We start from the raw sequence: 115343 nt of genomic DNA on the forward strand, positions 1-115343 counted from the left end.
TTGAACCTTGAACCTTGAACCTTGAACCTTGAACCTTGAACCTTGAACCTTTTTAAAGTACCAAACTAACACCTAAGTTTGCAAAGTGCACTGGTGGTGCATATATTAAACTAAGTGATTGGGAGAATGCGCTTGGTTAAATACCTACTACTGTTGTTTGTTTTTTCTTATGTTTTTATAAACTCGGCTTTTGCTACTGTAAAAGTGGGCGTGACTCACTGGGTTGATTACACTAATCCGGATGAAACAGGCGTTTATATTGAATTATTAAAAGAAGTTTATGCGGATGAACAGCTCGAGTTTGATTTTAGTACTTACAAACGAATTACCAATTTATTTGAAAAAACAATATGATATTGTTGTTGGTGTTGCTAAAGAGGATATTCCTTTAGCTTATTATCCTAATTGGTATTTAGACTACGATTACCCAATTAATGCGTATTTTGTAGATTCTGCTCATAAGTTTAATAAACTGTCTGATTTAAACAACAAAGTATTAAGCTGGCTCGATGGCTACAATTTCGATAAGTTTATTGAATACCCACACGATTATTACCCGGCTTCTACTATTGAAAACGCAGTGGCACTGCTACTCAATAAACGCATAGATGCTTTCGTTGATTTTGACTACAACATTCCCAAAGAGTACAAATCAAAGCTTAATTATGTAGAGGTTGTGCCCGCAAGGCCTATTTATTTAGCCTTTTCGAATAATGAAAAAGGGAAAGCCTTGGCGCGAAGATTTGACCAAACAATGCCAAAATTAAAATCATCGGGAAGGTTGCAGGCATTATATAAATCAGATTATGAAAATACGCGTTTTGCAGAGTTTGACGCAAATAAAACAAAAATCGTATTAAGTAGTAACGATGAGTCTTTGATACGACTGAACTCAGTTACCGAAGAAAAATCACTCGACGCGCAGCTTTATAAGTTAATTTTGGCTAAAATGCGAGATTACAGAATTGAGTTTGTAAAAGCGCCAGATACCAATGCGGAGGTGCAATTTGGCATTAGTCATTGTTTTGCCAATAAAATTAACACGTCAGAACGAGCAAGCCGCTATTTAATATCAAAGCCGTTTTCTTTGTATCTCGCACCGCGACTTTATTCTCCAAATAGCTTGGCTCAATTTAAACATATAAAAAATTTAGACGAGTTGGTGTCACAAAGTGAATTAAGGTTGGGGTTATCAAAATTCAGAATATTCTCCGAAGACATTATGTCTCTACTTGAAGAGGTAGATAAAACTAAAATAAAACTAGCTCCCACTAATATATTCTCTAGATTACAACAATTAGCGAAGTTGCAAGAGTTTGATGCGTCTATTGAATACCCCAGCGATGTAGCCACGTATTGGCACGATATAACAGACGCTGATATTCACTCCTTTGATTTGAAATTAAAAACATCGTTTACTGTTGGGCATTTAATGTGTGAGCGCAGTGAAGAAAATATAAAATTTATGCAGGACTTTAATAATACACTCTCAAAATTAATTCAAAGCGATGAGTATAAAGCGCTTATCTACCACTTTGCGGCAGACTTACCTGCTGAACAGTTTAATAAAATTTATCAGCAAGCACTGTTAGATGAAGAGTGAGAACGCAAACACAACGTGGTTGTTTAACCGCTAGGGTAGGCATATTTATCATTGAAATAATAAGCCGATGATAAAAATAAAGCCGCCTTTGTAAGGTAAATTAGTATAACGCTGAATACTTGGCTCTGAAAATTCAAACAATGGCACTAACAAGTGCACCCGCGTCAGTAATACCGGCGTCTTTCATGGCTTGGCTAATCATTTGCACTAGCGCGACTACTTGAGATTGTGTTGATGAAACGATATTTGCCTGTGCTTCAATTTGTGCTTGTATGACCTCGTCTTCCGGATCGGATTGAGTTTTTAATTGAGAGAGTAGCTCTTTTTGTTGTTCAAGCTGCTGTTTAAGCTCTTTAAGTTGCTCTATCATTTTTGCGATATATTCAGGCATTTCTGAATTTGTTGCTTTTTCAGCGTTTTGCTCAGCCTCTTTTCCTGAGAGTTTATTGCGTTCTTTGTCTGATAATTGATAATCAATGTTGTCCTGATTTTTTGTTGTGTCTTTTGTTTGTTGTGCAATATTTGTTTTTTCGGCTGTAATTTTAACGTCAAAGGCTGAGTGTTTATTTAGCTGTATCACGGTTTATTATCCATAATGTTATTTGTTACTAATTTAACTATCGGCAGGAATGCTAAAGTACTAAAGCGATAAATACAAAAAAGCGTTGCCCTTGAGCAACGCTTTTATTTTATCTTGTTTAGCCTTTAGCCTTTAGCCTTTAGCCTTTAGCCTTTATTCAGCTGCTAAATAATCTAATACCACTTGGTGGTGATCTTTGGTTTTGAATTTATCAAACAAGTGTTTAATTTTACCGTCTTGGCCTACTAAGAAAGTGAGGCGGTGGATACCGTCGTACTCTTTGCCCATAAATTTTTTATAGCCCCACACCCCAAATGCCTCAGCAATGGCATGATCTTCATCTGAGAGTAGGTCAAAGTTAAGCTCTTTTTTTGTTTCAAAGTTTTTAAGACGCTTAATCGGATCTGGGCTTATGCCAACAACATGGGTGTTAAATTTAGCAAGCTCGGCTTGTTGGTCACGCAGGTTTTCGGCTTGTACTGTACAGCCAGGCGTTGACGCCTTAGGGTAAAAGTACACCAGTACTTGTTTTTCTTTTAATAACTCGCTGAGCACGACGGTTTCGTCATTTTGGTTTTGTAAGCTAAAAGCCGGTGCTGTGTCGCCACTTTGTAATGGGGTAATTTTGTTCATGCTAAACTCCTTAGCGAATACGTCGAAAGATGTAATCTACGTTTAAAACGTGCGAAAGGTTTTCAAAACTAATTTTAAATTGGTCAATATCAACGTCAACGGGAATATTAAATTCAAGTTCACAACGCATTTTTAGCTCAGTTTCTTCTTCGTAGGTGTCTGACTTTAATGAGCAAATATTAATATTATTATCTGCAAAAAAACGCGTTACTTTACTTAATGTGCCAGGGGTGTCTATGCCGGTATATTCTAAGGTATAGCCTGCACAAAACTCGCTTTGATTATGGCTTGAAGTACGCTTCATCATAGTGAGTAGTCCAAGCTCCATGCCTTTGGTCGGTAATGTATGCTCTATGCGGCTAATGGCTGACATATCACCGCTAAGTAGCATAATAAAGGTGAATTCGTTGCCTAAAATTGCAATACGGCTATCTATAATATTACAGTGGCAATCGCTTACGAGTTGCGTAAGTTCACTGACGATGCCCGATCTATCCTCGCCAATTGCGGTTAAAACAATTTGATGATTTGAAAATGCAGTCATGGGTTTTAAAGTACCTAAGTTACTTGGATGAAAACAACCGACTTGGCAACAAAAAAATAAACACGTAGCGTTGCACGGCGGCAAAGTTTAACACAAAACCCGCGTTAAACTATAGCAGCGGTTAATTTTAGGCGGTTAATAGTGCAGTGTTTCTTGTTTTTACAAGCTTGTGAAAGTACCATAGCAAAAATGTGTCTATTTGTAGCCTAGTCCGTTTGTTATCTCATAGGCTGAATGCAGTTAGGCAAGCAAATTATAAATGTAAAGTTAATATTGATTTTACACTGAACCAAATCGGCATTACCCACTCATATATTTGTTAAAACAATTAAGGGTATGCTAAGGAGAATTATCTGTGCAGTATTGGATCCCAAAAGCACTAGCAGTAAGTGTATTGGTAAGTTTGTCAGGGTGTAGTGTATTTACAAGTGATGCTCATAATGAGCGTAATTACCGCGCCCATGAGCCGGTTAAAGCGCCTGCATCGTTATCTCAACCCGCTCAAGATCCTGTTTATAAAATGGATGTGGGTCAATATGATAATAATCCGGAGGCAACAAACTATCGTCCGCCGGCGCAAGTTTTAACCATTGCTAAAGGCAGTTGGGTTGAGGAAGCAGATAAACAAGCGCGTATTTATTTTGATAAAAATGACGGCATTGAAGATTTAGATGTGTTTATTTGGGATTCGATTCAAGCGGTGCTTGCTGATAATAACATTAACGCAACACAGCAAGATAAAACGCAAGGAATACTCGTAACCGATTGGTACGCTATTGTAAAGCCTGAAGAAAGCTGGTTATGGGGCAATGATGAAAGCGTTGATTTAGAGCGTTTTAAATTTACCATTGAAGAAAAAGAACACCAACGCACAGCCTCGTTAACCGCTGAGCTTATTGATTTTAAAGGTGATAAGCCGCTAACTGATTTATTAAAACAACAGCTTGAAGTGCGTGCACTTAACCAAGTAGTGAGTGAGTTTGATTACCGCTACCGTCAGCTTGAAGTTGATATGCGTAAGCGCCAAGGGATCATCTCGTTAGAACTCGGGTTTGATAACAAAGGCAATGCCGCACTTGTTACTGAGCAAACGTATGACACCGTATTCGATCGCTTTTCTGGATTTTTAGAGCGTTTGTCGTTCACAATTGTTGAAGTAAACCAAGAGACAGGTTTAATTACAGCAGATTATGCGAAAGTAGAAAGCAGTGTGTGGGATTCAATTTGGGGCGATGAACCAACAGAGCTTCCAATTGATGAAGGTCAATACCAGATTTTGGTTAGCAAAACCAAACAAGGTGGCACCAGTCTAACGTGGATGGATGACAAAGGCGAAACGCTTGAACCAGGTACAATGAATGGGTTACAACAAGCATTAGAAGCGGCGCTAATTAAGCGCGGTATTAAAATTTAATAATTATAAATACTTCCCACAAAAAGAGCTGTTTGCTCTTTTTGTGGTTTTTACAGGTTGAAAATATGTCTCAGTTAGATTCATCACGCCCAGCACCAGTCCAAAAAAGTTATGATTTGAAAGTGTGGTTGGTTTTTTTAATTCCTTCATTAATCGGTGTGTTTTTGTTTATGACGCCAGTACCGTCTGGCGAAATAATGACGATTCCTATTGCGGTAATGGCAAAAGCAATTCAAGCTTTATTTAGTGAGATAGCGCTTGGGTTAATAGCGACAATTATTTGTATTACTGGTGTTATGTCGTTGATATTTAGTGTGTTTAAACCGAAAAGCTTAACCAAATTTCGCTTATTAAATCATTTGTTTAATGTGAGTTGGATTTGGTTAGTAACACGGTTATTTGGTATGGCGTTTGTGCTTTTAACTTATTTTCAAGTTGGGCCGCATGCTATTACCTCAGAAAATACCGGTTTATTAGTATTAAAAGATTTACTACCGGTGTTGTTTTCGGTGTTTATTTTAGCGGGCTTGTTACTGCCGTTATTACTTAATTTTGGTTTACTTGAGCTGGTGGGTACCTTACTTACTAAAGTAATGCGTCCATTGTTTGGCGTACCAGGGCGCAGTGCAGTTAACTGTGTTGCTTCGTGGTTAGGTGATGGCAGTGTCGGTATTTTGATGACTGCACGCCAGTATGAAGATAAATACTACACTCAACGTGAAGCTGCGATTATTGGTACCACTTTCTCTGCTGTATCAATTACCTTTTGTTTGGTTGTTATTGGCCAAGTAAAGCTTGAATATTTATTTGCACCTTTTTACCTAACCGTGTGTTTAGCGGGTGTAGTGGCTGCGATAATTGTTCCGCGTTTACCGCCACTGCGTTTTAAAAAGGACGTGCTTATTGATGGTGAAGAGCCCGATGGAAACGCTGAATTGGTTCCTGAAGGCAAAACATTATTTAAGCATTCACTTGATGTTGCATTAACTAAAGCAGAAAAAGCACCAGGCTTAAAAGGCACAATTGAAGAGGGCTTACACAACGCATTTGATATGGTGTTTGCAGTATTACCTGTGGTAATGGCTGTGGGTACATTTGCGTTAATTATTGCTGAGTACACGCCGATATTTCAATATTTAGGTATGCCGTTTATTCCATTTTTAGAATTACTACAAATACCTGAAGCTGAAATGGCGGCGCAAACGATTATGGTGGGATTTGCAGATATGTTTATTCCGTCTATTTTAGCCGCAGGCTCAATTGAAAGCGATGTAACACGTTTTATTATTGCGGCAATGAGTGTAACGCAACTTATTTATATGTCTGAAGTGGGCGCACTATTATTAGGTAGTAAAATACCGGTTAATATTTTTGAGTTATTTGTTATTTTTATTCTCAGAACTTTAGTAACCTTGCCAGTTATTGCCTTAATGGCACACTGGTTAGTTGGCTAGAACAATCATTTAAACGAAAAAAAGCCCTGATTATTCAGGGCTTTTTTGTTTCTTTGCTTTGCGCAGATGAGCTTGGTTCTGAAGGTTTAAACTCGCTTTTTGCACTTAAACGCAGCAGTACTAAATTGCCGATAACAATAGCCAGTACAATCACGATAACGAGTACGATTTGCCAAATTTGCATTGCGATGCTCTTATTTTTTATTAAGCGGTAATTATGACCACTTTAAATAAAAGCCGCAATCCTCTCTAGGACTGTAAATAAGCAATTAAAACCGTTGTGCCACCGATAACGTTAAAAAGTTAATGCCTGGGTTCGGCGATTTAAATCCGGCGTTTGAATAGTGAATAATTCGCAGCGCTACATTGGTTTCACCAAAATCCGCCACTAGACCTATTCTGTCTTCAAACTGGTAGTGAGTACTTAGGTTTTTATCGGCAAAATAGCGCTCATCAAGTAATGAAAAACCAATACCTGCCTCTACATAAAAGGGGGTGTTGTACACACTAAATGCTGGAAATTGCACTACCGGTGACACAGCTAAGACTACGTTGGATTGCGATTGTTGATCATGGCGGTATTGCCACACGTTAACGCTGGTTTCTAAATAAAAACGAGCATCGCCGACAAAGTTTTGCATTCCTTGAGGGTGATATTGATACGCAAGCTTTGCCCCTGTTACATTGCCTTCTCCTTTTAATAAATCGACGGCATAACCATGGTTAGAGGATGCATAAGCGGCTTTGGTAGCCAATATAAACAGGGTAAAAACAAGAACTAAAAGTCTGTTGTATGAGGTTTTCATAACGGCCAACTAGGGTTTAAGTCAAAATAGTAAAGGGATAATAAGGGCGGTGAATTGGTGTTTTCAATGAGGACAAAAAGCCGCTTGTATATGGCTTGTTAACTGATTTATTTAACCAATTGAATTTATTTAATTAATTCAATTGGTGCCAATTAGGCATTAATAAGTTGCTTATTTATGCCTTTTTTATTGCCTGTTATTTGCGTAAATTACGCTTAAATTAATTATTTAAACTATGCATTTTTTATGAAACTTATAAAGCTTTTAGTGGTTATTGCTGTTTTTTTCAGTAGCGCTTTGTATGCACAAACGCAGCCATCACCTAAGCAGTTATTGCAAACTGTAGCAGAATCATTATTTAACGATATTGGACAGGTAAATGCCAAAGGCGATGCCAGCAAAGAAGCCATGTCGTTAATTGTTCAGCAGCGTTTAATGCCACATATTGATGTTAAGTTTGTGTCGTTTAAATTATTAGGTAAGCATATTAAAGGTATTAACCGCGACCAAGGTGTTGCGTTTATTAATGCTGTAGAGCATTACTTAACAGGAACATATGCCGGTGCGCTTATGAAGTACACAGGGCAGGATGTAATATTTGAGCAAGACGCTGCTGCAAGCGACTCTAAATTTGCTACGGTTAAAACGCAAATTATTGAACCGAATAAGCCAACCATTGATTTGCACTTTAAATTGCGTTTAGGTAATAACAATCAGTGGAAGGTATACGATATTGTTGCAGAGGGAATTTCGTTACTCAGTGCTAAGCAAAAAGAGATCATTCAACGTATTTCTGATGTGGGATTAGATCAAGTCACAGCAGAACTTCAGCAAAGCTAGTACTTTTGCAATTAACAGCTCCAACCTTAAAAGCAGCTAATGGCAGATGTCGTTAGCTGCTTTTGTATTTTGGCCTATATTGCATGAGTTTACGCTAGCTTGGCTACCTAGCTGTGGTAGAATATTGGCTTCTTTGATTAAGCGTGGTGTCAGCTAAATACTGTTATAACTGACTACTCACCCGAGCTACACTGGAGTTGTGTTGTTTTAATGGAAAATGTACTAATTTGGCCAAAGGAATACCCGTTACTGGTCAAAGGGCTGGTTGAACAAAACGGTGCCTTCATTTTAGATGCTTTAGAAGCTTGGCCCGCCTGTCGCTCTACTGAAGAAGATAATGGTGTATGCACCACTGTTTTACCCCCAATTTATTATTTAACCTGGTTAACCCCCTTAGAGCCATTTGAAGAGTGTTATTTTCAGCATATTTCTGAATATGATGAAAACGCACAAGAGTATATTGCTGCACTGAAAGAGCATTATTTTGCCAATGATTACAGCATAGAAAATATTGTGCTAATGCTGTGTCAGCGACTTGAAAAGTATGCAAGTGTGTCGGCGCAAAATAACATTGAAACACCACTTTCTTTAATTAGCTTATTTTTTAGTAAACGCTTTTTTACCCTGATAGAGCATGCACTAGAGCAAGGTGCAAAGCTCTCAGCTGCAGATACCTTAGCTATTTGGAAAGAGGTCGATTTTAGAGAGCGTTTAAGTGCGCATATTCCCCAGTCGATTGCTGATATTGACCACTTAGCAGAGGTGACCAGCGAAAAAGTGGCTGCTGGCAAAGATTACTTTACTTTATTAACTCAGGTGTCTCCTGATGTTGACTCTATTGTGTTGTTAGAAAATGCCTTACTTGCGCATTTAAACAAGAAAAAAGCTAAGCAAACCATGGCAATGCGCTTTATTGAGCAAGGCGCCACGGGCACCTTAACCGATACAGATGATAAAACAGCATTTATGTGGGCGGCAGAAAAAGGCTACGTAAATGTAGTAGAAACACTCCTGCAGTACCAAGATAAAAAAGCGGTAGACGGCCAAGGTAATACAGCGCTGCATTACGCGGTGATAAGTAAAAACGAATCGTTAATGATTTTACTGCTCAAAGCAGGATATGACTTTAGAGCGCGAAATAACGAGGGGTTAAGTTGTTACCGATTAGCGGTTAGTATAAAAGCCAGCAACTTAGTTAAGTGCCTTGAGCGTGACTTTGGTATTAAAGAGTTATCGCCAGAGGGGCAGCTAGAGCGAATTAAAAAGGTGCATGTGCTACATGCGGTTGTGGCTTTATTATTACCGCTACAGTTATTCTTCTTTTTTGATGAAAACATCACTATAAAAAGTGAGCTTACTCTTTTTATGACTATGACGGCGGTGGTGTGTTTTTTCTTTGCAACGAATTTAAAGCGTTGCTCATTGTATCCGCATGTAAAACACCCATGGGGATTGTTTTTAATACGAATGATGTCGGTTTTTAGTCTTGTTGCACAACTAGGTTTAGCCTGTATTGTGGGGCTGGCAGCTTTAAGCGAGTTAGTTTAAAAGTTAATGTTTTGCTACAAAAAAACGCGCTAATTAGCGCGTTTTTGCATTGTTGAGTATTTATTACGGATTGTTTTTATCGTGCTCGTGTGCGGCTTTTTCTTCAGCGAGCTCATCTTTAAGCTTGCGAATTTTAAGCCCAAGTTCTTGCCCTCTATGGCGCGCATAATAAGTACAGCCAATAAACATAGATGAGGCAAATAATAACTCAAGCAATACCCATTTAAGCTCATCTTGTGCGACCCACAGCAATGTAAAGCCATGAATAAAGTAAAACATAACAATAAAATTAGCCCACGCATAGGTGTAGGTTTTATCTTGTAATATGCCTTTTAATGGCAGTAATAGTGGCAATACATACACTAAGAAAAGAAAGGTGTTACTGTGGCCGTCTCTAGGGGCTAATACAAACATCCATAACGGCATTAAAATAAGCAGACCAATATAACCAAATAAGGCTAGGCGCTGAAATTTAATGGTAATCGGTTTTTTAGCAGGCTCGTTTGCTTGAATCATTTAAGTTTACTCGCAACTTGAGTCAGGCGTTTTCCTACGCTTTGACATATTTTAATTTCATCCTTACTCAGGGTTGAGCTGTTATTGCTACCTGCAACATGAGAGGCGCCATAAGGTGTTCCTCCTGTTTCGGTACCGAGCAACTCAGGTACATCGTAGGGTACGCCCATCAACATCATCCCATGGTGTAACAAAGGCAATGACAAATTGAGTAGGGTTGCTTCATTGCCACCATGCATACTGCTTGATGATGAAAACACACAGGCAGGTTTATCGATAAGTTGGCCTTTGAGCCAAAGATCGCTGGTGGTTTCCCAAAACGTTTTTGCTTGTGAGGCCATCATGCCAAAGCGGGTCGGCGTACCAAATGCAAGCCCGTCGCATGCAACTAAATCATCTTTACTGATCACAATGTCATGCGGGTTTTTGGCCACAAAAGTACGCAGTAATGCGGTTGCGCCTTGTTGCTCTATTGACTCTGCAATCTCATGCGCCATAGCCTCTACTGAGCCATGGCTTGAGTGATACAGCACCACGATGGTTGTGCTCATTATAGAACGCTTAATACGTTTTCAGGCGGGCGACCTAGGGCGGCTTTATTGTTATTTACTACAATAGGACGCTCAATTAGTTTTGGGTGATTGACCATGGCATCAATAAGCACTGACTCGCTGTTTTCATCTTTTAAATTAAGTGCTTTGTACTGCTCTTCTTTGATGCGCATCAAATCACGTGCCGAATTAAACCCAAGTTGAGAAACTAAGGTACTAATTTGCTCATGAGAAAGGGGTGTTTTTAAGTATTCAACAACACTCGGTTCAATGTTTTTACTTTGTAATAGGTTAAGGGTTTCGCGTGATTTTGAACAACGCGGATTATGATAAATAGTAACTGACATAAAAATACATCCAAAGTATAAATTGTGGCTATTTTAGGTGAACTCACTAAAGACTTAAAGCCTCGCAAGCTCTTTTTGCAATAACCGATACTGTGTGAGTAACGCTTTTAAGCGCTGTTGCTTAACATTTTCACTTGGCTCTACAAAATTAAGCGCTTTTTGTATTTCATCGGCCGCTTTTAAATACGCACCATACTGAGATAATACATCGGCATTGGCTTCATGGTAGGCCGCCAATTTTTCTTGTTTTTTGTAGGCGTCAGTTAAAAGCTGTTTGCCTAAACTGTGATCGGGTTTTTCCAGTAAAAACGACTTTAATATATTTTCAGCTAACTCATATTGCTCAGCCTCTAGTGCCGCGTTGGCGTAATTTAAGGTGATCACTTGGTTATTTGGCCGATAATTATTTAGCTCGCTTAAGTAACTAACAGCCTCTGCGGCTTTTTTTTGTGCAATGAGTAAATCTGTTTTGGTATCAATATAAAATAAGTTTTTAGGATCGTCTGCTAGTAACTTATCAAGTATAGGCTGTGCTTCATCCGTCTTTTTTTGATCAAGCAAACTAATAGCTAAGCCGTACTGTAATGCTACGTTGTTATAGGTGTTTTCGCGCATTAACTTTCTAAATAAGGCTTCTGCGTTTTCGGGTTTGTTATCGTAACGCGCCAGGACTCGGCTTTTTGCTAAGTCAAAATCAAGGCTCGAGCTTACCTGGCGTTTAGGGTATTGCTCGGCGCGAAGGCGAACATCTGACACACGACTTTCAGGAAGAGGGTGAGTGAGTAAAAACGCCGGTGGTTTATATTTATAACGAATTTGTGCGGCAAGTTTAGTTAAAAATTCACTTGATGCTCTGGCATCAAACCCTGCGTTGTTAAGGGTTTGCATGCCCATTCTGTCTGCTTCTTGTTCGGCAGAACGGCTATGTGTCAGCTGACTGAAAGCTGATTGTGTTTGGCTGGCTGAAATTATAGCCATACCGGCATCAGGGGCTACAACCGCCGCTAAAATACCAGCAATCATGCCGGCAATGGTAAGCCCGCTATTATCTTGTTGCTGCTGAATGCGCCTTGCTAAGTGGCGCTGGGTGACGTGTGCAATTTCATGGCCAAGAACCGATGCAAATTGACTCTCGTTATCGGCTTGGGCTATTAATCCGGTGTGTACACCAACATGGCCGCCATAAAATGCAAACGCATTGATTTCGGGATTATTTAACCAAAAGAATGAAAACCCAAAACGCACATCATTGGCGTTAGCAACTAACTTTCTACCTAAGGTTGTTAGGTATTCATCAAGCACCGGATCGTTAATCAAAGGCGATGAGCCTCTGATCTGCATCATCATCACTTCACCAATCGCTTTTTCTTTTTCAATTGGCAATGCTTGTAAGGCTGAAGTGCCTAAGTCAGGCAGTTGAAGATTGGTTTGTGCCTTTAACGGCTCACTTATCAGTAGGCTAAACGTAAGCGCTGCACTGCATAAAGTGATAAAGGCTGATTTTAGCTGCATTATATTCCTTGTTTATTTTTTATCAGGGGCACTAGCACTTGAAGGATCATCTGTGTATAAACGGCTGTCCTTTTCACATAGTTGATAAAACGCCTTTATTGTGACCCCATCAACCTTAACAATGTTCAATTGAGTTTGTAAAAAAGCAATAATTTTATGAACCACTTTGTGAGAATGTAATATAAGCGCTTTATCTGCCTCATCGCCTTGGTCTAAGTAAAAGCCAATGAATTTATGTAACTGATTAATGCGAATAACGGTTTTCATCGTCAATGGATCCCATAACCTAAACTCCATTGATTCATCATGTCGTGCGTACCTATCGATGGCGGTATCATTAGAAAAAGGGAAGGCTTGTAATTCAAAACCACGCTCGGTAAACACTTGATGCAGTGAAATTCGTGGTTTGTTATTGCTTTCTTTTTCATAAAGTTCGTTGGGGTCTATTCCCAGCGCTTCTAAATTCCAATTGCGTTTGTCGATAATACGCTTAATGGCATTATCAAATCCGTGATCTAAAATACTTTCACATTCACTCACCGATGAAGCCACTAAATGATAAAAATGCGGCAGCTCCCCCCAATTAATTTGCTTTTTAAACCAATTAATTTCTTTGAGAGTTGGATTGCTAGGCAATTGCGCTTTATTATGCGAATTAGGCATTAACGTATCCTGATAGCTAACGATGTTATAAGGATAAACCATTGCAGAGGTTGTTTTAAGAAAAAGTTAAATTTAACTGCGGTTAATCTCAATTGGCCCTGTTATAGGACTTATTATTAATGTGAATAGGTAGCGAAACGAGTATGCTAGAGCTAAATTTACGCACTTATAAATGCCCACAGCAATTTATTCAGTTTAAATTAGGGCTGCGTGATGCAATATCGTTAAAACAAGCAATTACCTTTAATATCTCACAAGAACAAAACACTGATGATATTGAACGATATTTGCAAAAAAAAGCGTATTATTACAAGTTAAATAAACAACAGGGGTTGTTATTAGTGGAGCCGTTACGTGTTTGAATATGTAAAAGCATGGTATGAAAAAAAGTTTTCTGATCCTGATTCAGTCACTTTACTTTTTTTATTGTTGGCACTGGTTGCCATGTTGTATTTTTTTGGCCCATTAATTGTGCCTGTGTTAGTGGCACTGATCATAGCTTATTTATTAGATTGGCCTGTGGTTCACTTAGAACGGTTTGGCCTTAAGCGTTTTACTGCCACCAGCATAGTAATGCTTATATTTATTGGCATTATGCTCACTTTAATATTGGTTATAGGCCCTGTGCTTTGGCAGCAAAGCAGTAACTTAGTCCAAGAAACACCGCATATGGTTGAACAAGGTAAATCGTTTTTACTCGATCTGCCTGATAAATACCCCAGCCTTATTAGCGCAGAGCAAGTGCAGTCGATTGTAGTAACCGTTGAAACCAAAGTACTCGACTTTGGCCAAGTGGTATTGTCTGCGTCGCTTAATTCATTAAAAGACGCTGTAGCATGGTTAATTTACCTAATTTTGGTACCGCTACTGGTGTTTTTTATGCTCAAAGATAAAGTAGAGCTCAGTGCCAGCATTGCTAAAATGATCCCACGCCAACGCCGCTTAATTTTACAAGTGTGGCATGAAATGAATCAGCAAATAATGAATTATATTCGTGGCAAAGTATTTGAAATTTTAATTGTTGGTTCTGTGTCGTTTATTGCTTTTACCATACTGGACTTACGGTACGCCGCGCTTTTAGGCGTTCTCGTAGGCTTTTCGGTGCTTATTCCATTTGTGGGCGCAGCGTTAGTAACTATACCAGTGGCCGCAGTAGCGCTGTTTCAGTTTGGTTTAGAAACTCAATTTTGGACCGTTTTAATTATATACGGCATTATTCAAGCGCTCGATGGCAACGTATTGGTGCCTTTATTGTTCTCTGAAGCGGTTGATTTAAATCCGGTATTTATTATTGTTGCGGTGCTATTTTTTGGTGGGCTATGGGGTTTTTGGGGAGTGTTTTTTGCCATTCCATTAGCATCATTAGTCAAAGCACTTATTAATGCCTGGTCATCCAAACACGAAGAACTCGCGCAAGAGCTCGGTAACTAAAAGGTATAGTAAACGCACTTTAATTACGAAAGATTATTATTCATTCCTGTCAAAACTATGTACTATTGGGAATAAGATATATTTTTTAGTAATAAGGTGCGTTTTTAATGTCAGAGTTTTTATTGCCAGATGAACCAAAAGCTCAAGTTTATCTCGATGCAAATGCGACCACACCTGTATTGCCATGTATTGCAGAGGTGGTGTGCCATGCTATGCAAATTTGTTTTGGTAATCCCTCAAGTCCTCATATAACCGGCATTCAAGCCAAGCACTTATTAGAACAAACTAGGCAAAAAGCCCGTACCGTCATTGGCGCGCAGCAAGGTGATATTTTATTCACCTCCGGTGCCACTGAGGGGATTCAAACCGCCATCGTATCGACGCTCATTAATGCAAAACACCATACAAAGCCAAACCCCGTTTTATTGTATGGGGCAACCGAACATAAAGCGGTGCCTAATACGCTAAAGCATTGGAATACAGTGCTTGAGATTAACGCTGACATTATTGCTATTCCGGTTAATCGTGATGGTATTTTAGATTTAGACTTTATTGCTCAGCATATTGATAACGCTTTGATGATTTGCACGATGGCCGTTAATAATGAAACCGGTGTTTACCAAGATCTAAGCGCCATAGAAAAGGTGATTCGTAGTCGTAATAGCCAAGTCACTTGGATGGTTGATTGTGTACAAGCGCTTGGCAAACAACAGCTCAACCTAAGTGAAACAACGATTGATTATGCGCCTTTTTCAGGGCATAAACTTTATGCACCTAAAGGCATAGGTTTATTGTATATTCGTCAAGGCAGCCCATACACGCCCTTTATAGCCGGTGGCGGCCAAGAAAGTGGCATGCGCTCTGGTACAGAAAACCTGCCTGGTATAGCTGGGCTCAATAAGCTGTTTAGTTTGCTGCTAGATAAACAAGACGAGACTTTTAAATCAATAGATGTACTTAACTTGTATCGGGATAAACTGCATAGCGCCTTAGTTGATACTTTTGGAAGTATTACCTTTAATCATGACTTTGCCTGCTCTGTGCCCACAACGCTTAATTTTGCGGTTAACGATTTAACTAGTAAAGAAGTTATTGATTTGTTTGACGCTGCAGGTATTAGGGTCAGCGGTGGCTCTGCATGCAGCACGGGAGCTACGCAGAGCTTTGTGCTTGATGCGATGGGAGCCTCACAGTGGCAAAGTGAAAACGCTATTCGTTTGTCATTTGGCCCTGCTGCTACGATGGCGCAAATAGATGATGCATGTGAACAAATTAGAGCGCTTAAAACGGTATTACAAGCTAACTGTTTAGTGATTTCTGATAGCAGTTTTCCTTTGCAAGAAGTATGTGCTTTAGGGCTTACCCAATTTAGACACCAAGGTGCATGTAGTTGGTTGTATGTAACAGATGATCAACATGCATTTATTATCGATCCGATTATTGAACTGATCCCTCGCTTTGAAAAAATAGTAACTACGCAAAATTTAACTATTACCGCTATTTTAAATACGCATGAGCATCAAGAACGTCACTGCGCACTTGATTTAATGCGCAGCGCACTTAAAGAATACTTAGTCGCTGGAGAGGTTGATAAATTAGGCTGGCCAACTAATAGCGACAAATTGCAATTAACCACTCACGTACTCGAAAAGCTAGCCACACCCGGGCATAGCCAAGATAGCGTGAGTTATTTATTAAAAGCGAATAATGGAGATGTTCAGTACTGTTTTTGTGGTGATTTAATTTTACCGGCAGGGCTTGGAAATACCGCGCTTGATGGCGGGGATGCAATGCAAATGGCACATTCCTTGACGATGTTAGTAGCAGAGCTTAATCCGCAAAGCGTGGTGTGTTCAGGGCATGATTACCAACAGTGCTTTGCAATGAACTGGGCTGTTCAACAGCAGCAAACGCCATTGTTACAAAAGCTAATTAAAGGTGATATTGATGACGCTGAATTTGCCGCACAAAAACAGCAAGCAGATTTACAACAACACACACAAGCCAACACGCTCTGTGGTTATGTTAATGCTAAGCCTGCTGTAGAAACTTCGCAATTAAGTTTTAACCAAGCAAAAGAAATACTGGTAGAGGGCAATGCGTATTTAATTGATACCCGAGAACCTTATGAACACGGCGCTAATAATTTAAGCGCATTGCTAAACGTACCCATAGCTAAAACCTTAAATATTCCTTTAAGTCGAATGGCTCATGCACTTACGCAAGGCCAATTGGACAAAAACAACCAGTATATTTTAGTGTGTCGCAGTGGTAACCGTTCAAAAATTGCGGCAGCAAATTTGACTGAGCTTGGTTATAGCAGTGTTTATAACTTATCGGGTGGTTTAGCGTTAACCGGTTAATTGTTTATTTAGAGGAAAGGCCGACATTTGTCGGCCTTTTTTTTGCTCGCTTTAATTTGGAACAGTTAGAAATTAATAAAATCTTCATTAAAGAGAAGGGCTGATCAGTTGTTAAATTCAATTTTTAATTTTATGATACCGGTGTCAAAAGCAAAAAATTGCGCTATTATCTGCATCAAAGCTTATAAAAATAACGCAAATTAAACTTTTTAAGCTATAATATTGGGCTTTGCTTTTTACAAAATTCGGTTATTTTGCGTCGTAAAAAATTAAATAAAGCGCTTTAAATCAATAGATTAATAAATTAGGGGATGTTTACATGGCGAGCCGTTCTGAGTTAGTAAGTTGGCAAGCACTAGAAAATAGTGCACAAAAGATGGCACAAACACATCTGAAAACTTTATTTGCACAAGACGATTCTCGTTTTTCTCAATTTTCTACTCACATTCCTGGTGTATTGTTTGATTATTCAAAACAACGTATTGATGAGAAAGTTTTCGCTCAATTAATCTCATTAGCTAAAGAGTGTGATATTGAAGCGTGGCGTGAAAAAATGTTTGCCGGTGAGAAAATAAATATCACCGAAGACCGTGCCGTATTGCATACCGCACTTAGAAATCGCGCCCATACACCGCTTATTGTTGACGGTGAAAATATTACTGAGGCGGTCGATAGCGAACTTGCTAAAATTAAAACCTTTGTTGAAAAAGTACGCAGCGGGCAGTGGTTAGGTTACACCGGTAAAGCGGTGAAAGATGTAGTGAGTATTGGAGTAGGGGGGTCAAACCTAGGCCCTCAAACGGCAACTGAAGCACTTAAAGCAGTGGTTGATAAACCGTTAAACGTTCATTATGTTTCTAATGCTGATGGCGTACAAATTGCGTCAGTATTGAATAAAGTTGACCCTGAAACAACGTTATTTGTTATTTCGTCAAAAACCTTTACTACCTCAGAAACCATGACCAACTCAAAAACAGCGGTTGATTGGTTTTTAAATAGCGCCAAAGATAAAAGCGCCATAGCAAAGCATTTTGTGGCAGTAAGCACCAATTTAGAAAAAACCGCGGCATTTGGTATTAGTGACGAAAACGTATTTACCATGTGGGATTGGGTTGGCGGTCGTTTTTCACTTTGGAGTGCGATTGGTTTACCTATTGCACTTTATGCCGGCTTTGAAGCATTTGAAGCTATTTTAGAAGGGGCGTTTGAAGTTGACGAGCACTTTAAGTCGGCGCCGCTTGAGCAGAATATTCCTTTAATTATGGCGCTGTTGAGTGTATGGAATACCAGCTTTTTAGGATTTGATTCGCAAGCTATTTTACCTTACGACCAAGCATTACATATGTTGCCTGCGTATTTACAACAGGGTGAAATGGAAAGTAACGGTAAGCACGTCACTTTTGATGGGCAAACCGTACCTTACACTACCGTGCCTATTATTTGGGGCATGACGGGAATAAATGGCCAGCATGCGTTTTATCAATGTTTGCACCAAGGCAATGTAATTGTCCCTGCGGACTTTATTGGCTCTGTAAAACCACAGGTTAACGTTGATAAGCATCACAATATTTTATTATCGAACTTTTTTGCACAAACCGAAGCATTAATGAACGGGGTAGATGCGCAGCAGATAACCGCTGATTTAGCAGCCAAAGGCAAAACGCCTGCGCAAATTGAAATGCTACTAAAGCATAAAATTCATCACGGAAACCGCCCAACAACGTCTATATTATTAGACACGGTTGATGCAAAAGCGGTGGGTCGTTTAATTGCACTGTATGAACATAAGATTTTTTGCCACGGTATTATTTTACAAATATGTTCGTTTGATCAGTGGGGCGTTGAGCTTGGTAAGGGTTTAGCCTCTAAAATTGAAGCTGAATTAACCGACGATAACGTGGTTAATGAGCACGACAGCTCAACACAGGGCTTAATGGCGTACTACAAACAACACCGTACGCAGTAACACATTCACTTATTACACAATAAGTAACCAAATACCTTTGAACGGGTAGCGCTGGAGTCCTAGGGCCTGTATTTTTGTGAGAGGAATTACAGTGTCCCTAGACCCATTTTTTATGGCGCATATAACGAATAACATTAGTAGGCTTTGTGCTAAGGCCTGCATATCCAGATAATAAACCGCTATAACTGATTACCAATACGGTAGTGGCAGGTAGCATAAACGTAGAGAGTAACTATGCTTAATCCTTTTGATATTATAATTTTTGGGGGCGGTGGTGATCTTGCGTTACGCAAATTACTTCCTGCAATGTATCGAGCATATCAAGAAGGTAACTTACCGCAAGGCTCACGTATTTTGCCTACCGTGCGCGAACAAAGTAAATGTGATGAATACATTGATACCGCACACAAAGCATTACAAGAATTTTTAAGCGAAGGCGAGTATAACGCTAAGGATTGGAAATCGTTCTCAGCGTTTTTAGTGCCTGTAGTGAGTAATGTTACCGAAGCGGATGATAACTGGGATGTACTGAAAAAGATTCTTGATGAAGACGACAGCGATAAATCTCGTGTGTTTTACTTATCTCTTCCGCCAGCTGTGTATGGTACTTGTTGTGAAATTCTATCTACTAAAAAATTAATAACAGCCAATTCACGTGTTGTTGTAGAAAAACCAATTGGCTATTGTGGCGAGTCTGCAGAAGTTATTAATGCGAAAATTGCACAGTACTTCGACGAAGATCAAATCTTCCGTATTGACCACTACCTAGGTAAAGAAACCGTTCAAAACTTAATGGCATTGCGTTTTTCAAATTCATTATTTGAAAACATGTGGGATGCTAAATCGATTGATAACATCCAAATTAGCTTATCAGAAACGGTAGGGCTTGAGAGCCGCGCTGGTTTTTATGATAAAGCCGGTGCCTTGCGTGACATGGTGCAAAACCACTTGTTACAGCTACTTTGCTTAGTCGCAATGGAGTCACCGCATAAACTTAAAGCCAATAGTATTCGCAATGAAAAGTTAAAAGTATTAGAAGCATTACGCCCATTAGAGGGCAGCGATGTTGATGACAATATTATTCGTGGGCAATACGTACCGGGTGATTTAAACGGTAAAATAGTCCCAGGTTACCTAGAAGAGCTAAACGAAGGGGCAAGTAAAACTGAAACCTTCGTGGCTATTCGTGCGCACATTGATAATTGGCGTTGGGCGGGTGTGCCTTTTTACCTGCGTACCGGTAAACGTATGGCAAAGCGCTGCGCTGAAATTGTGGTTGAATATAAAAAAGTATCTCATAACGTGTATGAGGACAGCGTAGGTAATATCGAGCCAAACCGTTTGGTGATCCGTTTACAACCACAAGAAAGCATTCAATTAACGCTGATGTCGAAGCGTTTAGATAATTTAGACATGCAACTTGAACCTGTAACGATGAACATTGAGCTGTCGCAAGCATATAGTAATGGCTTTCACTCAGATGCTTACAAACGTTTAATGCTTGATGCTGCAGCGAATAATCCATCATTATTTATTCATCGTGATGAAGTACGCCAAGCATGGAAGTGGATTGATCCAATAATTGAACGTTGGCAAGAAAAAGGTAAACCAGCACTGTATAGAGCCGGTAGTTGGGGCCCTGAAGATGCAGATGAATTATTAGCAGAGAATAATCATGTTTGGTTTAATACTGGCGATAAGGCATAAGTGATGGCAACAATAGTAGAAAAGTTTTTTGACGATAAAGCTGCGCTGACTGATGAATTATCTCAGTCGTTAGAGCATGCTTTACGTGATGGTATTGAACGTGATGGCCGTGCAGTATTAATGGTTTCAGGCGGTTCATCGCCAGAACCGGCTTATAAACATTTATCGACCCTTGATTTAAATTGGGCAAACATTGATGTTGCTATGGTTGATGAGCGCTGGGTTGAGGCAAGTCATGAAAAGAGTAATGAAGCATTCATCAAGCGTACTTTGTTACAAAACCATGGTGCAGCGGCTAATTTTATTAGCATGAAAAATACAGCAGCCACTGCAGAGCAAGGGGTAGATGCCTGTGAAGCGCAGTTTCAAGCATTAAAACGTCCTTTTGATGTGACTATTTTAGGCATGGGCCCAGATGGCCACACCGCGTCATTATTCCCACATGCACAAGGCCTGAAAAACGGCTTAGATTCAAGCCAACTTGTGTGCGCTATCAACGCGATACAAAGTGACGTAACAGGCAGTATTACTGAGCGCATGAGCTTAACGTTAAATGCGATTGCACAATCTAAAGTGGTTAAATTGCTAATTAGTGGCGATGAAAAGTTGGCTGTTTATAAACAAGCTTTAGCGGGGGGCGATGTGAATGACATGCCGTTACGTGCGGTATTAAATCACCCTGAGATCAACATTGAAGTGTATTGGGCGCCCTAATTTTAATATAAATTAGATGTGCGCTAAACCTCTTTGTATTGATGGTTTAATGAAAGGTCAGTCGCTTTTGCTACTGACCTTTTTATTGCTGATCTGTTTTACTCTTTGCTGAATTATAAAAAGCAGCGCAGAGATAAAGATGAAATGCTGAGTATTGCCTCCACAATTAGCAGTATAAAATAGGCTTTTATACCGATTGTAAATACTGAATAAATTTTACTTATAGCCAAAAAATCAAATGGTTATATTTTATTAAACACTAACTCACAAGCATGTTTTACGGTTTGAAAATTCCTACTCACCACGTTGTTTTAAACAAAATCAATTTAAAAATGCTTCAAGTACATGCTGGAAATGTGAACGAATTAAACAAATTTAATTCGGCTTTTTCATGCAATAATTAATTTCTTTAAAATCAGTGTTTTAATGTTTAATTAGCTATTTTTCATACAAAAAGAGCGGAAAAATGTAGCAAAATTGTAATTTTGCATGTATGGTTTGTTACTACTATGACAGCGCTGTCATGGCGGTAGGCAAAATGATAAACAAAAACCAACAAAATGATTCAAGGGGAATCCTGTGTTAGCTAAAAATTTTAAAAAAAGCTTATTAGCAGTAAATATCGGCTTAGTAATGGGAGCCGGGTTCACTGGTGCTGCATTCGCAGCCGATGAAACTAAAGTTCAAGAAGATGTTGAAGTAATCCAAGTTACGGGTATTCGCGCTTCAAATAAAGAAAACTTAAACGGCAAGCGTTTTTCAAATGCCGTTGTTGATGTTGTAACAGCTGAAGACGTTGGTAAGTTTCCTGATGGCGATGTAGGTGAATCTCTTGGTCGTATTTCTGGTGTCAGTGTATCTCGTCAATTTGGACAGGGTCAGCAAGTATCTATCCGTGGTGCATCAGCTCAATTAACACGCACATTACTTGACGGTCATACTGTTGCCTCAACTAGCTGGTTCGATCAACAAGCGGTCGATCGTAGCTTTAATTATTCATTACTACCTTCTGAATTAGTAGGTGGCCTAGAAGTTTATAAATCATCTCAAGCTAACCTAGTTGAAGGTGGTATCGGCGGTACTGTAATTGTTAAAACCCGTAAACCGCTAGATTTAGATGCAAACACTGTATTTGCCAGTGTTAAAGCTGATTACGGTACAGTATCTGAAGAGACAGATCCTGAGCTTTCTGGCTTGTACAGCTGGAAAAATGATGGTGAAACATTTGGTATCTTAGCTGCGGGTTCATTATCAGAAGTAGATTATCAACGTAACGGTATTGAATCGTCAGGTGGGTGGAGTGGCGGTATGGCACCCACAACCTTCCAGCAAGCTCGTGAGCGTACTGCGTACAATGTAGCTATGCAATATCAGCCATCAGATTCGCTAGTTTTAGGTCTAACTTATACAAGTTTAGAGCTAGATGCTAACAATGCTAACTCGCAAATCATTATATTCCCAGGTGATGGTTCATGTGAACAAACGAACGCCTCAGGTAACTGTGTTTCGCGTAATATCGACGGCAATGGCACGGCTTTTTTCCAAACATGGGCGCGTAAAGCAAGCATGAAGTCTGATACTGTTGACTTAGATTGGAAATATGACTCAGAGTTATTCACCTTTAAAGGTCGTGTAGGTAAAACAAGCGCGGACAGTGATGTAACAACGGCAAACTATGGTATGTTTGCAAATAACAATAGCGACTTAAATGGGTCTATTGATATGACTGGCGACGTGACTAGATTTAATTTAGCTAACCAATCATACGATGCTAGCATTTTACCTGATACCATCAGCCCACAAACTTGGGCGCCTGAATATAACCCTGATTCAGATGAAGAAAGTTACTTAAATTTAGACTTTGAAATTCCTGTTGAACTTGGTGTTATTACCGCAATTAAAACGGGCTTAAGATATGCCGATCACAAAGTTGTACAAGATGGTAATGCAGCTAATGTGAATGCCGATTTAGTACCTGTACGTAATGCTAATGAATACTACCCAGGTACTGTGACTGCGGGTGGTGGTTTTGTAATACCTGAACCTGATATGGATCTAATGATTGCTGATTCATTAGCAATGACAGAAGGTTATACAGCACGTCCACAAGCATACGGCACCATAGAAGAAGAAAATTTTGCTTTATATGCGATGGCTGATTTTGACACCGGTGGTATTCGCGGTAATTTAGGTGTTCGTTACATATCAACTGATATTTCGTCAGATTACTATGATTTAAGTGATGAAGGTGTTTACGACTCGACGTTATCTACAGACAAAGCCGATTACAGTGAGTTCTTACCAAGCTTAAACGTGGTTATGGACTTAGCTGACGACTTAATCTTACGTACCTCAGCAGCACAAGTTATCTCTCGCCCTAATTACGCAGATTTATTTGCAACGCGTAATCTAGCGGGTTATACAGATAACCGTCCTTTAAATGAAGTGTTAAATACGGGTAATGTAGGTTTAAGTCCATTTAAAGCGTTCCAAGCAGACATTGGTGTTGAATGGTATTTTGATGACGATGCTATGTTAAGCGTCACATACTTCACTAAAGAAGTAAGCTCATTTATTTCTACCCAACAACAAACCAATCAACAAATTGGTATCGACATCCCCGTTTATACGACTAACCCAGATGCCGGCGAGCCACCGTGTGGTGCTCAGCAATATGACTGTTGGACAGTAAGCTCATCGACAAATGGTACGGGTGGTTCAATTGAAGGTATTGAGTTCCAAATTCAAGATTCATTCGATAACGGCTTTGGTTATTCATTTAACTACACCTATTCAGATGCGCAAGCACCAGCAGAAAACTACCCAGACCGTGTTGGGGTATTCTCTGATTCATCGAAAAACAGCTATAACGTAGTTGGTTTTTATGAAAATGATGATTTTTCTGCTCGTTTAGCATATAACTGGCGTTCAGAGTTTATTATTCGTGAAGCACCAGGTTGGTACGGTAACCGCGAGCATCAAGACTACGGACAGCTAGATTTCAGTGCAACATACTCTGTAACTGATTACTTAGATGTTACTTTCGAAGGTATTAACCTAACAGAGGAAGACAGCGTTCAGCTGGGTAACAATGATGCATCTACCTCATTACCAAACCCTGATTTACTGAATGACTTCCCAGTGTGGAGTTTTGAAGGTGAAGCACGTTACAAACTTGGTGTAACAATGCGTTTTTAATACGCTAAATGAGTAAAAATAACCTAGGCCCAGCATTGCTGGGCTTTTTTACGAGGTTAAACTTTATTGGTGATTTATGGATATAAAAAAAGTTGCAATTGTAGGTGGTGGAACAGCAGGGTGGTTAGCTGCAAACCACATTGGCAAAGAGATGCTCAATCGTAAAGGTATATCTGTTACTTTAATAGAGTCCCCAGATATACCGCCAATTGGTGTTGGTGAAGGCACAGTCCCCGATATTAGGAATACCCTAAAAAGCTTTGGTATTCGTGAAGATGAATTTATTAGGCAATGTGATGCAACGTTCAAGCAGTCTATAAAGTTTATTAACTGGATGGATAAGAAAAAACATGGCGAAGGCAACTTTTTTCATCATTTATTTGATGTGCCAAGCCCTTATGATGCCAAGCATTTAACTTCTTATTGGTTAAATAACAAAGAGGAAAGTCAAAGTTATGCGCAGGGCTTATCTTCTCAGTATGTTATTTGTGAGGCAGGCTTAGCACCTAAAAATATCACTAATGCTCAATATGAAGGGGAGTTGGCTTACGCGTATCATTTTAATGCAGGCAAGTTTGCGCAACTACTTGCTTGTAATGCAAAAGAAAAATTTTCTGTAGAGCATATACACACCCATGTTACACAGGTAAAGCTTGGCGATGACGGCGCTATTGCTGCACTTATTACAGATAACAATGAAGAGCTTGAGTTTGACTTTTATATTGACTGCTCAGGCTTTGAATCTTTACTTATGAGTAAAGCGTTAAAGATTCCTTTTGTTGATGTATCTGAGAGTTTATTAATTAACAGCGCATTAGTGGTGCAAGTACCAACCAAAGCCGATGATGCTATTCCTCCTTACACACTTGCCACCGCTCATCAAGCTGGCTGGATTTGGGATATAGCGCTCACCAATAGGCGTGGAGTCGGTTTTGTTTATTCAGATAACCATATGACGGATGAACAGGCACATGAAAAACTTGACCGTTATTTAGGTGATAGTAAGCAAGATCTTACCTACAGAAAAATACCAATGCGGGTCGGTTACCGGAAAAAGTTTTGGCATAAAAATTGTATTGCCCTTGGCTTAGCGCAAGGCTTTTTAGAACCATTAGAGGCAACGTCAATATTATTAACTGACTTTTCAGCTAAATTTTTAACGTTGCGCTTCCCATCATCAACAACGCAGCTAGAGCAATTAGAAGAGCGTTTTAATCATGCTATGGGGTATGCATGGGAGCGGGTGATTGATTTTATTAAACTTCACTACTGTATATCAGACCGCACTGATTCAGCTTTTTGGATAGCAAATAAAAACCAAGACACTATTTCCACGTCATTAAAAGAAAAACTTAATTTGTGGAAAGAGTTTACCCCAGTCAGAGATGATTTTTTTAGTCAGTTTGAAGTGTTTTATCTAGAGAACTTCTTATTTGTACTTTATGGAATGAATTACAATACTAAGGCGTCTAACAGCCCCGATAAAGAACAGGCACACTGTTTAGCGCGTTTAAATCAAAGAGCTGAGATTGATCACTATTTAATAAATAAGCTTCCTGATCACAGAGCGCTTTTAAATAAAATTAAACAGTATGGGCTTCAGTCAATCTAACCCTTATCTTACACTTGCAAAAGAGGCTATCGACAGACGGCCTTTTTTAGCATCGGCTAAGCAGCTTTGCTCAGAGTAAATATTTGCACTGTGTAATAAGTTACCTTGGTAAATAACAAGGCGATTAAATTTAGCATCTATTTTAAACACTTGCTCAAATAAGCTAGTGGTACCGGCTAAATAGCCTTGATGTTCATCAGGGTTATTTTTAACATCGTTAACTATATCTGCCAATAGTGGTTTGTGTTGCTCTTTAAATTCAATAATGTTTTGCGGTATGTATTTATAAATACTGGTGCCACCGAGTTCCTCACCAGATAAATAATGCACAAACGCATAGTCTCTTTCATCACATGAATCGATATGGGGCACTTTTTGATCGACAATTAAATTAGCCGGTTTACATGAAACTAATGAAAGCAAACTTTTATGAAGAATAGACTCGTGGTAGTTTTTGTTTTCTATTTTAGGCAGTATTTCATTTTGAAAAAATGCGTGCAACAACCTCAAGTACGGTTGTGGCATATTATCGCGGATCCCCGGATAAAAGGAATTATCTGAGAACATAGGATTAAAGTAAGCTATGTTATGGGCAAAATTCATTACACTGCTTGTATCTAAAAGAAAATCATCAACAACGTAAGCGTATACCTGTGTGCCAGGGATCATCAACTTTTCAATTTTTAACTGTGGATTTATGGTTAAATTTTTCATTTTTAAGGTCTAATTTTTGATGAGAATATTTAAGTGTAAACATCTTACCTCGCTGTAAAATTAATATATCACCTCTGACAACGCTGTCAAAGCTATCAGCGAGTGTATTTAATGGCTAATAGACCAGTGAACGTTGGCAAAAGTAACGTTTTTTATATATTTGTCTAAATAATCAACGATAATTTTTTGTTAATTAATATCCTACAAACTGCCACAAAATTTTCACTTCCTTTTTGTTGCCAAAACCTTTAGCCTTAGGGCACTAACAGTAAAAAATTAAATTTATAAAATAACGGAGCAGTAACATGGCGGAGCAACAAGTACAGCCTTTACACAACGAAAAACATGCCAACACTAAAATTAAAAATGGCATCAATATCGAATTTATGAAAACTCAACACTTAGTGCCAGTTGTAGCACACGAGTTTGCGCGTATCGCCAATGAGTTTCCAATGTCTTTTGTTAAAAATAACGAAACAGGTACTTTTCAAGCGGTTGCTATGTTTGGCCTAGAGCCAGGTGAAAACTTATTTGTTGATGGCGACAAATGGACAGCTGCGTTTGCACCTATGGCAACAACGCGTTACCCATTAGGTTTAGTAAAGCACCCTGAGCAAGATCAATTTGGTATTGTAATTGACGAAGCGAGCTCATTAGTTGGTGAAGAAGAGGGTAATGCATTATTCGAAAACGGTGAAGAAACTGATTACCTTAAGCGTCGTAAAGAAGCGTTAGTATCGTTCATCGAGTTTTCACAAGTCACTGATGCGTTCACTAAATTCCTTGCTGATAAAGAATTACTAGTAGCACAAACGCTAACGGTTGATATTAAAGGCGAGAAAAAAGACATCAACGGTATTTACCTTATCGATGAGAAAAAACTAAATGAGCTAAGCGATGCAGACTTTCTAGAGCTTCGTAAACGCGGTTATTTAGCACCTATCTATTCTTTCTTAACGTCTACTCACCAAGTAGCACGTTTAGCACGTTTAAAAGCGCAACAAGCGTAATTTTTAAACAGAATTTAAAAAGCGCCTCAGGGCGCTTTTTTTATGCCATTAAACTCAGTTCACTTGAAAAACCCCACGTAACCATTCACATTAGTTTTAATCTTAACTAACGAAAGAACGCACAATGAAAAAATCACTATTACTAGGACTGCTTTGCGGTAGTTTAATGAGTGTGAGCTCATCTGCATTGAGTGCGAGCACGCCGTTTGCCATTGCGATTCATGGCGGGGCAGGCACAATCGAAAAAAGTAAATTTACACCTGCTCAAGAGCAAGCTTACCGCGATAAATTAGCTCAAGCTGTTGAGACTGGGTATAAGGTACTTGAACAAGGCGGAGAAAGCCTTGATGCAGTCACCGCAGCCATTGAAGTGTTAGAGCAATCGCCTTATTTTAACGCCGGACGCGGCGCGGTATACACCTATGATGGTAGCCATGAGTTAGATGCTTCTATTATGGATGGTCGTAACCGCCGAGCTGGAGCAGTTTCGGGCATTAAGCACATAGAAAGTCCAATTAAACTTGCCCGTTTAGTGATGGAAAAATCAGTGCATGTGATGTTAAGTGGCCAAGGTGCAGAAGAGTTTGCTAAAGAGCAAGGCGTTAGCTTAGTAGAGAATAATATATTTGATACAAAGCATCGCTATGAAGCTTTATTAAAAGCAAAGGAAAAACTAGAGGCGAGCAAAAGCACCAATAAAGATTATCAAGCAGCGCACAAGGCGTTACCCGCTAATTATAAAATGGGGACTGTGGGTGCGGTGGCACTGGATAAACAAGGTAATTTAGCCGCGGGTACGTCAACTGGCGGAATGACCGCAAAACGTTTTGGCCGTATTGGTGATGCACCAGTTATTGGCGCGGGTACCTTTGCAGAAAACGCCTCGTGTGCAGTATCGGCAACCGGCCATGGCGAATATTTTATTCGTTATAATGTGGCAAGCGATATTTGCGCACGAGTAAAATATCAAGGTAAAACCATTGCCCAAGCCGGGGATGAAGTAATAAATGGGGTGCTTAAACCGATTGGCGGCACAGGCGGTGTTATTATTGTTGATACAAAAGGCAATATTAGCCTGCCGTTTAACACCACAGGCATGTACCGTGCGAGTAAATCGAATACGCAAGCGACTTATGTAGGTATTTTTAGCAACGAATGAGCGTTTTTCTTTAGTGGCTGGAGGTTTATATAATAATCCGCTGATTGTTATGTCCTTTACAGGATTAACCCCAGCCATTTAATTTGCTACAATCGGGGCTCTTTGACTAATTTTTATAAGGTATGCAGGTGGTAAACCTAGGTCAGTTGTTTGGCGAGCTAAAAACGTGCTTAAAAAAAGATCAATTCAGTTTTAAAAAGCGCCTTCATGGCGTAAAAAAAATTACCGACGAGGCAAAACTTACCAGTGCGCTTGAAAAAATTACGGCTGATATCAGTCGCAGTCAATCGCTTCGCGAGCAGCGTTTAGCTGGGCTACCTAACGTTACTTATCCTGAGCAATTACCGGTCAGTCAAAAAAAAGACACCATTAAAGAGGCCATTGCTAATAATCAAGTGGTGATTATTGCTGGTGAAACCGGCTCAGGTAAAACCACACAAATTCCTAAAATGTGTTTAGAGTTAGGCCGTGGGGTTGATGGGTATATCGGCCATACTCAACCTAGACGTTTAGCTGCACGTAGCGTTGCCAATCGTATAGCAGAAGAAATGCAATGCGAGCTTGGTCAGCAAGTGGGTTTTAAAATTCGCTTTAGCGATCAGGTTTCTAATAACAGTTATATAAAATTGATGACCGACGGTATTTTATTAGCTGAAATACAACAAGACCGTTTTTTGAATCAATACGACACCATTATTATTGATGAGGCGCATGAGCGCAGTTTAAACATTGATTTTATTTTAGGTTACCTTAAAAATTTACTTCCTAAACGTCCTGACTTAAAAGTTATTATTACCTCTGCGACCATTGATCCAGAACGTTTTTCTAAGCACTTTGATGATGCGCCAATTATTGAAGTATCAGGCCGGACATTCCCTGTGGATGTACGCTATAACCCCATCAGTGACATCCAAAAAGAAGACATGGAAGCCGAAGGCGACCAGTTACAGGGGATTTTTGATGCGGTCGATGAACTTTGCGCTGAAGGCCCCGGTGATATTCTGATCTTCTTAAACGGTGAGCGAGAAATACGCGATACCGCCGATGCGTTAAGTAAGCGCAATTTAAAACACACCGATATATTACCTTTGTATTCAAGGCTATCGAACGCTGAACAAAATCGTATTTTTGCGCCGCATTCGCGCCGCCACATTATTCTCTCAACCAACGTGGCTGAAACATCGCTAACGGTGCCAGGTATTCGTTATGTTATTGACCCGGGTACGGCGCGTATTAGTCGTTACAGTTACCGTACAAAGGTTCAACGTTTACCCATAGAGCCTATTTCGCAAGCTAGTGCTAATCAGCGAATGGGGCGTTGTGGACGTGTTGAAGCGGGTATTTGTATTCGCTTGTATTCAGAGGACGATTTTTTATCACGTCCTGAATTTACCGATCCTGAAATATTGCGTACTAACTTAGCGTCAGTTATTTTACAAATGCTGGCATTAGGGTTGGGTGATATGGCGCAATTTCCTTTTGTGCAAGCCCCAGATAGCCGCAACATTAACGATGGTTTAACACTGCTTGAAGAGTTAGAAGCGGTAAAAGAAGCTAAACGTCATCAAAAAACCAGTTTAACGCAATCTGGTCGAGAGCTGAGTCGTTTGCCAGTGGATCCGCGTTTAGCAAAAATGGTGCTGACTGCGCATAAGCTGGGTGCATTGCGTGAGGTGATTATTATTGTTGCTGCGCTCTCAATTCAAGACCCACGAGAACGACCACAAGAAAAACGCCAGGCAGCGAATGAAAAACACGGTCGCTTTGACGACCCAGACTCTGACTTTATCGCCTTTTTAAACTTGTGGAATTACCTCGAAGAGCAGCAAAGTGAGCTGACCAATAGCCAGTTTAGAAAGTTATGTCAAAAAGACTTTTTAGCGTATATGCGCATTCGTGAATGGCAAGACATCGTTTATCAAATCAGCACTGTGTGCAATGAAATGAAAATGAAAGCCACCACGAATGTTGCAGACAGCGAGCTTATTCACAAAGCACTGTTAAGTGGCATGCTCAGTCATATCGGTTTTAAAGACGAAAAGCAGCTGTATAAAGGCGCACGTAATAGCCAATTTCATATTTTTCCAGGATCAGGCTTGTTTAAAAAGAGCCCCAAGTGGATGATGTCGGCTGAATTGGTAGAAACCAGTAAACTCTATGCCCGTATTAATGCCAAAATAGATGTGAACTGGGTAGAACCGTTTGCTCAACATTTGGTAAAACGAAGCTATACAGAGCCACACTGGGAGAAAAAGCCCGGTGCAGTCATTGCCTTTGAGCAACAAACACTTTACGGCCTGCTTATCGTTAATAAACGCCGGTGTGTGTATAGCAAGATTGATCCTAAAGTAAGCCGCGAATTATTTATCCGCTCGGCGCTGGTTGAACAAGAGCTTGGATTAAATGAAGCATTTTTAGCGTATAACCGCGAATTAATTGAAGATATTCAAGTGCTCGAGAACAAGTCTCGTAGACGCGATATTTTAGTTGATGAGCAAACCTTGTTTGAGTTTTACGAGAAGAAAATACCCAGCGATATTAACAATCGTGCTGCGTTTATCAAATGGTATAAAACACAAAAACAACAAGACAAACACTACCTGCATATGACGCGCGAAGAGCTCATGCAACATGGCGCCAGCAGCATTACCGAATTTGACTACCCTGATACTTGGCAGCAAGATAATTTGATGCTGCCGCTTACCTATCACTTTGATCCAGGCCAAGCGGTTGATGGTGTTGCCGTACAAATACCCGTTGCACTGTTAAACCAAGTGCAAGAAAGTGGCTTTGATTGGCATATACCGGCATTTCGTCATGAGTTAATTTGTGGGTTAATTAAGTCATTACCTAAGTCATTGCGTCGTAACTTTGTTCCTGCGCCCAATTATGCCGATGCGGTGTTAGCGGCTATAGAGCCATTACAAGGCTCGTTAATCGACTCGCTAAGCAATCGATTACTGCGTATGACCGGCGTTCGTGTAGACCCTGAGGCGTGGGATTTAACTGCGCTTGCTCCGCATTTAAGGCTACAATTTGAAGTGCGCGATGAACACGACAAGCTACTGGCACGTGGACTCGATTTAGCTAAACTTAAAGCGCAGCTACAAGGCAAGGTCACCGACACCTTATCTAAAGTCGCCGACAAAGGCATAGAAAAAACCGATTTAACACAGTGGGATTTTGGAGAGTTACCAACATCCTATGTGAAAAAGCAAGGTCAGTACGAAATTAAAGCGTACCCTGCGCTGGTGGATAAAAAATCAACGGCGGCAGTGGAGTTATTCGATAACGAAATTAAAGCGCAATTAGCGCACCAGCAGGGGTTGCGTCGTTTAGTGTTATTAAACGTGCCATCACCCATTAAATACCTGCAGCAAAATTTACCAAACAAGGCTAAGCTAGGGTTGTACTTTAATCCTTTTGGTAAAATTGCCGATTTAATAGATGACTGCATTGCATCGGGTGTTGATAGCCTATTAGTTAAATATGGTGATATTCGTACAAGTGATGCATTTGAAGCGGTTAAAGAGCATATTCGCGGCGAATTAGGCGACACCGTAGTAGCAATTGCAACCCAAGTAGAGCAAGTACTGAGTATTGCTCATGCGCTGCATAAAAAAATGAAAGGGCGAGTAGATTTAACCATGATCACTGCCCATGGCGATATTAAATCTCAGTTAGAATCGCTTATTTTTAAAGGTTTTGTGAGCCAGCATGGGGCGGATAAGCTCGGCGATTTAATTCGTTACTTAAAAGCGATTCAAAAACGACTAGAAAAGCTACCCGTTGACCCAAATCGTGATAGATTATGTGTGCTAGAGCTTGAAAAAGTGGCGCAAGAATATAAAAAACTGACGAATAAAACCCCTAAAGGAATGCCATTGCCTGACGATGTTGAGGCTATTTTTTGGATGCAGCAAGAATTACGCGTATCCTTATTTGCGCAAACCTTAGGTACACCTTATCCAATTTCAGCGAAACGTGTGTTAAATGCGATAAAAGAAATTGAATAATCCCTTTATTCGCTATTAAGCTAGGGTCTGTTGACCTTTGTGGATTAAAATTTGTTCAAACTAAGGGCGGTTTAATCGCGGCGCGAGGTTTGTAACCTAGTGGGCTAAGTAAAAACCACACCACATAGGCTCTGCCTTGCCTAAATACCAAACAGGCTACTGCAAATTCAACCTTGTACGGTCAACAGACCCTAAGGGACTAACTTGAGAAGGAAATGACATTGCTATGTCCTCATTATTAAAACACCAAGCGCGACAATTGTTAGTGGTTGATGATGAGTATTTCAATTTTGAAATACTCAAAGCAGGGTTAGCATCAACATTTGATTTAAGCTATGCTGATTCTGGTAAAAGTTGTTTAGCATCTGCCATTGCTAACCCGCCTGATATTATTTTGCTTGATGTATGTATGCCGGGGCTTGATGGTTATGATACCTGTCGCATACTTAAACATACGCCAGAGACAAAACACATTCCGGTGGTGATGATATCAGGACTTGAGTCAGAGCTTGAGCAACAAGCAGGCTTTGACTCAGGGTGTGATGCTTACGTTGTAAAACCTTTTTCTATCGCCGTACTACGAGAAAAAATTAATAATATTGTGTAGAGGGAATTATGTTTACTGAAGATAAGCGAAACTACAGACGTATGCAGGTTAACACACCCGCTAAGTTAACCTCGATTGAGCCCGTCGCAGGACTAAGTTACACAGGCACCTGCCTTGACTTAAGTGCAACAGGGCTCTCCTTGCAGCTCGATGATTTATTAGAACTTAACTCAATTTTATCGGTTGATATTGCATCAACCCATCCAAGCATTGCACCGTTAAAAGCCACTGCAAAGGTTATACGTGCCAGCACAGAAGAGGATGGCACGATAACCGCGGGGCTAGAAATTATTGAGTTTAACTAAAATTAGTGTTTAGTAAACCTTACAAATAAGGCCTTTAAGATAAAAGCCTTCAGGGTAGCTGCCCGCAATAGGGTGGTCAGCTGCTTGATTTAAGCGCTCCATGATCAGCAAATCTTTACCTGCATCAAGTGCTGCATCTGCAACCACTTTTTGAAACAAATTTTGTTCCATTAAACCAGAGCATGAGAAAGTAAGCAGTGTGCCGCCTGGTTTTAATATTTGCATCGCAATCATATTAATATCTTTGTAACCCCGACATGCCCCAGTTAACTGCGCTTTATTATCAGCAAATTTAGGCGGATCCATCACAATCGTATCAAACATCACGCCGTCTTCACGGTATTGGCGCAATAACTTAAATACATCTTGTTTTACAAAGTCGACTTTATTTAAATCAAGGTTGTTATGTTCAACATTGCGCTTTGCTGTATCAAGAGCTGGTTGTGAAACATCGACATTGGTTACATGCTTACAGCCACCACGCAGGGCATAAAGAGAAAACGTTCCCGTATAACTAAAGCAATTTAATACGGTTTTATCTTTTGAAAAACGCTCCAGTGCAGCACGGCTATCACGTTGATCTAAATAAAAGCCGGTTTTATGGCCTTCAAGAATATCAACTTCAATTTTTAAACCATTTTCTTCAATGATAACTGGCGCTGTGGGTTCATTACCCCAAAGCACTCCTTTAATTGGCTCCAAGCCTTCTTTAGTGCGCACATCTACATCTGAGCGCTCATAAATATTTGAGCCTGGGAAAATAGCCATTAATGCGCCAACAATTTCACCTTTGTGGCGCTCAGCACCGGCACTGAGTAACTGACAAACCAAGGTGTTATCAAATTTATCTATGGTAACACCCGGTAAATAATCGGATTCAGCGGCGCAAAGCCTAAAACCGGTCAGTCCACCTTCTTCAATCGCATGGCTGCGAGCTTCTAAAGCACGACGTAGGCGACGCTCGAAAAAATGTTGATCTATGACTTCTTTTTCATCAAAGCTCCAAACACGCGCGCGAATTTGTGAATGCGGGCTGTAAGCCGCGGTGGCTAAAAACTTACCTTCACTGTCGTGTATGGTTACCGTGTCACCTAATCCAGGTTTACCTTTAATTTTTTTGATGGCTTTAGAAAATAACCAAGGGTGTTTTCTTTTTAATGATTTATCGCGACCAGCTTGCAGGTAAACGGCAGATGACATAGGGCTTCTCTGTAGTAATAAATAAGCGCTGTATTTTAGTCAAGCCACGCGCAACATACAATGAATGTTTTGCAAGGGCCTTATAAATCGCGTTAAAGTAGGGGATATTACCTCGTTTAAATAGATTTTTGGAAGCTCGGTGAACAATTTAGCCCTTAGCCCTTCATTAAAGCAACTTGATCAGCAATGCAGAGAATTTATAACAGCGCTTATCCATGCTGATGTAGCCCATGATATTACCCATATTGAACGGGTAGTACGTGTTGCAGTTAAATTATGCACTGCTGAAAAAGCCAATATGAATGTTGTTTTACCTGCTGCGTGGTTACATGATTGTGTGGCCGTAGCAAAAAACCATCCCGATAGGGCAAAAGCTTCAACGATGGCTGCCGATAAAGCGATTAGTTTTTTAGCGTCTATTGGCTATGATGAAGCGCTATTTGATGATATTCACCACGCCATAGCCGCGCATAGTTTTAGCGCCAATATTGCTATTAAAACCGTTGAAGCACAGATTGTACAAGATGCTGACAGAATGGATGCCTTAGGGGCTATTGGTGTTAGTCGTTGTATGAAAGTGGGGGGCTCAATAAGCCGACTTTTGTACAATCCTAATGATCCATTTTGTTTAGAGCGTGAGCCCGATGATAAACAATACACATTAGATCATTTTTTTATAAAGTTACTGCATATTGCAAAAAGTATGAATACACCTTCTGCTAAAGCCGAAGCACTTAGAAGAACAGATTACATGTATGACTTTTTAGAGCAGCTAAAATCTGAAATTGGAGGGTAAGACAGTGAGGCCAAAATTGAGCGGTATTGATCATTGTCATTTAAATGTTCAAAGCCTCACCCAAGCCGTTGATTGGTATGAAAAGGTGCTTGGTTTTACTGTAGTAGAGGAATTAGCATTTTGGAATGAAGAAGGCAAAGGCCCTTTAACGCTTGAAGATGAAAACGGATCGACACGTTTAGCTTTATTTGAGGCGCCAGGGCGAAGTAAAGGAATCGCTTTTGCTGCAACCGGTGAGCAATTTATAGCGTGGTTAGCACATTTTGAGCAGCTTGAAATTAAAACGATACTGGCTGATCATGGCGTGACTTTTTCTATGTATTTTAAAGATAACAGTGGCAATAGCCATGAGATCACTTCCCATCACTACCGCATTATAAAACAGCATTTTCCAGCTGTAGCGTTAGGCTCTCACAATGCCAAAAGGGGCTAGGTCCTGTTGAACTTTGTGCAGTAATATTTGTTCAAAAAAGAGACGATTTAATCGCGTTCTTGATGAGCCTTTTTTATCGCTAAAATAGCGTCTATTTTGCTAATAAAAAGATCAACCAGCTGAGGGTCAAAGTGTTTTCCTGCTTGTTGTTGCATATGCTCTAGTGTTTGCTCAATGCTCCAAGGCTCTTTATAAGGACGTTTTGATGTAAGTGCATCAAATACATCAGCAATCGCTACAATCCGCCCCTCAATAGAGATTTCCTCGCCTTTCAATCCATTAGGATAACCTGTGCCATCCCATTTTTCATGATGTTCGATAGCCAATACATGGGCAAGTTGCAGTAAGGGGGAAGGTGAGTTGGCCAATATTTTAGCCCCTATAGCGGCATGCTCTTTCATGTGTGCAAATTCGTCGGGGGTTAATTTGCCAGGTTTTAACAGTATCGAATCAGGAATACCTATTTTTCCGACATCGTGCATTGGCGCAGCTTGGCGTAATAATTCTGCGTGTTGTTCGTTCATTCCCAACGCTAAAGCAAGTACTTTGCTGTATTGGCTCATTCGTGCAATATGCTCACCCGTATCGGTATCTTTATACTCTGCCGCGCGACCCAATCGCTCAACTAAATCTACATGTGCTTGTTTTAGTTGCTCGGCTTGTACTAAAGAAAGATGAGTTTTTACCCTTGCCTTTACAATCGCAGGGCTAATAGGTTTGGTTATATAGTCAACCGCACCTAGCGAAAACCCTTCCGATTCATCTTGTTCTTGCGTGAGTGCGGTGACAAAAATGACCGGAATGTGTGCGGTTTTAGGATTAGCTTTTAAAATTTTGCACACTTCAAAGCCATTAATATCTGGCATCATTACATCAAGTAAAATGAGTTTTGGCGGATCGTTTTCTATTAATTGCAGTGCCACAGCCCCCGATTTAGCAAACGATAAACGGTAGTTACTCGCTAAGACCTCGCGCATTACTTTTAAATTTGCAGGTTCATCATCGACGATTAATATTCGCGCCTGACTTATCGATTGATCCATCGGTATCCTCAGAAGAGCTAGTTATTGAGTGTTGTTAATAATGCGTTGAGCTGTGTTTGTGCATTATCAAATTCAAAGTCATTAAACTGCTCATAAATATTCAAAATAGCAGCTTTGTGTTGTTCGGGTGTTATTCTTTCAATATAACTTAATAACGTATCATCCAACTCTGCTCGTTTAGCTTGGCTGAGTAAAAGCGTTAATTGGTGAATAAATTCAGCATCTGACACGGTTTCTTTTTGTAATTCATTCTCTTTAAAAGCAATGTGTAAGTGTGATAATTCATCTGCTAGCTGCTGCCACTCTTGCTGACATTTTAATATGCACTGAGTATAACTTGTTATATCACGTTGTTTTTCAGCTTGCGCAATTAAGTAAGATAAATTATTGAGCGCTAAATTACCGGCAAGACCTTTTAAATTATGCAAAATATGAGCATAATGCTTATCGTTTAGCTTAGTGGTCGCCAAAGTTAGCATACTATTTTGATGCTGAGCTAAAAAGAGTACAACCTCTTTGAGATGTTTCTCTTTGCTGCCCCACATTTTTTCGCCTTTATTAAAATCTATACGAAGTTTTGAATCTATTGGATCGTTAGTTACTAACTGGCTGATAGTAAGCCCAAGCACCCGTGCTATTTCTTGGTTGAGTTGGTTTATGTCAACGGGTTTCGTTGTAAAACCATTCATACCCGCTTGTTTGGCTGTTAGCTTATCTTGCTGTAGCACACTGGCCGTTAAGGCAATTATTGGCGTGTGCTTTAGTTGTTTTTGCTGCTCTAAAGAGCGAATTGATGCTGTGGCACTGATCCCATCACATTTAGGCATATGAATATCCATTAGGATAATATCAAAGCGATGCTGATTAAACATGTCAATGGCCTCAAAACCATTATTTGCTTTACTTACCTGATGGCCTGCTTGGGAAAGCATAATAGTGAGTAGTTCGATATTTTGTTCAATATCATCCACCACTAAGATTTTTAATGGGGGTAAGCTAAATGCGTTTTTACTAATGGCTTGCACCTGACTTTTTTCGCCTGGCTCAAGCCCAACAGTAAAGGAAAAACAGCTACCTTGACCAAGGGTACTTTGTGCATATATTTTGCCGCCCATTAATTCAACCAGCTGCTTACTAATTGTTGTGCCAAGCCCTGTGCCACCAAATCGGCGTGTTGTGGTGCCATCTGCTTGCTCAAAGGGTTTAAAAATAGCCTCAAGGCGACCTTTTTCGATACCTATACCACTATCTTGTACTTCAAATAAAATGGGTTGATTGGGTTTATGAGTAACCGAAACAGTAACATGGCCTTGCTCAGTAAACTTTATCGCATTGCCGATTAAATTGGTTAGCACTTGGCGTAAACGCGTATCATCACCAAAATAAAATGGATTTACATTGTCAGCTATTTTTAAAATGAGCTGTAAGTCTTTGCGTTTTGCATCAAGCCAAAATGTCGACACAATATTATCGAGCAATTCTTGCAAGTTAAAATGTACTTTTTGAATTTCGAGTTTACCTTTCTCTAGCTTTGCTGAATCAAGGATATCGTTGAGTAAATGCAATAAAGAACGCGCAGCGTTATTAACGGTAATAATTTGTTTTTGTTGTTCTTTATTAAGCGGACTATCCATTAAAATATCACTAAAGCCAATAATTGCATTCATGGGGGTACGTATCTCATGGCTCATATTTGCCATAAAAGACTGTTTAGCTTGCGCGGCTGCTTCAGCCTCGTATTTAGCTTGCTTTAAGCTTTGCTCATATTCATGGCGCTTGGTTATATCAACTAAAACGCCATCAACCCAGCGTGTATCATCTTTAGAGTTAGTGATAATACTTGCTTGATCAAGTACCCAAATAATATTGCCGTTGCGATGGCGAATGCGATACTCAATTGAGTATTGACTGGTCGATGCAACTGCTTGATCAATCGCTAAAGAAATAGCCGCTTCATCTTCTTTAACAATAAGCTCGGCAAAGGTAATACGCTGCTCAGTAAATTCTTCAGCGCGATAACCCGTTAGTTCATAGACGCTAGGGCTGATAAACAACATACTCCAGTGTTCATCTAACAAGCAGCGAAATACCACACCGGGCATATTGTTCATTAAGGTACGGTATTGTCGCTCTTTTTCAATTAAGCTTTGTTGTAACGCTCTTTGCTCAGTTAAATCGGTAATAAAGCCTACAAACAATGTTTCAGTTTGTAATTGCTTTACTTCACCAATCCCTAAGCGAATTGGAAATTGATGACCATTTTTATGTTTTGCCCACACATCGCGATTAACACCAATAACACGTTTTACCTCATGGTTTGTTGTATTTTTTAAAAAAGCATCGTGTTGATTAGCAATATCATCAGCCATTAATATTTTTACATTCTGGCCAATGACCTCATTATCTTGCCAGCCAAAAATTGTTTCTGCGGCTTTATTAAAGCTCAAAATAGTGCCTTTAATATTTATAGTAACGATGCCGTCAATGGCAGTTGATAAAATAGCATCAAGGCGAGACTCTTCAGCTGATTTTTTCCCCAACAGCATTCTGTATCGGATCATGCCATTGATGATCACAACCACCGCTGTTAATAAAAGCGTGGCGAACGACACACTAATAGCAATAAAGGTTAGATGTGATTGGTTTGTTTGCTCGTTAATTATCGGGCTTGTTGCAATAAATCGCGTAGCAGCCATGCCCATATAATGCATACCAGCCACGGCAAGGCCAAGAATAAGGGCGCAAATAATACGATTATGCACAGGCGTTAATTTTTTAAAGTGTGCTGGTAAATGAAAACGTGCATAGAGACTTATAAAAGACAGCAGCACTGCAACAACAATTGAAGCGCCAAACCATATTGGATCATAACGAAGTAAAGGACTTAATTGCATCGCGGCCATACCGCTGTAATGCATGGTGCCAACACCCGCGCCAAATAAAAGAGAGCTTAGAATTAAATTGATAATACGAGGGTGAGAGCTATATGTTTTCAAACAAGAAAAAGCAATGGTACATGCCAGTAAAGCCGGTATAAACGATACAAAAGTTAGTGTGGGGTCGTATTCAATTGTAGTGCACAAAGAAAATGCGAGCATAGCAATAAAGTGCATGCTCCAGACCCCTCCGGCAAGGACTAAGGCTGCGGTTATATTGGCTAACTTTCGATAAGATTTAAAATGTGTATTATTTGCTAAATCGATAACGTGCAAAGAAAAATAAGCTGCAAAAATTGCGGTGAGTATAGATAGTGTCACTAAACTTGGGTCGTATACACCATTAATAATTAGGCTTGGATCTGGTTCGTTTATAAAAAAATTAGCTAACATCAATCATTCACATAATAACTCTTAAATTCAGTCTAATATAAAATACAATAATAATCACAAGGTATTGAGTTATAAATTACAAAAGTAACGTAAGTGTTTTAAGCTCTAAATCATACTATTTATTGAGTAGCACTAAATGCATTGTTATTAAAATGGCATTTAGTGGGGATTATTTATAGATTAGCCGTTATGGTACAAGGTAAAATAAAACCCAGTGGTTAATTATAAATAGGCAGCATTCATTGTTGGATTACACTTTAAAGCGTAGTAAGCGAAGAAAAACAGTGGCTATCAAAGTCGCACAACGTGAGCTTACGGTATATGCGCCCCATTTTGTAACGAAAACACAAATTAATGAATGGCTGTTAAGTAAACAGGACTGGATTGATGCTCAGTTACATAAGCAACAAATTCAAGCCGATACACGACAGTTTCCACTCAAAACCCAGAGTATTAAATTATTTAATGAAGCTGTTAATGTGCAATTTGATAACGCAGTACGCACTCAATGGCAGCAGCACAATGAAAGCCAAACGCTGTTACTGAGTATTTCTTCACGTGTAAAGCATCAAACGCAAATGTATCAAAGTTTGCTAGAGCAGTTTTTGCATGAGAAATTAGAAAGTTATATTGAAATGCGAGTTAACGATTATTGTCAGCTGATGGGTGAAAAGCTACCGAGTAATATTCGTATTCAATTGTATAAACGTCGCTGGGGTAGTTGTAATCGCAGGCGTGAACTAACCTTCAACTTACACTTGGCAAGTGCACCGACATGGGTCATTGACTACGTGATTGTTCATGAATTAGCACATTTAAAATATTTAAATCACAGTGCTCAATTTTGGCAACGTGTGGGATTATTTTATTCAGATTATAAACAAGCAAGTAACTGGTTAAACAATCATGGTATGAGTTTACAGTGGGTATTTGAATAAAAAGAAATAAGGTAGAGAAGAGAAGTGGTGGAGGGAGCTGGATTCGAACCAGCGAAGGCTGAGCCGTCAGATTTACAGTCTGATCCCTTTGGCCGCTCGGGAACCCCTCCAATGCAACGCGGCAGATAATAGCAAACTTCTTATTTAAGTAAAGAAAAAAGCTAAAGAAAATTCAAATTTAGCCGATAAATACTTATTAATTAGTTAAATAGGCTAAAGTCTATGCAGATTGGTGATTTGTTAATCACGGAGAGCCAGTTAAAAACAAGGCTTAACGAAAGTGTGCACGAAAACCGCCGAGGCGAGTTTGCACTTTTATTAGCAATGCTCTCTCACGATGCACTCGATTTTAGTGAATTCCACCTACCCAAAAGTGACACTAAGCATTATCAAGCTAATGAAGATGCTCTGCGTAAACAATTTGGCGCAGGTCCAAAGCAGCCATTAGCGCCAGATACCTTTAATATGTTAATTGGTAAAAATAACACAGAGCTTTTAGCAAAAATGGGAAGCGCTGTAGGGATGAGTGATATAAAGTTAACTCAGTGCTTAAAGCCTGAGCCATTTAATATTCGTGATGATAAAAACCACATTCCTCTGACTGTCATTGATAACTGTGAATTAGCGGTACGTCGACGAATTCAAAATACCAACACCGAGTTATCAAACCCTCAAATGGATGCGGTGGCATTTTATGATGATTTACAAAATGAAGCTATCCACCAGCCATTACATTTGTTTAGTGCCTAATTATATGTGTTCAATTGCTGCTTTATACATGCCATTTGATTGTAATAAACTGTGTTTATAGTAGTAAGTAACTATTGGTTTTATAGGTGCTTTATTTTAATAACTGATTTAATATAAAAAAAGCATCCAAAATTTAAATGCAATTGCTATAATGGCGCAAATGGTATGACATTAAATGCCATTATCATTAAACCAAGGTAATTAGGAACGTAATGAAGAAAACATTCACGCTGAATCATGAGAAAATCAAATACCCTCGTATGGTTGATGCTGCAAAGCATGAAGTGAAAAAATATTTGAAAAGAGAACGTAATAAAACTTTACCTGTTGATGCCGACTACTGGGCATTTGATTGTAAGTTTGGTAACACGGCTGAAGAAGCCCAAGTGGTTCACGTTGCTGAAATTAACAATCACATCAGTGAAATTGAAAAGCAAGGTTTAACTTCTTTTTACTTAGAGATTTTAGCAAGACCTGCACAGCGTCAAGATTTCGATGAAGATGATGGCGAGTAAAACGCTAATTTGCGTTTAGTGTAGTTTTTGAAAATGGGCCTTGTGGCCCATTTTTTGTAGCTGAAGTTTATACACTATGACATTTTTTGTATTTTTTATTACTGCCACAAGGGCACGTATCATTACGTTTTACTTTAATATCGGCAACCGGTGTAATCTCACCATCAAGGTATCGCCATTGTCCATCTTCTTTAATAAACCTTGAATTTTCTGCCAACTCGCAATATAAATCTTGATAAAAGTAGTGAGCTTTAAATGTAACAAATCCTGTTTCATCATTATAACCAGAGTCTAATACGGCTAAGTTTATAAAACGGCAACTATTTGCAAAATCTTTAATTTCTGAAATTGAATTTTCAGCTTGTTTTTCTTTTGCATAACTTTCACGAACAAAAACCGCGTTTTTAACAGCATAAGCACTGTAGCGTGCACGCATAAGTTGCTCTGGTGTGTGTGGCTGTTTGGTTTTTAAATGAAAAGGCTCGCAGCAATCAGCATAAGGTTGCTGACTGCCACAAAAACATAATAGGGCGTTAGAAGTCATGATAAATGTACTGTGTATTAAAACGCTAGTTTATCAAGCTTATTGCGTAAGTGAAATCTCAGAATGAGCGCTTTTTTTGCTAAAGCAATACAACTTAGTGCGCGTATGGCTCAAGTTTAATGATAACTGCGACAGTTGTTGGTTATTTATTATGTCAGTCCAGGTGATCACCGCGGCAAAATTTCCATTGTGAAGTGCAGAACTTAAAACATACTCTAAATTAACTAAATGCTTTTGACGAATAACCAGTAATTTACTGGTATCAATTGAGCATGAATCAAGTAGCGCTTTGCTCGGTACGTTATCTGGTGCTATTAATAGTGTCCATGCATTTAGGCTGTTGTATTGGTGTAATACTTTTAATAACTCAAACGTTGCTGAAATTTCATCTTCAATTTGTACAACGTTAACACAATCTGATTGGTCATCTTGCTGGTAGCTTTTAACTGTTCTTACGGTAATTGGCTGTAACATAATCTTCTCACTCACTGGGTTTTTATACAGTACATTCATACAGTAGTTTATACAGTTGTTTGGTGCAAGTGTTTTTTGCTATTTTTTTGTACAGTTATTCATCTTAAAACGCGACAGTTACTATAAATATACAAATAATCTATATATAACAATGGTTTAATTTTTATTGAAAGTTAATGCCCACAGAATTAATTTTAAGGCTGGGAGCAAATAAATACAGATGAACAGGGGGTATACAGTAGTTTAAATTAATTAAGCGTGCTTGCTTTGGCTATAAACGCTTAATTAATTTACAGATGAAATGAGTTGCTGGGCAGTGAAATTATTTTTCGCTACTAGAGGGGATCAAATGTGAAAATTGTAACTGGTGAATTTGTTCATACAGGCTGGCTGCGTAGCATTGAGCATCTTTAAGTCGTTTGGTACTAATATGTTTTCGTATATCGCTCATTGCTTCTATGGCAGGTTCATAGCCTTGACTACCGGCTAAGCTAAGCCACGCAGCACCATGAAATACACTTTGCGGCACACCTTGTCCTTTTATAAAAAACAGCCCTAAATAAAACTGCGCGCGATAATTTCCTGCCATTGCTGCCAAACGCATCCATTTTGCGGCTAAGGCGCCTTGTTCATTTTTAAGGTAATAAAGGGCTTTATTTAATGTGTCTTGATCGGTGTTTTTAGAGCTCGCAGGGAGATTTGCATCGCTTGGTTGCGTTACAAAAGAAAGAATGTTGTCTAATTGTTGCTCTAAGTCTTGGCCACTTGGTGTCGTTTTGATCATGCTACTTCGTTTGTTATTTTAATCACTTAGCTAGTTTAGTATATAGCAAGGTAAAATGTCCTGTAAAAAGTTATTTTTATGCTAAAATCTCGCCACTTTTTACAACCACAAGTTTATTATGCTCGAAGCCTTATTCAAAATCCGTGCAAATGATTCTTCGGTTCGCCGTGAATGTATTGCCGGTATGACTACATTTATTACGATGGTTTATATCGTATTCGTTAACCCAGCTATGCTTGCTGAAGCGGGTATGGACCAAGGTGCTGCTTTTGTTGCCACCTGTATTGCTGCTGCAATAGGGTGTTTTATTATGGGTTTGTGGGCCAATTACCCACTGGCATTGGCACCGGGTATGGGATTAAATGCATTTTTTACCTATGGTGTTGTATTAGGTATGGGTTATAGCTGGCAAGCTGCGTTGGGTGCGGTATTTATGTCAGGGTGTATATTTTTAATTCTAAGCTTATTTAAGGTGCGAGAGTGGATTATTAATGCAATCCCTCTGGTGCTCAAGCAAGCAATAGCAACGGGTATTGGCGCATTTTTAGCTCTCATCGCACTTAAAAGTGCCGGTATTATTGTATCAAGTCCTGCAACACTGGTGCAGTTGGGTGATATTACCTCGCCTGGTCCTTTATTGGCTATTTTCAGCTTTTTTGTTATTGCTGCACTGCTTTATCGCGATTTTAAAAGTGGCGTACTGATTAGTATTTTACTAGTCACCGCGATTGCTGTGTCTATGGGGTTAGTGGAGTATCATGGTGTTATTGCAATGCCACCTTCTATCATGCCGACCTTTATGCAACTGGACTTTAGTGCCGCGTTTGAACTGTCGATGTTGAGTGTTATTTTTGCGTTTTTATTCGTTGATTTGTTTGATACCTCAGGCACGTTAGTTGCGGTAACTCAGAAGGCTGGTTTAGCAGATAAAAACGGTAATATGCCGCGTTTAGGTCGTGCATTAAGCGCCGACAGCACAGCAACCATTGCAGGTGCAATGCTCGGTACTTCAACAACCACGTCATACATTGAGTCTGTTGCAGGTGTATCTGTTGGTGGTCGAACTGGTTTGACCGCTGTGGTTGTGGGTTGCTGCTTTTTACTGATGATGTTTTTTGCGCCTTTAGCTCAAATGGTGCCTGCATACGCAACCGCGGGAGCTATTTTATATGTATCTGTATTGATGCTACAAAACTTAAAGTTTGTAAATTGGGACGACATGACTGATGCAATTCCGGTGAGTGTTGTATTATTAATGACACCGCTGACTTTCTCAATTGCACACGGTATTGCACTTGGTTTTATTTCTTATACGGCGGTAAAAGTGCTGTGTGGCAAAAAAGATCAGGTAAGCATTAGTGTTTGGATTTTAACTGCCTTGTTTATTGTTAAGTTCGCATTTTTATCTTAATGCAGGCAGCTTGTTAGAATATGTATATGTCCTAATATGTAAACACAAAGTGGGGCAAAATCCTATTCAAAAAAAAGCCCATGCAACTGCATGGGCTTTTTTATTTAGAAAGGAGTTACCATTTCTTTTTAGGTGCAAATAATACGTCTAAATCATCTTGCTCTTGTTCGTTCTTTTTCTTCAATGATGTAGCATTTGATGCCTTGAGTTCATTACTTATCGTTTCAAGGTAGCCTTCAACTTCAGCTCGTTTTGCCGTAATGTAATCGTCATTAAATGAAACACTGTTAAGTGTGGCAGCTGCTTTTTCAAAGTACTGCCTAGCAGAGCCTATCATTCCAGCTGTTTGCGCTGATAACCCTCGTTTTATTTGGCTTTCAATGTTGATTCTTAGTTGTAGCTTTTCAAGGCGTTTGTCTTCTGCAATAAATACCTGGCTGTCTACTTTGCCTTTATTATGCTCAGAACGAATAATAGTGCGTAACTTTTTAATGCCTTGTATCAGTGATATCAGTTGTTTGTCGTTGCCTGGTAATACAAAGCCATCTGAACCGTCTTGAATTGGGTTTTGTAGTCGCTCTTTTGCTTCTTTTAAGCGGTTTTTTAGTCCACTACCTCCGCTTGAAATAGACACCATTTGACTGAGCGCATCATGAATTCGTCGTTGTAATATTCGCTGAGTTGCCTCTGAGAGTGGAATGTTGGCGCTATTCATTAATGCTTCTTCGGTTTCTTCAATGATTGCTTTTTGTTTTGTTAACTCTTTGCGTCGTTCAGCTTCTTGTTTTTCTTTGTGTTGCTGAACAGCACTAACCCATAGTGCAATGACTATAAGTGCAACAATTAATACAATTATAATGGAAACTATCATGTTATAATTCTCAAATTCTTAACCTTATTATCTAATCTTACATTAAATATATAAAAGGTGGGAAACTTTGCTCAGATTAACTGAAAAAAGCGTCACCATAAAGCGTTTAAATCTTAATATGTTATGTTTCGATTGCTGATAATCATTGCTACCTCAAGTTTATTTATTGTGTTAACCTGAAATTTCAACAAATTAATTGTTATATTATGTAACATTAATCAGCCTTTTATATAGCTACCTATAGTTAGGGTGCGCTTTTATCTGTCAATGTGAATTATAACGAAACTACATAGCCATGAAATTACAACAACTTAGATATATCGTAGAAGTTCAAAATCATAAATTAAATGTTTCAGCTACGGCTGAGAGTTTATTTACCTCCCAGCCTGGTATTTCTAAGCAAGTACGTATGTTAGAAGATGAGCTCGGTGTACAAATTTTTGGCCGCAGTGGTAAGCATTTAACTCATGTTACAGGCGCTGGCGAGGAAATCATTAACATATCACGCGAAATACTCTCAAAAGTTGAGGGTATTAAAGCGGTTGCGAATGAACATACTTTACCGGATCAAGGCAAACTTAATATTGCTACCACGCATACACAAGCACGGTATGCGTTACCGAGTGTAATTAAAGGCTTTACTCAAAAATACCCTGCGGTATCACTGCATATGCATCAAGGTACACCACAGCAAATATCGGATGCAGCCGCTCGCGGTGATGCTGACTTTGCCATTGCCACAGAAGCGCTTCATTTATATTCAGATTTAGTAATGCTGCCTTGCTACCATTGGAATCGTAGTATTGTGGTTGCTAAAGATCATCCCCTTGCGAAAAAAGTGGACAATTTAACAGTGGCTGATATAGCCCAATACCCACTCATTACTTACGTATTTGGCTTTACAGGTCGTTCGGAGCTCGACAAAGCATTTAATGCTTACGGATTAGAGCCACATATTGTATTTACTGCCACCGATGCCGATGTCATTAAAACGTATGTGCGTTTAGGGCTAGGTGTGGGTGTGGTTGCATCTATGGCAATTGATCAGGTAAACGACAGCGACTTAGTGTGCATTGATGCTAGCCATTTATTTGAGGCGAGCACGACTAAAATTGGCTTTAGAAAGGGCAGTTTTTTACGCACCTACATGTATGACTTTATCGAACGTTTTGCACCGCATTTAACTAAAGAGCGAGTAGAGCGTGCGAGTTTACTGCGTAATCAAGAAGATGTTGATAAGTTATTTGCTGATATTGAATTGCCGGTTAAGTAACCGCCATAAACAGCAATGAAAAGCCGCTTAGTTTTGCAACTAAGCGGCTTTTTTTGTGCTATGTAATTAACCTGAACTGTGGATAATAAATCCATCTCAAGCAGCTATTTTCAGCGCTAACTGCGTTGAATTTACTTGCAATAGGCTAGCTATTGACGCGTAATTTCGCCTTGTTTTCACTAAAAATCTCTAGCTAGAGAAAATAAACATAAATATCATTTTGATCCTATATGTTAGTAAATCTCTTAACCAGAGTTCAGGTTAATTAGCACTCGATAATATTAACGGCCAGCCCACCGCGAGCGGTTTCTTTGTATTTTGTTTTCATATCGTTACCCGTATCGAGCATGGTTTTTATTACTTTATCCAGCGATACTTTTTGCTCACCACTACCGCGTATAGCAAGGCGCGACGCATTAATTGCTTTAATAGCGCCCATTGCATTACGTTCAATACAGGGGACTTGCACTAAGCCGCCAACAGGGTCACAGGTTAACCCTAAGTTATGTTCCATACCAATTTCAGCGGCATTTTCTACGTGTACAACGTTACCACCAACAATTTCAGTAAGTGCGCCTGCGGCCATTGAACAAGCAACACCGACTTCGCCTTGGCAACCCACTTCAGCACCAGAAATAGAGGCATTCTTTTTATATAAAATGCCTATTGCAGCGGCAGTTAATAAGTAGCGGGTAGCAATATCACGGTCTACTTCTTTAATAAAAGTATGATAATACATTAATACTGCAGGTAAAATTCCGGCTGCGCCATTTGTGGGGGCAGTTACTACACGTCCTCCGGCTGCATTTTCTTCGTTTACAGCTAATGCGAATAAATCAACCCAATCCATGGCGCGCAGCGGATCGTTACTGACTTCTACATTTAGCTTTAAATATAAGCTCGGCGCACGGCGTTTTACTTTTAATCCGCCAGGTAAAATACCTTCGGTGCGCATACCTCGCTCAATACAGGCTTTCATTACTTGCCAAATATTAAATAGCTCATCTTTAATGGCTTCTTCACTGCGTAACGTTTTTTCGTTTTTCATCATTAACGTTGATACGCTGTAACCCGACTCTTTACACATTTCGAGTAATTCTTTAGCCGAGCCAAACGGGAACGGGGCTGGGTTTTCTTCACGGATATCTAAAGCGGCTTGTTTTTCTTTTTCAAACTCTTCATCCGTAACAATAAATCCGCCACCAATAGAGTAGTAAACTTTGCTATATACTTTTTCGCCGTTGTTATAGGCAATAATTTCCATTGCGTTGGAATGTTTAGGGAGTGTCTTTCTGCGATGAAAAACAATCGCGCCCTGCTTAGGGAATTTAGCTTTGTGAGTTTGGTTTAGGTAAATAACCTGTTCTTTTTCAATTTTAGCGAGTATGTCATCCACTAAATCGGCATCAATGGTTTCAGGATCATACCCTGCTAAGCCAAGTATCACTGCTTTACCAGAGCCGTGGCCAACACCTGTTTGGCCAAGCGAGCCGTAAAGCTCTACTTTTACATCGGTCACATTTGCTAATAGTTGTTGTTCGTTTAGGTCATTAACAAATAAGCGTGATGCACGCATTGGGCCAACGGTATGTGACGATGAAGGGCCAATACCAATGCTAAACATATCAAATGCACTGATCATAATGTGTGTCTCTACTTAGTTTTCTCAGCATTAAGCTGTTCTTTGAACGGTCGACTATAATAACGTGGAAACGCAGGTGTGTAACCCTTATTAGTAAAGATTTAAACTGGTATGGCGAGTTGTTTTGTAAAGTTTTTAATAATGCTGGCTGTGGCTCCCCACAAAAGCCCATGTGGGGTGATAAAGCCATTTAAGGTAATGATTTTTCCACCTCGTTCAAATGGCAAAGGTTGCCAGTTAGCCGCGTTATTCAGCGCTTTTATAGAGAGTAAAAAGCTAGCTTGCACTTCGTTGTGGTCGTTTTCCCACACTGTTTCTTTTTTAATTAAGCCTACAAAGGGGCGTATAGTAAATCCGGTCAGGGTTGAATATTCAGGTAACTGACCTAACACATGGACATTTTGCGGGGCAATATTAAGCTCTTCATGTAATTCACGCAGTGCGGTGGTGCGTAGGTTAACATCATCAATTTCAAACTTGCCGCCCGGTAAACAAATCTCCCCAGGGTGGTGATGAAGGTAGGTTGGTCGCTTACACAATAAAATATGTGCTTCGTTATCTATATCAATCAATGGCAGCATTACTGCGCTTGCGCGCTTTTTTTTATTATCTTTGAGCTGATCCACGGCTAAACTGCGGTTTAATTGAAAACGAGCCGAAATGGTTTCACTATTCAAAGCGACCTTCATTTAATATAGGAAGTATTTTATTTACTTTATCGTAAGTTTCTTGATATTCCAATTCGACTTTTGAATCAGCAACAATACCACCCCCAGCCCAACAATATATTTGTTGTTGATGTGTGACTAAAGTTCGAATAGTAATACTGGTATCCATATTGCCGCAGCCACTAATGTAACCAATAGAGCCACAATAAATGCTACGTCTATGTGGTTCTAGTTCTTCTATTATTTCCATGGCACGGACTTTTGGTGCGCCTGTAATTGAACCACCGGGAAACGCAGCTTCCAGTTGATCAACCGCTGTTTTACCCTCATCAAGGGTTGAGGTGACCGTACTCACTAAATGGTGTACCGCCGGAAAACTTTCAATAGCAAATAATGAGGGCACAATAACCGAGCCCGGTTTAGCGACTTTTCCTAAATCATTTCGCAGCAGGTCCACTATCATGACATTTTCGGCGCGGTCTTTACTCGAATTTGCCAGCAAGGTCGCTTGTTTTGCATCCTCAAGGGCATCTGCTTTGCGAGGTAAAGTCCCTTTAATGGGTTTTGTTTCTACTTTATTGTCGTGTACTGCAATAAAACGCTCGGGTGAGATTGACAAAATAGCGCCCTGAGGATGATTAATAAAACTAGAAAAAGGCGCTTTATTAGCCTGAGTTAATTTAACATAGGCGCTCCAAGGCGAGCCTTGGTAATGTGCGCTAAAACGCTGCGCTAAGTTAATTTGATAGCAATCACCACTTTTTAGGTATTCTTCAATCGCGGCAAACTTTTCGCTATAGCTAGTCTGACTCATATTTGACTGCCACGGTGATGTAAGCGAAAAGCTTTCATGTTTAGGTGGTTGCGCTAAATATTGCTGATATAGCCAAAGGCGGTCTACATTGGGCTGCGAAACATAAAACCACGTGCGCAGTTGTTTATCGTAAATCAGTGCATCGAGGTAAAGTCCAACCGCCATTTGCGGTAAATTTATGTCGTGTAAAGCGCTGCTTGGTAGTTGCTCTATAGTACGGCCTAAGTCATAGCTAAAATAACCCAGCCAGCCACCATTAAAAGGTAAGTTGTTGGCAGCTTTAGTGCTGTCTAACTTTGCCAGTTCATTATTCATTATTTCAAAGCAGCTTTTTATGTTTGGCTGGTTATTAAAAACGCTTTGATTATTTTCGACTTCAAGGGTGCTCTGGGGGTCAATCGCAATAATGTCAAAACGACTGTTTATGTGATCACTATCACCCGAATCTAATAAAATGGCGTAAGGCAAATGAGCAAAATGCGAAAATACCTCAATACAATTTTGTGATATGGCTAATTCAACACAATTTTTTTTATTGTTTAGCATTTACTACCCCTATAAGAACTGGCTCCAAACGGGCTGGGAGGGTATCATAAGTCAAATTTATTTGGCAGCGTTTAGTGAGCGCTGTAGTTGAAAACAGTTCGAACCACCGTCACGGGTTTGATATCGCTTACGTGCTGCGTGAGTAACAACAACTTAAGGAACCACTATGAGTACAATTCGTCAGCAAGACTTTATTGATAGCATTGAAGATGCCTTGCAATACATCTCGTTTTACCATCCTCTTGATTTTGTTCAAGCACTAGAGAAAGCGTATAACAAAGAACAAAGTAAAGCCGCTAAAGATGCGATTGCGCAAATTTTAATTAACTCGCGTATGTCGGCAGAAGGTAAGCGCCCACTGTGTCAAGATACCGGGATCATCACTTGTTTCGTAAAAGTAGGGATGGATGTTAATTGGGATAAAACCGACTTAACAGTACAACAAATGGTTGATGAGGGAACGCGTCGTGCGTACTTAAATCCAGATAACCCTTTACGTGCATCGATTGTTGCAGATCCTGCGGGAACACGTAAAAACACTAAAGATAATACGCCATCAGTGGTTCACATTGACTTAGTTGCAGGCGATAAAGTCGAAGTGATGGTCGCTGCTAAGGGCGGCGGCTCAGAAAACAAAAGTAAAATGGTGATGTTAAACCCATCTGACGATGTGGCTGAGTGGGTAGAAAAAACGCTACCAACAATGGGGGCGGGTTGGTGCCCACCAGGCATGCTAGGCATAGGTATTGGTGGCACGGCAGAAAAAGCAGCGGTAATGGCCAAAGAGTCATTAATGGATCCGGTTGATATTCATGAACTAATTGAGCGCGGCGCAGAAACAACAGAAGAAAAGCTGCGTTTAGAAATCTTTGAACGTGCGAATAAATTAGGTATTGGTGCGCAAGGCCTTGGCGGTTTAACCACGGTTGTTGATATTAAAATTAAAACGGCGCCAACTCACGCGGCTTCAAAGCCAGTGGTTATGATCCCAAATTGTGCTGCTACGCGCCACGTTCACTTTACCCTTGATGGTTCAGGCCCTGCGGATTTAAAAGCACCTAAATTAGAAGATTGGCCAGAAGTGACTTTCGAAGTGGGTGAGGGCACACGCCGTGTTAATTTAGATACTCTTACTAAAGAAGACACTAAAGAATGGAAAATGGGTGAAACCGTTTTACTCTCAGGTACTATTTTAACGGGTCGAGATGCTGCTCATAAGCGTCTGCAAGATATGATCAACTCAGGGGAAGGTTTACCTGAAGGTGTTGATTTTGATAACAAGTTTATTTACTACGTTGGCCCTGTGGATGCAGTAGGCGATGAAGCAGTAGGCCCTGCGGGTCCTACAACGGCAACACGTATGGATAAATTTACCGATATGATGTTAGAAAAAACCGGCATCGTGGGTATGATTGGTAAAGCTGAACGAGGCCCTGCAACGGTTGAGTCTATTAAAAAGCACCAGTCAGTGTATTTGATGGCGGTAGGCGGTGCGGCTTACTTAGTATCTAAAGCTATTAAAAAAGCACGTGTTGTTGCCTTTGAAGATTTAGGTATGGAAGCTATCTACGAATTTGAAGTAGAAGATATGCCAGTAACAGTTGCCGTAGACAGTGAAGGAGCAAATGCTCACACCCAAGGCCCTGCTATTTGGAAAGCAAAAATTGAAGAGCTAGACAGCAAAATGAAGTAAATTTTTACTTAAAAAGCAATCATATAAGCGAGCACTGTGTGCTCGCTTTTTTATTTACTTTTACATTTGCAAAGACTTATACACCTCAGACCAGTTTATGCTGCGTAGGCAATTAGTGTATAAGCCACTGTATTTTAAGCTGTAGTATACTTTTTTAGAGTGTATGGTTAAGTTTACAAATAACTGTAAGGTGACGTTCACGTAAGCGTAAGCTTTAATTGCGATGGTGTTTTTAGCTTTTATACTTAATCAAATGGTTATTTTTGGAATTTTTATGCTTACTTTTAACGATAAGTCATTTTATTTTTCACTTTGACGCGCTTTATTTGGTTTATCTACTCATAGTGTGGCGAACCATTAACTGAAGTGATAAAGTCTCGACAATTTGTAGCGTGCTTGCCCAAAAGGGCCCATTATTTTCGGAGTATTTAAAGTGGTTGTATTTAATCAAGTTGAATTTGATAACCATGAACAAGTGGTTTTTTGTTCAGACAAAGCGTCTGGTTTGAAGGCCATTATTGCGGTACATAACACAAACTTAGGCCCTGCGGTAGGCGGTTGTAGAATGTGGGATTATGCTAACGATGAAGACGCAGTATATGATGTGCTGCGTTTATCAAAAGGGATGACCTATAAAAATGCCGTAGCACGCTTGCCATTTGGTGGTGGTAAATCGGTTATTATTGGTAATGCCAAAGAAATCAAATCAGAGCAGTTATTTCGCGCATTTGGTCGCCAGTTAGAGCGACTAAATGGTAGCTACTACTCAGCAGAAGATGTAAACATTACCTGTGATGATGTGGCGTTAATGAACAAAGAAACAAATTACGTGCTAGGCCTTGAAGGAAAAAGTGGTAACCCTTCGCCGTTTACAGCCTATGGTACGTTTTTAGGTATGAAAGCAGCGCTTAACCATCAACGCGGTATTCAAGACTTTTCTGGTATTAAAGTTGCGGTGCAAGGTTTAGGTGCAGTAGCTTATGGATTATGTAAACATTTGTCTGAAGCTGGTGCTGAGTTATTTGTTACCGATATTAATCAAGCTGCAGTAGATCGTGTAGCAAATGATTTTGGCGCAACCGCAGTTGGTATTGATGAAATATACGACCTAGATGTGGATGTTTATGCACCCTGTGCATTAGGTGCCACTATTAATGACACAACAATCCCACGCTTAAAAGCAACGATAGTAGCAGGCTGTGCAAACAATCAACTTGCTGAATCACGCCATGGTGAAATTTTACGTGAAAAAGGTATTTTATATGCGCCTGATTATGTAATAAATGCAGGTGGTATTATTAACGTTTATTACGAAACTGCACCAGAGGGTTACAGTAAAGAGGCTTCTAATAAACACGTAGAAAGAATTTACGATACACTTAGTGAAATTTTTACCCGTAGTGAAAAAGAGCAAAAATCAACGCATTTAATTGCCGATGAACTGGCACAAGAAATTATTGAAAACGGACTTTAAGTTTCCACTCGGTTTAAAATAGGAGCGAAATACGCTCCTTTTTTATACCTTATGTAAGACTTTGGTATAACTACACCCAAAGCGTCATTTTAGTTAATGCGAATATAGATAAAGCACGGTAAAATTTAGTTTTACACTTTATCTATATTTTATGTCCTCTACTGATTTTTCTATTACTCCTCTTGATTTTGAGCAATGGCCTCGAAAGCAACACTTTGAGTTATTTCAGCAGTTCACTCAGCCTTATTTTAATGTGTGCGTACAACTGAATGCGAAAAAGTTATATACCGCCTGTAAACAAGCTAATATTGCTTTTTTTCATGGTTATATTTATTGCTTATTAAAAGTCTGTCATCAGTATGAGCCGATGATGCTGCGCATTATTAACCAAAAACCTTGTTACTTAAGTGCTACGCGGGCAAGTGTAGTCGAGCTTGCCGATGATGAGTCGTTTCGCTTTAGTTATTTTAAATTACACGGGTCGTTAAATGAATTTGCCAGTGAGGCGAAAGCTATTAGCAATACCACAAAATTAAACCCACTGTTTTCTGATGCGTTTGCAGCAACTGAAGGGCAAGCAGATTTAATTCATGTTTCTGTATTACCTTGGTTAAACTTTAGCAGCTTTTCGCATGCATTTACCCACGGTCAAAGTAATGGTATTCCTAAATTTGTGTTTGGCCAATACAACACTGAGACAGGTAAAATGCCGCTTGCTATTGATGTTCATCATGCGTTGTTGGATGGGCTTCATGTCGCTAAATTTATAAAGCAATTGCAGTATACATTTGATAATTTATGTAATAATAATTAATGAAAAAGTTGTAAATTTTATGTTATTATTTGCCAGCAGTGCTTTTAACTTAAATTGTCACTCTAAACTTACCCAAATATAAAAATTAATAATTATAATTATAAAGGCAATATCTGATGAATCGCTTAGTGATTTTATGTATTTTGTTGGTGATTTTTTCTGTTGACGCACAACAGCAGACTCGTTTGCCATTACGTGATTATTTTTTTGAAACTTGGAATACACGTACGGGTCTTCCTCACAATAGCATTAATAGCCTTGCACAAACACAAGATGGGTATCTATGGGTGGGTACTTGGGAAGGACTTGCCCGCTTCAATGGCCAAGAGTTTAAGTTATTTACTCGCTCCGAAATTACTGACTTGCCTGACTCAGGCGTACGTGCGCTAACCCCTACATCTGATGGCGGTTTACTTATTGCAGGGGCGCGCGGCGGTATTAGCTTATATCAACATCGCCAATGGGACACGCAACCACCTGCCCAAGCTATGGTTAATCATATATTTAAAAGTAAAAATGATAACTTGTGGCTAGCGCTTGAGAATGATGGTGTGTTTTATCGTTCAGCTAGTAGCACTCAAGACATCCCAATAATACAAAATGTCAGTGCGTATCGAATCATTGAAGACCCCAAGGGGGTTATATGGGCAGCAACCAGTGATGGCCTGTATAAAATAGTCAACTACAAACCCACTTTGATGACGCCACAACAAGGGTTACCAGATGCTCCCGTATATACCTTATTAATCACCCGTGAAGGTCGACTCATTATAGGAAGTGAAAGAGGGGCACGAATCCTTAATGGCGAGCTATTTGAATCGCCTCACCCACAACTCGACGCGGAATCTATTTCCAGTTTGTTAGAAGATGATCATGGGGATCTGTGGTTTGGCACCATTAATAAAGGTGTTTTTAGGCTTAGCGTCGATGGTTTAGAGCAATTAGATGCTAAAAATGGTTTACCCGCCAACCGTATTCTTTCTTTGTTACAAGACAGAGAAAATAGTATTTGGGTAGGCACCAATGCTGGTGTATTTAGGTTAAGAGAAGCGCCGTTTTCATCGTGGGGCAAAAAGCGAGGCTTATCTAGCGATTATGTGCGTACGGTATTGTCACATTCTGATGGCAGTTTATGGATAGGCGGAAGCACAGGCTTAGATCGGCTGCAAAACAATCAGATCAGCCATATTAAAGGCACTAAACAAGGCTCGCCATATTCAGTATTAAGCTTACTAGAGCAAAACCAAGGTGATGTCTGGGTAGGCACATACACCTCGGGTGTTTTAAAAGTGGTTAATAACGAACTCATACCTTATTTAAACCGTGATAATGGCTTAGGTAGTAATGAAGTAAGATCTTTACTTTTTGATTCAAAAAATCGCTTATGGATAGGCTCGGCCATGGGGCTGACACGCGTTAATACCGACGATAGCTTAAACCAATTTACTAATGAAAAAGAGCTGCCGAGTGGGTTTATTTTAGCCTTGAGTGAAGATAACTCAGCTAATATTTGGGTAGGAACCGGTAATGGGGTCGTGGTTTATGACACTCAAACTGACGTGTTTAATCCTGTTGAGTTTCCTGTTGAATTTGCCGCCCAATATGCGTTTGGCTTTTACATTGACGATAAATATACGTGGATGGCTACCGATCGCGGCTTAGTTCGTTATCAGCATTCAAACGCAAAGATGACTATTTTAGGGCGTGAATTAGGTTTACCCGTGGATAAGCTTTTTCAAATTGTGCCGTTTAAAGACTCACTCTGGCTATCAAGTAACCGTGGCATTATTGAAGTCAATTATAAGCAGGTAAATGAGCTGCTTGATTCAAAATCTAACAATAGAGGTACGCTCGCCTTTCAATTATACGATGAGGGTGATGGCATGCTCAGTGCACAAGCAAATGGCGGTTCAACCCCCTCTGCAACCGCTCATTCAGATGGCACAATTTGGTTTGCTACCGCAAAAGGGGTGAGTACAGTAAAACCGGAACGCTTAAAAGAAGTCACTAAAATAGCGTTACCAACGATTGTTGAAAGCTTTTCTGTTGATGGTAAACCAACGTCGTTACCTATAGACGGTGAAACTATTATTTTACCACCAGGGGTGACGCGCTTGTCATTTCAATACGCGGGACTGAGCTTTATTATGCCGCAGCGATTAAACTTTCAAACAAAATTGGAAGGCTTTAATAACGAATGGATCAACCGTCAACACATAGCGACTGCTGAATACACTAACTTACCTGCGGGCAAGTATTCTTTTGCTGTACGTGCAGCCTATCCAAATACTGATTGGCAACAAAATCACAAAGTCGTTAACTTTGAAATTCAATCGCACTTTTGGCAAAAAACAAGCTTTAAGTTGTTTATGTTTTTTCTTTTTGTGGTGGTGATATATAGCGCTTATCGCTACCGCTTATATCGTTATAAACAAGTTGAAAAGGAATTAACGAGTCGAGTGGTGAAGCAAACGCAAGCACTGCAAGAGCAAGCCAGTGCCTTTGCGTATCAAGCCACACACGATCAGCTTACCGATTTACCGAATCGCCGCGCATTTGATGGCTGGCTGGCGGATAACTTTTCAGACTTTAAAGCATGTAATAAATCACTTGCTATCGCTATTATGGATATTGATCACTTTAAACGGATTAACGATGGTTGGTCACACCTCATAGGTGATCAGGTTATATGTGAAGTAGCTAACATTCTTAAAGCGCACTGCGAAGGTGAGCAAGAGGTAGCTCGCTGGGGCGGCGAAGAGTTTACTTTTGTGTTTCCTGATACGAGTGCAGTGCAGGCACAAGAAATGTGCGAGAAGTTACGCAAATGTATTGAAAATAAAAACTTTTCAAATATCGCAGAAGGCCTCAGCGTAACCGTGAGTTTTGGTGTTTCTGACTCTGGTGATGTTGATGATTATGACCGATTATTATCACGGGCTGACCAAGCTTTGTATAAGGCAAAAAACAATGGCCGAAATCGAACTGAAGTGATGTGATTGAAAAACAGCCTCACTGCACCCATTACTATTTTAATAATACGGGCGCAGTATTTTGGCGTTAAAGCTAAATGGTTTGATTTAGGACGACCCAATGATAAATGGGCTATTAATTTTTGTTTTAATTGTATTTATTATAATGTTTTGGCGCTGGCCTGATATTCAAAATGCCGTGTGGCACCGTAAATACAGTGATTTATTGTTAAGTGAGCAACAACACACGTTGTTACTGCGTGCTATGCCCATATACAACAAAATGACCGATGCAGAGCGAGCCAAGTTAGCATCCCATATTGTGTGGTTTTTAAATGAAAAGCGTTTTGTTGGCTGCGATGGGTTGCAACTAACGGAGGCAATGAAACTCATTATTGCCGCCGATGCCTGCTTGCTGGTGCTTAACAAGCCTTGGCCTTTGTATAAAAACGTAAAAGAAATTTTACTCTACCCCAGCGCGTATTACGCGCCCCAATCAAGCCGCGATAACGCAGGCCTTGTCAGTTTTCATAATACAGTAAGGCAAGGTGAATCGTGGCCGGGGGGAACATTGGTGCTTAGCTGGCATGATGTGCTTGAGGGCAACCGCTTACCCAGTGATGGGCATAACTTAGTGTTTCATGAATTTGCACATCAACTTGATCAAGAAACCGGTAAAACCACCGGCACGCCACTACTTGCATCACAGGCAAAATACCAACAATGGGGCAGAGTGTTTAGCCGAGCGTTTTCGCAGTTAAAAACCCATGTTGCTTATAGTATGCCGCATGTAATACATAGCTATGGAGCCACCAATGAGGCTGAGTTTTTTGCGGTGATCACCGAAACATTCTTAGAGAAACCCGCCGATTTACGCCGTGAAGACCCTGAAATTTACCATTTGCTAGTGGATTTTTATCAATTTGATCCTATTGTTTGGCACTAATTTTATGCACTTCATCCTATTACGCTGGTAACTTGCTGGCGTTTTTGTTGCAATCATGTAATAGATCAACACACAGCAACAATAATAAGTGAGATAAGCATGAAAAAAATGCTGCAAACAGCACTCGCGTTATCGGTTTCATTGACATTAGGCCACGCACACGCAGAGCAAACAGATGAAAAAAAATGGCAAGTTGATTCACCTAAAGGGCAATTTGTTGATGCATCTATTAGTGTAGAGCAAGGCACATGGATGAATGTCGATATAAGTCCTGACGGAGAAACCTTAGTATTTGATTTACTGGGCGATATTTACACCATGCCAATGAGTGGTGGTAAAGCGACTAAAATAACCTCAGACATTGCATGGCAAATGCAGCCGCGCTTTAGCCCAGATGGCAAGCACATTGCTTTTACATCAGATCAAGGCGGTGGTGACAATATTTGGATAATGGATGTTAACGGCGAAAACCAAACCGCCGTCACTGACGAAACATTTAGATTACTCAATAGCCCTGCGTGGAGCCCTGATGGCGATTATTTAGTTGCACGTAAGCATTTTACCGCCAGTCGCTCGCTAGGTGCGGGTGAAGTTTGGCTTTATCACAAAGCCGGCGGTAAAGGGGTGCAACTGACTAAACGTGAAAACGATCAAAAAGATTTAGGTGAACCCATGTTTTCACCGGATGGTCGGTATGTTTACTTTTCGCATGATGCAACCCCGGGTAAAACTTTTCATTATTCAAAAGACTCTGTTGCCGGTATTTATAAAATTAAGCGTTATGACCGTGAAACAGGCGACATAGAAACCATTATAAGTGGCATGGGCGGGGCAATAAGACCGACGCCGTCGCCAGATGGTAAAAAACTAGCGTACATAAAGCGTGATGACTTTCAAACCAGCCTGTACTTATATGATTTAACCAGTGGTGAGCATACTAAGCTATACGACAAGCTAGAGCGCGATATGCAAGAAACGTGGGCGATTCATGGCGTATATCCGACTATTGCGTGGACCCCAGATAACGAAGAGCTGGTATTTTGGGCTGGTGGCACCCTTCATAAACTCAATGTCGATGATAAATCAGTTAGCGATATTGCATTTAAAGTAGACACCACGAAAAAAATTCAAAAAGCAGTGCGTTTTACTCAAAATATCGACACTGATGAGTTTGATGTAAAAATGCTGCGTAATGTGCAAATTAGCCCTGACGGTGAAACCGCACTTTTTGAAGCATTGGGCTATATTTACAAGCGCGACTTAGAATCAGGAAAAATAAAGCGCTTAACTAAGCAAACCGAACATTATGAGTTATTCCCGCAGTATTCTCGTGATGGCAAAAAAATTGTCTACACCACGTGGGATGATAACGAACAAGGCACCGTGCGTGTCGTCTCTGCACGCAGTGGTCGTGGCGACACTATTACACAAGAGCCGGGAAAATACGTAGAGCCAACATTTAGTCCAGATGGCAAAACCGTGGTGTATCGTAAAGCCAGCGGCGGCAGCATTTTAAACCCTAAGTGGTCACTGCATCCTGGGGTATACAGTGTTAGTGCTAAAGGCGGAAAAAGTGAGCTCATTTCTAAAAGTGGCTATCAACCTCAGTTTGGCAGTGCCAACGATCGTGTTTATATTATGAGCCCATGGCCTAAGCCGACATTAAGTGTGGTAGAGCTTGAAAGTAAAAAAGTACGTAAACTGTATGAGTCAGAGCACGCCACTGAATTTAGAGTCTCTCCTGATGGTGAGTATTTAGCTTTTGCTGAGCGCTTTAAAGTATTTGTTACTCCATTTGTAGAGCGCGGCAAAACGATAAATATTGGGCCCAAAGACAGTCAATTTCCAATTGAGCAACTATCTGTACGCGCCGGTGAAAACATTAGCTGGAGTGCCAACAGCAATAAACTGTATTGGACACTGGGGCCTGAGCTTTACCATGCCAGTTTAGAGGGTATGTTTGCGATTAATAAAGCGGATGATAAAGACGTTAAAGTAAAAAGCGGTACTAACATCGGCTTTAGTAAAAAAATGGCTGAACCGCAGGGCATGATTGCATTAACTGGCGCTAAAATTATTACCATGGAGGGTGAAAAGGTCATTGAAAATGGCGTTATTGTTATCGATGGCAAACATATCAAAGCCATTGGCACTGCTGCTGATGTGAGTATTCCTAAGGGGGCAAAGGTCATTGATGTAACAGGTAAAACAATTATGCCTGGCATTGTAGATGCCCATGCTCATGGCTCACAAGCCAGTGATGAAATTATCCCGCAGCAAAATTGGAAAAACTTAGCAGGTCTTGCGCTGGGAGTTACTACTATTCACGACCCATCAAACGATACCACTGAAATATTTACCGCGAGTGAAATGCAAAAAGCGGGGATGATCGTTGGTCCGCGTATTTTCTCTACCGGTACTATTTTATACGGCGCGAATATGCCTGGGTATACCTCGCATATTGACTCATTAGATGATGCTAAATTTCATTTAGAGCGTCTTAAAAAAGTGGGTGCGTTTAGTGTTAAATCGTATAACCAACCGCGCAGAGAGCAGCGTCAGCAAGTTATAGAAGCAGGACGAATGCTTGAAATGATGGTAGTACCAGAAGGGGGGTCATTATTACAACATAACTTGAGTATGTTAGTCGATGGCCATACCGGCATTGAGCATTCAATTCCTGTTGAACATATTTATGACGATATTAAGCAGCTATGGTCACAAAGTGATGTAGGTTACACACCTACATTGGTAGTTGCCTATGGCGGTATTTGGGGTGAAAACTACTGGTATGATAAAACGGACGTATGGAATCATCCACGTTTAAGTAAATTTGTGCCTAAAAACCAATTATTACCGCGCTCAATGCGCCGAGTTAAAGCACCCGATCATCACTATAATCACTTTAACAATGCTCGCGTAGCAGCTGAGTTACAAGATTTAGGTGTACTTGTTAATTTGGGTGCGCATGGCCAACGTGAGGGGTTAGGTGCGCATTGGGAAATGTGGATGTTTGCCCAAGGCGGTATGACGCCACTGGAAGCAATTAGAGCATCGACACTCGATCCGGCAAAATATTTAGGCCTAGATAAAAATGTGGGTTCATTAGAGGTCGGTAAACTGGCAGATTTAATGGTTATTGATGGCGACCCACTGAAAAACATTCGTGATTCAGACAAAATTGATTACACCATGATCAACGGCCGTTTGTTCGACGCAGCTACCATGAACGAAGTAGGCAAAAAACAGCGTGAACCATTATTTTTTGAATAATGCCGCCATTTTTTAGTTAATAAGCGGCTATTTAGCCGCTTTTTTTATACTGTATTTACCTATTTAACTAACCGCTACTATCGCTTTTAAAATATTATCACTAGGTGGAGTCACTGTTACATCATGCATTACCCTCGCTCTACATATATAACCTTCCTTTAAAATAAGTAAGTGTTGCGTGGCTTCAATTGCTTTTTCTCTATTGTGAGCAAATTCAGGTGTTTCTAAAAGAGCTGATAGTATGATCTCAAAGTTCGCTTGCTTGTGCTGTTTGCAAAGTTTGGCAATAGGGTCGTTCTCTACAGGGTACTCAGCTGCAGTATTAATAAAAAAACAGCCATTAAAACACCCTAACTCTGAAACCTCATTATTAATCCACTTTTTCAGTCCGGCAAAAATTGCCTGTGCGACTAACATAGCACTTGGTTGTATACATATTTTTTTAAGCCAAGCGTTAAAGCAGATGTCACGTGCGACTAAACAAGCACAAATAAGCGCGTCTTTGCTTTCAAAGTGCTTATATAAGGTTTTTTTTGCAATGCCCGATACAGCTAAAATTTCATTAATACCAACAGCGTGTATACCCTTTTTATAAAAAAGACTCAGTCCCGTACTGATTATTTGTTGTTGTTTATCCATGATATTCCAAATTTGAGCAGTAAAAACACAGCTTGACATAGGTAGACCGACTTGTCTATATTGCAGGTGTAGACAAGTCGGTCTACTTTTGAGGAGGTAATATGCATAGTGAGCAAATAAAGTCGGCATTAATCGCAGGTGTTTTTTCTACTTTTGTTTTGGGGTTTTTGGCGTGGCTAAATTATTTGGGTGATTACGGTATTTGGTTAATAGCGCCATTCGGCGCAACAGCTGTACTTGTTTTTGGCGTACCGCAGAGCCCGTTAGCTATGCCAAAAAACGTAATAGGGGGGCATATGCTGACCGCAATGATTGGGGTTGTTTTTAGCTACTATAGTGCTGATAGTGCGATTATGATTGGGCTGGCTGTGGGTATTGCTATAACATTAATGATAATCACAAAAACTATTCACCCTGCTGCCGGCGCAAACCCTATCTTAATTATTGAGTCTGGCCAAAGTTGGGATTTTTTAATAATGCCAGTACTGGCAGGAACTGTATTTATAGTTTTGTCTGGCTTTGTTGCGAGGTGGTTTATTCAATACTTGATGGATAATAAATATAAAAAAACCGCTTAACGCGGTTTCTTTTATACAAAGCACTCAGCTGATCAAACAACACCGCGAGGTAGGCGGCAATCATGATCTTTGCGAGCAAGCTCAACTATCCAAAGCTCTTCTGCTGTGTAGCCTTCTTCGTTTTGTGTGATCACGGTGAAAGGCGCTTTTTTCTGTGCTTTTACAGGAGCAGCTTTTTTAGTTTTTTTAGCAGGTGCTTTTACTGCAGCTTTTTTTGTAGACTTACCAGAGCTTAATTCTTTAGTCAGCTCTGCTACATCAGCTAGGCGCATGTTCTTGCCGCCATCAATGCTATACCAGCCAGGTTTAGTTGTTATTTCAGGTTTTTTACCGTTGGCAGCTTCATATGCAGCTTCAAAGGCAGATAACACTTCTGTTTTGTCTAGTTTGCTCATCAGAGACCCTATACGTTGTTTACACAGATAAAGAAGAGGTATTTATACCTATTTTAGAACTGTTTTTCAATTTTTTGCGATTTTCCTTTCATTTTTAGCGCATAACCGCCAAAATTTGTACAAAATTCAGTGCAAAGTAAGGTAAGTAGTATGCAACGTAGAGAATTTAATCAATTATTAAACACCCTGTTAAAGCCAGAAACCATTAACGATTTTTGTCCAAACGGGCTTCAGGTAGAAGGTAAAGATGAGATACGCACCATAGTAACGGGTGTAACGGCAAGCCAAGCACTTATTGATGCCGCGATTGAAAATAATGCCGATGCCATTTTGGTACACCATGGCTATTTTTGGAAAGGCGAGTCACAACCTATCACTGGCATGAAAAAACGTCGTGTGGCTGCGCTTTTAGCTAAAGACATCAATTTATTTGCCTATCATTTGCCATTAGATATTCACCCTGAAATGGGTAATAACGCACAGCTGGCGCAATTGCTCGATATTGAAATTGAAGCAGGCCTTGAGCCAACTAACAACAGTGTAGCGATGAAAGGACGTTTAAAAACACCGTTAACGGGCAGTGAATTTGCTAAAAAAATAAGCCAAGTGCTTAAGCGCGAGCCACTAACGAGTTTAGTACGTACTGATAAAATTGAAACCATCGCTTTGTGTACAGGTGGCGGGCAAGGGTATATCGACTTAGCAGCCGAGCAAGGTATTGATGCTTACTTAACTGGTGAGGCATCAGAGCAAACCATTCACAGCTCACGCGAGCAAAATATCGACTTTTTTGCCGCAGGCCATCACGCCACCGAGCGCTACGGTATAAAAGCATTAGGCGAATATCTTGCTAAGCAACATGGCTTTGACGTGACATTTATTGACATAGACAATCCTGTGTAAACACCTAGCTTAAAAGTAATTTTATAAATAACCTACTTGTAACGTATTTCGGGTAGGTTATTTAAAATATAGCGTTCTGAATAGCTAATTTAGCAAACTATGGTAAGTCAGTATGTTGATTTTTTATATACCCGCATACCCTTTTATCTTTTTGTGAGTTAATTATTTTTGGTTTTATGCATCCCAAAAATTGAATAAACGTAATAGATATAAACCTACGCTTAAAATCATAATTACATCCATTCTTATATTGCAAAAAACATAGATCTTTCGCTGTACTTACCTCGTTTAAATTACAATGTTACTTTGCTTGTTACTAAGGTAGTTACTTTAAAGGAATGAAATGGAAGGGGTATTAGCTTTAATTGAGCAGTACGGGTTGTTGGTTTATCTGTTACTTTTTGGTTATTGTGCGTTAAAAAGTGGATGGCTACCTTTGTTCGCAGGCTATGCTGCACATACTGGCGCACTAGATGTTGGTTTTGTTGCTTTGGCTACTTTTATGGGGGGATACTTGGGCGATGAATTACGTTTTGCTATAGCAAGAGCGTATGGTGCGGCATGGCTTGAAAAACCAGGCCGCCTTGGTCGATTATTTAAAACAGCCAGTGAGCTTGCTGAACGCCATGGCACAGCCTACATTTTTTTATATCGTTATCCTAAAGGATTACGCACGATTGGTGCCATTCCCGTAGGGCTTACAGCAATTAGTTGGCGCCGCTTTAGTGTGTTAAATGGATGCTCTGCACTGCTATGGGTTATTGTTTTAGTCGGTGGAGGCTACATTTTCGGTGCTACTTTTGATGCTTTAGGTGTTGAGAATTTAACAGCACTAAGTCTGCTATTTCTTTGCGTATTTTTAGTGACACTGTACCGGCTTTGGAATAAAACAGCTGAGGTTAAAACCCTCTAAGAATAACAAAACACCCAACGCTACTATCAAACGAATATTCAGTTTGATTTTTTCATAACCCCCTGTGTAAAACGCAAATAATTGCGGTTTTTTAGGGGGAATTTACGCAGCGTAATAAGCGTTAACTTAATTAAAGTGCTTCAGGGTTAATTGTACGACGTACATTTATCCACGCATTGCCAATAACTTCATGAGCATACTGGGTGACTACTAGTAGTGCTTTTGCATTGGGTATGAGTTGTTTATACCAAGGGAAAGCGGCAAAGTTGTGGTAGTCGGTTGCGGCGGGGATAACGTTAATGCCTTGCGCATTAAATAAATTTTTTGCTCTGGGCATATGGCTTACTGAGGTGACTAAAGCGACCTTGTAATCAACGAGTTTTGAGGCTAAAAGTTTTGCCTCTTGGGCGGTATCCATTGCGTTTGGATTTTGCACAATACGATTTTTATTAATACCTAAGCTAATCGCGGTTTTATACATTAACGCACTGTTGGTGACTTTTTCATACCCCCCACCTGAAACAATCAGTTGCGCATGGGGGTAAATGTTAGCAAGTCTTATTCCTTCCACCAAACGAGTTAACGCACAATTACCTAACTGGCTGTTAGCACTCAATGCAGGGTTGGGGTTTATGTCACAGCCAAGTACTACAATTTTATCTATATTGGGGTGTTTAAGATAATTAAATGCTAATGAGGTTGGTTGGCTATTTTTAATCAGTAAGTTGGCCACCAAAGGGGTGCTGGCAAGTAGCAAAGTTACAAGGCTCATTAAAGATAAAGCGATTGTGACCTTTCGTTGTTTGAGCGCAAAAATAAGTAATATTAGGCTTACTAAACCCAACAAAGGTAATGGCATGAGCAAGCCGCCCAGTATTTTTTTTAGTTCAAACATAATGAGCAACATGGTTAAGTATATTTATTAGCATGTTACTCATAAGTTTAAGGTTTATCGACCGTTATTTAATTTACAGGTGTTTAAAAAGTGACGATAAACTGGATTGTCTTTCATATCTTTTTTCATCGCTAAGTACATTGGACGCGTTAAACCAAGCGCGCCCAGTGGAATTGACTTAATTAACCCTTGGCTTTCATACGGGGTTACTAACCAATCGGGTAAGGCGGCCACACCCATACCTGCACTGACTAATTGAAATATAAGTAAACCTTGATCAACCGTTTTTAGGGTGCCGTCAAAACGCGCATTTTGGATGAAATGCTTAAATATATCTTGGCGCTCACGCGGAATAGGGTAAGAAATAATAGTTTCGCTTTTCAAATCAAGCGCAGTTACATAGGCTTTTTTAGCTAAGTCGTGATCCGGTGCCACAATCAGTTTCAGCTTAAAGTCAAACAAATGGGCGTATTCAAGTTTGTCAGGGTCGCGAATATCTGATGTAAGCACGAGATCTAATTCATCATTTAATAAGTCTGGGATAGCGTCGTAACTAAAGCCTCGCTCGTAATCAATTTTTATATCAGGCCAAAAGTTATTAAATTCTTTGATAGTAGGCAATAACCAATGAAAACAGGCATGACATTCAACGCTTAAACGCAGCTGCGAAATAGGCTGGTTTAGACTTTCTTTGAGTCGGCACTTGGTGGCTTCTAATTTAGGTAATATTTCGTGTGCTAATTCAAGTAATAACATACCTTGAGGTGTAAATCGGACTGGTTGAGTTTTACGCTCAAACAACTGGCAGTCTAATTTGTTTTCTAAATCTTTGATTTGATGTGATAAAGCTGACTGAGTTAAAAATAGTTCGCGGGCTGTATTGACGAGAGAACCCGTTTCTTTAAGGGTAGCAATTGTTTTTAAGTGTTTAATGTCAATCATCTTTAATAAATCTCATGGATATGGTGAGTATAGCTCAGATTCATTACATACTACGCCTTTACAAAAACCGTTTCAACGTCTGGATGGCTATAAAATTGCACTTTAGTGTATTTTTCACTGCGAACATTAAGTTTTTTAACTTTGCTGAGTCAAATATTGTTTAGTTTTTTATTTATTGTTGAATTTGTTTCATGTTTGTTTGGGTTTTTTATTAATGATTATTGTTCTGGTAACAGATAACTTTATTGTCATGTAACTCTCTAAAATAAGTAGGTTATAGCGCGACATTAATATTTAGATGTTTCATAGCGAGGTTAAAATGCGAATTAAAATTTACGGCGAAGGGTTTGGCAGGCAAAAGCTCAGTAAACGCAACTGAGGTGTAAAGGATACACGATTGAAAAAAGCAGCGAATGCAAGGATTGAATGATTAGGGGCTACTCATTGGCATACATTAATACCAATTCGTATACGCCTTTAAATAATATAATGTATTAAAGCATTCGCTAACGGGGTTAAAGATTTTTATTAAGAACAATGTGACATAAAACTAATTATAAGGTTTTCTACTGGTTAAATAGACCCTTACTTAAGTAAGCAGTTCTAAGGCAGGTTGCAAAAAGCTATAGAGTGACGTTGCATGAGTTAGTGTTGGCAAAATAAGTCATATAGCATTCAATAGAACAGCCAGCTAATGGGCTGGCAAAAGCGTGTAAGAAATTACTGTGATTTTTAAAAGCCAGCAACCCTGGCTTATTAATTAAAGAGGGCTATGTATTAGTAAAATAGCTTCTTTTGCTGTAACAGGTTTAGACTTTAAAAAGCCTTGGCCATAATCACATTGAGTTTTTTGCAAAATAGCGAGTTGTTCAGGGCTTTCTATCCCTTCTGCTATAACAATAAGATCTAATGAAATGGCTAAGGTTAAAATAGCATCAATCAATGGATTGACTGTGGTTTTTAAATTATCGATAAAGCTTTTATCAATTTTAAGGACATGAATAGGCAGTTGATGCAAGTAACCAAGGGCAGAGTAACCGGTGCCAAAGTCATCTAAACAGAGCAATACTTTTAAAGGCGATAATCCTTGAATAATTTGTGTTGCTAACTCTAAATTTTCAATCAATCCCGATTCGGTTATTTCTAGACATAATGAGCCTAAAGGTAGTTGATGTTTTTTGTAGATTGCATGAAGCTGATCCACAAACTCTAAACTTGCGAAGTGGCGAGATGAAACATTAACCGTAACGCGTAAAAAACGATGCCCTTGTTGTTGCCATAAAGCGATATGCTGTGCTGCAAGGTCGAGCAAATGCAAATCTAAATTGATAATCTGCCCCGTTTTTTCTGCAATGGGGATAAAGTCACCTGGCGATACAAACCCTTTTCGTGGGTGATGCCAACGTACTAAAGCTTCAAACCCCATAACGTCACTGCTAGTAATGTTAAAAATAGGCTGAAAATACAGTTCAAACTCATCATGCTCAATACCGTGTTGTAAATCATTTTCAAGGTCGGCGTGTGTTTTTAACTTGTTACGCATGACATTATTAAAAAACTTAACTTGGCCACGCCCTGATGATTTTGCTTCGTACATAGCCGCGTCTGATTGCTGTAATAAAACAAATGCTTCATCGTTTACATTATCGCTAAATGCAACGCCAATACTGGTAGAGGGTTGCAGTAAATGACCATCAATATCAATGGGATCTGACAGGGCGGTTTTTATTCGAGCGAGGGCATCGTTTACTTGGTCACGATGACTGAGATTTTCCATAAAAATAGCAAACTCATCGCCACCTAAGCGAGAAAAGGTATCAGTATTGCGAACGGTTTGAGTAATCAATTTACAAATAGCAATTAAAAAATGGTCACCTACTTCATGGCCTAACGAATCATTAATACTTTTGAAGCGATCAAAATCAAGGTAGAGCAGAGCATGAAAAGTACCTTTTTTAGCGCGATTCAAGCGTAAAATTGCATGCTTCATTCTTTCTATTAGTAACGAACGATTGGCAAGCCCTGTTAGTTCATCATGCAGTGCTTTGTGCTCGAGTTCTTGGCGAGCTAAATGCCTGTCTATAACCATACTTATTTGTCGGCTCACATACGTCAACAGCGAGCTATCATGTTCGTTGTAGTAATGTTGCTTGTCATAGCTTTGTACGACAATAACGCCACTCATGCGCTCATTAACTTTATATGGTACACCAAGCCAAGAGTCTGCTAGTTCACCGACCAATTTAAAGTGGCCTTGCTCTATATAGTGTCGGTATTGCTCTTTATTAAGCAGTAAAGGGCGCTCGTTAATTAATAAATAGTAAGAGGCTGTTTCTTTTAACTGATCTTTTGAAATAATTTTATGCGTGTTTGTTTGTACACCGCCTTCAACGGTATAGACAAAATCTAGAACATCTTCTTTTTTATCATACAAAGCAATAAAAAAGTTACTTGCATTAAGGAGGCTATCAATAATCACATGCAGCGATTTAAAAAAGGTATCTAAATTTTGTGCTTTATAGGTTAAGTTAGCTATTTGCAGTAGGCTACTTTCTAATTTTTGCGCATTATTAAGTTGCCGAACGGTATCTTGCAAGCTGTTGACGGTATTCACTTGATTTATTTTTGCGCTTAGTAAGTGGGCAACGGTAGTTAAAATTTCTAAATGTGAACTGGTAAAGTAATTTTTTATTGGGTGTTCACAGTCAATTACGCCGAGTACTTTATCTTTATATATTAGAGGCACACACAGCTCTGATTGCGCAGGGCGCTCATCAGCAATGTAGCGGCTGTCTTTAGTTACATCGCCTATTATTAAAGCTTGCCCAGTTGATGCAGCATAGCCCGTTATCCCCTCATTAAAGCGGATTAACTTTCGTTCTGACTGGTAACTAGTGTGTTCGCTTTCAATACCCATAGACGCCACTTGATTTAGCGTAGATTGGCTGTCATCGGCTAAATAAATCACGCAGTCGACAAATCCAAGTCGATTAACAACTTGTGTGGTGACATAACTAAAGAGCGCTTCTAACGTATTCAGTTGCAATAAACTTGAGGAGAACTGATTGATTATACTCAATTGATCCGTTTTAGTTTCGAGCGCTTTAGTAGTATCGATAGTGTTCGACATAGGCAACGAAGGTAGGCCTTATAATTATTATTAAAGGTACATACGTTAACCTAATATTAACCTTTCTACAAAATAAAACGATAAATGAGAAGCGTGAAGTGTAAAGTTTACTTTATATATAGTATCTAAGGATTATTTTTAATAAGGTCTTTACTCGAAAACCCCATATGCCTATGATCAGTTAACTTAAGCATTAGGATTTTACGATGACGAGCAAAATGACAACTCTAACGATTACTAGGCCCGATGATTGGCATGTACATTTACGCGACGGGGATCAGCTAAAAGATACAGTACGTGATATCAGTCGTTATATGGGCCGTGCGATCATTATGCCAAACCTAGTACCGCCAGCCACGTGTACTGAAACCGCATTATCGTACCGAGAGCGCATTATGGCAGCGAAACCTCAAGGGCAGTTTGAGCCACTAATGGTACTTTATCTTACTGATAAAACGACACCAGAAGAGATAAAAAAGGCAAAAGCAACGGGTAAAATATTTGCAGCTAAATTGTACCCAGCGGGTGCAACCACAAATTCAGATTCTGGCGTAACATCGGTTAAAAATATTTATCCGGTGTTAAAAGCAATGCAAGAAGTTGGCATGCTGTTACTCGTCCACGGTGAAGTAACCGACTCGTCTATTGATATATTTGATCGTGAAAAAGTGTTTTTAGAGACTATTTTAGGCGATGTTGTCGTTGACTTCCCTGAGCTTAAAATTGTTCTTGAACACATAACAACGAAAGATGCAGTCGAGTTTGTAGAAAGTGCCTCTGATAACGTAGCAGCTACAATTACTGCGCATCATTTGCTATACAACCGTAACCATATGTTAGCAGGGGGCATTCGCCCACATTACTATTGTTTACCTATATTAAAGCGAAACATTCATCAGCAAGCACTTATGGCGGCAGCAACGAGTGGCAATAAAAAATTCTTTTTAGGCACTGATTCAGCGCCACATTATAAAGATAAAAAAGAAGCTGCATGCGGTTGTGCAGGTGCTTACACTGCACATGCTGCTATTGAACTTTATGCAGAAGCTTTTGAAGAGGCTGGTGCGCTTGATAAGTTAGAGGGCTTTGCAAGCCATTTTGGTCCAGATTTTTATGGCTTAGCGCGTAACACCGACACTATTACCTTAGAAAAATCGCCTTGGACAGTGCCGGCAAGCTACTCGCTAGGTGACTCTGAAGTAGTACCAATCAAAGCCGAGAGCGTTATCGACTGGCAAGTTAAATAGTTAATATTTAAACACTAAACTTTAAACCACCTTAAATTCAAGGTGGTTTTTTATTTTAAGTGGCTAAAAAACATACTGATAAAAACTATTTTAAAGCAATTGTAATCTGTTTATAAAAAATACAATATTTTGCTTGTTATTTTCTATAAAAATTAAAAGGTTACACCGTCGTTAGTAAAACAATGAAACTTCAAAAATAAATCCTAATTAATAGAGCTAAAAAAATTTTAATGTGTTAATCTTAATTGGCTTTGAGTTTTTGCGTATTGAATTACGGTATTGTGCTGCGTTTAAGGTTACCGGTTTGGTTATTACTTCTTCCTGTACTATCACCTCCAGTTTTTTGGGCATTGACTCAGGGAGGATATTGCCATAATTATATGGCTGAATTTTAATTATTGACTTACAGGAAAATTTAGTATGTCGGTTACTGGTAAAGTAAAATTTTTCAACGAAGCTAAAGGCTTTGGTTTCATTGAACAAGAAAATGGTCCTGACGTGTTTGTACATTTCAGCGCAATCACTGGTTCTGGTTTTCGCACTCTTAGCGAAGGTCAAGCAGTGACTTTCAGCATCAAGCAAGGTCAAAAAGGCCCTGAAGCTGAGAACGTAGAAGTAGCATAATTTATTATGTGAACCTAAGTTCATCGTGGTGAAACACTAACCTGTTTCACCATAATTCTTAAATAATTATCAACTCTATTTTTAATCTCTCTGTATTGCCTTTCATTTCTGATATCCGTTATTCATATTTTTAACTCCGATATACCAAATTAAACGTAAACCTTTATGCGCGAGTCCGTTGTTGCCCAATGATCGCCTAGCGATTTAAATTTAGTCTACTGCTTGATGTGAGTTTAATTATATTGAGTTCATAAAAGTGCGTAAGATTGATATTTCTCCATGGAATAATATAAAAAATCGGCAGGATATTAATGATCAGTAGAAACAAAAAACACAGGTGTTAATAAAAATGATTCTTTGTAATCTATTTCCCCTCCTTTGTATTGCTTTTTAGATAATCGGCACGTCCTTATTACTATGCGACGAATGCGCGAATAATAACGATTAGCTGTATTTTTAGCTTAAAAAGTCTCAAAAACCACTAAAAAAGAATATTCGGGACAGAAAATAAGCTTATTTTTAATTTTTTTTCAGCCACGATTAAGTTAATTTTAAATGTTATATTTTTGTTTACTTTAACTAGGTGGTTTATCAGTATTCTTACTATATCTGGCTTTGCTGAAATTGCATTTGTCACGTTAGTTACGATAATGTTAATTTTTTTGTGTGAGCCCTTTAAATATCTTACAAACAAGCTGATTTATTTATAGGTTATGCGAAACATGAAGTTGACATGACTTAATGCATTTAGCATTATTGGTAAGTTGATATCTATTAAAAGATATCAGGGTTGTCTTCCCCTTGCGGGTTGATAATTAAATTATAAAAGTAACATTACTTAATTGGTTGGGAACTATGTCTGTTAAAATCAGAAAGAGTCTTGTAGCAACTGCGTTGGTTGGCGCTTTTGCATTTGCAAGCAGCAATGTGATTGCAGATCCTTTGAATGACGTGCAAAAAGCAGGTCAAACAATTCAAAAGGCTGCGGTTAAGTCTCAAACTAAAATTGACAATGTATATGGTCAAACTCAGGAGCTAATCGCTGAGTACCGTAGCATCGTTGATGAGACTGAACTTATGAAAGTGTACAACGATCACGTAGCACGTTTGGTCGCTGACCAAAATGCGTCTATCGCATCGTTCGATCGTCAAATCGCGACTATCGATAACACTAAACAAAACGTTGTGCCTTTGATGTATCGCATGATCGATACGCTTGAGCAATTCATCAAAGCGGACGTTCCATTTAACCTTGAAACTCGTCTTGGACGTGTTGAAAGATTACGTGAGATCATGGCATCTGCATCTGTAACAACGTCTGAGAAGTTCCGTCAGGTACTTGAAGCGTATACTGTTGAAACAGCATACAGTTCAGCTGTAACTGCTTCTCAAGGTACTTTAGATGTTGATGGTCGTAGCATTAACGTTGATATCGGTCGTTTAGGTCGTATCACTTATGTAGCGCAATCATTCGATCTAAAACACGCTTGGGTGTGGGATAACAACACTAAACAGTGGAAAGAATTAGGTGAAGAATACCTAAAACCTGTTAAAGAAGTGATCCGTATGGCGCGTAAGCAAGCCACACTAGAACTTGTTAAACTACCAATTTTTGGCGCGGAGTAATCAATAATGAAGAAACTATTTAAAGGTTTTGCTGTTGCAGCAGTACTGTCTGTTTCTGCCGGTACCGCGCTTAATGCACATGCAAATACTGATGCTTTAGATAAAATTCTTGAGCAAGTAAAGCAAGAGCGTATTTCTGAAGGGAAAATCAATAAGCAACGTGAACAAGAGTTCTTATCAGATCGTGCTGATAAGCAAGCGTTACTTAACAAAGCGAAAAGCCAATTAGCTGCTGAAAAAGCACGTGGTGATCGTCTTAGCAAAGAATATGCACAAAACGAAAATACTTTAGCGGAAAAAGAGCAAGCTCTTCAAAACGCGCAAGGTACGTTAGGTGAAATGTTTGGTGTTGTTCGTCGTGCAGCAGCTGACGCGATTGGTTCAATTGAAGCATCTTTAGTAAGTGCTGAAAAACCAGGTCGTGCTGAAGTACTTCGTTCATTAGCTGCGGCTAAAGAACTTCCAACAGTTCGTGAGTTAGAAGAACTTTGGATTTCACTTCAAACAGAAATGACTGAGTCAGCTAAAGTTTCAACGTTTGAAACTGAAGTTGCAGGTCTTGACGGTAACCCGTCAATGAAAAAAGTAACACGTATCGGTAACTTCAACTTAGTTACAGACGATGGCTACTTAATCTACTCACCAGAGACTAAGTCTATACAGCCTCTAGGTAAGCAACCTGACAGCTATATCTTAAAAGGTATTTCTGATCTAGAAGGTACTTCAGCTGATAACTACGCTGGCGTATTCGTGGATCCTACACGTGGTGCAATTTTACGTATCAACACGCAGAAAAAGTCTCTTATGGAATACTACCATCAGGGTGATACAGTTGGTTACATCATCACTGTATTACTTGCTGTAGGTCTTTTAATCTTCTTAGTACGTTTCGCTGATTTAGCGCTTACTACTTCTAAGATCAAAGGTCAGCTTAAGAACTTGTCTACACCGAATACAAATAACCCACTGGGTCGTATTCTTAAAGTGTACTCTGACAACAAAAACCAAGATGTTGAAAACCTTGAGCTTAAACTTGATGAAGCGATTCTACGTGAAACGCCACGCATCGAAGCGGGTATTAACATCATCAAGATCCTTGCTGCTATCGCACCATTACTAGGTCTACTAGGTACGGTAATCGGTATGATCCTAACGTTCCAAACAATCACATTGTTCGGTACGGGCGATCCGAAGATCATGGCTGGTAACATCTCTCTAGCACTTGTAACTACAGCGCTAGGTCTAATTGCAGCTCTACCACTTATTCTACTTCACTCTATTGTTGCAAGTCGTAGTAAGTCGGTATTACATATCCTTGATGAGCAAAGCGCGGGTATCATCGCGACTCACGCGGAGAAGGAGAAAGCCTAATGCTAGTCCTGATGGAGATCTGGGAATCTATCAGGGATTTTGTTGGCACAGGCGGCCAGGTTTTATACGTGGTCGCGATAGCACTCTTTCTTATGTGGGTTTTAATGATTGAGCGCTATTGGTTCTTACTTGCTGAGTTTCCTCGTTTAACGAAGGAAATTGTAGCTAAGTGGGATGCCCGCCAAGACACTACGTCTTGGTACGCACACAGAATCCGTGAAGCATGGATTTCTGAAGCGTCTGAAAAATTAGATCAGCGTATGTTGTTGATTAAAACATTAGTAGCTATATGTCCTTTAATAGGCTTACTTGGTACTGTTACGGGTATGATCGCGGTTTTTGAAACCATGGCAACCCAAGGTACAGGTAATGCACGTTTAATGGCATCAGGCATATCAATGGCAACAATCCCAACAATGGCTGGAATGGTTGCGGCACTATCTGGGGTATTCTTTAGCTCACGCCTTGAGGCAAGAGCGAGAATGGTGAAAGCCAAGCTTGTAGATAGTATGCCTCATCACTAGAGAGAGAATTAAATATGGCACGTAAACAACGTTTTCGTGAAGAAGAAGAAGCAGCGGTAGATATGACGCCAATGCTTGACATCGTATTTATCATGCTTATTTTCTTTATCGTAACTACATCGTTCGTTAAAGAGGCTGGTATCGAGGTCAATAAACCAAAAGCTGCCCAAGCTACGAAGCAAAAAAATGCTAACATTTTTATTGCAATTCGTAGTGACGGTGCAATCTGGATTGATAAACAGCAAGTTGATGTTGAACGTGTTTCAGCAAAAATCGAAAGTTTATTAGCAGAACAACCTACTGATGTTGTAATTTTGCAAGCTGATAAAGAAGCAAAACACGGCACAGTGGTTAAAGTGATGGACCAGATTAAAGCGACGGGTGATAACCTGAGAATTTCAATAGCTGGAGATCAGTAATGATTCGTTTTCTGTTTTCACTGATTGCAGGTGGGGCAGTTACTTTCGGCTTGTTCTACTTCATGGCATACCTCATCTCTGGTGGGGCTGACCGTAATACGGAACAAAAAGAGCAGATCATAGTCGAAATTATGACGAATCCGCCTGAATCTAAGGTGCAGGAGAGGAAGCGTGTACCGCCTCCGCCTCCGCCACCGCCAAAGCAGCCGCCTAAACCGCAGCCGCCACAGCCGGAAAATAGCAACCCAAATACTGGTGGCTTGTCATTTAATATGCCAAGTATCGATGTGGGAAGCACGGCTGGTGGACTAAGTGGTCCAGGTGCATTTGGACGAGATGGTGATGCGACACCTATCGTTCGTATTGAACCAAAATATCCAACACAAGCAGCACGTGATGGTAAAGAAGGTTGGGTTCAACTTTCGTTCACAATTGATGAGTTAGGTGGCGTGATTGACGTTGATGTTATCGACGCAGATCCAAAACGTATCTTTGACCGTGAAGCTAAACGTGCATTGCGTAAGTGGAAATACCGTCCTAAGATCATTGACGGGAAACCACAAAAGCAAGTTGGTTTACAAGTTCAACTAGACTTTAAACTTAACCAAGGCAACTAAGGAGGCGAGTAATGAGAAATTTTTCTAAAGTAACTGCACTTGCAATTCTTATGTCTGTGTCAGGTGCATCATTAACTGCACCTGTTTTAGCGGCGCCAGATTACGCAAAGATTGAAGAGCGTAAGAAAGCAAAAACTAAAATCATGGGCGAACGTACTGGTAAAAAAGTAATTAAAGCGTTTGATTTGTATAACGAAGATGATGTTGATGGTGCAATAGCGTTATTGAAAGAGTTAGAACCGTCTAATGACTTTGATAAAGCAACTGTTAATCGTTACTTAGGCAGCATGTACGCTCAAAAAGAGCAATACAAAGTTGCAATTAAGTATATGAAAGCAGCGATTGCACCTGATGTATTGAACTTTGCTGATCAGGCTCAAGGTTTAAAAACCTTGGGCGATATGTACGCGGGTACTGAACAATACAGTGCTGCCAAGCAAGCATATTCTGATTGGATGGACTTCACAGGTGAAGAGGACCCGAAAGTTTACACTCGTATTGCGCAAGCAAGCTATGAGCTTAAACAATTTGATCAGGTTCTTGAGCCGGCAAACAAAGCAATTAAGTTAGCTGAAGAGCCAAATAAAGCTCCTTATCAACTTAAATTAGCTGCCTATTTTGAGAAAAAGCAATATCAAGATATGGTTAAAGTTGCAGAAGAAATCGTTCGTGTATGGCCTGAAGACAAAAAATCTTGGGTAGGTTTAGGTAAGTATTATTTACAAACCGAAGACTACCAAAAAGGTCTAGCAACTATGGAAGTTGCATACAAGAATGGTTACTTCGAAAACGAAGTTGAATACAAAGTACTGGCTAACTTTTATTCTTTAAACGAAATTCCTTACAAAGCAGCAGTAACGCTTGAAAAGGCTGTTAAAGAAGAGAAAGTAAAACGCACTAAGCAAAATATTAGCGCGATTGCTAGTAACTACCATCGTTCGAAAGATATAGAGAAAGCTGCTAAGTATTACGAAGAAGCTGCTAAATTTGATGACGACGCTGAGCTCTACCGCAAAGCAGGTTCATTACTTTTACAATCTGAAAAATTCAGCGCTGCTGTTGTTCGTTTGAACAAAGCATTAGAGCTTGGCTCTGATAAAAAAGGCACTATTTATTCAGATTTAGCTGAAGCGTTTTACTACCAAGGTAAGTATAAGCAAGCTTATGCTGCTATTACTAAAGCCATGGACGACCCAAGCACACGTAGGTTTGCTAAAGGTTGGGCTACATATATTAAAGATAAAGCCGCTCGCAACGGTGTTAAAATTTAGTATTTAATGTACTCTAGTATTTTTAAAAAGCCCCATTGGGGCTTTTTTTATTGGAATTGACATGAAAAAAACGCCTATTATTTCACTGCTATTTTGTTTGCTGTTAACGTCTTGCTCTAAGCCTACAGATATATTTTCATCTTATGAAGAAGCGCAAAGCGCGTTAATATCACTTAATACTGCTTTAAGTGCGCAACCGAATTCACAGGTTACACAGCTCAGTAATGAGCAGCTCCCTTTTACAGATGATTATTTAGAGCGTCGCCACGCTATTTATCAGCAGCTAATGCAAATGCAGTTATCAGCAGAGCAAATCAATCAGGTTAATTATTTAGTTATTGCTGAGCGATTCCCAGAGCGCTATTTTGCATGGCCTGTACAAACAAATGTTTTGGCTAATATGCTCACTATGGCGAAAAATGATGCCCAGTATAAAAATATTGAGCAATGGTTAAGGTTTGTAAAATCTCAGCTAGAAGCTGCCGAGCAAAGTAATTTAAAGCTAAATAAAGTTGAACATAGTTATTTAAAAAAGTACGTGCAACAAGCCATAAATCGCACTAACACACCGGTTGAACTTAATGCAGCGTTGAGTGAGTTAAACAATTATTTGGCGGACTATAAGCCAAGAGGCAGTATTGGTTTATCAGGCCTTGCTAATGGCAGTCAGTGGTATCAAAGTAAATTAAATTATTTTGCAAATGCTGTGCTCTCACCGCTTGAGTGGCTAAGTCGTATTGATAGCAAATTCAAATCAATGCAGAGTCAAAAACAGCAAACAACGGTAGAAGCCTCAAATGCCTCACAGCTTACCACATTACTTTTAACTGATTCGAAAATAGCGGGTTTAGACTGGTTAACGGGTTATAAGCTATTACCTCTGAGGGCTAACGCTTCACAATTAGAACCAGCCGATGAACTGCTCTATATGGCTATGATGGAGACTGATCTAGGGGTGCATTATCACGCTTGGACATTGTCACAAGCACGCTTAAATTTACTTAAACGATTAAACATAAGTGAAGAGGAAGCGACTTTATTAGTTGAAGATATTCTTTTTTATCCAGGGCAAGCGTTTAGTTTTGCTCCACAACTACTTAATTAAACTTTAGTGCGCTATTAACTAGCGCACTGATCACATCGCTGCGCTGCAGGGTCTTGCTCTAAGCGCTGCGCTGATATTTTTTCCTCACAGTCACAACAGTAACCATACTGGCCAATGTCAATTTGGCTTATTGCCGCTTCAAGCTTATTCATACGCTCAATCAAGGGATTATACTCGGTGCCTAATTGCTGAGCTGCTATATCAAGCCACTCTTCATTTGAGGTACGGGTTAGTATACAAAGCAAATTTTGATGTGTAGGGTGTGTAGATTGTGATAGCAAGCCTAATATAGTCGCTTTAACACTTTCAATTTCATCGTTTAGTCGTTGCTGATGATGCATTAGCAGTATAACCCTTAAATTAGTCCTCAGTGATACTGCTATTATCTAGTTAGATTATCTTAGATGTTATGATTTGTATCAAATTGTGGCGCTTTCGCATATTTTTTTAATACCTCTGCCACTTCATCTTTGGCTTTTAAACGACGTATTTCGTCAAATAATAGTCCTGCTTGTGGGTACTGACGTTTTAAATAACCAAGCCATTGTTTTGTGCGTGAGGCAAAGTACTTGGTATCTTTACTGGCGGTTTGGTGCATGGATGAGTAAATAATATGGTGTAAAATATTTTCCCACGTTAACTCACTATAATCTTCATTATTAATATGAGCTTTAATTTTACGAGCTAAATCAGGATGTGAAAGGGCGCCACGGCCAATCATTAAGTCAGTGCAACCGCTGCGCTTTTGGCATAAAAGGGCATCTTCTACCTGCCAAATCTCCCCATTGGCGACCACCGCAATTTGTTTATCTTTAACTAAAGGAGGGATTTTTTCCCAATAGGCAGGCGGGTTATAGCCATCGCGTTTAGTTCGCGCATGAATGGCGATACTGCTCGCACCTGCACTGACAACGGCATCGACAATCTCTTGGCTATTACTATCATCATCAAAACCTAAGCGAATTTTTGCACTTACCTCGTGTTCAGCGTCTACGGCATCCCTTACAGTTTTAATTATTGAATACATATGTTCAGGGTCTTTGAGTAAAACAGCGCCCCCTTTGCTTTTATTCACCGTTTTTGCCGGGCAGCCAAAGTTTAAGTCAACACCATGGGAGCCTAAGCCAACTGCTTTTACTGCATTTTCAGCTAGGACGTCAGCCACTTGGCCCAATAACTGAATTCGAACTGGCGTGCCACATCGAGTTAGCCCTGCATTTTTTAGTTCAGGGCAATAGCGGTGAAATACTTTATCAGGCAAGCAAGTATCTACAACGCGGATAAATTCAGTCACACAAAGATCAAAGCCACCTATGTCGGTGAGTAGTTGGCGCATTTTAAAGTCAACGACACCTTCCATAGGTGCTAAAACAAGTTTCATAGTGTGATTAATTTATTACTGAAAAAGAGCGCCAGTTTACCTGTAAATCATAAATTGATAAAACGCTTATTAGGGTTCATAGTTAGTTTACTAAGTTATTTTTGAAAAAATAGATAATGTGAAAGTTTTTAGTTTTATGCAGGTCTACTTGTATAATGATGTTCAACAAGTTTAGAAGGTAATAAAAAATGAATACAATAAAGAAAAATTCAATTGCATTAACACTCGGCGCAGTGGTTGTTGGTAGTGCAAGTATGGCCAGTGCAGATGTACAAGCTAACCCATTTGAATTTCAGCAAATGGTTGCTGGTTACCAGTTAGACGCAGGTGAAGGCAAGTGCGGCGAAGGTAAATGCGGTGAAGCTAAAACCAAAAAAGAAGGAAAGTGCGGCGAAGGTAAATGCGGCGAAGCGAAGGCCAAAAAAGAAGGTAAGTGCGGCGAAGGTAAATGCGGGGAAGCTAAAGCCAAAAAAGAAGGAAAGTGCGGCGAAGGTAAATGCGGCGAAGCTAAAGCCAAAAAAGAAGGCAAGTGCGGCGAAGGTAAATGCGGCGAAGCTAAAGCCAAAAAAGAAGGTAAATGTGGCGAAGGTAAATGCGGTGGTCACTAAACTTTTCTTTTAATTACGTTAAGCTATAGGGCCAATTAGGCCCTTTTTATTTAACGGGAGGTATTATTATGGCTCACATTCAAACGCCTAACTTTGGCATGGTTGGCTTAGGCCTACGCAGGGAAATGCTAGATGAGCTAGACGGTGCCGCACCAAAACAAATTGAGTTTATGGAAGTGGCCCCAGAAAACTGGTTAAAGTTAGGTGGACGCTTTGAAAAGCAGTTCAAACAGTTAACCAATACTAATTATTTTGTTTGCCATGGTTTGTCACTTTCCATTGGCTCGCCTGAGCCACTAGACCTTGAATTTGTAAAGTCGTTAAAACCGTTTTTTGATACTCATAATATTAAAGTATACAGCGAGCATTTAAGTTATTGTTCAGGAAAAGGACACATGTATGACTTAATGCCGATCCCTTTCACTGAGGAGGCGGTTAACCATGTTGTTTCTCGGGTTAAACAGGTACAAGATATTTTAGAACGCCCACTTGCGCTGGAAAATGTGTCTTATTATGGCGCGCCTGGACAACAGTTAACTGAGCTTGAATTTACAAACGCTATTTTAGAACAGGCTGATTGCCAGTTACTACTAGATGTAAATAATATTTATGTTAATTCAGTTAATCATGGCTACGATGCACATGCCTTTTTAGCTGCATTGCCAACTAACCGAATTGCTTATGCCCATGTTGCAGGGCATTACAACGAAGCCGAGGACTTGATTATAGATACTCATGGCGCCGATGTTATTGATCCCGTATGGCAGTTGCTTGATAGCGCTTATGAAACACATGGTGTATTTCCGACGCTGTTAGAGCGGGACTTTAATATTCCACCTATTAACGTGTTAACCAAAGAGCTGGATATAATTCATCAATTACAAGCAAAGCACCTGCAGCTGTTATCCACTGAGCAAAGTGCTTAAACAGTCCTATGCAGCTAGTAATAACAACAGCATGGTTTTAAAAGAGTATTAACTATGAGTTTTATCGATATTCAAAATGAGTTTATGGCTCATATTCGCCAGCCCAACACGAACCCTTGCCCAGCAGATGTTGAAGACAGACGTATGGCTATTTATCGGGAGCTTTTTTTTAATAATATTAATGGGTTTGTTTCATCAGCATTTCCAGTTTTAAAAACACTCTATAGTGAGCAACAGTGGCTATTACTGGTACGTCAATTTTTTAGTGAACATGATTGCCAGTCTCCTTACTTTTTAGATATTGCTGAAGAGTTTATAACGTATTTAATGACAAGTTATGTGCCCAAAGAGTGCGACCCTGTGTTTATGCTAGCGCTGGCGCATTATGAATGGATTGAGCTTGATGTATCGGTAACTCAGGCTGACTTGGATGAGAGCGAACTGGTAACGAATCAATTAACCCAAAGCCCTTTATATTTATCTAAAACGGCACGTAACTTAAGCTATGAATTCCCCGTACAACATATTAGCGAAGCGTTTCAACCGCAACAGCCCTCTGAGCAGCCACATTATTTTGTGGTGTACAGAGATAAAGACGATGAAGTACAATTTTTAGCAACTAATGCGATGACCGCCATGCTTTTGTCTATTATTGACAATAACGCAGGAAGCACATTTGCGCATGTTTGCCAGCAAGTCAGTGAAAATGCACCTCAATTTAGCCTTGAGCAAATAACTCAAGGCGCATTAAGTACCCTAACGGCTATGGCACAGCGTCAAATTATAGTGACAAAAAATCAAGATTAAGCTCTTTATAGATTATTTCACATCGTCTATTATAACGCCTTTATTTGTTGTGCTTAATAAAAGGTTGTACCGATGTCAGATGATAAAGAGTTTAAAGACCCGTTTAATGCGGCTTACTTTTTTGCATTTTTAGCCGTGTTTGCTGGAATAGGGTGTTTAAATGCTATTTTAGGTTGGATCACCAGCTTGACGTAATTTTTGCTTTATTTCATAAGGCTGTTGTTTTCATCAGCCTTATATTTTTTATCTTGTTTACCCTTCCTGAATTTTTATAACTACCGCAAACTCGCAATTTACGCTCACTTAAGGTTATAATCACCTGCTTTGTAATATGAACCATTGAGCAGTTAAAATTATGACTCAAGTAACACCAGCAATTATCAAAAACAGCATTACTACAATTGCTGATTACCCTAAAGCGGGCATTATGTTTCGCGATGTAACAACCCTAATGGCAAACCCTGAAGCGTTTAAAGCAACCATAGATGCATTTATTAACGCCTATAAAGATCAAGGTTTTACTAAAATTATTGGCACAGAATCGCGTGGCTTTATTTTTGGTGCACCGCTATCTTATGCCTTGGGAATTCCTTTTATCCCTGTTCGCAAACCTGGTAAATTACCGCGCGAAGTTATTCGCCAAGATTACCAACTCGAATATGGTGAAGATACATTAGAGCTTCATACTGATGCGATTGTAGCCGGTGATAAAGTATTGCTAGTTGACGACTTGTTGGCGACCGGTGGTACAATTGAAGCAACAGCCAAGTTGGTTGCAAAATTAGGCGGCAACGCCACAGATGCAGCATTCGTCGTATCGTTACCTGAACTAGGTGGGGAGCAGCGTGTTGAAAAAATGGGTATTAAAATCCTAAAATTGGTTGAATTCGAAGGCGAATAATCGATGAGTTATCAGGTTCTAGCGAGAAAATGGCGTCCTCAAACCTTTCATGAATTGGTTGGGCAGTCTCATGTTAAACAAGCGCTGGTTAATGCGCTGAGTCAAAATAGACTGCATCACGCTTATTTATTCACTGGAACCCGTGGTGTTGGTAAAACGACCATTGCGCGTATTTTTGCTAAAAGCTTAAATTGTGATGAGGGCATTTCTGCCACACCATGTGGTCAATGTAGTAGCTGTGTTGATATAGAAGCAGGGCGCTACATTGATTTACTCGAAATAGATGCGGCCTCACGCACAAAAGTCGAAGATACTCGCGAAATACTCGATAACGTTCAATATGCGCCAACCCGCGGACGCTATAAAGTGTACTTAATTGATGAAGTACACATGTTGTCAAAGCACAGCTTTAATGCTTTATTAAAAACGCTCGAAGAGCCACCTGAGCATGTAAAGTTTTTACTGGCGACCACCGATCCACAAAAATTACCGGTAACTATTTTATCGCGCTGCTTACAGTTTAATTTAAATGCCTTGTCGCAAGCTGAAATTAAGCAACAGCTTGAGCATGTTCTTACGCAAGAGCAGCTCAATTTTGATAATGATGCCCTAAGCATTATTGCTAAAGCAGCCGATGGCAGTATGCGAGATGCGCTGAGCCTGACCGATCAGGCTATTGCTCAAACAAATGGCGATATTAATAATCAAGCTGTTCAAGCCATGCTTGGTTTAATGGATACCCATTATAGTCAGAGTTTACTCGCTGCATTACTCGCGCAGGATGGCGCAGCCTTAATGGCTGAAGTTGCCCAAGTCGCGAGCAGAAATCCTAATTACATTGCACTACTTGATGACTTAATTGCACTTACGCATATTATTCAATTAAGCCAATTAGTGCCTGAAGCGGCAGCACTTGATAGCAATAATGCTGACTACATTAAGCATGTTGCAGCGCACACTCATGCTCAGCAAATTCAAGTGTATTATCAGTTATTACTGAATGGCAAAAAAGATTTACAGTGGGCGCCTGAGCCACGCTTAGGGTTTGAGATGATTATGCTACGATTGTTAGCATTTCAACCTGAGCACTCACAAACGACGCATTCAGCACCTAGCTCGCAACCCGCGCCAGAGCAAAATGCCACAGGGCGTACCAATGCATTGCGTGATATTTTAAATAAAAATAAACCAGCGCAGAGCAATAGCACTGAAAGTCAGCCATCAATACATAATCCACAGCCAATAGAGGCTGCTGAGCCTGAGGTTTCGCGCTCTGATAATAGCCGGACTCACATTGAGCAAGAGTCAACGCAAAGTCAGCCAAACGTGTCTGATACAACGCCAATGAGCGATGAACAAGCGCAGCGTCAAAGCGAAGATGATGCCTACATGCAGCACAGCGATGTAGAACAAACCATTGCAGCGCAATACGATGATGTAATGAGTAGCGCGGTTGACCAAGGATTTAATCCTGAGCTATCAAACGTACCTAGTAGCACTGAGCATTCAGCGCCAACAATGGGCGAGCAAGAAGCACGTGCACAGTCTGCAATAGCGCGTATTTTACGTGACAGAAATATTTCCGGTGCGGGTAAACTGTCAAGCGCAGCAACCGAAAAACCTGTTGTGCCAAAATCGACCCCTGCTAGGCCCGTCGATAAACCTATTAGCAATACACCTCAAGCTGTAGCGCAGGAGCCGCCTCCATGGGATAGTGAGACGGGTGATGAGTTACCAAAAAAGCCAGCGCTCCCCATGTCAGGGAGCAAGCCACAGGTAAGCACTAAACCTGCAAATAAAGTTGACTTTAAAGCAAAGCATCAAACAATTACCGAAAATCTTGCACCTGAGCTATTAGAGCAAATTAATCCGCAAAAACCGGCTCCTGTTGTTGAACAAGCACCAAGTATTCCGGTGCCGGATGATTTTCAAAGCCCCATCAGTGAAATTAGATTTGCCCATCAACAAGATGAATGGGCTTATTTAATTAAGCGAATGGGGCTTGGCGGGCGCATGCGCCAGTTTGCCTTGCATTCAATTTTTACCAAGCAAGACAATCATTTTCATATTGAAGTCGATGAATCGCAAAAGCATTTAGATACGCCTATGCTGCGCCAAAAGTTAAATGTGGCGTTATCGACTATTTATGGGCATAACGTTGAGCTAAATATCGACTTTGCCAGTGGGGTGATTGACTCGCCTTATCTGATTCAACAAAAAATTGATGCAGGTCGTCACCAGCAAGCGATTGATGTGATCACAAGTGATGAAAATATAGTACAATTTCAACAGCTATTTAGCGCTGAAATTGACGAAAACAGTATTCAGGCATTGTAATTAACTATCAGTGCCCTTATTTATACTTCAGTTAATGTATTAAAAGAAAGAGAGACGATTATGTTTAAAGGTGGAATGGGTAACATGATGAAGCAAGCGCAGCAAATGCAAGAGCGCATGCAAAAAGCCCAAGAAGAAATCGCAACAATGGAAGTCGTTGGTGAAGCTGGTGCCGGTTTAGTTAAAGTAACCATGCTTGGTAACCACAACGTGCGCCGTGTTGAGCTTGATGAAAGCTTAATGGAAGACGACAAAGACATGATTGAAGATTTATTAGCTGCAGCATGTAACGATGCTGTGCGCCGTGTTGCCGATGAAACGCAAGAACGCATGGGTAAAGTGACAGGCGGTATGCAGTTACCACCTGGTATGAAAATGCCGTTCTAAGCAACTATGCAACTTTCAGATAGTTTAACATCGCTTATTGAAGCACTGCGATGTCAGCCCGGCATCGGTCCGAAGTCTGCCCAGCGTATTGCGTTTCATTTGTTAGAGCGCGACCGTAAAGGCGGTGCTCAACTTGGTAATGCCTTGACTAAAGCAATGAGCGCTGTAGGTCATTGCCAATCGTGCCGCACATTTACCGAGCAGGCGCAGTGTGATATTTGCTTAAGCACTAAACGCCAAGACAGTGGTATTTTATGTGTTGTTGAATCGCCAACGGATGTACTCGCCATTGAGCAAACAGGTCAATACAAAGGGCTTTACTTTGTATTAATGGGGCATTTATCACCGATTGATGGCATAGGGCCTAAAGAAATTGGCCTTGATGTACTCGAGCAAAAGCTTGCGCAAGGCGGTATTAATGAAGTCATTTTAGCCACAAATCCTTCGGTTGAAGGCGAAACAACGGCGCATTATATTGCTCAGCTTTGCCACAAAAACAATGTGGGTGCATCGCGTATTGCTCATGGTATTCCTGTTGGTGGTGAGCTTGATTTAGTCGATGGAATGACGCTTATGCATGCATTTAGCGGTAGGCGATTAGTGGCTCAAGAATAAAGCTATTTGTTAGTTATTAAATAAACCTGCATTTACTTATGTTGTGCAGGTTTTTTTGTAGCTTAAAAAGCGCAAAGTCCCCGTTTTAAGCTGTTGAATATAAAATTAATACTCATTAAATTAGATGTAGCTACCACGCTACGCCTTCCTGATTTAAATTAAATAACCGCTTTATAAACTAAAAAAGTAGCCTTAAGTGCTGTAACGAACAGAGCCTATGCTTTTTTTACAGTAAGTTATAAGTCTCGGCTTTTTACATGCACGTAATTGGCGAGAACTCAGAGGTTATTATGCAAAATCCAACTCATGATAAAAACGCGGGCGATAAAAAGTCTGCTGAAACACTCAAAAAAGAAGCGGCAAATAAGCACCCGGCTCAAAAGTCTGATAAGCAAAAATCGACGATCAAACCAGAGAAAAAGTAATTGAGTCTGAACAATTTAATATTGAGCTAACACTGTCTTATTTTTCTTTGTGTGTTAAAAACGACAGTCATTATTGTCGCAAATTAAAGGAGTATAAGGTTTAAACAAGGACGTCGGCGACAATAATACCTCATACTAATAGGGCCTGATGATGTTTTGTTAGACCCTATTTCTCAATCATTATGAGAACGCTATGCCTCCTATCAGCGAAAATAACGACAAGCATCATGCCATCAAGCGCGGCCCCAGCGACTTTGCTAACGTAATAAATCGTTTTATAAATCAGTATCAACAGCTATTCGCTAACGCAAAATATAAAGCCATACTCAGCGTATTGTTTATATTATTTTTAATTATGAGTATATATACCGCTTTATTTACTGTGCCGAGTGACTCGGTTGCCGTGATACTCAGATTTGGTAAATTTTCTACTGTTTTACCATCAGGTTTACACTTCAAATTGCCCCTAGGGATTGACAGGGTAACTATCGTGCCCACTAAACGGCAGCTCAAACAGGAGTTTGGCTTTTCTACCCCAGGCGCCACCGATCCAAATCAAAATATGGCGATTGGTAACCAGAGTGTTTTTTTCCGTCAGCGTCAATCGGTAATACTACGAAACCAAATTGGGGAAACCCAAATGGTAACCGGTGACTTAAATACGGCGCTAGTTGAGTGGGTTATTCAGTACAGGATAGCCGATCCTAAAAAATATTTATTTGAAGTGCGCGATCCGGCGGGCACGTTACGTTATGTGTCGGAATCCGTAATGCGAGAAGTGGTGGGCGATCGCACTGTGGATGAAGTCATTACTATTGGTCGCCAAGAAATCGAAGTTGAAGCGCTTCGCAAAATGCAAGCACTGGCAAGTAAGTACGTTATGGGCATTAGTATTGACCAAGTACAATTAAAAAATATTAATCCGCCTAAAGCCGTTCAAGCGTCATTTAACGAAGTAAATCAGGCGCAACAAGAAAAAGAAAAACTGATCAACGAAGCGCGTCGTGACTATAACCGCATTATTCCTTTGGCTGAAGGAGAGCGAGATCAGCGAATACGCGAAGCCGATGGTTATCGAATTAAACGAATTAACGAGGCAAAAGGCGACACACTGCGTTTTAATGCATTATTTGCAGAGTTTATGCAGGCTCCCGAAGTGACTCGTCGGCGAATTTATCTAGAGACTATGCAACACGTTCTGCCAACAGTTAATAATAAAATTATTATTGATAGTAATGCTATCGACGTATTACCGCTGTTAAACCTGACGCCATTAAAAGGTGAAGAACCATGAGACATTTTTTATTGTTTATTCTTGGTATTGTAATCGCTTTTTTATTAGCGGCGTTAAATAATGCGTTATATACGGTGAATGAGGTTGAGCAAGTGATCATCACTCAGTTTGGTCGCCCTGTTGGCGAGCCGGTAACTGATGCGGGAATTAAAATTAAACTGCCTTTTATTCAGCAAGTTAATATTATTGATAAACGGGTATTAGAGTGGGAGGGAACACCCTCTGATATGCCTACCAAAGACAAGCTCTATATTTCAGTTAGCTTGTTTGCTCGTTGGCAGGTAACAGATGCACTGCAATATTTTTTGCGTTTAGGGGATGAGCGCAGTGCGCAATCGAGACTTGATGATATTTTTGGCAGTGAAACGCGTAATGCAGTTGCTAAGCATGAATTAATTGAGATTATTCGTACGACTAAAAATCGCCAACCGCTGCGAGATAAATTGCTAACAGAGGCTGAAAAAGCACAAAACATTGGCAGCTTAGTGCCTATAAAAATAGGCCGCTTGCTCATCGAAGAGGATATATTTAATGCAGCGACTAAAAAGGTCAAAGTATTTGGCATTGCGCTTTTAGATATTCGTTTTAAACGAATTAATTACAATGAAAGTGTGAGGCCTAAAATTTATGAGCGGATGATCAGCGAACGTCGCCAAATAGCCGAACGCTTTTTGTCAGAAGGAAAAGGAGAAGCCGCGCGAATACGCGGCAACCGTGAGCGCGATTTAAATAAAATTCAATCAGAAGCATACCGTCAAGTTGAAGAAATTCGCGGGTTAGCTGATGCCAAAGCAGCTGTTATTTACGCATCGGCTTATAATCAAAGTGATCAAGCCGTGGCATTTTATGCATTTACTCGTTCGTTGCAGGCCTATGAGCTTGCTCTTAGCAAAAATACGACACTGGTTTTATCAAGCCAAAGCGAATTATTTAGGTATTTACAAAACACCCAAGTAAGTGAAACACCCGTAAAAAAGTAAAAAATAAGGTTATTAAGCACTTTTAAGCTAATTTATATACTTAACCAGCGTTTTTTTTATTTACAATAAATAAAGTTGCAGTGAATGTATCGTCACTAGCAACAAGGCGACGGGCCATGAAGCAAGCAAAGCAAATACATTCAGCAACTAAAAATAAAGCATATATCAGCACGCCACAAAATGACAAAACGTCACAGCAAGGTTTAACAGCGAAGCAAGCGGCTGAGCGTCTCGCAGCCAATGGCCCTAATGTATTACCTGGCAGTGAACCTGAATCTAGTTTGGCTATGATTGTTAAAATACTCACAGAGCCAATGTTTTTAATGCTGTTAATTGCAGGGGGCATTTACCTTACCCTTGGAGATAGAACCGAAGCTTTGTTATTACTGGGGTTTGTGTTTGTCATTATTGCCATCACATTAATAGAACAGCGTAAGACTCAGCGTGCACTTGAATCTTTAAAAGATTTATCAGCTCCGCGAGCACTGGTTATTCGTGATGGTCAACAGCACCGAATTGCTGCAAATGAGTTAGTGTGTGGCGATCTGATCATACTCAAAGAGGGTGATAGGATAGGGGCCGATGTCATGCTGGTTGAAGGGCGTTTAGCGGTTAATGAATCATTGCTCACTGGCGAAGCGGTACCAGTACAAAAAACGCCGCAAGCAAAAAGTAAGCACAGTGATGTGTGTCTCGAACCCAACAAAGACCACCCCAGCGCGCTATTTGCCAGTACCATAGTAACCAGCGGCATTGGGCAGGCTGAAGTAATAGCCACCGGTGCAAAAACTGCGGTGGGGCGCATTGGTAACGATTTAGCCGCAACCAAAGAGTCACCTTCTGCATTGCAACAAGCATCAAGTAAACTGGTGCGATGGTTAGGGGCTTTGGCCTTATTAATTGCATGTGGGCAAATATTTTTGCTTTGGTGGTGGAATAATCAACCTATTCTAACAAGTTTGTTATCTGGTGTGGCCTTGGCTATGGCAACCTTGCCAGAAGAAATACCGGTGATCTTAACGGTATTTTTGGCTATGGGCGCTTGGCGTATTGCACAGCAAAAAGTACTTACCCGAAAAGTGTCCGCCGTTGAATCCTTAGGGGCTATTACCGTTTTAGCCGTAGATAAAACAGGCACATTAACACTTAACCGTATGCAAGTTGTTGAGCTGGCGACCTCGTCTTTAAATGGTGATGGGGATGTTTTCAATCCCGAGGGAGCCGAGCAGCTTCCCGAGACTTTTCACCAGTTGAGTGAATTTGCCATGTTAGCAACACCAGGCGACCCCTTTGATCCAATGGAAGAAGCGATAAAAGAGTTTAGTCAACGCTGGTTAGCTGGCACTGAACATGAACGAGATGGACGCCAACCTGAATTTGAATACCCGCTCACCGCTGATATTTTAGCGATGACTAAAGTGTTTCAAAGTACACAAAAGCATTCGCATATATTAGCCACCAAGGGGGCGCCCGAAGCCATAGCTGATTTATGCCACTTAAACTCAGCGCAACGAGCCATAATTACACAGCAAATAAAAACCATGGCGAAACGTGGCTTACGGGTATTAGGAGTCGCGCGAGGAAATTGGCATTCAACCAATGATAATGAACCGAATTGGCCAAGCTCGCAGCATGATTTTAATTTTACTTTTTTAGGACTGGTTGCATTGGCGGATCCGCCGCGCCCCGAAGTTCCACATGCAATTGCACAGTGTCGACGTGCAGGTATTCGAGTCATGATGATGACTGGCGATCACTCAGATACGGCCAAAGCGATTGCTAAACAAGTTGGCCTATCAGCGCGGGCAGAGGTTATTAGTGGCAATGAAATGAATAGCTTAGATGATGCCGCTTTGCTGAAGCGATTAAACAACGTGGATATATGCGCGCGGTTACAGCCACAGCATAAATTGCGTTTAGTGAATATACTCAAAGCCCATGGTGACGTTGTGGCAATGACCGGCGATGGGGTCAATGATGGGCCTGCACTTAAAGCCGCCGATATTGGTATTGCCATGGGTGAACGTGGAACTGATGTGGCACGTGAAGCGGCTGCTTTAGTGTTACTTGATGACAGTTTTACTCGCATTGTGAGTGCGATAGGCCAAGGTCGTCGTATTTATGAAAATATTCGTAAAGCGATTCGGTTTACTTTTGCGGTGCATGTGCCGATTATAGCTTTAGCGTTGTTACCAGGGGTAATGCATTGGCCTGCACTTTTATTGCCCGTACATATTGTTTTACTTGAACTGATTATTAACCCTGCCTGCTCCATCATATTTGAGGCCGAGCCACAATCAAGTCGATTAATGGATTGCCCACCACGTAAAACGACAGACTCGCCTTTTGGTTTTAAACACCTACTAACCGCAATTGTGCAAGGGCTTGGTATCGCGGCTTTGTTACTAAGCGCGTATGTTTGGATGAATGCACAGAGCTGGGATACCAACCGTAGTGGCAGTCTTATTGTGATCATGCTGATCTTAAGTGTGTATTTATTGATTCTCGCTAACCGCGATTTAACTCGACCCGCCATTATGGGGCTGTTTAGTGCGAACCCTTGGGTTTTAAAAACAGCGGGCGCTATTATATTGTTGCTGTTAGCATTTTTGTTTATCCCCTGGTTACGCTCGTTAATGGGCTTAGTTTACCCCATTGCTGAAGACTATGTAGTAGCAGTGAGTGTATTGCTTTTAATGGCCTTATGGCTTGAAGCTGCTCGTCGTATTAGCCTGCTGTGGAATAAGGCACACATCATCGATTAACCTTATGTTAGTTAGCGCACGGAAGCTAATTGATAACTCTCCTACACTCATAGGGTATTGCATACTGGATAATGAAATTAGCTTATTAAGGAGATATTACTGATGAATATTGATCGCTGGGTACTACGAATTGCCGGATTTGTCGTGTTACTAAGTTTATTGTTATCACTACTCAGTAGTGTTTATTGGTTATGGTTAACTGCATTTGTTGGCTTTAACCTGCTGCAGTCATCATTTACTGGTTTTTGTCCTTTGGCTATTGCCTTGAAAAAAATGGGGGGTCACGCCAAGCCCGCCTTTGAGTAATTATCTTACCATTCGTTTGTCATTTTTCTGGTTTAAACCCTTTTTATTGTTGCAATTTATAGCCGCCTATTTTGCTCTGTTACCTCTTATTTAGCTATTAAAAAGAGAGTTTCGTATCGTTGAAAAAACAATAGCTGTAGTTGCAAAAACGATGAAGTTAATTTTTTAATAGGGAATTCGTTATGAGTAATATCACGTCAAACAAATACATTCGCTGGTTTGAAGAAGTTGCTATGGGCGATGTTGCTCATGTGGGAGGTAAAAATGCGTCTCTTGGCGAAATGTATCAACAATTGACCGCTCAAGGGGTGAGAGTGCCTAACGGTTTTGCTGTAACTGCAGAGGCTTATCGCTATGTGCTTGACGATAACAACGCGTGGCAAGCTTTGCATAGCGCACTAGATGACCTTAAACCAGACGACGTTCAAGACCTGCAACAGCGCGGCGCAAAAGCTCGCGCTATCATTGCTGCGTGTAAATTACCCAATGATCTTAAATTAGAAATACTTGGTCACTATAAAAAACTTAAACAACAATATGGGGATGACCTATCACTTGCGGTGCGCTCATCGGCGACTGCAGAAGATTCTCCTGAGGCATCATTTGCAGGGCAAAATGATAGTTATTTAAATATCAGTGGTGAGCAGACCCTACTAGATGCTTATTTACGCTGCTTAGTCTCAAATTTTACAGATCGCTCAATTCACTATAAATATGATAATCAATTTGACTACTTTAAAGTCGACTTGTGTGTCGTAATAATGAAAATGGTGCGCAGTGATATGAGTGCCAGTGGGGTGATGTTTTCTCTTGATACAGAGACAGGCTTTAAGGATGTTGTATTTATTAATGCGGCACTCGGTTTAGGCGAAAATATAGTACAAGGCACCATTGATCCAGATAGTTTTTATGTCCACAAACCGACCTATAATAAAGGCTATAGGGCTGTTTTAAAGCGCCGATTAGGTAAAAAAGAGCAAAAAATGATTTTTACCGATACGCTCAATAAGGACAATATTGCCGTTGAATATACCCGCAACATTAATACCAATGAGAGTGAGCAACGCCATTTTTGTATAACGGATGACGATGTCATGATCCTTGCTGACTACGCTATTAAGGTAGAAAACCATTATTCCAAACAAAAAGGGCAGTACAAGCCTATGGATATGGAGTGGGCAAAAGATGGACTCGATGGTCATATTTATATGGTACAGGCAAGGCCTGAAACTGTTGAATCCCGCAAAACCGATCATGTTTTAAAAATATATCACCTTAAAAATCAATCCTCTATTATTACTAAAGGGCAGGCAGTGGGCACCCGCATTGGCGCAGGGACTGTGCGTATTATTAATGATGTTAAAAACTTAAGTGAATTTAAACCAGGAGAAATACTGGTTACCGAAACCACCACTCCCGACTGGGAGCCGGTAATGAAAACCGCTGCCGCTATTGTTACTAACCATGGCGGACGTACTTGTCATGCAGCTATTGTTTCTCGTGAACTGGGGATCCCTGCAATTGTGGGTACAGATAACGGTGCAGATGTACTCACCAATGGCCAAGCAATTACAGTAAGCTGTGCACAAGGTGAAATTGGCTACGTATACGAGGGTATTTTACAGTTTAACGTAGAGGAAACCGATCTGAGTCATTTAGCCTCACCTAAAACCAAAATAATGATGAACTTAGGTAATCCAGATCAGGCTTTTGCGCTCGCCTCTTTACCTGTCGCAGGGATAGGGTTAGCGCGGATGGAATTTATTATTACTGAATTTATAAAAGCGCACCCCATGGCGCTTATTCACCCACAAAAAGTAGATGAGCAGGCTCGTCAAGCCATCAATACACTCAGTGGTGCCTTTAAAACCCCCGTTGATTTTTTCATTAAAACGCTTTCAGAGGGGGTTGCTACCCTTGCTGCATCGGTGTATCCAAAGCCATGTGTGGTAAGAATGAGTGATTTTAAAACCAATGAGTACGCCACATTGTTAGGCGGCAAACCTTTCGAACCGGTCGAATCAAATCCGATGATAGGTTTTCGAGGAGCGTCTCGTTATAGTCATCCGGATTATGCAGAAGGTTTCGCTTTAGAATGCGCCGCAATGAAACGAGTGCGTGACGAAATGGGGTTCACTAATGTGATTTTAATGATCCCATTTTGTCGACGAATAGCAGAAGGGGAGAAGGTATTAGCGACAATGGCAAAACAAGGTCTTGTTCGTGGGGAAAATGATCTGGCCATTTATGTAATGTGCGAAATACCTAATAACGTCATTTTAATTGACGAGTTTGCCAAGTTATTTGACGGTTTCTCGATTGGCTCAAATGACTTAACGCAGCTTACTTTAGGGGTCGACAGAGATTCAGAAGTGGTTGCTTTTGATTTTGATGAACGCGACGCAGGTGTAAAGCAAATGATTAAGTTAGCCGTTGAAGGAGCAAAGCGTAATGGTAAACATTCAGGAATTTGTGGCCAAGCGCCATCTGACTTCCCTGAAATTACCGAGTTTTTAGTAACGTTAGGCATAGACTCAATTAGCCTTACTCCAGATAGTGTTCTTAGTACGATTGAGCGCGTACTAAAAATAGAGCAACAGATGAATAAAAGTAAAGCATAAGGCTTTTATTGCTGAGCTTTTGCGGGCGCAATTGCTTGCTGTTCTCAGCTTATAAACATGGCTCAGCTAAAAACGATAAATACAGTTAGCCAATATTCAAAATTAACAATAAATAATGCCTCGTGAGCGTGTTAGCGCACCGACCAAGTAAATGAACGGCTGTAAGTTAAAGCATTGCCTTTTGAATATAACGTAATAACTAAGCGGCTTATTTTAACTGATGAGCTTTAATCGACAGGGATTTTATCATGAACAGTGATATACCGTATTTGGCTTTACAGACCGTAAGCGTGTTTTTTAAAGCTTATTTAAAGCGTCGTATTTTAGCGTTTATCAAAATCATCGTTATGGCTAGTTTGTTATTGAGTATTAACAGTGCATTTGCTGAAACAGCAAACGATATTAATAAAGATGCTAGCCAGGCATTAGCTAATTTATATAAATCCAACAAGGTTGCTGATGAGTTATCAAAAAGAGCGGTCGCGGTTTTAGTTTTTCCAAATATTATTAAAGCGGGTTTAATATTTGATGGTAGTTATGGGGAAGGAGTATTAGGGTCTGTTGATCTTTCAAGGTTGAATTTGCAGCAGTTTGTTTGGTATTTAGGCAAGGCAGAGCCTATGTGGTGTGGTTATTCCCCATAAATAGGCGATAACGTAGCATCAATGCCAAACAGGCGCTGCCCGAAGGGTTCTGCCTAGGGGCTATTTACTCTTTGTTGCTCGGTTTTGACTTAGCCCACTAGGTTACAAACCTCGCGCCGCGATTAAACAGCCCCTAGTTTGAACAAATTTTAATCCGGAAAGATCAACAGACCCTAATTAAAAAGGCGAATATATTGGTTATTACAACTCAGTAGGTGGGCCTTGGGGCCCCCAAGCCGGGGCACAATCATATAGCTATGCGATTTTATTAATGACAGATAAAGCGGCAAAGTACCTTGAGGACTCCCGAGGTTGGGAAATTGGGGTTGGGCCAACAATGGTTGTTATAAATGAAGGCGCTGCTAAAAACCTCTCTTCGTCTACGTTCAAAGATGATACTTATGCATACGCGTTCATTTTTGATCAACAAAGCTTCATGCTTGAAGTGAGTATTGAAGGCACTAAGATTTCGCAGATAAACCGCTAAATTAAGTGCTTAATAACTTAATTAAGGTGCGTATCGGCATCTAACAATGTAAAAACTGAGCTGATTATGAAAGTACTTAACGATGTTATGCAAGCCATAAAGCGTGTCAGGGTACTCAATGGTTCGGTATCAAAGCAAAGCGCTAAACACCAAAGAGCAACCACGGGTATATCTCATGTTACTGCATCAAAAAAGCATAAGCGCAAGGTTGTTCCCGGGCAATTAGCAGGCATTGAGCATATTGGCGATATTATGACACCGCCAGCAATAGGCAGTGTTGATATTACCTATACTGACTACAGTGAAGCCCAAATAAAAACCGGCGACATTAGTGACATTGAAGCATTTTTAAAAGTGCCTCAGCCTGACTGGGTTAAAGTAAGGTGGCTGAATGTAAGTAACACACATCCTTATGTTGTAAGGCTATTTCAGCAACACTTTGGTTTTCATACCCTAACAGCCGAAGACGTATTACACGTTCCTCAGCGTCCCCGCATTGAGTTTTTTGATGATCATTTATTTGTAGTGTTGCGGATGTTAACACTGGGAAATGACACAAAAGAAGATGATTTAATTAATCCTACTCTTAACATTGAGCAGGTGAGTTTGTTTTTATACGACGGCGTAGTGCTTACCTTTCAAGAAGAGCCAGGAGATGTATGGCAACCGATTCGAGAGCGTTTAAAAACACAAAGTCGGCGTATCCGAAAAAATAATACGGGGTACCTACTGTATGCGTTGCTTGATGCTGTTGTTGATCACTGCTTTCCGGTGTTGGAACAATATGGTGAGCGACTTGAAGACTTAGAGCTTGTCACGCTTGAAAAGCCCACACCGCAAGTGTTGCACCAAATTCATCGGATCAAACGTGAACTTGCCTTGTTACGACGTATTGTATGGCCGATGCGAGAAGTTATCGATCAATTATATCGTGAAGAGGGAGGCAGAATTGATGATGCTACACGTCCTTATTTAAGGGATGTGTATGAACATAATATTCAGATAGTTGAAATTATCGAGTCATATCGTGAAATGGCCAGTGGTTTAACAGACTTATACATGTCTGCAATGTCTAACCGAATGAATGAAATTATGAAGCTACTTACCATTATGTCATCGGTTTTTATTCCATTAACTTTTATTGCGGGTATTTACGGTATGAACTTTAAATATATGCCGGAGTTAACGTGGTATTGGGCTTATCCCGCTATTTGGGGGATTTTTGTTTTGTTAACTATCGTCATGGTGTTTTATTTTTGGCGAAAAGGATGGTTAAGCAAGGCGTAACTTAATAAATAACCTGAACAAATACACAGCGTTGGTAGAGCTAAAAATTACCAATAGCGCTACACCTTAAATATGTAAAGAGGAAATAATCATGAAAACGTATTTTGCACTAATACTTATAATTACCTTGAGTTCTTTTACGGTTATGGCACATGAAAATGAAAACCGAGAAAGTAATCGTCAGATGATGATGGGTGAGATGATGAAACACCGTGGCCACCTTAATATGGAGCCTAGAATGCAAGAAATGATGTTAGTGATGAAACAAATTGGCAGTGAAAATAATCAGCAATCACGTGATTTACTGATGCAAAAGCACATGAAATTAATGCGTGAAAATATGCAACTGATTAACGATACCAGCCAATACAGTGACGATATTGAAGATATGTCATCAGCCCAGATAAGTGAGCGCATGCAAATGATGGAAGAACGTACTAAGGTGATGCAGTTGATGATGGAGCAAATGCTACACCATAGTAATTACAGCAATGTGCGAGCTCAAACAACAGACAACCCGAAATAAACTGGTGCCTAGATAAGGTTATATTGCTGTGCTGAGCAACGTTGCCTTATATGGGCTAGAGAATTACCATGACGTATTCTTAAAAAATGATTAAAATGATCATCAGGCAAGGCTACAAAGTTTTTCCTAGTAAAAAAATGGTTAATTTAATCATTTTGAGTGTTTATCAAGGAATAGTGTATGTCTGATTTTAGCCCATCGGCTAATGCCATTATTGATGATTTTGTTGCGCCTGTTTGTCAGGGCGAAGTGGAAATAATCTATCAAGATGAGGCGCTTTTAGTGATCAATAAACCTAGCGGTTTATTGAGTTTGTCGGGTAAAAACCCACTAAATTGGGATTCCGTTCATTATCGCTTAGTCAATGGTCAACAGGGTAAAACAGCCGCCTTTGCAGAAGCAAAGTTACCTCATCGATTAGATTTTGGAACCTCAGGGATCATGCTGGTGGCACTCACTAGTGAGGCGGCAAAAAACCTCAATCAACAATTTCAAAGTCACACCATAAGCAAACGCTATGTCGCTATGTTGCAAGGAAAAGTGTGCGATAACCACGGACAAATTAATTACCCGATTGCTAAAGACAAACTCCATTTTCCACGTGTTAAGTTATGTAACAGCACAGGCAAAGCGGCCTTAACACACTACACAGTACTTAAGCGTTTTATACAACCAATCAAGACGTTAGTGCAATTTACCCCCGTTACTGGTCGAACGCATCAATTACGTATTCATAGTCATGCAATTGGGCATCCTATTTTAGGTTGCGATTTGTATAAAAGTGAACAGAGTGAGCAGATGGCGTCGCGTTTACAGCTACATGCCAGCGATATATATTTTCATCACCCAAGCACTCAAAAGCCGATGCATTTACACTGTGCCAGCCCATTTTGAACAGATATTGTTTTTTATAATATTGTTGTTTTTTGCTGGCAGCTTTTTTTACTTTTTTCCCTTGAAGTTCTCACACCTCCCCCCATATTAAGTGCATAACGCAGACACTTTGCAAATTGGAGATACATAAATGACTGCAGCACAAAAAGAAACATTAGGCTTTCAAACAGAAGTAAAACAATTACTAAACTTAATGATTCACTCGCTTTATTCTAATAAAGAAATATTTTTACGTGAGCTTGTATCAAACGCATCTGATGCAGCCGATAAATTACGCTTTTTAGCGTTATCAAACGGCGACTTATATCAAGGTGATGCTGATTTACGTGTACGTATTAGTGCTGATAAAGAAGCCAATACGGTAACCATTTCTGATAATGGTATTGGTATGACACGTGATGAAGTGATCAGCTCTTTAGGTACAATTGCAAAGTCGGGTACCGCAGAGTTTTTCAAAAACTTAACGGGCGACCAAAGCAAAGATTCACAACTTATTGGTCAATTTGGTGTGGGCTTTTACTCAGCGTTTATTGTTGCTGATGAAGTGACAGTGCGTACCCGTAAAGCAGGCGAGACAACAGCTGTAGAGTGGCAATCAAAAGGTGAAGGTGAATACACGCTGCAAGAAATTGAAAAAGAAGGCCGCGGTACAGACATTATTCTACACCTACGTGAAGAAGAAAAAGAGTACGCAGACGAATGGCGCCTTCGTAGTATCGTGACTAAATACTCTGATCATATTTCTACACCAGTACAAATGTACAAAGCAGAAGTACCAGAGTCTGAAGGCGAAGACGGCGAGAAAATTCCAGCAGTTCCTGGTGAGTGGGAAAGCATTAACCGTGCTACGGCATTGTGGACGCGTGATAAGTCTGAAATCTCTGAAGATGAATACAAAGAATTTTACAAGCATGTAAGCCATGACTGGGAAGATCCACTTAGTTGGGGACATAACAAAGTTGAAGGTAAAACTGAATACACCAGCTTGTTATACATTCCGAAAAAAGCGCCGTTTGATTTGTGGAACCGTGAGCGCCAAAGTGGCTTAAAATTATACGTGCAACGTGTATTTATTATGGATGATGCTGAGCAGTTTATGCCAAGCTACCTGCGTTTCGTTAAAGGTCTATTAGATTCAAATGATTTACCACTAAACGTATCGCGTGAAATACTTCAAGATAATAAAGTGACCCAAGCTATCCGCAAGGGGTGTACGTCGCGTATTATTAAAATGCTTGAGCGTATGGCGAAAAACAAAGCCGATGATTACCAAACGTTTTGGAATGAATTTGGTCAAGTAATGAAAGAAGGCCCTGCGGAAGATGCGGCTAACAAAGAGAGCATTGCTAAGCTATTACGTTTTGCTTCAACGCATACCGATTCAGACACTCAAGATGTATCGCTTGAACAATACATTGAGCGTATGAAAGACAGCCAAGATAAAATTTACTATGTTGTTGCTGACTCATTTATTGCAGCTAAAAACTCACCGCATTTAGAGATCTTCCGCAAAAAAGGCATTGAAGTTTTACTACTAAGTGACCGTGTTGATGAGTGGATGATGAGCCACTTAACTGAATTTGCAGACAAGCAATTTCAATCAATTACTCGCGGTGATTTAGATTTAGGTGACTTAGACGACGAAGAAACTAAAAAAGCACAAGAAGAGTCTGAAAAAGAAGTTGCAGGCCTTATTGAGCGTATTAAAACCGCATTAGGTGATGATGTTAAAGAAGTACGCTTTACACATCGTTTAACCGATTCGCCAGCCTGTGTGGTGAGCGATGACAATGATATGAGCTCGCAAATGCAAAAGCTGATGGAGTCAGTAGGTCAAGCAGTGCCAGAAGCTAAACCTGTGTTTGAGCTAAACCCTGAGCACCAGATTGTTAAGCATTTAAATGATGAGCAAGACGAAGATAAATTTGCGCAGTGGTCACATGTATTGCTAGATCAAGCATTACTAGCTGAGCGCGGTACGCTTAAAGATCCAACTGGATTTGTCACTCGCTTAAATAAACTTATGCTTGATTTAAGCAAATAAGTATTAAAAATCAATGATTGAGTAAAAAGGGAACGTTTGTTCCCTTTTTTTATGCGCTGGAGCATAGAGTTTATTGATTTTTAAAGGTTAAATTTGCTGCATAGACGCTGCCCGAAGGGGTCTGTCTGCCTACATGGATGGTGGCAAATGGCGTGAGCAGGACGCAGAAGCTTTGCTCGATTTTTACTCAGCCTACTAAGTTGCAAACCTTGCGCCGCGATTAAACTCCCCCTGGTTTGCACAAATATTAATCCGCAAAGGCCAACAGACTCTAGACAATTAGTATAAGTTACTTGAGTATCTGCGGCGCTTGTGGAAGAATTCAGACTTTAAAATAAACTCTCATATTAGGGGACAATGATATGCGCATTATTCTTTTGGGCGCGCCGGGTGCAGGTAAAGGTACTCAAGCTCAGTTTTTAATGGATAGATACGGTATTCCACAAATTTCTACCGGTGATATGCTACGAGCTGCAATTAAAGAGGGCACACCACTTGGCCTTGAAGCAAAAAAAGTAATGGACGCAGGTCAGTTAATTTCTGATGACATCATCATTGGCCTTGTTAAAGAGCGCATTGCAAAACCTGATTGTGAGAAAGGCTTTTTACTTGATGGCTTCCCACGTACCATTCCACAAGCTGATGCAATGAAAGACAATGGCGTTGTCGTTGATCACGTTATTGAATTTGATGTTGCTGATGAAGTGATTGTTGAGCGTATGGGTGGCCGTCGTGTTCATCCTGGTTCTGGTCGTGTTTATCATGTTGTTTACAATCCACCAAAAGAGGAAGGTAAAGACAACGAAACAGGCGAAGAGCTTATTATCCGTGCGGATGACACAGAAGAGACAGTTCGTAAACGCTTAGGCATTTACCATGAGCAAACAATGCCATTGGTTGACTACTACCAAGCAGAAGCGCAAGCTGGTAATACGCAGTACCATAAATTAGACGGTACTCAAGCGGTTGAAGCAGTAAGCAAGCAACTAGCTGAGCTTTTAGGTTAATTTTTATCTAAAATTAAGAGCATAATCAAAAAAACCGCTTCATAGCGGTTTTTTTTTATCTGAAATTCGACCTTTAAAGCGTTTTAAGCTTTTCAATAACGCTATCGTATTCAGGTTCGGTTGATAAGCTACTAACTAATTGCTTATATATAACTTTATGGCTTTTATCGAGAATAAAAACAGCGCGAGTAAGTAACCCCATATCTTTAATTATTAACCCATACTTTTGGCCAAAATCACGCCATACAGAATCAGACAGTGTCGTAACTTTATCGATATTTTCTGCTTTGCAAAAACGTTTTTGTGCAAAAGGTAGGTCAGCACTAATCGTCAACATGGCTACGCCAGGAAACTGTTGCGCTACTTTTTCATTAAAATGTTTTGTTTGCAGGCTACAAATACCAGTATCTAAGCTTGGTACCACGCTTATCAATACAGCTTGCCCTTGGTAATTTTCTAATGTAATGGCAGTAAAGCTGTCGTCGACCACTTTAAAATTTGGCGCATCAGCACCGACTTTAAGGCCTTGGCCTAGTAACGTAACAGGTTTACCTTGCGCTGTTACTTTTCCTGCATCTAAGGTGTTTTCAGGTAACTCTGATGCAAAACTAGTGCAACAAAACAGGCTCAATGCAAAGGCTAATGAACGACGCATGGATTTTTTCCTTTTAAGAATTAACGTAATAGTGGTGAGTGTATTATACTGTGATGGAGTTACCAAGCAGAATAATTGACGCGTTTATTTTTCCCTAAAATTGTAAATAAGCAATACTTTGATTACTATGTATATATAAGAAATAGGTATTAATTAATAATATCCGTGCCTTTATTTTTTGCGGTGTCAGCGTACAACAAGTTTTAAAATAGAGAGATAATATGTCAACATCGGTTTTAATTTGTGATGATTCAAAACTAGCTAGACGTCAATTAGCTCGCTCTTTACCCGATGATTGGGATATTAAAGTTGAATTTGCATGTGACGGTGTAGACTGCATAAAACAAATAACTAAAGCCCAGCCTGAAATTCTTTTCCTTGATTTAAATATGCCAGAAATGGACGGTTATGGCGTGCTTGCTGCAATGAAAGAGCAAGGACTCGACGTTCTCACTGTTGTGGTATCAGGCGATATTCAACCGAGTGCGCATCAACGTGTGCTTGAGCTTGGCGCCATAGATTTTATTCAAAAACCGTGTTCCCCCGAAAAGCTTGCTGCCATTATTGAACATCATGGTATTAGAGATAGAGCACTGCGTGAACGCATGTCTCACTCGTTAGGTGAACAAGTTGACCCTGATGTTCGTGATATATATCAAGAGCTGACTAATGTTGCCATGGGTCAAGCGGGAGATTTACTTGCAAGACTGCTTAATGTATTTGTTAAGTTACCCATTCCTAATGTTAATGTTTTAGAAGTCAGTGAGCTCAACATGGCGTTAAGCTCTGTTGATACCAATGATACTACATCGGGTATTTGCCAAGGCTTTATAGGTGGCGGGGTATCTGGCGAGGCATTATTACTTTTAAATGACTCTAGTTTTAAAGAAATAGCCTCACTGATGAATTACGAAGGTGAACTAAACGACAAGGTTGAGTTAGAGTTGCTAATGGATGTAAGTAACATTTTAATTGGCGCTATTTTAACCGGCTTGTCAAAACAGCTCGACATGACCTTTAGCCAAGGGCATCCAATAGTTTTGGGGCAGCATCGGGACGTTTCTGAACTTGTTCAGTCGAATAAGTCGCGCTGGCAACGGACTCTAGCCATAGAAATAAGTTACGGTATTGAAAATCATGATATTAGTTGTGATTTAATGTTGCTCTTTACTGAAGATTCACTGAAAACTTTGAAATACAAAGTTGCTTATCTACTAGAAGATTAAATATTTATGCCAGCTGATTTAGATTTGAATGAAATCCATTGGTTAATGGATATGTTTAATACGGTTGATGTCGGTCTTGTTGTACTCGATCGAGAATACAAAGTGCATGTATGGAATGGTTTTATGGAAAATCATTCTGGTTTGTTACCGAGCGCTGTGAAAGACAAAGACTTATTTGATTTATTTCCGGCCATTGATGAAAAATGGTTTAGAAGTAAATCTGAGTCAGTGTTTGTATTAAAGAATCGTTCATTTACTATTTGGGAGCAGCAGCCGTATATTTTTCGTTTTAAAAACTACCGACCAATTACCGGTAAAGCGGACTATATGTATCAAAATGCCACGTTTATTCCACTTACCAATGTGCGAGGCGAAGTCGAGCATATTTGTATTATTATTTACGATGTGACAGATATTGCGGTTAACAAAAAAGAACTAGAAGAGTTAAATAAAAAACTAGAACAAGTAAGCCAAACAGATAGTTTAACCCAGCTTGCCAATAGAGGGCATTGGGAGCACTTACTGCACCAAGAATTTTTACGAACGAAGCGAAACGAAGGTTGTTGCTCGTTATTAATTTTTGATATTGACCACTTTAAAAAGGTAAATGATGATTTTGGACACAGTGCTGGAGATGAAGCACTTCGTCATATAGCGAGTTTACTGAAAACTGCATTGCGTGAAACAGACATTGCTGGGCGATACGGCGGTGAAGAGTTTGTTGTTACTTTATTAGATACCGATAAACAAGGGGCGATTGTATTTGCTGAACGTTTACGCCAATTAATTGAAACCTCTCCGGCGAAATACAATGAGCACACGGTGCATATGGCCATTAGTGTGGGTATTGCGTGTTTTGATGATCAGTTTAAAGATCACGAACGCTGGATTGAAGCTGCCGATAAAGCGCTTTATCATTCAAAAGAAACGGGTCGAAATAAAGTGTCGGTATACGCTGATATAAAAAATGATGCTTAGGCATCATTTTTTAATTGGGGGGTAAAATAAGCAAGTCAGTTTTAAGTAAGCGCATTATTTTTTCTGCAGTATTACCAATGAGTTTTGCTTTAATTCCTACATTCCCAACAGATCCTATAATCACTAAATCAGCATTGAGCTTGGCCGCTAAGCTTGGGATCACCTGCTCAGGTAAACCCGCTTTAATATAAAGTTTGTCGCGTAAGTTATTATCAATAATGAGTTGTTGCTGTGATTGAGGTAATTTCTCAAAGGCATTGACTAGTTGCTCTTCTGAAAATACTAAGCCTAAATCTCTTAATATTGGAGAAATATACACTGTGTAGCCGGCATAAAATTCACAGTCTGTTCGCTGTGCGTATGCTAGGCCATATTTAATAATTGACTGATTAAGTTTATGTTTTGCGGTTTTTTCGCTGGCTAAATCAAGTGCGGCGAGTATGTTGGTATGCTTGCGCCATTTGTTATCTGCCGCTAAATACAAAGCGATGGGCGTAAAGCGGATAAGTTGCCAATCAAGTTCACTAAATTGGCTGTCGCTGTCGATATGGCGTGTTTTTATCACCATTTCGTAATCATCAGTATTAATATCTTCGTTAAGCCACTGCTCGGGGGCTTCATGCCATGCGGTTTGAAAGGTATAACTGCAACCCTCCAGTTCTGCGCTAATCAGTGGCTCCAACTGTGCCCTTAATGATGAAAGGCATTTATCTTGGAGTGAAAGCAATTGTTCTGGCAACAGAGAAAATAAAATATTGCCGGTTTCTTCAAAGCTAAATGCAACAATATCAATATGTTTATTGCCTTGCAGCGCTTTTTGTTTAGCATGCTGCAATGACGTTTTTGCAAATTCAACCGAATCAATCAGTACAAGAAGCTTTTTTTTGTCCATTATTTTTACTCTGTTGTATGGCGTGAATCATCAATTGGACATTGACCAATGGTTGAAATCTCACCAGAATTTGACTCCTGTTCCAGTTTTACCTTAAAGCCCCATAGTCTGTAAAGGTGTTTTAATACCTCCCCATGGGAGTTAGCCAGTGGAACGGCATTATGAGGTACATATCGTAGGGTTAAAGAGCGGTCGCCGCGTAAGTCAACATCGTAAACTTGTATGTTAGGCTCATGATTACTAAGGTTATATTGTGCAGAAAGTGCTTCTCTAACCGCTTTGTAGCCATTATCGTCGTGAATAGCGCCTATTTCTAAATGTGGGTTACTAGCATGGTCGACTATGGTGAATAATTTAAAATCCCGAATCAGCTTAGGGGATAAAAATTGGCTAATAAAACTCTCATCTTTGAAATTTTGCATTGCAAAGTGCAGTGTCTCGAGCCAGTCACTGCCCGCATGCTCAGGGAACCAGCGTTTATCTTCTTCTGTTGGGTTTTCACAAATACGACGTATATCAACCATCATATTAAAGCCCAGTGCATAGGGGTTAATACCTGAGTAATAATCGCTATTGTATGGAGGTTGGTACACAACATTAGTATGGCTTTGTAAAAACTCCAACATAAATGAGTCGGTTAGTTTTCCCTCATCATATAAATGGTTCAAAATAGTGTAGTGCCAAAAAGTGGCCCAACCTTCATTCATTACTTGGGTTTGTTTTTGCGGGTAAAAGTATTGTGATATTTTTCGCACTATCCTGACGATTTCTCGCTGCCATGACTCGAGTAAAGGGGCATTTTTTTCAATAAAGTACAGAATATTTTCCTGTGGCTCTTGCGGGAAGTGGCGTTCGTGTTTTTTTGACTCTTGCTGTTGAGAAGGAATGGTACGCCATAATTCGTTAACTTGTGATTGCAAATACTCAGCCCGTTCTTGCTGACGCTTTTGCTCTTCAAATAACGAAATTCGTTGTGGACGTTTGTACCTATCAACACCGTAACTCATTAATGCATGACATGAGTCGAGTATGCTTTCTACTTCGGAAATACCGTACTTTTCTTCACAGCGGCTAATATAGTTTTTAGCAAACAATAAATAATCAATAATTGAGCCTGCATCAGTCCATGTTTTAAATAAATAATTCCCTTTAAAAAATGAGTTATGCCCATAGCAAGCATGTGCCATAACCAGTGCCTGCATCGGAAGGGTGTTTTCTTCCATTAGGTAAGCAATACAGGGGTTCGAATTAATCACAATTTCATACGCAAGTCCCATTTGACCGCGTTTATAATTTTGCTCCGTTTGAATAAATTTTTTACCATACGACCAGTGAGTGTAGCCAATGGGCATGCCTACACTTGAGTAGGCATCCATCATTTGTTCTGCGGTGATCACTTCAATTTGGTTAGGGTAGGTGTCTAGCTTATAGTGCTCAGCCACACGCGCTATTTCGTCTTGGTATTGTTGCAATAGTTCAAAGGTCCAATCGGGCCCATCACTTATTCGATTATCTTTCATAATGCTACCTCGCTTTGGCTATGCAGCCCCTTGCTGTTGACGACCTTTTTTAAATAGCTCCCTAAATATAGGGTAAATATCTTCAACACCTTGGATATGCTGGATGGCAAAATTACTGTTCGTTTGGCTAATGCTTTGATACTCGCGCCATAAACTTTGATGAGCACGTGTGGTAATTTCTATATAGGCAAAATAGCGAACAGCTTTAAGTATTTTATTACGTAAAATGTGTCCACATTGGGGCGTGTCATCGGCCCAATTATCACCATCAGAAGCTTGTGCTGCGTATATATTCCACTCATCAGCATTATAGCGCTCAGCTATTATTTCATTCATCAGTTTTAGTGCACTTGAAACAATGGTACCGCCTGTTTCTTGTGAATAAAAAAATTCTTGCTCATCAACTTCTTTGGCCTGGGTATGATGGCGAATATATACAACGTCGATGTCTTTGTAGCTGCGAGTTAAAAACTGATAAAGCAAAATGTAAAAGCGTTTTGCCATGTCTTTTGTTGCTTGATCCATTGAACCTGACACATCCATAATACAAAACATCACCGCTTTACTAGTTGGGTGTGGTTGTTTGTCGTAGTTACGAAAACGTAAGTCGTAATTATCGATAAAGGGCACGGTTTTTATTTGCTGTTTGAGTGTGTCGATTTCTTTTTGTAATAAGGCCACAGCGGCTTTATCACAGTGTGGTTGTTCAAGCAGCAGTGCTAGTTGCCCCTCAAGCTCGCTAAGGCGGCGTTTTTTACCTGCGGTCATCGCAATACGACGAGCTAGAGAGCCTTGTAATGAGCGCACTACATCAATATTACTGGGCATACCATCACTGCAAAACCCAGCGCGATGGGTTTTCATTTGCACTAGCTTATCAAGCTGATTTTCTTGCAAATTAGGGAGTTCTAAATCCTCAAATAACAAATCAAGGTATTCATCTTTAGAGATAGAAAAAACAAATTCATCTTGGCCTTCGCCAGAGTCACTTGCTTCACCTTCGCCTGCGCCACCGCCTTTGCCTCCTTTAGGGCGTTCTATTTTGTCGCCAGTAGAGAACTGATCGTTCCCAGGGTGTATTTGCTCTCTATTACCGCCTCTACCTTGATGAAAAGTAGGTTCGCTAATATCACGCTGCGGAATAGAGATACTCTCTCCAGAGCTTGAATCAGTGACACTGCGTTTATTGATCGCATCAGACACCGCTTCTTTGATCTGCTTTTTATAACGCCTAATAAAACGCTGGCGGTTAACTGTGCTTTTGTTTTTGCCATTTAAACGCCTGTCGATAAAATGCGCCATAATGACCTCCTAAAAACTGCAATTATGAAGGTTATTGCGATTTTCTAACCCGTAAATACCACTCAGATAGCAAGCGCACTTGTTTTTGCGTGTAGCCTTTTTCAACCATACGATTAACAAAGTCCTCATGCTTTTGCTGATCTTCAGCTGATGTTTTTGCATTAAATGAAATAACAGGGAGTAAGTCTTCCGTATTTGAGAACATTTTTTTCTCAATAACCGTGCGTAATTTTTCATAACTTGTCCACAGCGGATTTTTGCCATTGTTATGAGCGCGAGCACGCAGTACAAAGTTAACAATTTCATTTCTAAAATCTTTAGGGTTTGAAATACCTGCAGGCTTTTCTATTTTTTCAAGCTCAGCGTTGAGTGCATCACGGTCAAATAATTGCCCTGTATCAGGGTCGCGGTATTCTTGATCTTGAATCCAAAAATCAGCATAAATAACGTAGCGGTCAAAAATATTTTGGCCATATTCTGAATACGACTCTAAGTACGCGGTTTGTAGCTCTTTACCTATAAACTCAACATATTGTGGAATTAAATAGCCTTTTAAAAAGCTTAAATAACGTTCTTCAACCTCGGCACTAAATTGTTCACGCTCAATTTGTTGCTCAAGCACATAAAACAAATGCACAGGGTTGGCGGCCACTTCGGTGGTGTCAAAGTTGAATACTCGCGATAAAATCTTAAACGCAAAACGGGTTGAAAGACCGGTCATGCCCTCATCAACACCAGCGTAATCACGATACTCTTGATACGACTTCGCTTTTGGGTCGGTGTCTTTAAGGGTTTCACCATCGTAAACTCGCATTTTAGAGTAAATACTTGAGTTTTCCGGCTCTTTTAAGCGCGAAAGAGTGGTAAATTGGGCTAAAATTTTAAGTGTACCTGGCGCACAGGGTGCGTTGTAAAGCTCACTGTGTTCAATCAGCTTATCGTAAATTTTAATTTCTTCGGTCACTCGTAAGCAATAAGGGACCTTAACAATATAAACACGGTCTAAAAAGGCTTCGTTGTTTTTATTGTTTTTAAAGGTTTGCCATTCTGATTCATTAGAGTGGGCGAGTATCATGCCGTTAAATGGCAGGGCGCTTATGCCTTCTGTGCCGTTATAGTTACCTTCTTGGGTAGCTGTTAAAAGCGGATGTAACACTTTTATGGGGGCTTTAAACATTTCCACAAATTCCATTAAGCCTTGGTTGGCTAAACATAATGCGCCTGAATAGGCATAAGCATCAGGATCATTTTGTGCAAAGTGTTCAAGTTGGCGAATATCGACCTTACCGACAAGAGCAGAAATATCTTGATTGTTTTCATCTCCGGGCTCTGTTTTAGCAATCGCAACTTGATTTAAAATTGATGGGAAGCGTTTAACCACTCTAAATTGACTAATATCACCATTAAATTCTTGTAAACGTTTTGCGGCCCATGGCGACATTACCGTTTTGAGGTAACGAGACTTAATTCCATATTCTTTTTCGAGTAGGCTGGCATCTTCAACGGGATCAAATAATGACAGCGGATGGTCATTAACCGGGGAGCCCTTAATTGCATAAATAGGCACTTGTTGCATTAAATACTTTAGCTTTTCAGCAATCGATGACTTACCGCCACCCACCGGACCAAGCAAGTAAAGCACTTGTTTACACTCTTCTAATCCTTGCGCGGCGTGTTTTAGATAAGAAACAATTTGCTCAATGGCGTCTTCCATACCATAAAAATCGGCAAATGCAGGGTAACGTGCAACAACACGGTTCGAAAATAAGCGACTTAAACGAGTATCGGTAGCGGTATCTACCATTTTAGGCTCGCCAATGGCCATCAGTAATCTTTCAGGAGCACTGGCATAAGCAGACTTATCGGTTTTACAAATTTCTAGAAACTCAGCAACACTGTACTCTTCTTCTTGTGTTGATTCATAACGTGCTTGGTAGTGATCAAAAATAGTCATAATGACCTCCGAAACCTACTTGGAAAATGTATTCACTATTTAAAGTCTAGTCACGAATTTAAATTTTTGTGCAATAAAATTAAAAATTTATATGAAAAATGATCATGATGCACTTTTAGAAAACAACCTACGTATAACCCTAATCAAATAAAGTAGCGGACATAAAAAAAGACGCCTAAGCGTCTTTTTAAAGATTAGTTTAAAACTAATTATGCGAAGTTAGCGTTCGCGAATTCCCAGTTAACGAGTGACCAGAAACCTTTAAGGTAATCTGGACGCACGTTACGGTAATCAATGTAGTATGCGTGTTCCCATAAATCCACTGTTAGGATTGGTGTAACACCTGCATCTGTTAATGGTGTTGCAGCGTTAGATGTATTTACGATGTCTAGTGAACCATCAGCTAGTTTAACTAACCAAGTCCAGCTTGAACCAAAGTTATTTACTGCTTTGTCGTTTAACGCGTCTTTAAATGCGTCAAATGAGCCCCATTTAGCGTTAATTGCATCAGCAATTGCACCTGTTGGAGCGCCACCGCCATTTGGAGATAGGCTGTTCCAGTAGAAAGTGTGGTTCCAGATTTGAGCTGCGTTGTTAAATACACCGCCTTCTGAAGAACATACGATCTCTTCAAGTGATTTACCTTCAAACTCAGTGCCTGGGATTAAACCGTTAAGTTTAGTCACATAAGTGTTGTGGTGTTTACCATGGTGAAACTCTAACGTTTCTTGTGAAATATGTGGCTCAAGTGCATCAATTGCATACGGTAGTGACGGTAGTTCAAATGCCATTTTTTATCTCCATCTTCTTTTGGTTGATAGTCTGTTTAGTAATACGTAATGCCTGTACAAACAGGGCACTTATCTATACCAAACAGGAATATAGTGTTACTATAATTGTTGAGTATTTTACTCAAGTTTTAGCAAACAGCAATGCTCTTGCTAAAGCTATTTAAGATTGAGGCTTTAATTGCCTATGTTAATCTATATATCTGAGGCCACTGTGAAACTTTTTCAAGGCCTAATGTGTTCGCTATCGTCATTTTGAGGTTGTAAATGGAAACCATTGATAAAATTAAACAGCAAATTGCTGAAAACCCAATCATCTTATACATGAAAGGATCACCAAAACTGCCTAATTGTGGTTTTTCTTCACAAGCATCACAAGCATTAATGTCGTGCGGTGAACCGTTTGCATATGTGGATATTTTACTTAATCCAGACATTCGTGCAGAGCTTCCTGCGTATGCTAACTGGCCTACCTTCCCGCAACTTTGGGTTGAAGGTGAGTTAATTGGTGGCTGTGACATTATCATTGAAATGTTTCAACGTGGTGAATTACAACCACTGATCGCTGAAACAGCTGCAAAGCATAAACCTGCAGACGCTGAATAAGCGTTCAGGTAAAAAAAAGCTGCAATTTGCAGCTTTTTTTATGTCTATAAAGTATGTACTCAAAGTTGCTTATACGATGACAGTACCGAATGAGTAGGCAGCTTTTCGCGGTTTTTACTTAGCTCACTAGGTCATAAACTTCAGAACGCGATTGTATCATTTCTAAATTGGATGAGTTTTCAGCCTTAAAGCTAAACAACTCTCAAGGTAAACTTACAAAAACACTGATCCCGCCGACGTCCCGATTGTGTAGGCTAATTTGCCCATGATGGGCTTCAACAATTTCTCGACACAGTGCCAAACCTAATCCACTTCCTGCCACCTTGGTAGAATAAAAAGGGATAAGCGCACTGGCCATAACTGTTTCACTCATACCTTTTCCTTTGTCGCTCACATTAATATGAGTGCCAAGGCTATCTTGTGTTACTTTTAAACTAATATGCTTTGCTAGCGACTCTGATTCATGTGCATTTTTCAACAGGTTAATCAGCAATTGTTCTATTTGGGTTTGATCGGCTTGTGTAGTGATGTCTTTTTGAAGGTCGAAATTAAATTGCCATTGGCTTTGTAATTGATCGAGTAATGAATGCCAGTCAACCGTTGTTATTTTAGGTGGTGGAAGTTTAGCAAACCTACCATAGCCTTGAACGAACTCGTTTAAATGCTTTATTCGCTCTTCAATGGTAGTGAAAACGCGCTTTAAACGAGGTTCATCCACTTTTTGCGTTAACAGTTGTGCACTATGTAACATGGATGACATAGGCCCTAGTGAGTTATTGAGTTCATGGCTAATGATCCGAATAACCTTTTTCCAAACTTCAACTTCTTGGCGGCTCAATTCGCGGGTCAATTGTTTAAAAACAAACAACCTATGGTGTTGGTTGTTAAGCAATAAGCGACCCATTGAAAGGTGCCATGTTTGCGGTTCTTGTTCTGTTTTATCAAGAATAAATAAACCATCTACGCCTTTATTAACGGCATTAATTATTTGCTGAGGGGCTTTAGACAATAATGCTGAGATTTTTTCGCCTTCAAGGGCTGTACTTGCATTAAAAAAATCTCTCGCACTGTGGTTACTATAAACAATAAAATCATTATCATTAACCAATAATACAGCTTGAGGGGAGTTTTGTAATACCTTATCAAGCATTAACTCTCGTTGGTAAACCCATTGTTTTTCTTGTCTTAATTGCTTTGCAGTTTGGTTATAAAGCTGGCACAAATGACCTAATTCATCATTATGGTTATAGGCCAGTAAAGTTGATAGTTCCCCATCTTTAAAATTTAATAAGCCAGTTTCTAATGAAGTAATACCTTGAACCAGTTTACCACTGAGTCGATGAGCTAAAAAGCTACTCAGAGTGGCTGTAAAAATAACACTTAGTGCTGTTTTCATAGCGTCAACACCCAGCAGCCAGCAACAGATAAAAACAGGGATCGCAGAGGAAAATACACATACTAAAATCACTTTAGACGTTAAAGAGAAGCGGTATCTTGATTTTTTCATCAGTAGGCTATCTCAAACTTATCAAGGCGACGGTACAGTGCTTGTCGGCTGAGTCCAAATTCACGTGCTACTTTGGCAATTACCCCTTTATGTAAACGCATAGCATCCTCAATTTGTTGTTTGTTAGGCTCTACTTTTTGGGTGTGTGTTTGAGACGTAATAGGAGTTAAACCAAAGTCGTCGATGCTTATCTCACCGCTGGGTTTGAGCACACTGACACGTTTACATGCATTTTCAAGTTCACGAACATTACCGGGCCATGGGTGGGCTAAAAGTAGGTTTTCGCATTGTAAATCCAGCTCACGTTCTTCTAAAAAATGACGAATAAGAGGAAGTATGTCATCCGGTCGTTGGCTAAGACTTGGTAGGTTAAGTTCAATTACATTTAAGCGGTAGTATAAGTCTTCTCTAAACAGCCCTTTACTGATTGCATCTGTTAGGTTTTCATTGGTCGCTGA

Annotated in this window: 104 protein-coding genes and 1 tRNA gene (1 of these 105 running past the window's edge); 68 read left to right on the forward strand and 37 right to left on the reverse strand. The window is 40.0% G+C overall.

Annotation, left to right across the window (positions count from 1 at the left end; translation table 11 throughout):
• The first annotated feature begins 132 nt into the window (after positions 1-132).
• Positions 133-354, forward strand: a complete 222-nt coding sequence (locus BM380_RS18380; protein WP_254772038.1) for a hypothetical protein — start codon at positions 133-135, stop codon at positions 352-354.
• Positions 338-1603: a substrate-binding periplasmic protein gene (locus BM380_RS00175; protein ID WP_254772039.1), complete on the forward strand. Its 1266-nt coding sequence runs from the start codon at positions 338-340 to the stop codon at positions 1601-1603. The genes BM380_RS18380 and BM380_RS00175 overlap by 17 nt, the downstream gene beginning before the upstream one ends.
• A gap of 133 nt (positions 1604-1736) precedes the next feature.
• On the opposite strand, the gene BM380_RS00180 is transcribed toward BM380_RS00175, so the two are convergent.
• The 3 genes from BM380_RS00180 to BM380_RS00190 form a co-directional block, all read right to left on the reverse strand.
• Positions 1737-2183, reverse strand: coding sequence for a hypothetical protein (locus tag BM380_RS00180; RefSeq protein ID WP_090492251.1), 447 nt, complete (start codon positions 2181-2183; stop codon positions 1737-1739).
• 153 nt (positions 2184-2336) lie between these two features.
• Positions 2337-2816, reverse strand: a complete 480-nt coding sequence (gene bcp / locus BM380_RS00185; protein ID WP_024601114.1) for a thioredoxin-dependent thiol peroxidase — start codon at positions 2814-2816, stop codon at positions 2337-2339.
• Between the two features lie 10 nt (positions 2817-2826).
• Positions 2827-3360, reverse strand: a complete 534-nt coding sequence (locus tag BM380_RS00190) for a glycine cleavage system transcriptional repressor (protein ID WP_013465263.1) — start codon at positions 3358-3360, stop codon at positions 2827-2829.
• A gap of 355 nt (positions 3361-3715) precedes the next feature.
• On the opposite strand from BM380_RS00190, the gene bamC reads away from it, so the two are divergent.
• Together bamC and BM380_RS00205 are read left to right on the forward strand one after the other, a co-directional pair.
• Positions 3716-4774 (forward strand): outer membrane protein assembly factor BamC, encoded by a 1059-nt coding sequence (gene bamC, locus BM380_RS00200; protein ID WP_090492253.1) that lies wholly within the window; start codon positions 3716-3718, stop codon positions 4772-4774.
• A 65-nt stretch (positions 4775-4839) separates the two neighbouring features.
• The gene (locus BM380_RS00205; RefSeq protein ID WP_024601116.1) at positions 4840-6228 is read left to right on the forward strand and encodes a YjiH family protein; all 1389 of its coding nucleotides are present in this window, start codon (positions 4840-4842) and stop codon (positions 6226-6228) included.
• A gap of 34 nt (positions 6229-6262) precedes the next feature.
• Here the strand turns inward: BM380_RS00205 and BM380_RS00210 are convergent, their stop codons facing one another.
• Both BM380_RS00210 and BM380_RS00215 read right to left on the reverse strand, forming a co-directional pair.
• Positions 6263-6412, reverse strand: a complete 150-nt coding sequence (locus BM380_RS00210) for a DUF2897 family protein (protein ID WP_090492255.1) — start codon at positions 6410-6412, stop codon at positions 6263-6265.
• Between the two features lie 85 nt (positions 6413-6497).
• A complete protein-coding gene (locus BM380_RS00215) occupies positions 6498-7034 on the reverse strand; it encodes an acyloxyacyl hydrolase (protein WP_090492256.1) in 537 nt (178 codons plus the stop codon).
• A 246-nt stretch (positions 7035-7280) separates the two neighbouring features.
• Between BM380_RS00215 and BM380_RS00220 the strand changes: the two genes are divergently transcribed.
• Both BM380_RS00220 and BM380_RS00225 read left to right on the forward strand, forming a co-directional pair.
• Positions 7281-7874, forward strand: a complete 594-nt coding sequence (locus BM380_RS00220) for an MlaC/ttg2D family ABC transporter substrate-binding protein (protein ID WP_013465258.1) — start codon at positions 7281-7283, stop codon at positions 7872-7874.
• Between the two features lie 210 nt (positions 7875-8084).
• Complete coding sequence (locus tag BM380_RS00225; protein ID WP_090492258.1) at positions 8085-9422, forward strand: ankyrin repeat domain-containing protein; 1338 nt, start codon at positions 8085-8087, stop codon at positions 9420-9422.
• Positions 9423-9485: 63 nt separating this feature from the next.
• Here the strand turns inward: BM380_RS00225 and BM380_RS00230 are convergent, their stop codons facing one another.
• Genes BM380_RS00230 through BM380_RS00250 form a run of 5 tightly spaced genes read right to left on the reverse strand, consistent with a single transcriptional unit; the run spans position 9486 to position 13011 of the window.
• Positions 9486-9938, reverse strand: a complete 453-nt coding sequence (locus BM380_RS00230) for a DUF2069 domain-containing protein (protein ID WP_058154882.1) — start codon at positions 9936-9938, stop codon at positions 9486-9488.
• Positions 9935-10489, reverse strand: a complete 555-nt coding sequence (gene wrbA, locus BM380_RS00235) for an NAD(P)H:quinone oxidoreductase (RefSeq protein ID WP_013465255.1) — start codon at positions 10487-10489, stop codon at positions 9935-9937. Before wrbA ends, BM380_RS00230 begins: the two co-directional genes overlap by 4 nt.
• A complete protein-coding gene (gene arsC / locus BM380_RS00240; protein ID WP_013465254.1) occupies positions 10489-10836 on the reverse strand; it encodes an arsenate reductase (glutaredoxin) in 348 nt (115 codons plus the stop codon). The genes wrbA and arsC overlap by 1 nt, the downstream gene beginning before the upstream one ends.
• Before the next feature lie 54 nt (positions 10837-10890).
• Positions 10891-12348 carry a beta-barrel assembly-enhancing protease gene (locus tag BM380_RS00245; RefSeq protein WP_013465253.1) on the reverse strand — a complete coding sequence of 486 codons (1458 nt, stop codon included), beginning with the start codon at positions 12346-12348 and terminating at the stop codon, positions 10891-10893.
• Positions 12349-12360: 12 nt separating this feature from the next.
• Positions 12361-13011, reverse strand: coding sequence for a hypothetical protein (locus tag BM380_RS00250; protein ID WP_016900419.1), 651 nt, complete (start codon positions 13009-13011; stop codon positions 12361-12363).
• 143 nt (positions 13012-13154) lie between these two features.
• On the opposite strand from BM380_RS00250, the gene BM380_RS00255 reads away from it, so the two are divergent.
• The 8 genes from BM380_RS00255 (at position 13155) to BM380_RS00290 (ending at position 26002) form a co-directional block, all read left to right on the forward strand.
• Positions 13155-13373, forward strand: coding sequence for a hypothetical protein (locus tag BM380_RS00255; protein ID WP_033104406.1), 219 nt, complete (start codon positions 13155-13157; stop codon positions 13371-13373).
• Entirely contained in the window at positions 13366-14442 is a 1077-nt protein-coding gene (locus BM380_RS00260; RefSeq protein WP_016900418.1) for an AI-2E family transporter, read from the forward strand. Before BM380_RS00255 ends, BM380_RS00260 begins: the two co-directional genes overlap by 8 nt.
• Positions 14443-14549: 107 nt before the next feature.
• On the forward strand, positions 14550-16805 hold the full coding sequence (locus BM380_RS00265; RefSeq protein WP_090492260.1) for an aminotransferase class V-fold PLP-dependent enzyme: 2256 nt from the start codon (positions 14550-14552) through the stop codon (positions 16803-16805).
• A gap of 319 nt (positions 16806-17124) precedes the next feature.
• A complete protein-coding gene (gene pgi / locus BM380_RS00270) occupies positions 17125-18771 on the forward strand; it encodes a glucose-6-phosphate isomerase (protein WP_090492262.1) in 1647 nt (548 codons plus the stop codon).
• Between the two features lie 234 nt (positions 18772-19005).
• Complete coding sequence (gene zwf / locus BM380_RS00275) at positions 19006-20478, forward strand: glucose-6-phosphate dehydrogenase (RefSeq protein ID WP_013465247.1); 1473 nt, start codon at positions 19006-19008, stop codon at positions 20476-20478.
• Between the two features lie 3 nt (positions 20479-20481).
• Positions 20482-21192, forward strand: coding sequence for a 6-phosphogluconolactonase (gene pgl, locus BM380_RS00280; RefSeq protein ID WP_013465246.1), 711 nt, complete (start codon positions 20482-20484; stop codon positions 21190-21192).
• Positions 21193-21771: 579 nt separating this feature from the next.
• A complete protein-coding gene (locus BM380_RS00285) occupies positions 21772-24390 on the forward strand; it encodes a TonB-dependent receptor (protein ID WP_090492264.1) in 2619 nt (872 codons plus the stop codon).
• Between the two features lie 76 nt (positions 24391-24466).
• Entirely contained in the window at positions 24467-26002 is a 1536-nt protein-coding gene (locus BM380_RS00290; RefSeq protein WP_090492267.1) for a tryptophan halogenase family protein, read from the forward strand.
• A gap of 3 nt (positions 26003-26005) precedes the next feature.
• Here the strand turns inward: BM380_RS00290 and BM380_RS00295 are convergent, their stop codons facing one another.
• Positions 26006-26716 carry a DUF6445 family protein gene (locus tag BM380_RS00295; RefSeq protein ID WP_024601129.1) on the reverse strand — a complete coding sequence of 237 codons (711 nt, stop codon included), beginning with the start codon at positions 26714-26716 and terminating at the stop codon, positions 26006-26008.
• Between the two features lie 305 nt (positions 26717-27021).
• Here BM380_RS00295 and BM380_RS00300 point away from each other — a divergent pair, with 305 nt between their 5' ends.
• From BM380_RS00300 to BM380_RS00320, 5 genes are all read left to right on the forward strand, one after another.
• Positions 27022-27726 carry a SapC family protein gene (locus tag BM380_RS00300; RefSeq protein ID WP_013465241.1) on the forward strand — a complete coding sequence of 235 codons (705 nt, stop codon included), beginning with the start codon at positions 27022-27024 and terminating at the stop codon, positions 27724-27726.
• A gap of 124 nt (positions 27727-27850) precedes the next feature.
• Positions 27851-28885, forward strand: a complete 1035-nt coding sequence (locus BM380_RS00305) for an isoaspartyl peptidase/L-asparaginase family protein (RefSeq protein WP_090492269.1) — start codon at positions 27851-27853, stop codon at positions 28883-28885.
• 128 nt (positions 28886-29013) lie between these two features.
• Positions 29014-32901 carry an ATP-dependent RNA helicase HrpA gene (gene hrpA, locus BM380_RS00310; RefSeq protein ID WP_175527434.1) on the forward strand — a complete coding sequence of 1296 codons (3888 nt, stop codon included), beginning with the start codon at positions 29014-29016 and terminating at the stop codon, positions 32899-32901.
• A 226-nt stretch (positions 32902-33127) separates the two neighbouring features.
• Complete coding sequence (locus BM380_RS00315) at positions 33128-33508, forward strand: response regulator (protein WP_013465238.1); 381 nt, start codon at positions 33128-33130, stop codon at positions 33506-33508.
• Positions 33509-33516: 8 nt separating this feature from the next.
• Positions 33517-33813 carry a PilZ domain-containing protein gene (locus BM380_RS00320; protein ID WP_013465237.1) on the forward strand — a complete coding sequence of 99 codons (297 nt, stop codon included), beginning with the start codon at positions 33517-33519 and terminating at the stop codon, positions 33811-33813.
• A gap of 9 nt (positions 33814-33822) precedes the next feature.
• On the opposite strand, the gene BM380_RS00325 is transcribed toward BM380_RS00320, so the two are convergent.
• A complete protein-coding gene (locus BM380_RS00325) occupies positions 33823-35013 on the reverse strand; it encodes a class I SAM-dependent methyltransferase (RefSeq protein ID WP_013465236.1) in 1191 nt (396 codons plus the stop codon).
• Between the two features lie 139 nt (positions 35014-35152).
• Between BM380_RS00325 and BM380_RS00330 the strand changes: the two genes are divergently transcribed.
• Positions 35153-35809 carry an HD domain-containing protein gene (locus tag BM380_RS00330; protein ID WP_028835036.1) on the forward strand — a complete coding sequence of 219 codons (657 nt, stop codon included), beginning with the start codon at positions 35153-35155 and terminating at the stop codon, positions 35807-35809.
• A 4-nt stretch (positions 35810-35813) separates the two neighbouring features.
• On the forward strand, positions 35814-36242 hold the full coding sequence (locus BM380_RS00335; protein WP_231893549.1) for a VOC family protein: 429 nt from the start codon (positions 35814-35816) through the stop codon (positions 36240-36242).
• Between the two features lie 47 nt (positions 36243-36289).
• Here the strand turns inward: BM380_RS00335 and BM380_RS00340 are convergent, their stop codons facing one another.
• Together BM380_RS00340 and BM380_RS00345 are read right to left on the reverse strand one after the other, a co-directional pair.
• Positions 36290-37285 (reverse strand): response regulator, encoded by a 996-nt coding sequence (locus tag BM380_RS00340; RefSeq protein WP_090492272.1) that lies wholly within the window; start codon positions 37283-37285, stop codon positions 36290-36292.
• A gap of 17 nt (positions 37286-37302) precedes the next feature.
• Positions 37303-40614 carry a PAS domain S-box protein gene (locus BM380_RS00345; protein WP_090492274.1) on the reverse strand — a complete coding sequence of 1104 codons (3312 nt, stop codon included), beginning with the start codon at positions 40612-40614 and terminating at the stop codon, positions 37303-37305.
• A gap of 245 nt (positions 40615-40859) precedes the next feature.
• Between BM380_RS00345 and BM380_RS00350 the strand changes: the two genes are divergently transcribed.
• Positions 40860-41552 (forward strand): M48 family metallopeptidase, encoded by a 693-nt coding sequence (locus BM380_RS00350; protein ID WP_033104395.1) that lies wholly within the window; start codon positions 40860-40862, stop codon positions 41550-41552.
• Positions 41553-41577: 25 nt separating this feature from the next.
• Here the strand turns inward: BM380_RS00350 and BM380_RS00355 are convergent.
• A tRNA-Tyr gene (locus tag BM380_RS00355) sits at positions 41578-41662 on the reverse strand.
• A 112-nt stretch (positions 41663-41774) separates the two neighbouring features.
• On the opposite strand from BM380_RS00355, the gene BM380_RS00360 reads away from it, so the two are divergent.
• Both BM380_RS00360 and BM380_RS00365 read left to right on the forward strand, forming a co-directional pair.
• Positions 41775-42302, forward strand: coding sequence for a VC2046/SO_2500 family protein (locus tag BM380_RS00360; RefSeq protein ID WP_028835041.1), 528 nt, complete (start codon positions 41775-41777; stop codon positions 42300-42302).
• 212 nt (positions 42303-42514) lie between these two features.
• A complete protein-coding gene (locus BM380_RS00365) occupies positions 42515-42817 on the forward strand; it encodes a DUF6172 family protein (RefSeq protein ID WP_008113037.1) in 303 nt (100 codons plus the stop codon).
• A 67-nt stretch (positions 42818-42884) separates the two neighbouring features.
• Here BM380_RS00365 and BM380_RS00370 read toward each other — a convergent pair whose 3' ends face one another.
• The 3 genes from BM380_RS00370 to BM380_RS00380 all read right to left on the reverse strand — a co-directional run bounded on the left by BM380_RS00370 (position 42885) and on the right by BM380_RS00380 (position 44619).
• Positions 42885-43361: a YchJ family protein gene (locus BM380_RS00370; protein WP_090492276.1), complete on the reverse strand. Its 477-nt coding sequence runs from the start codon at positions 43359-43361 to the stop codon at positions 42885-42887.
• A 39-nt stretch (positions 43362-43400) separates the two neighbouring features.
• Positions 43401-43835 carry a SulA-like leucine-rich domain-containing protein gene (locus BM380_RS00375; protein ID WP_013465228.1) on the reverse strand — a complete coding sequence of 145 codons (435 nt, stop codon included), beginning with the start codon at positions 43833-43835 and terminating at the stop codon, positions 43401-43403.
• Between the two features lie 322 nt (positions 43836-44157).
• On the reverse strand, positions 44158-44619 hold the full coding sequence (locus BM380_RS00380) for an SEL1-like repeat protein (RefSeq protein WP_033104392.1): 462 nt from the start codon (positions 44617-44619) through the stop codon (positions 44158-44160).
• Positions 44620-44737: 118 nt separating this feature from the next.
• Between BM380_RS00380 and BM380_RS00385 the strand changes: the two genes are divergently transcribed.
• Positions 44738-46030, forward strand: coding sequence for an NCS2 family permease (locus BM380_RS00385; RefSeq protein ID WP_008113045.1), 1293 nt, complete (start codon positions 44738-44740; stop codon positions 46028-46030).
• A 115-nt stretch (positions 46031-46145) separates the two neighbouring features.
• Here the strand turns inward: BM380_RS00385 and BM380_RS00390 are convergent, their stop codons facing one another.
• On the reverse strand, positions 46146-46901 hold the full coding sequence (locus tag BM380_RS00390) for a hypothetical protein (protein ID WP_013465225.1): 756 nt from the start codon (positions 46899-46901) through the stop codon (positions 46146-46148).
• 295 nt (positions 46902-47196) lie between these two features.
• On the opposite strand from BM380_RS00390, the gene cysB reads away from it, so the two are divergent.
• Positions 47197-48174, forward strand: coding sequence for an HTH-type transcriptional regulator CysB (gene cysB / locus BM380_RS00395; RefSeq protein ID WP_008466190.1), 978 nt, complete (start codon positions 47197-47199; stop codon positions 48172-48174).
• 265 nt (positions 48175-48439) lie between these two features.
• Here the strand turns inward: cysB and BM380_RS00400 are convergent, their stop codons facing one another.
• The 3 genes from BM380_RS00400 to pabB all read right to left on the reverse strand — a co-directional run bounded on the left by BM380_RS00400 (position 48440) and on the right by pabB (position 51844).
• Positions 48440-49816: an L-serine ammonia-lyase gene (locus tag BM380_RS00400; RefSeq protein ID WP_008112780.1), complete on the reverse strand. Its 1377-nt coding sequence runs from the start codon at positions 49814-49816 to the stop codon at positions 48440-48442.
• A 101-nt stretch (positions 49817-49917) separates the two neighbouring features.
• A complete protein-coding gene (locus BM380_RS00405) occupies positions 49918-50493 on the reverse strand; it encodes an NUDIX hydrolase (RefSeq protein ID WP_008112778.1) in 576 nt (191 codons plus the stop codon).
• Complete coding sequence (gene pabB / locus BM380_RS00410; protein ID WP_090492278.1) at positions 50486-51844, reverse strand: aminodeoxychorismate synthase component I; 1359 nt, start codon at positions 51842-51844, stop codon at positions 50486-50488. The genes BM380_RS00405 and pabB overlap by 8 nt, the downstream gene beginning before the upstream one ends.
• 166 nt (positions 51845-52010) lie before the next feature.
• On the opposite strand from pabB, the gene BM380_RS00415 reads away from it, so the two are divergent.
• The 6 genes from BM380_RS00415 to BM380_RS00440 all read left to right on the forward strand — a co-directional run bounded on the left by BM380_RS00415 (position 52011) and on the right by BM380_RS00440 (position 63016).
• Positions 52011-53537, forward strand: coding sequence for a fumarate hydratase (locus BM380_RS00415; RefSeq protein WP_024602984.1), 1527 nt, complete (start codon positions 52011-52013; stop codon positions 53535-53537).
• Between the two features lie 433 nt (positions 53538-53970).
• A complete protein-coding gene (locus BM380_RS00420; RefSeq protein ID WP_008466197.1) occupies positions 53971-55011 on the forward strand; it encodes a Leu/Phe/Val dehydrogenase in 1041 nt (346 codons plus the stop codon).
• Between the two features lie 151 nt (positions 55012-55162).
• Positions 55163-55825: a CatA-like O-acetyltransferase gene (locus BM380_RS00425; RefSeq protein ID WP_090492281.1), complete on the forward strand. Its 663-nt coding sequence runs from the start codon at positions 55163-55165 to the stop codon at positions 55823-55825.
• 116 nt (positions 55826-55941) lie between these two features.
• On the forward strand, positions 55942-58824 hold the full coding sequence (locus tag BM380_RS00430; protein WP_090492283.1) for a ligand-binding sensor domain-containing diguanylate cyclase: 2883 nt from the start codon (positions 55942-55944) through the stop codon (positions 58822-58824).
• 94 nt (positions 58825-58918) lie between these two features.
• Positions 58919-59743, forward strand: coding sequence for a M90 family metallopeptidase (locus tag BM380_RS00435; RefSeq protein WP_013465218.1), 825 nt, complete (start codon positions 58919-58921; stop codon positions 59741-59743).
• 99 nt (positions 59744-59842) lie between these two features.
• Positions 59843-63016 carry an amidohydrolase family protein gene (locus tag BM380_RS00440; RefSeq protein ID WP_090492285.1) on the forward strand — a complete coding sequence of 1058 codons (3174 nt, stop codon included), beginning with the start codon at positions 59843-59845 and terminating at the stop codon, positions 63014-63016.
• A gap of 63 nt (positions 63017-63079) precedes the next feature.
• Here the strand turns inward: BM380_RS00440 and BM380_RS00445 are convergent, their stop codons facing one another.
• On the reverse strand, positions 63080-63655 hold the full coding sequence (locus BM380_RS00445; RefSeq protein WP_090492288.1) for a TetR/AcrR family transcriptional regulator: 576 nt from the start codon (positions 63653-63655) through the stop codon (positions 63080-63082).
• Positions 63656-63756: 101 nt separating this feature from the next.
• Between BM380_RS00445 and BM380_RS00450 the strand changes: the two genes are divergently transcribed.
• Positions 63757-64233, forward strand: coding sequence for an HPP family protein (locus BM380_RS00450; protein WP_090492290.1), 477 nt, complete (start codon positions 63757-63759; stop codon positions 64231-64233).
• 32 nt (positions 64234-64265) lie between these two features.
• Here BM380_RS00450 and BM380_RS00455 read toward each other — a convergent pair whose 3' ends face one another.
• Positions 64266-64628, reverse strand: a complete 363-nt coding sequence (locus tag BM380_RS00455; protein WP_008114254.1) for a hypothetical protein — start codon at positions 64626-64628, stop codon at positions 64266-64268.
• Between the two features lie 150 nt (positions 64629-64778).
• On the opposite strand from BM380_RS00455, the gene BM380_RS00460 reads away from it, so the two are divergent.
• Complete coding sequence (locus tag BM380_RS00460; protein WP_036954340.1) at positions 64779-65531, forward strand: Nif3-like dinuclear metal center hexameric protein; 753 nt, start codon at positions 64779-64781, stop codon at positions 65529-65531.
• Positions 65532-65874: 343 nt separating this feature from the next.
• Complete coding sequence (locus BM380_RS00465; protein ID WP_013465211.1) at positions 65875-66444, forward strand: DedA family protein; 570 nt, start codon at positions 65875-65877, stop codon at positions 66442-66444.
• Positions 66445-66574: 130 nt separating this feature from the next.
• Here BM380_RS00465 and BM380_RS00470 read toward each other — a convergent pair whose 3' ends face one another.
• From BM380_RS00470 to BM380_RS00480, 3 genes are all read right to left on the reverse strand, one after another.
• Positions 66575-67339, reverse strand: a complete 765-nt coding sequence (locus BM380_RS00470; protein ID WP_254772040.1) for a YdcF family protein — start codon at positions 67337-67339, stop codon at positions 66575-66577.
• Between the two features lie 54 nt (positions 67340-67393).
• Positions 67394-68281, reverse strand: a complete 888-nt coding sequence (locus BM380_RS00475; RefSeq protein ID WP_008114241.1) for a LysR family transcriptional regulator — start codon at positions 68279-68281, stop codon at positions 67394-67396.
• Positions 68282-69041: 760 nt separating this feature from the next.
• The gene (locus tag BM380_RS00480) at positions 69042-71411 is read right to left on the reverse strand and encodes a bifunctional diguanylate cyclase/phosphodiesterase (RefSeq protein ID WP_090492295.1); all 2370 of its coding nucleotides are present in this window, start codon (positions 71409-71411) and stop codon (positions 69042-69044) included.
• Positions 71412-71617: 206 nt separating this feature from the next.
• Here BM380_RS00480 and pyrC point away from each other — a divergent pair, with 206 nt between their 5' ends.
• From pyrC to BM380_RS00525, 9 genes are all read left to right on the forward strand, one after another.
• On the forward strand, positions 71618-72658 hold the full coding sequence (gene pyrC, locus BM380_RS00485; RefSeq protein WP_028835052.1) for a dihydroorotase: 1041 nt from the start codon (positions 71618-71620) through the stop codon (positions 72656-72658).
• A 420-nt stretch (positions 72659-73078) separates the two neighbouring features.
• Positions 73079-73282 carry a cold-shock protein gene (locus tag BM380_RS00490; protein ID WP_004588138.1) on the forward strand — a complete coding sequence of 68 codons (204 nt, stop codon included), beginning with the start codon at positions 73079-73081 and terminating at the stop codon, positions 73280-73282.
• Between the two features lie 855 nt (positions 73283-74137).
• Positions 74138-74908 (forward strand): DUF3450 domain-containing protein, encoded by a 771-nt coding sequence (locus BM380_RS00495; RefSeq protein ID WP_013465204.1) that lies wholly within the window; start codon positions 74138-74140, stop codon positions 74906-74908.
• A gap of 6 nt (positions 74909-74914) precedes the next feature.
• A complete protein-coding gene (locus BM380_RS00500) occupies positions 74915-76279 on the forward strand; it encodes a MotA/TolQ/ExbB proton channel family protein (protein WP_028835053.1) in 1365 nt (454 codons plus the stop codon).
• Entirely contained in the window at positions 76279-76803 is a 525-nt protein-coding gene (locus BM380_RS00505) for a MotA/TolQ/ExbB proton channel family protein (RefSeq protein WP_008109346.1), read from the forward strand. The genes BM380_RS00500 and BM380_RS00505 overlap by 1 nt, the downstream gene beginning before the upstream one ends.
• 14 nt (positions 76804-76817) lie before the next feature.
• On the forward strand, positions 76818-77222 hold the full coding sequence (locus BM380_RS00510) for an ExbD/TolR family protein (protein WP_006792384.1): 405 nt from the start codon (positions 76818-76820) through the stop codon (positions 77220-77222).
• Positions 77222-77839, forward strand: a complete 618-nt coding sequence (locus BM380_RS00515; protein WP_008109338.1) for an energy transducer TonB — start codon at positions 77222-77224, stop codon at positions 77837-77839. Before BM380_RS00510 ends, BM380_RS00515 begins: the two co-directional genes overlap by 1 nt.
• Before the next feature lie 11 nt (positions 77840-77850).
• Positions 77851-79110, forward strand: coding sequence for a tetratricopeptide repeat protein (locus BM380_RS00520; protein WP_013465200.1), 1260 nt, complete (start codon positions 77851-77853; stop codon positions 79108-79110).
• A 61-nt stretch (positions 79111-79171) separates the two neighbouring features.
• Positions 79172-80215 (forward strand): hypothetical protein, encoded by a 1044-nt coding sequence (locus BM380_RS00525; RefSeq protein ID WP_090492298.1) that lies wholly within the window; start codon positions 79172-79174, stop codon positions 80213-80215.
• A 14-nt stretch (positions 80216-80229) separates the two neighbouring features.
• On the opposite strand, the gene BM380_RS00530 is transcribed toward BM380_RS00525, so the two are convergent.
• Positions 80230-80556, reverse strand: a complete 327-nt coding sequence (locus BM380_RS00530; RefSeq protein WP_013465198.1) for a TraR/DksA family transcriptional regulator — start codon at positions 80554-80556, stop codon at positions 80230-80232.
• A gap of 59 nt (positions 80557-80615) precedes the next feature.
• Positions 80616-81596 carry a tRNA-dihydrouridine synthase gene (locus BM380_RS00535; protein ID WP_028835056.1) on the reverse strand — a complete coding sequence of 327 codons (981 nt, stop codon included), beginning with the start codon at positions 81594-81596 and terminating at the stop codon, positions 80616-80618.
• A 188-nt stretch (positions 81597-81784) separates the two neighbouring features.
• Between BM380_RS00535 and BM380_RS00540 the strand changes: the two genes are divergently transcribed.
• From BM380_RS00540 to adk, 21 genes are all read left to right on the forward strand, one after another.
• A complete protein-coding gene (locus tag BM380_RS00540) occupies positions 81785-82204 on the forward strand; it encodes an HvfA family oxazolone/thioamide-modified RiPP metallophore (protein ID WP_090492300.1) in 420 nt (139 codons plus the stop codon).
• A gap of 68 nt (positions 82205-82272) precedes the next feature.
• Complete coding sequence (locus tag BM380_RS00545; RefSeq protein WP_090492302.1) at positions 82273-83130, forward strand: HvfB family MNIO-type RiPP peptide maturase; 858 nt, start codon at positions 82273-82275, stop codon at positions 83128-83130.
• A gap of 54 nt (positions 83131-83184) precedes the next feature.
• Positions 83185-83937 carry an HvfC family RiPP maturation protein gene (locus BM380_RS00550; protein ID WP_036954349.1) on the forward strand — a complete coding sequence of 251 codons (753 nt, stop codon included), beginning with the start codon at positions 83185-83187 and terminating at the stop codon, positions 83935-83937.
• A 72-nt stretch (positions 83938-84009) separates the two neighbouring features.
• On the forward strand, positions 84010-84132 hold the full coding sequence (locus BM380_RS18450) for a hypothetical protein (RefSeq protein ID WP_255314607.1): 123 nt from the start codon (positions 84010-84012) through the stop codon (positions 84130-84132).
• Between the two features lie 160 nt (positions 84133-84292).
• Positions 84293-84838, forward strand: coding sequence for an adenine phosphoribosyltransferase (apt, locus tag BM380_RS00555; RefSeq protein WP_013465193.1), 546 nt, complete (start codon positions 84293-84295; stop codon positions 84836-84838).
• Between the two features lie 3 nt (positions 84839-84841).
• Positions 84842-87175, forward strand: coding sequence for a DNA polymerase III subunit gamma/tau (gene dnaX / locus BM380_RS00560; protein WP_090492303.1), 2334 nt, complete (start codon positions 84842-84844; stop codon positions 87173-87175).
• Between the two features lie 60 nt (positions 87176-87235).
• Positions 87236-87562 (forward strand): YbaB/EbfC family nucleoid-associated protein, encoded by a 327-nt coding sequence (locus BM380_RS00565; protein WP_013465191.1) that lies wholly within the window; start codon positions 87236-87238, stop codon positions 87560-87562.
• A gap of 6 nt (positions 87563-87568) precedes the next feature.
• Positions 87569-88177 (forward strand): recombination mediator RecR, encoded by a 609-nt coding sequence (recR, locus tag BM380_RS00570; RefSeq protein WP_028835061.1) that lies wholly within the window; start codon positions 87569-87571, stop codon positions 88175-88177.
• Positions 88178-88434: 257 nt separating this feature from the next.
• A complete protein-coding gene (locus tag BM380_RS18285) occupies positions 88435-88602 on the forward strand; it encodes a hypothetical protein (RefSeq protein WP_155949130.1) in 168 nt (55 codons plus the stop codon).
• 193 nt (positions 88603-88795) lie between these two features.
• Entirely contained in the window at positions 88796-89896 is a 1101-nt protein-coding gene (gene hflK, locus BM380_RS00575) for an FtsH protease activity modulator HflK (protein ID WP_090492305.1), read from the forward strand.
• The gene (gene hflC, locus BM380_RS00580; RefSeq protein ID WP_090492307.1) at positions 89893-90876 is read left to right on the forward strand and encodes a protease modulator HflC; all 984 of its coding nucleotides are present in this window, start codon (positions 89893-89895) and stop codon (positions 90874-90876) included. The genes hflK and hflC overlap by 4 nt, the downstream gene beginning before the upstream one ends.
• A 116-nt stretch (positions 90877-90992) precedes the next feature.
• On the forward strand, positions 90993-93641 hold the full coding sequence (locus BM380_RS00585) for a cation-translocating P-type ATPase (protein WP_090492308.1): 2649 nt from the start codon (positions 90993-90995) through the stop codon (positions 93639-93641).
• A gap of 102 nt (positions 93642-93743) precedes the next feature.
• Positions 93744-93947, forward strand: a complete 204-nt coding sequence (locus BM380_RS00590; RefSeq protein ID WP_028835065.1) for a YgaP family membrane protein — start codon at positions 93744-93746, stop codon at positions 93945-93947.
• Positions 93948-94129: 182 nt separating this feature from the next.
• The gene (gene ppsA / locus BM380_RS00595; protein ID WP_090492310.1) at positions 94130-96568 is read left to right on the forward strand and encodes a phosphoenolpyruvate synthase; all 2439 of its coding nucleotides are present in this window, start codon (positions 94130-94132) and stop codon (positions 96566-96568) included.
• A gap of 248 nt (positions 96569-96816) precedes the next feature.
• Positions 96817-97212 carry a lipid-binding SYLF domain-containing protein gene (locus BM380_RS00600; RefSeq protein ID WP_064663586.1) on the forward strand — a complete coding sequence of 132 codons (396 nt, stop codon included), beginning with the start codon at positions 96817-96819 and terminating at the stop codon, positions 97210-97212.
• A 271-nt stretch (positions 97213-97483) separates the two neighbouring features.
• The gene (locus tag BM380_RS00605) at positions 97484-97699 is read left to right on the forward strand and encodes a lipid-binding SYLF domain-containing protein (RefSeq protein WP_217644046.1); all 216 of its coding nucleotides are present in this window, start codon (positions 97484-97486) and stop codon (positions 97697-97699) included.
• 66 nt (positions 97700-97765) lie between these two features.
• Positions 97766-98986 (forward strand): magnesium/cobalt transporter CorA, encoded by a 1221-nt coding sequence (corA, locus tag BM380_RS00610; RefSeq protein ID WP_231485819.1) that lies wholly within the window; start codon positions 97766-97768, stop codon positions 98984-98986.
• Between the two features lie 91 nt (positions 98987-99077).
• Complete coding sequence (locus BM380_RS00615; RefSeq protein WP_028835069.1) at positions 99078-99512, forward strand: hypothetical protein; 435 nt, start codon at positions 99078-99080, stop codon at positions 99510-99512.
• 180 nt (positions 99513-99692) lie between these two features.
• On the forward strand, positions 99693-100406 hold the full coding sequence (locus BM380_RS00620) for an RluA family pseudouridine synthase (RefSeq protein ID WP_090492312.1): 714 nt from the start codon (positions 99693-99695) through the stop codon (positions 100404-100406).
• A 130-nt stretch (positions 100407-100536) separates the two neighbouring features.
• Entirely contained in the window at positions 100537-102450 is a 1914-nt protein-coding gene (gene htpG / locus BM380_RS00625) for a molecular chaperone HtpG (RefSeq protein WP_036954359.1), read from the forward strand.
• Positions 102451-102812: 362 nt separating this feature from the next.
• The gene (gene adk, locus BM380_RS00630) at positions 102813-103457 is read left to right on the forward strand and encodes an adenylate kinase (protein WP_013465187.1); all 645 of its coding nucleotides are present in this window, start codon (positions 102813-102815) and stop codon (positions 103455-103457) included.
• Positions 103458-103530: 73 nt separating this feature from the next.
• Here the strand turns inward: adk and tpx are convergent, their stop codons facing one another.
• Positions 103531-104112: a thiol peroxidase gene (gene tpx, locus BM380_RS00635; RefSeq protein ID WP_013465186.1), complete on the reverse strand. Its 582-nt coding sequence runs from the start codon at positions 104110-104112 to the stop codon at positions 103531-103533.
• A 221-nt stretch (positions 104113-104333) separates the two neighbouring features.
• Here tpx and BM380_RS00640 point away from each other — a divergent pair, with 221 nt between their 5' ends.
• Positions 104334-105338, forward strand: coding sequence for a response regulator (locus tag BM380_RS00640; RefSeq protein ID WP_013465185.1), 1005 nt, complete (start codon positions 104334-104336; stop codon positions 105336-105338).
• 6 nt (positions 105339-105344) lie between these two features.
• On the forward strand, positions 105345-106316 hold the full coding sequence (locus BM380_RS00645; RefSeq protein ID WP_013465184.1) for a sensor domain-containing diguanylate cyclase: 972 nt from the start codon (positions 105345-105347) through the stop codon (positions 106314-106316).
• Positions 106317-106326: 10 nt separating this feature from the next.
• On the opposite strand, the gene BM380_RS00650 is transcribed toward BM380_RS00645, so the two are convergent.
• The 5 genes from BM380_RS00650 to BM380_RS00670 form a co-directional block, all read right to left on the reverse strand.
• Positions 106327-107208 carry a universal stress protein gene (locus BM380_RS00650; RefSeq protein WP_090492314.1) on the reverse strand — a complete coding sequence of 294 codons (882 nt, stop codon included), beginning with the start codon at positions 107206-107208 and terminating at the stop codon, positions 106327-106329.
• A 5-nt stretch (positions 107209-107213) separates the two neighbouring features.
• Entirely contained in the window at positions 107214-108728 is a 1515-nt protein-coding gene (locus tag BM380_RS00655; RefSeq protein WP_028835074.1) for a SpoVR family protein, read from the reverse strand.
• Between the two features lie 18 nt (positions 108729-108746).
• Entirely contained in the window at positions 108747-110030 is a 1284-nt protein-coding gene (locus tag BM380_RS00660; RefSeq protein ID WP_024602945.1) for a YeaH/YhbH family protein, read from the reverse strand.
• Between the two features lie 31 nt (positions 110031-110061).
• Positions 110062-111984 carry a PrkA family serine protein kinase gene (locus BM380_RS00665; RefSeq protein ID WP_013465180.1) on the reverse strand — a complete coding sequence of 641 codons (1923 nt, stop codon included), beginning with the start codon at positions 111982-111984 and terminating at the stop codon, positions 110062-110064.
• A gap of 209 nt (positions 111985-112193) precedes the next feature.
• Positions 112194-112775, reverse strand: a complete 582-nt coding sequence (locus tag BM380_RS00670; RefSeq protein WP_010388603.1) for a superoxide dismutase — start codon at positions 112773-112775, stop codon at positions 112194-112196.
• Positions 112776-113039: 264 nt separating this feature from the next.
• Here BM380_RS00670 and BM380_RS00675 point away from each other — a divergent pair, with 264 nt between their 5' ends.
• Entirely contained in the window at positions 113040-113378 is a 339-nt protein-coding gene (locus BM380_RS00675) for a Grx4 family monothiol glutaredoxin (protein ID WP_024602947.1), read from the forward strand.
• A 202-nt stretch (positions 113379-113580) separates the two neighbouring features.
• Here BM380_RS00675 and BM380_RS00680 read toward each other — a convergent pair whose 3' ends face one another.
• On the reverse strand, positions 113581-114885 hold the full coding sequence (locus BM380_RS00680) for a sensor histidine kinase (protein WP_090492316.1): 1305 nt from the start codon (positions 114883-114885) through the stop codon (positions 113581-113583).
• Positions 114885-115343, reverse strand: partial view of a sigma-54-dependent transcriptional regulator gene (locus BM380_RS00685; protein ID WP_090492319.1) — the 3' end only. 870 nt of this gene lie beyond the right edge of the window; only the last 459 of its 1329 coding nucleotides appear in the window; its start codon lies off the right edge, out of view; it ends in the stop codon at positions 114885-114887. Before BM380_RS00685 ends, BM380_RS00680 begins: the two co-directional genes overlap by 1 nt.

The sequence above is a fragment of the Pseudoalteromonas sp. DSM 26666 genome (assembly GCF_900116475.1).
GTDB classification, from domain to species: Bacteria; Pseudomonadota; Gammaproteobacteria; order Enterobacterales; family Alteromonadaceae; genus Pseudoalteromonas; species Pseudoalteromonas tetraodonis.

Excerpts from the sequence above, each read along its gene's own strand:
- ppsA (WP_090492310.1), top strand. The coding sequence starts at position 94,130 with ATGAGTAATATCACGTCAAACAAATACATTCGCTGGTTTGAAGAAGTT.
- BM380_RS00255 (WP_033104406.1), top strand. The coding sequence starts at position 13,155 with ATGCTAGAGCTAAATTTACGCACTTATAAATGCCCACAGCAATTTATT.
- BM380_RS00305 (WP_090492269.1), top strand. The coding sequence starts at position 27,851 with ATGAAAAAATCACTATTACTAGGACTGCTTTGCGGTAGTTTAATGAGT.
- BM380_RS00225 (WP_090492258.1), top strand. The coding sequence starts at position 8,085 with ATGGAAAATGTACTAATTTGGCCAAAGGAATACCCGTTACTGGTCAAA.
- BM380_RS00525 (WP_090492298.1), top strand. The coding sequence starts at position 79,172 with ATGAAAAAAACGCCTATTATTTCACTGCTATTTTGTTTGCTGTTAACG.
- BM380_RS00475 (WP_008114241.1), bottom strand. The coding sequence starts at position 68,281 with ATGATTGACATTAAACACTTAAAAACAATTGCTACCCTTAAAGAAACG.
- BM380_RS18285 (WP_155949130.1), top strand. The coding sequence starts at position 88,435 with ATGCACGTAATTGGCGAGAACTCAGAGGTTATTATGCAAAATCCAACT.
- BM380_RS00665 (WP_013465180.1), bottom strand. The coding sequence starts at position 111,984 with ATGACTATTTTTGATCACTACCAAGCACGTTATGAATCAACACAAGAA.
- apt (WP_013465193.1), top strand. The coding sequence starts at position 84,293 with ATGACTCAAGTAACACCAGCAATTATCAAAAACAGCATTACTACAATT.
- BM380_RS00510 (WP_006792384.1), top strand. The coding sequence starts at position 76,818 with ATGGCACGTAAACAACGTTTTCGTGAAGAAGAAGAAGCAGCGGTAGAT.
- BM380_RS00605 (WP_217644046.1), top strand. The coding sequence starts at position 97,484 with ATGACAGATAAAGCGGCAAAGTACCTTGAGGACTCCCGAGGTTGGGAA.
- BM380_RS00680 (WP_090492316.1), bottom strand. The coding sequence starts at position 114,885 with ATGAAAAAATCAAGATACCGCTTCTCTTTAACGTCTAAAGTGATTTTA.
- BM380_RS00445 (WP_090492288.1), bottom strand. The coding sequence starts at position 63,655 with ATGGATAAACAACAACAAATAATCAGTACGGGACTGAGTCTTTTTTAT.
- BM380_RS00215 (WP_090492256.1), bottom strand. The coding sequence starts at position 7,034 with ATGAAAACCTCATACAACAGACTTTTAGTTCTTGTTTTTACCCTGTTT.
- hflK (WP_090492305.1), top strand. The coding sequence starts at position 88,796 with ATGCCTCCTATCAGCGAAAATAACGACAAGCATCATGCCATCAAGCGC.
- BM380_RS00300 (WP_013465241.1), top strand. The coding sequence starts at position 27,022 with ATGGCGGAGCAACAAGTACAGCCTTTACACAACGAAAAACATGCCAAC.
- BM380_RS00670 (WP_010388603.1), bottom strand. The coding sequence starts at position 112,775 with ATGGCATTTGAACTACCGTCACTACCGTATGCAATTGATGCACTTGAG.
- BM380_RS00440 (WP_090492285.1), top strand. The coding sequence starts at position 59,843 with ATGAAAAAAATGCTGCAAACAGCACTCGCGTTATCGGTTTCATTGACA.
- BM380_RS00345 (WP_090492274.1), bottom strand. The coding sequence starts at position 40,614 with ATGTTAGCTAATTTTTTTATAAACGAACCAGATCCAAGCCTAATTATT.
- BM380_RS00210 (WP_090492255.1), bottom strand. The coding sequence starts at position 6,412 with ATGCAAATTTGGCAAATCGTACTCGTTATCGTGATTGTACTGGCTATT.
- BM380_RS00385 (WP_008113045.1), top strand. The coding sequence starts at position 44,738 with ATGCTCGAAGCCTTATTCAAAATCCGTGCAAATGATTCTTCGGTTCGC.
- arsC (WP_013465254.1), bottom strand. The coding sequence starts at position 10,836 with ATGTCAGTTACTATTTATCATAATCCGCGTTGTTCAAAATCACGCGAA.
- pyrC (WP_028835052.1), top strand. The coding sequence starts at position 71,618 with ATGACGAGCAAAATGACAACTCTAACGATTACTAGGCCCGATGATTGG.
- BM380_RS00370 (WP_090492276.1), bottom strand. The coding sequence starts at position 43,361 with ATGACTTCTAACGCCCTATTATGTTTTTGTGGCAGTCAGCAACCTTAT.
- BM380_RS00415 (WP_024602984.1), top strand. The coding sequence starts at position 52,011 with ATGAGTACAATTCGTCAGCAAGACTTTATTGATAGCATTGAAGATGCC.
- adk (WP_013465187.1), top strand. The coding sequence starts at position 102,813 with ATGCGCATTATTCTTTTGGGCGCGCCGGGTGCAGGTAAAGGTACTCAA.
- BM380_RS00245 (WP_013465253.1), bottom strand. The coding sequence starts at position 12,348 with ATGCAGCTAAAATCAGCCTTTATCACTTTATGCAGTGCAGCGCTTACG.
- BM380_RS00320 (WP_013465237.1), top strand. The coding sequence starts at position 33,517 with ATGTTTACTGAAGATAAGCGAAACTACAGACGTATGCAGGTTAACACA.
- BM380_RS00190 (WP_013465263.1), bottom strand. The coding sequence starts at position 3,360 with ATGACTGCATTTTCAAATCATCAAATTGTTTTAACCGCAATTGGCGAG.
- BM380_RS00325 (WP_013465236.1), bottom strand. The coding sequence starts at position 35,013 with ATGTCATCTGCCGTTTACCTGCAAGCTGGTCGCGATAAATCATTAAAA.
- BM380_RS00360 (WP_028835041.1), top strand. The coding sequence starts at position 41,775 with ATGCAGATTGGTGATTTGTTAATCACGGAGAGCCAGTTAAAAACAAGG.
- BM380_RS00425 (WP_090492281.1), top strand. The coding sequence starts at position 55,163 with ATGTCCTCTACTGATTTTTCTATTACTCCTCTTGATTTTGAGCAATGG.
- BM380_RS00490 (WP_004588138.1), top strand. The coding sequence starts at position 73,079 with ATGTCGGTTACTGGTAAAGTAAAATTTTTCAACGAAGCTAAAGGCTTT.
- BM380_RS00450 (WP_090492290.1), top strand. The coding sequence starts at position 63,757 with ATGCATAGTGAGCAAATAAAGTCGGCATTAATCGCAGGTGTTTTTTCT.
- BM380_RS00470 (WP_254772040.1), bottom strand. The coding sequence starts at position 67,339 with ATGTTTGAACTAAAAAAAATACTGGGCGGCTTGCTCATGCCATTACCT.
- BM380_RS00295 (WP_024601129.1), bottom strand. The coding sequence starts at position 26,716 with ATGAAAAATTTAACCATAAATCCACAGTTAAAAATTGAAAAGTTGATG.
- BM380_RS00590 (WP_028835065.1), top strand. The coding sequence starts at position 93,744 with ATGAATATTGATCGCTGGGTACTACGAATTGCCGGATTTGTCGTGTTA.
- BM380_RS00480 (WP_090492295.1), bottom strand. The coding sequence starts at position 71,411 with ATGTCGAACACTATCGATACTACTAAAGCGCTCGAAACTAAAACGGAT.
- BM380_RS00375 (WP_013465228.1), bottom strand. The coding sequence starts at position 43,835 with ATGTTACAGCCAATTACCGTAAGAACAGTTAAAAGCTACCAGCAAGAT.
- BM380_RS00620 (WP_090492312.1), top strand. The coding sequence starts at position 99,693 with ATGTCTGATTTTAGCCCATCGGCTAATGCCATTATTGATGATTTTGTT.
- pgl (WP_013465246.1), top strand. The coding sequence starts at position 20,482 with ATGGCAACAATAGTAGAAAAGTTTTTTGACGATAAAGCTGCGCTGACT.
- BM380_RS00565 (WP_013465191.1), top strand. The coding sequence starts at position 87,236 with ATGTTTAAAGGTGGAATGGGTAACATGATGAAGCAAGCGCAGCAAATG.
- BM380_RS00380 (WP_033104392.1), bottom strand. The coding sequence starts at position 44,619 with ATGATCAAAACGACACCAAGTGGCCAAGACTTAGAGCAACAATTAGAC.
- BM380_RS00645 (WP_013465184.1), top strand. The coding sequence starts at position 105,345 with ATGCCAGCTGATTTAGATTTGAATGAAATCCATTGGTTAATGGATATG.
- BM380_RS00265 (WP_090492260.1), top strand. The coding sequence starts at position 14,550 with ATGTCAGAGTTTTTATTGCCAGATGAACCAAAAGCTCAAGTTTATCTC.
- BM380_RS00660 (WP_024602945.1), bottom strand. The coding sequence starts at position 110,030 with ATGGCGCATTTTATCGACAGGCGTTTAAATGGCAAAAACAAAAGCACA.
- recR (WP_028835061.1), top strand. The coding sequence starts at position 87,569 with ATGCAACTTTCAGATAGTTTAACATCGCTTATTGAAGCACTGCGATGT.
- zwf (WP_013465247.1), top strand. The coding sequence starts at position 19,006 with ATGCTTAATCCTTTTGATATTATAATTTTTGGGGGCGGTGGTGATCTT.
- BM380_RS00390 (WP_013465225.1), bottom strand. The coding sequence starts at position 46,901 with ATGATAGTTTCCATTATAATTGTATTAATTGTTGCACTTATAGTCATT.
- BM380_RS00495 (WP_013465204.1), top strand. The coding sequence starts at position 74,138 with ATGTCTGTTAAAATCAGAAAGAGTCTTGTAGCAACTGCGTTGGTTGGC.
- tpx (WP_013465186.1), bottom strand. The coding sequence starts at position 104,112 with ATGCGTCGTTCATTAGCCTTTGCATTGAGCCTGTTTTGTTGCACTAGT.
- pgi (WP_090492262.1), top strand. The coding sequence starts at position 17,125 with ATGGCGAGCCGTTCTGAGTTAGTAAGTTGGCAAGCACTAGAAAATAGT.
- htpG (WP_036954359.1), top strand. The coding sequence starts at position 100,537 with ATGACTGCAGCACAAAAAGAAACATTAGGCTTTCAAACAGAAGTAAAA.
- BM380_RS00400 (WP_008112780.1), bottom strand. The coding sequence starts at position 49,816 with ATGATCAGTGCATTTGATATGTTTAGCATTGGTATTGGCCCTTCATCG.
- BM380_RS00340 (WP_090492272.1), bottom strand. The coding sequence starts at position 37,285 with ATGGATCAATCGATAAGTCAGGCGCGAATATTAATCGTCGATGATGAA.
- BM380_RS00650 (WP_090492314.1), bottom strand. The coding sequence starts at position 107,208 with ATGGACAAAAAAAAGCTTCTTGTACTGATTGATTCGGTTGAATTTGCA.
- cysB (WP_008466190.1), top strand. The coding sequence starts at position 47,197 with ATGAAATTACAACAACTTAGATATATCGTAGAAGTTCAAAATCATAAA.
- BM380_RS00550 (WP_036954349.1), top strand. The coding sequence starts at position 83,185 with ATGAGTTTTATCGATATTCAAAATGAGTTTATGGCTCATATTCGCCAG.
- BM380_RS00435 (WP_013465218.1), top strand. The coding sequence starts at position 58,919 with ATGATAAATGGGCTATTAATTTTTGTTTTAATTGTATTTATTATAATG.
- BM380_RS00585 (WP_090492308.1), top strand. The coding sequence starts at position 90,993 with ATGAAGCAAGCAAAGCAAATACATTCAGCAACTAAAAATAAAGCATAT.
- BM380_RS00675 (WP_024602947.1), top strand. The coding sequence starts at position 113,040 with ATGGAAACCATTGATAAAATTAAACAGCAAATTGCTGAAAACCCAATC.
- BM380_RS00430 (WP_090492283.1), top strand. The coding sequence starts at position 55,942 with ATGAATCGCTTAGTGATTTTATGTATTTTGTTGGTGATTTTTTCTGTT.
- wrbA (WP_013465255.1), bottom strand. The coding sequence starts at position 10,489 with ATGAGCACAACCATCGTGGTGCTGTATCACTCAAGCCATGGCTCAGTA.
- BM380_RS00230 (WP_058154882.1), bottom strand. The coding sequence starts at position 9,938 with ATGATTCAAGCAAACGAGCCTGCTAAAAAACCGATTACCATTAAATTT.
- BM380_RS00615 (WP_028835069.1), top strand. The coding sequence starts at position 99,078 with ATGAAAACGTATTTTGCACTAATACTTATAATTACCTTGAGTTCTTTT.
- hflC (WP_090492307.1), top strand. The coding sequence starts at position 89,893 with ATGAGACATTTTTTATTGTTTATTCTTGGTATTGTAATCGCTTTTTTA.
- BM380_RS00500 (WP_028835053.1), top strand. The coding sequence starts at position 74,915 with ATGAAGAAACTATTTAAAGGTTTTGCTGTTGCAGCAGTACTGTCTGTT.
- BM380_RS00530 (WP_013465198.1), bottom strand. The coding sequence starts at position 80,556 with ATGCATCATCAGCAACGACTAAACGATGAAATTGAAAGTGTTAAAGCG.
- corA (WP_231485819.1), top strand. The coding sequence starts at position 97,766 with ATGAAAGTACTTAACGATGTTATGCAAGCCATAAAGCGTGTCAGGGTA.
- BM380_RS00250 (WP_016900419.1), bottom strand. The coding sequence starts at position 13,011 with ATGCCTAATTCGCATAATAAAGCGCAATTGCCTAGCAATCCAACTCTC.
- BM380_RS00365 (WP_008113037.1), top strand. The coding sequence starts at position 42,515 with ATGAAGAAAACATTCACGCTGAATCATGAGAAAATCAAATACCCTCGT.
- BM380_RS00455 (WP_008114254.1), bottom strand. The coding sequence starts at position 64,628 with ATGAGCAAACTAGACAAAACAGAAGTGTTATCTGCCTTTGAAGCTGCA.
- BM380_RS00220 (WP_013465258.1), top strand. The coding sequence starts at position 7,281 with ATGAAACTTATAAAGCTTTTAGTGGTTATTGCTGTTTTTTTCAGTAGC.
- BM380_RS00545 (WP_090492302.1), top strand. The coding sequence starts at position 82,273 with ATGGCTCACATTCAAACGCCTAACTTTGGCATGGTTGGCTTAGGCCTA.
- BM380_RS00520 (WP_013465200.1), top strand. The coding sequence starts at position 77,851 with ATGAGAAATTTTTCTAAAGTAACTGCACTTGCAATTCTTATGTCTGTG.
- BM380_RS00315 (WP_013465238.1), top strand. The coding sequence starts at position 33,128 with ATGTCCTCATTATTAAAACACCAAGCGCGACAATTGTTAGTGGTTGAT.
- BM380_RS00505 (WP_008109346.1), top strand. The coding sequence starts at position 76,279 with ATGCTAGTCCTGATGGAGATCTGGGAATCTATCAGGGATTTTGTTGGC.
- BM380_RS00290 (WP_090492267.1), top strand. The coding sequence starts at position 24,467 with ATGGATATAAAAAAAGTTGCAATTGTAGGTGGTGGAACAGCAGGGTGG.
- pabB (WP_090492278.1), bottom strand. The coding sequence starts at position 51,844 with ATGCTAAACAATAAAAAAAATTGTGTTGAATTAGCCATATCACAAAAT.
- BM380_RS00655 (WP_028835074.1), bottom strand. The coding sequence starts at position 108,728 with ATGAAAGATAATCGAATAAGTGATGGGCCCGATTGGACCTTTGAACTA.
- BM380_RS00515 (WP_008109338.1), top strand. The coding sequence starts at position 77,222 with ATGATTCGTTTTCTGTTTTCACTGATTGCAGGTGGGGCAGTTACTTTC.
- BM380_RS00535 (WP_028835056.1), bottom strand. The coding sequence starts at position 81,596 with ATGAAACTTGTTTTAGCACCTATGGAAGGTGTCGTTGACTTTAAAATG.
- BM380_RS18450 (WP_255314607.1), top strand. The coding sequence starts at position 84,010 with ATGTCAGATGATAAAGAGTTTAAAGACCCGTTTAATGCGGCTTACTTT.
- dnaX (WP_090492303.1), top strand. The coding sequence starts at position 84,842 with ATGAGTTATCAGGTTCTAGCGAGAAAATGGCGTCCTCAAACCTTTCAT.
- BM380_RS00465 (WP_013465211.1), top strand. The coding sequence starts at position 65,875 with ATGGAAGGGGTATTAGCTTTAATTGAGCAGTACGGGTTGTTGGTTTAT.
- BM380_RS00640 (WP_013465185.1), top strand. The coding sequence starts at position 104,334 with ATGTCAACATCGGTTTTAATTTGTGATGATTCAAAACTAGCTAGACGT.
- BM380_RS00540 (WP_090492300.1), top strand. The coding sequence starts at position 81,785 with ATGAATACAATAAAGAAAAATTCAATTGCATTAACACTCGGCGCAGTG.
- BM380_RS00205 (WP_024601116.1), top strand. The coding sequence starts at position 4,840 with ATGTCTCAGTTAGATTCATCACGCCCAGCACCAGTCCAAAAAAGTTAT.
- BM380_RS00460 (WP_036954340.1), top strand. The coding sequence starts at position 64,779 with ATGCAACGTAGAGAATTTAATCAATTATTAAACACCCTGTTAAAGCCA.
- bcp (WP_024601114.1), bottom strand. The coding sequence starts at position 2,816 with ATGAACAAAATTACCCCATTACAAAGTGGCGACACAGCACCGGCTTTT.
- BM380_RS00600 (WP_064663586.1), top strand. The coding sequence starts at position 96,817 with ATGAACAGTGATATACCGTATTTGGCTTTACAGACCGTAAGCGTGTTT.